An 81,647-nucleotide genomic window follows, 5' to 3' on the forward strand; every position below is an offset into this window, starting at 1 on the left:
GCCGATATCTAGCGCGGTCGTGCTATGGGTCAAATAGCCCATAGCGATAAAATCAACCCCCGTCTTCGCCGCCGCTTGCACGGTCTCAGGTGTGATACCGCCAGAAGCTTCAGTCTTGGCGTGGCCTTGGCACATCGCTACCGCTTCGCTCAACGTATCAGGACTCATATTATCAAGTAGCACTAAGCTGACGCCTGCGTCTAATGCTAGCTGCAACTGCTCTAAGGTATCGACCTCCACCTCAATCGGGATGAGATGACCGGCAAAGTCTTGCGCCTGCTTAATTGCCGTTTGGATATCGCCGGCTATCGCAATATGGTTATCTTTGATCAAAATCGCATCATCTAAGCCTAAACGATGATTTCGGCCACCGCCGCAGCGCACGGCATACTTTTGCAGTGTACGTAGACCTGGAATCGTCTTGCGCGTACAAGTGATTTGCGCCGGATACTCAGCAACGCTATCGACGATTTGCTGCGTGGCAGTCGCGATACCGCTCAGATGAGTTAAGAAGTTTAAAGCCGTACGCTCCGCAGTTAATAAGTGCCGCGCATTACCGCTGACGATAGCGAGCACAGTACCAGCGGTGACGCGCTCACCATCTTGAACTTGAGCGACAAACTCTATCTGCTCATCGACTGCAGCAAACGACAGCCTTGCTACATCCATACCGCAAATCACTCCTGCTTGCCGCGCCCGAATCTGTAGCTTTGCTTGCTTGTCAGCGGGAATGGTCGCTTGCGAGGTCACATCGCCGCGCCGACCTAAATCTTCTACGAGTGCTGCTTGTACTAATGGCTCAAGCAGTACTTTATCTAGCGCCAGCTCTAAGTGAGTGTTCATCGTTTGGTTTATCCTCTGCTTAAAAAGAGTCAAGTCTCTAAACGCTTATGAGGCGCTAATTACTTAAACTCAAAATGAGCATAAATATAGCGTAATGTGCTTTTATTTTCAATAAAAAGTTTTTGAGGTGGAAATTGAGTTAGGTAAAAGTTACTAAAACTACTTGGGTAGACAATCACTTAAGCAATGAGTAAAGAGTCACTTACGCTTCGGTAGTTTACTATCCATAAGCAGACTTTGTAGTTCGATATCATGGCAAAACCGATAGAGCTTCGCCGGACGGCCGCGCTGAGCGCTACTACTCTCCCCAGTAGGCATGACAAGGTTTTGCGACTCTAGTAGACGCCGAAAGTTCTGTTTATGCAGCCGCATACCCGATAGCGCCTCGACGCTTTGTTGCAGATGCGATAAGGTGAAGCTATTTGGCATCAGACCAAAGATAAGTGGACGATATTCTATCTTCGCGCGGAGCCTTGAGATGGCGGTAGCAATGACGCGGCGATGATCATAATACATCGGCAAGCCTATCTGTTGTGACCAATTAGCAGCAAGCCTATTGGGATGATAATTCGGCGCTTCTGGTACTAAGTCCGCTTCATAGAGCATCTCATAACGTAGCAGCACATGCTCTGCTACCCAGTCGATTGTATCTGCTTCACTAGCGTTCGCTCCGTTTTTATGGCTCTCGCTAGTTTGACTGACACCCCAACATAGCCCGATACGCTTATGCCGTCTTTGCCGGATAGCCTCATCTTCTGCACTATCGGCCCACATATATAGCGCCGGTAGGATTAGATTGGTAATAATATCCGGCGTACCTGTTAAGTGGTTTTCCCACGGAAAATAATCGTACCAATCCTGCCAGCTCGCTTGGCTCTGCGCTTGCTTGGCCTGCTGCTCTTGTACTAAACCTAGGTAGCTGACATAGACCAACGCATGACCATCTTCATTACGCCGATTGGTATCGACGAAGGTATAAAGCTGCTCCAAATACCCTAGCGGCTGCTGTGTTTGCTCCTCCACCCATTGCCGCACGCCGGCTTGCAGCGAGCGATGCAGCGGCATTAAAGGGCCATTAGGTAACAGCTTACCTTGATCAACAGTGAGCACTTGCGCGGTATTATCAGTGATAGTTATCAGTACCGCCACGACCTCAGTAGTGCCGCTACCTTGTTGATGCGCGTGTGAATAGGACAACGTCATAGTGTTATATTTTTACCCTTTAATCATCTTTGTTTATAACTTCCATCGAGCACTAATGCCAATATGCCAATGTCATGCAAAGTCATGCAAATGAATGGTTAACCTTTAGCAGTATAACGCGATTTGCTGACTATCCTAGTCTCAGGTTGTAATTCTATCGCTCAAAATGAGCGCTCATCTACAGACTACAGAACTACTCTGCAAATTAGCCCATAAAAAATACTTGTATTTATGCTCAAAATGAGCATAATATAAAACCTCTCATTAATTTGACTATCTATTTATTTCCTTTAAAACCAATATTTTTATAATAAGGCACACCCTTATGAACACTTATCCCTACGACGCACCAGTATTAAGCGCTGACAAGCGTATCGCGATACAAACCGGTATCGATTATGCCAAAGCCAAACTACCTGCTGACTTGCCACGCTCCGAGCGACTACAAGTCGAAGCGAACATCAAACAGCTCCTGCTTGAGCATAACGCGGTACTAGTTGCGCATTACTACGTTGACCCTTTTATTCAAGATTTGGCGTTAGCCACCGGCGGCTGCGTGGGCGATTCATTGGAGATGGCGCGCTTCGGTCAAGCGCATAGTGCGCAGACTCTGATTGTCGCAGGCGTGCGCTTTATGGGTGAGTCTGCCAAGATCCTCAGTATGGAAAAGACAGTGCTGATGCCAGATCTGGAGGCGGAATGCTCGCTGGACTTGGGCTGCCCTGTCGATGAGTTCTCCGCCTTCTGTGACGCGCATCCTGATCGTACCGTTGTTGTCTATGCCAATACTAGCGCTGCGGTCAAAGCGCGCGCCGATTGGGTGGTGACGTCCTCTGTCGGTATCGATATCGTTCGTCACCTGCACGAGCAAGGTGAAAAAATCATCTGGGGCCCCGATCGGCATTTGGGTAAATATATCGCGCGCGAGACAGGCGCAGATATGCTGCTTTGGCAAGGCTCCTGCCTCGTGCATAACGAATTTAAAGCAACTGAACTCAATCAGCTTAAGGCAGAATATCCTGAGGCAAAGGTGCTAGTACACCCAGAATCTCCTGATAGCGTGGTTGCGCTCGCTGATGTGGTCGGCTCGACCAGTAAGCTGCTGCAATCGACTTATGAGCTGGACGCTGATACTTTTATCGTGGCAACCGATCTAGGTATCTTGCATGAGATGCAAAAGCGCTCACCCAATAAGCGTTTCCTCGCTGCGCCGACTGCTGGTGAAAGCGCGAGTTGTAAGAGCTGTGCGTTTTGTCCTTGGATGGCGATGAATGGTCTACTCGGCATTGAGCAATGCTTGCTGAATAAGAGCGGCGAAGTCACACTATCAAAAGAGCTAGCAGCTGCGGCAAGCAAACCTTTACAGCGGATGCTTGATTTTGCCGCCGCAAAAAAACAACGCGTCTCTGCTAGTGGTGATATCGTCAAAGACCGTGCACTGTTTAATAATGTGGGAGCCGCCTAATATGAGCGTCGCCGCTAACAGCAAGCCGCTTGATGCAGCCAAAACTCATCCTGTTACTGAGTCTATTCGTACTGAAGTACTTATCATTGGTGCCGGTTTAGCAGGTCTTAGCACGGCGCTGGCGCTACCAAAGTCGCTAAATATCACTGTGTTGAGTAAGGCGGATCTACAAGCTTGTTCTAGCCATTATGCCCAAGGCGGTATCGCTGCAAGCTTAGCGGCAAATGATAGCGTTAACGACCATGTCCAAGACACCTTAATCGCCGGCGCTGGACTTTGCGCGCCGGAGCATACTGCAAGTATCTTAAGAGCTGGCAAACAAGCCGTACAATGGCTGTGCGAGCAAGGCGTACCTTTTACGCAAGTGGCTAACCCTAGTGATAATGACCATATTGATGTTGATGTTAATGTCAACGCGAATACCAGTACCGCCTCTTATCTACAGCCCAATCTGACGACTAATAGTCTGCATCTGACCCAAGAAGGCGGGCATGGTTGCCGCCGTGTTGCGCATGCTGACGATGCGACTGGTCGTCATATTATGGAAGCTTTGACTGCGCAAGCACATGCCGCTAGTAACATTACTATTCTGCCTTTTCATGAAGCTCTGCAGTTATTAACGGATAAAGGAAGTAAAGGAGGTAATCGCTGCCAAGGCGCTATCGCTTTTGATCATAATCATCAGCGCCAACGGACTATTGAAAGTCAGGCGGTAGTGATGGCGAGCGGCGGCCTTGGTCAACTCTTCGCTCGTGCTAGCGCGCCAAATGTCTGCGTGGGTGATGGCGTGATGATGGCGTGGCAAGCCGGTTGCCGATTGGCCAATTTGGAATTTGTGCAGTTCCACCCGACAGGTCTTGCTTTAGGTGAGTCGAGCTTTTTGATATCAGAAGCACTGCGCGGTGAGGGCGGCCGTTTGTATTGTCCGATCACGGGCCAACGCTTTATGCTAGCGGTTGACAAGCGCGCCGAGCTTGCACCGCGTGATATCGTCGCCCGTGCTATTGCCGAGCAAATCGCTAATAACGGCTTAGGTTACGTACACTTAGATGTCAGTCACTTGCCCACATCATTTTTGCGTGCGCACTTTCCGCAGATTTATCAAACGCTGTTAGCGTTAGGAATAGATATCACCACTGACCCTATACCCGTCGCGCCAACAGCCCACTATAGCTGCGGCGGTATTGTCACCTGCGATCAAGGTCTAAGCGATGTACCCGGATTATATGCTGCCGGTGAAGTGGCATATACCGGTCTGCACGGCGCCAATCGCCTAGCGAGTAATTCGCTACTAGAATGTATCGTCGTTGGTCATAAAATCGCTAAGCACCTACCACGCTATTTGACTGATCATATCTGGTCGACGCCTACAGTCGACAACCTCCAACCTATCTTACTCTCAGAGGACATTACCTTCCATCAGTCTACTGATACTGATATTGATGCCAATTCTGATATTGATACTGATTCTATAGCCGCCTCACTCAAGACGCTAATGACCACTCATTTGGGCATCGTGCGTCATGCTAAGTCTCTTGAGCGAGCTTTAGGGCAACTACAGCAGTGGCAGCAACTGCTCAAAGCCCTTAGCATAAATGATATCAGTCACGCACAAAGCCGAGGTAATCTGAGCGCTTGTTTAGAATATACAGCAATAACTTCTGAAACTTTATTGCTCTTTAAGCTTGCCCGCCAATTACAACTAGCAACCTTAATTGTGCAATCCGCCCTTCAGCGTCACGAGAGCCGCGGCGGTCATTACCGTCAAGACTACCCTACTTTAGCCACTAAACCTTTGGTCAGCGTTATCAGCCCTTGTATTAGTGAGAGACCTTTAAGATTTGAAATAACCAATAAAATCAAAAATATAGAGCTATTTGAAGAAAACCTTACTCACAGTCAGCCTTTATCAGCGCTCGCCCCTATTTAATAGCAGCCTTATCTAGTATAGTAAGTTAATGGTACAGTATCTTATAGAGTGAATCACTAATGAGCACTGATACGCTATTTGTTATCTTACTTATGCTTACTGTCAGCTCGGTTTGGGCGCTACTGGCGATACCGAAGCTGCGTGCTCGTTTGCCTACGATTTATCTCATCGCGCGCTCTTGGTGGTGGATGCTTGCCGCCTTAGGTAGCTGCTATCTTATCGCCAAAACAAACAGCAGTAGCCACCGCTTCGATAGCCATTATCCTTATCAATGGCTACTAGTGGGATTCTTCGTGCTTATCGGTTTACGCGGTAGCTATGAGATCAGTCGTCTGTGGCGCTCCGAGAGCAAATCCCGACTGATTAGTAAGCTACAAGCCCGCGGTCTACAGCCCAAAGCGCTAGCGTTACCCATTTCGCAAAAACAGCTGATAGCAGCAGACTCAAACACCGCGCGCTCTAATAGCTCTTCTGGCTCTCACACCATCAACGACCCTCTGACTGGTCATAACACCCCGCCTTATATCTATCTCAACCTACTAGACGGGCTCTTTAGTGGTGCTTTTATTTTACTTATTGTCAGCTTAGTGTTTTTACAGCAGCTGACTTGGCACCGTAGCCAATACGGGGTGTTGTTGTTTGTATTATTCGCCAGTCAGTTTAATGATATTGCGCAGTATTTATGCAGCAAACTGTTTAAAGGCCGACTGTTCAAACGTGGTCTTGCGCCGCGAATCAGCCCGAATAAAAGTATTGAAGGGGCTTTTTTTGGTAGTTTACTGGCTGCGCTATTAGCCAGTTTTTTAGGGGTTTGGTTGACACCATTTGCTTGGTGGATTTGTTTGCTTAGCGCTTATGGTCTTGCCGTTAGTGGTATCGCAGGCGACTTGCTCGAGTCGGCTTTTAAGCGCCAACATGGGGTCAAAGATACTGGCACGATGCTAGCAGGACATGGCGGCGTGCTCGATAGAGTAGATAGTTTATTAATTGGCGTGCCAATATTCACGGTAGCTTATTGGTTATTAGGCTAACTGGACTTAGCAGTCCTTTGTCGTTCTTCTTATTTATCCAACTTGCCGCGCAATACTCGATCCAGCAGCGGTTTAGGTAACTTATTTAACATGTAAGTTAGGTAGTAAAGGCGCTTTGGAAAAACAGCGAGCTCCACCCCTTCATCGATGGCTTTCATAATAAGCTGAAGCGCTTTATCTCTACTAATAATAAAAGGCTTATGATCGGCACTACCCTGATTTAAGTCCCGTAAGGCTTTCGTATCTATATATCCTGAGGCAATGCAAGTGACTTGAATATTATAAGGCGCTAATGCCAAGCGATAAGCGCTAGCCGTAGCGATCATCGCCCGTTTGCTTTTGGCATAGAGACTAGCGTATGGATAGTCCATCATGCCTGCGATAGAAGCCATACAAATCAGGCTCGGTTTCGGCTGAGCGTTGTTCATTATCGATTTTGTTGTATGTTTAGCAGTTAACTGTTGGTGTTTTAACTGCTGACTACCCCATGCAAATACCTCCTGAAATGCTTGTAAGTTAATCGCTAACATCAAGTCGCTATCGGCCTTGTTAAGCTGATGTACACGCTCATTAAGATAACCTCCCGCACTATAAATCACTCTATCAAAGCGGGTTCGTTCTAATTCCGCTAACAAGCGCCGGCGCTGCTCAGAATCAGTCAAGTCACACGCATAAGTTATGATTTCAGGATGCTCTACGTTGATCTTGGTAATCTTAGCATCATTATGACCGACCACACGCACTTGCCAGCCAATAGCGCTGTGATGTAAAGCCAAAGCTAGACCTATGCCGCTAGTACCACCTACGACTATCATCTGAGGCGCGCTTTGCTTTTCTGTAGTGTGTTTATGATCTATGGCAGAGGGGCAGGTTTGCATATTGGATAGCCTTAAACATTTAGCAAGCGGATGGGCGTCTCGCCCCTATAGCAGTTTTATCTGCTAAATTTATTCCTCATTATGGTACAATTGCCGGCTTGTAAAAACGATGTGAATGTCCCACAGTCCCTGCTATTTCGAGCCTGCCCTATGCAAAGCCTAATTACCCTCGTTTTGGTCTTGATGCCAATGTTTATTGGCTTTGCCATTCCCTCTAACCCAACCTTGACCAAACTTGCCGATACAGGCTTGTCTTATTTGGTCTATCTTATCTTGGCACTGATCGGTATTGAGCTATCAAAGGTAGAAGGGCTGGGTAACCAAGTTGGCGAAATTGCCCTGTACGTGACCGTCTTATCTATATTGACGATTGGCACAGGATTGTTTGCACTGATGGTATTTGACCGTGTCCGACCATGGCAAGCTAAAAAACCAGTAGCCAAATCTAAAGAACATCGAGTCAGTATTAGAGGCAGCTTGGCACAAGTGGTTTGCGTTGTCATCGGTATGGTGATTGGTTATTTTTTACCGGCAGGTTATATGCCGCCTGAAAACACCATGACCGTCATGCTGATGATATTGATCTTATTGGTCGGTATTGGCTTAAAGGGTTCAGGCATTACATTAAAAGAAGTCATGCTTAATAAGCGTGGCGTTGAGATGAGTGTTATCTTTACGCTGTCGGTGTTGGTTGGTGGGCTTGTGTTTGCCTTACTATTTACCGATGTGTCATGGACCAAAGGCTTAGCACTAGCCTCAGGCTTTGGCTGGTATTCGCTCTCCGCTATCGTCATGACCGAGGCTTATGGCGCAATTTGGGGCAGTGTGGCGTTATTTAATGACTTAATCCGTGAGTTCTTTGCACTGATATTTATACCGGTGTTTATGCGTAAATATCCGTCTGCCTCAGTTGGCCTTGGCGGCGCGACAAGTCTCGATTTTACCTTACCGATTATTCAGCAATCAGGCGGCCTCAAGGTCGTGCCACTGGCGATTAGCTTTGGCTTTTTGATTAATATCATCTCGCCGGTACTGATGGTAGTGTTTTCGGCTTTGGGGTAGCATTTGATAATTTTACTTTTTGGTGGTGTGTCAAAAAGTATGCTGATTAAAATTTGCACAATTTTTGAAGCCTTGAAAGCCCTATAGAATCAGAGAGCTTAACATAGATTTCTTATTGACTTTTATCGCCAGCATACTTTTTAGAACACCACCTACTTTTTTAATTTTTAAACGCTGAATATACTATTCAACATTGCTAATAAGCGCTTGACTTCCTCCCCGACCTAAAGGAACGGGGATTCCTACTAAAGACGGCCAAGCCCGACCGCGAGAATGTTTTTCGCTCCATTAACATCTCTGTTATGGGTCGTTTTACAAGAACGACAAAACCACTCTCTTATACCAAGACCTTCTCTACCTTTCGGACTGTCTTGGCGAGAGCCGCAACACGAGCAGGTTTGGGTGCTGTACGCTTCATTGACTTCGATATAGTGGCAACCTGCGTTCGCGCATTTGTAATCCAGTTGCCGCTTAATCTCAAACCAACCCGCGTCATAGACGGATTTGGCCAGTTTGGATGAAGTGAATGAGTTTGATTTAATCTTACCAACAACGATTAAGTTGTTGGCTTTAACTAATTTATTGGTAAATTTATGAATGAGGTCTTTACGGGTGTTTTTAATCTTGGCGTGAATGGCACGGACCCGCTTTTTGTTTTTAGCACGTTGAGCAATGGCCAGTTTTTCGGCGTATTGATGGGTCAGCTTAGTGGTTAGAACATCGCCATCACTACTGACTGCGGCATCTTTACAGCCTAGATCAATACCAACTCGGCCAGTGCCGCAGACTGTTTTTGGAAATTCTTTAACGGTGACACAGGCGTACCAGTGACCACGATTGTCTTGTACTAATTCGCAAGTATTGATGCTGTAGAGGGCTAAATTGTAGCTATCCCACACATCAATGATCAGCTTTTTGCCTTTAGCAAGGCTTAGCTGAATAGTAGATTTAAGGCTTTTCTTGCCTGACTGACGGGTTGCTAAGTGCTTAATCGCGGTCTTTTTAAAAGGAATCCAGCCAAGAGATCTACGTTTGGCTTTAGGGTTATTGGTACGCCAGTTGAGTTTGGCTTTTTTAAACTGTTTACGGGATTTAGCGTGAACCTCACTAATCGCTTGCAAGGTTTGACTGTGCAGATTTAGGTATTCACCCGCCCCTTTGGTGTAAACGGCCAAGTCATAGGCTGAAAAGAATTTGCCTGTGCGCTGTAAATGTTTAAAACTCAGCTCATTAACGTAATTCCAGACAAAATTAACCGACCCAGCCAAGATATTGAGCTGAGTGGCGTGTTTGTCTTTGATGCGTAGCTTGAGCGTTCTCATGGAATAATTATGATCTCAATGCGTTTGGTTATCAAGGCATGTTCAATCTTAGGTGACAACAGATGACGCCTGATATCCACGCCCTAGAAGGATGTGGTTTTACGGCGTTAGATGATAAAGTGCTTATAGCAGCCGTCATTATATCCAATGATTTAATATTCATAAGCTACTCATCCTTGAGCTATTGACCCTAAACCCCACTCGCCTGCCTCGCAAACAACCGCATTAAAGGTTTAATCTTGCCCACCCGATACATACCTTCGCTACGCAGTTGCTGCATAGGACGAGTTTGTGAAAGCTCGCCGGCAAATAACCAATTCAGCGCGGAAAAGCTATGCATCATCAAGCTATTATGCGGACGACGCAAACGCTCATAAGTGCGTAGCGTTTGCGCGCTACCCCACAAGGTATTACCGCTGCGCTGATAGTCGTACTCTAATTGCGCAAATAGCGCCTTGACATCGAGCATACCTAGATTGAGCCCTTGTCCTGCCAGTGGGTGAACGCCATGCGCGGCATCACCTATCAATACCAGATTATCCGCGATATAGCTTTTGGCTTGCTGCGCGGCGAGCGGGAAGCTGGCGATAGATTCTATTTTGTCGATTGCGCCAAGCTCATAATGACTAGCGGCTGCTAATTGCTCAGCGATATAGTCTGGTTCTTCTGCTAGTAACGCTAACGCTTGGTTGCGCGGCAAAGTCCAAACCACTGACTGCCAATGTTCTGGACGGGCTTTATCTTCCTCAGTGATATCCGCTAAGGGCAATAATGCCAGCGTCCCTGTCGGCAACATCGCTTGACGTGCCGTAGCCAGATGCGGCATAGCAGTGTGAATCGCGCAGCAAATCGCGGTTTGCTGATAGTCCAAAGTAACAAGCTCAATAGCCGCATGCTTACGGACAAACGAGCCGCGGCCATCAGCGCCGACGAGCAAATTGGCACTAATCTTTTCGCCATTTTCCAAAGTCACTTGATAGCCTGCTTGCGCCCCTAGCCAGTCCATATCGACTACTTTTTGGCCTTTAATCACTGTAAGATAATCGCTAACATCACTATCATTTAGGCGCTGCCAAAGGGCATGCTCGATAACCAACGGTTCCACCATACTGCCTAATATATTTAGATGCTCTGTATCACTATCGCCAAATAATAGCTCGCCTAAGCCGTTTAATTGCCAAACCTGCATTTGTGAATAGTCGGCTTTACGGCCGCTAGTCTGAATATTTTGCCAAGCGCCGACCTCTTTGAGTAGCTCAATACTGGCAAGACTCAGCGCATAGACCCGCGCATCGCGCTGGCTAAGTAGCTCCTGCCAACTCGCTTCATCACGCTCAGGCGCTGCATCGACTAAAGTTACGGGACGTTTAGCTTGTACGAGCTTTAGCGCTAAAGTTGCGCCGACGATACCGCCACCGATGATTAAGCTATGGTTATTTTTCATAAATACTTCCTAGATACAATATTTCCTAGATTCAACACTTCCTAGATTTAATAGCTGTCCATACTTTGACTTTGCGTAAAACGAATTAAGACTTAAGTCCCATGGCATAAGTGGCGACTAAGGGCTTGATATTCGGCAGCTTATCAAAAGCCACTAAGGCGACATTACGTGCCAGCTTAATCGCTGGATTAGAATGGGTAAAGCCGTGTACCACTGCATCACAGAAGCGAATGACGCGCTTTTGGTCGCTCTGACGCGCTTTTTCATAGCGCTTGAGCATCTGCTTATCGCCGATATCTGCGCCCTGCTTGACTTGCTCGCTTAGCATTTCTGCCAGGACATGGGCGTCGCGCATACAGAGGTTAAAGCCTTGACCTGCCACTGGATGCAGTGTGTGCGCCGCGTTGCCCATAATTACGCAGCGGCCTTTGACCTGTCTGTCAGCAAGCACTCGCGTTAGTGGATAAGCGCCGCGGCGACCGGCTTTGATAAAACTGCCAGCGCGCTCGCCAAACGCTTGCTGCAATGTCGCTAAAAAGTGCGCGTCATCTTCTAGATATTGCTGCTCTTCCCCATTAGCACAGACCCAAACTACCGAACGACGATAGCCTTTTTGATACTTATTATTGCCGTCGCCTTCAGGATCAGTCAATGGTAGAACGGCTAACGGGCCAGCGGGGCTAAAGCGCTCAATCGCCACATGATTATGCGCCATAGAAGTTTCCACCACGCCGACGATAGCGGTTTGCCCATAGTCGTAATCGGTGGTGCTTATCCCTAACAGCCGACGCACTGTCGAATCACGGCCATCACAAGCGACCAACACACTGCCTTGCAACTGCTGCTCACCCTCACTACCGTCATAATAGTTAAAGGTCAAAGTAACACCATCCGCTTGTTGTTCAACCGCCACTACGTCAGCATTATCGATTAAGGTAATCAGTGGCTCATCTTGCGCCGCCAGTAATAGCTTACGGCCGAGCCAAGCATTTTCCATCACTTGCCCAAAAGACTCGACCTTTTCTTCTTCCTTTTTAAGCTGCGCGCGCCCAAAGCTGCCTTGCTCGCTGATTTGTACCGCATCAATTCGGCAAGCATGGCTTTGTAGCTCATCCCATAGCCCTATCTCTTGGTAGATCTGCACGGTGCGCCGTGACAAGGCAGTATTACGACTGTCTAGATAGTGACTACGCTTGGCATCGTCTTCGGGGCCGATCTCAGGGTAGCTGTTTTTTTCAAGTAAAGTACTTTTGATGCCATGATGCGCTAATAGCAAGGCAAAAGATAAGCCAACATGACCGCCGCCGGCGATAAGTACTTGCTGATCGGTCACTGCATTAGGCTTAGGGTCTAAATTAGACTTAGCGCTATGTTGTTCGAAGTTTTGCATAATTATCCCTATATAAAACTAAAATATTTTAAATTGACTAAAATAAAGGCTCAGTTTTTCTCATTATTTTTAACTGAACTTGTATGTTTAAAAACATCCATTCATGAACATTAATAATCGAACTATATTAGCCATAGGTTACCACAGATTATCTTAAACTCTGTGGGCTTAACGCTACTTACCGCGTCTATCATTGACGCGATTAGGTAACTTATAGATAATGCCAATTCGATAATTCTAGTAGCAAATAACTACTGCCAGCTCTTAGCTTAGGTGTTTGCAATCGACATACAAAACAGTCATTACCAATAGCGCTAAAGGCTTGAATTTAAAATATTATCAACCATAATGAAAGATATCTAATGACTTATTACATTACTTTTTGCCCACCAAATAAAGGGCATTTATTATAAGGATAATCGCTTGACTGAATCCATTAGCCGCAATATAAAGTTTGAATTTTTGACCCAAGCTCAGCTAAAAACCGTACTAGGTGAATACAATAAGCACCTCAAATATATTCAAGAACGTCTCGATATCAAGATCAGCCAGCGCAAAACCGACTTTTGCCTTAGCGGTGATATCACCGGAGTTGAGCGCGGTGAGCGCATCATATATAAGCTAGTTGACGAAGCGCAAAACTCAAAAGATATCAGCGCCGAAGAGCTGCATCTTATTATTCAAGCCAGCCTATCTCGCGATGAAGACATGGCTTACGACCAAGATAGCACGGACGACGCTCGCGTTGACGATAGTGAAGATGATGACGACTTGGACGCAAGCAATGAGTTTACGCCGATTAGTCTGCGCACTCGTAAAGGCAAAATTATCCCGCGCGGTGGCAATCAGCAGCGCTACGTCAAAAACGTTTTGACCTCTGATGTCTCTTTCGGTATCGGCCCTGCTGGTACCGGTAAGACTTATCTGGCGGTCGCGTGCGCGGTCGATATGATAGAGCGCAATGAGATTGAGCGTATTTTGCTGGTACGTCCGGCAGTCGAAGCCGGTGAAAAGCTAGGCTTTTTACCAGGAGACCTCACTCAAAAAATCGACCCTTACTTACGTCCACTATATGACGCGCTATATGAGATGCTAGGCTTTGAGAAAGTCGGTAAAATGATTGAGCGTCAAATCATTGAAGTGGCGCCGCTGGCCTATATGCGTGGTCGTACGCTCAACAACTCTTTTGTGATCTTAGATGAAGCACAAAACACCACCCCTGAGCAAATGAAGATGTTTTTGACTCGTTTGGGCTTTGGCTCACGCGCTGTTATCACTGGTGACATCTCGCAAGTTGACTTGCCGCGTGGTACCAAATCAGGACTAGCGCAAGCTTTGGATATATTGAGCGGTATAGATGAGATTCATATTACTAAGTTTGGCTCAAAAGATGTGGTACGTCATCATCTGGTACAAAAGATCGTTGAGGCCTATGATATCTTTGATGGGGAACAATTAGTCATTGATGAGAAGCGTAAGCAGCAGCGCATAGCGGAGCAAGAACGCAAACAAGCAGTTGCTAACGCAGCCTCTAAGCTTTAGTTGTCCGGTTAAATCCTTAGTTATAAGAACAGACGCAACCTTACTGCAACCAGATTATTATTAATAGTCTGGTTTTTTATATTTAATCTGGTCTTTATGCCCACAAACGCTTAGCAAAGAGAATTTTAAAATAAGGCAAAACAGATGACTTATCTCAATGACATAGACATCAGTGCTATTGATACTATTAATGATCATTTAATCGATGAGTTTTACCGCGCAGAAGTACTACAGAATATACTGTCAAAAGCTTTAACTTATATCGACGAGCGTGTTAAAGACGGTTTAACTCTGCCCTACTTTGCAGATATCGATGCTGCATTGTGGCAGAGCAAACCCAAAGCTTTAGATATCTATATTACTGATATGGTTGAAGGAAAAGCATTGAATTTAGACGCGCGCGGTAAAGACTATGCGACCAATATTCTCTCTTATCCAAGTGAGCTGCCCGCCAGCGTTATCGATCTAATGCCAGCGCTACCGTTAGGCGAGCTGATTATATGTCATGAGGTGCTCGTGCGAGAAGCAAGCGAGCAAAATAAAAGCCTAGCGCAGCATATCAGCCATTTGCTTATTCATGGCGTACTGCATCTGCTAGGCTTCGATCACGAGCTTGGGCAGGCGGAGCAAGACGAGATGGAGCAGTTTGAGATTGCTATCTTAGCCCGACTTGATTTGCCTAACCCCTATTTGGCTTAATATTTAAAACCGACGGACTCTTTATGATTGTTTATCCATTGGCAGCTTTTGCGATTGATCCATATTATTCATCATCTGATCGAGACCTTTAATATGTACACTGCGCTGCGGGAACGGTATCTCAATCTTCTCGCTATCAAACACTTCTTTGAATCGCTCAAGTAAGTCGCACTGCATCGCCCACCAGTCATCATTTGTGGTCCAGACGTTTAGCGTTAGATCGACTGAGTTGTCTCCTAAGTTCGTCACTCGTACGATAGGCTCAGGATCACTGAAGGCGACTGGGTTTTCTTTGGCTAATCTCAAGATTAGCTCCTTAGCGGTCTTGATATTAGCATCATAGCCTACCCCAATAGTGATATCGACACGGCGATTGGGCAGCGCGGTGTAGTTCGTCACCGCGGAGGTGGTGATATCGCTATTAGGAATAATGATGTCATGGTTGTTAATGGTAGTCATATGAGTATTGACTAACGTAATTTCCTCCACCGTACCAGTATAGCCACTGATCTGCACATAATCGCCTTTAATGAAGGGCTTAAAAGTGACGATGATAATACCCGCCGCGAAGTTTGAGAGCTGATCTTTTAAGGCCAGACCTATAGCAACGGCTGCGCCGCCTAAAATAGCAACGACCGAGGTGGTATGAACGCCGACTTGGTTTAGCGCAGCTAAAACGATAACGACCAATAAAATGCCATATAACAGTCGACTCAAAAAATTAGCCGCTGTTGTTTCTAAGTGGCCACGCACCATCAGACGATTAGCAAAGGTGACTAGTTTTTTGGCAAGCCAGCGGCCAATGACAAAAATGATTATCGCAAAAGCCACTTTGAATATCAAAGCGATGGCACTACTGGTCAATGTCGCAACGTCAACCGTAAATCCTAAAAATTCCATAATGATCCTGCTCTTTATAATTTTGCCGATGAATATTAATAATAAGGACGCTTAGTAAGTGACCTCAATTTTATCACTATAACGATAAGTACGAATGAGTCTGAGTTCAACGATATCACTCATATCTTCGGTGAACTTGCCAAAAGGCGCGGCCTTACGCACCGACTGCTTCGCCGCTTCATCCAAAATATTGGAGTTTGAGCTCTCAAGCAGACGGATGGCTTTGATATTACCATCATTACTGATGATGACCATCAAGCGCACTTCACCGGTGATGCCTTGTACTCGCGCCTGTCTTGGATAATGCAAATTACCCACGCGCTCGACATGATCGCGAAAAGTCTCTATATAATCCGCCGCCGCGCCGCGCGTAGTAGAGTTGCTATCGAGGGTGACGACTTTTGACTTAGTGGCATAAACTTGCTGACGCTGAGATAGCTGCGCCTCAAGCGTGGCGATCTGTTTACGCAGGCGCGCCTCCTGCGCCCTAACATCGTCTTTTGCTTGCTGCTCGTCGTTATCGGTATTGTCACTCGCTTGCCGCCAGCTTAAAGTGGTGCGCAAATAGCTTTCTTGATACTGCTGTTGTCGCACTTGCTGCTGCAAATTGATGACATCTTGGGTTTCACTGATTTGTTCAGCTGCGAGCGGACTGGTTTGCGCGCTTTCTTGCCGAATCTGCTCATCTACAGTGCCGCCGCCTATCTGCGAAGCATTAGCGATATAATAGGCATCTTCGTTTGGCTGCATGTTATCAGTGAGCGCTTTTGCCACATCTTGTATCATAGCGGCAGGATGACTGCCCATCGAGAAGCTAATACCGAAGATAAGCAGCACATGCACGCCAAGCGCGATAATAATCGCTACTGGCATACTAAAGCTGCGAGTAGGCGCTTGGCTTGAGAAATGATAACTTTGTGAATCTTTGATATGCGCCACGGCAGCTCTCAGCTGAAATCAATGAATCTGATGACCGAATAAAGGTATAAAAATAACTGCGCTATGATAACACGAGCGTCAAGCAAATGTTTATTGCTGATTTAACGCAAGCTTAGCTTTCGTTTATGTCGGCCCGGACGACAATGACTGATAATGTATAGTTTTAAAAACGCTTATCAGCGTTATTTGCTAAAATGAACACCCATGCGTTTTTTGCCTAATGCTTTTGCTATATACTGGCTTTTATTGGCTATTTTATAGCTCGTTTTGTCGCCTGTTTTATAATGATGACTACAAGGATAATGAGTTTGACTGATTCTAGCAACTTTGATGACTTTTATGATTTCGCTGATGCTATAGGAGAGCGTTTTAACCAGTCCTTTCATGAGGGCTGGGATAGCCTGGCCTCTGCGATAAAAAAACTATATGGCAAAACTTCGGATAAGTTAGAAGATGAGATCCCACTACCAGTCGCCCAAAAGTACGTCAACGACGCTCTACAAAAATTTGTCACCGATAATGTAAAAGCCATTTTGGAGCTGCGAGTCGAGCTGCATGATAACTGGTTTCGACTGTTCTGTACCGTCGATGTCGCCGGTATCTATGCAGAGGTCGCCAGTAACTTCAGCCTAGTGCATGTGCAGCTTGATCGCAATGTCCAGCGCTTTGTTTTTGGTCAGCAGACTTATACTGATGTGCTCAACCTGCGCTGCGATTCTTTTATTAAGCGCCAAGGTATCAAGCTGTTTATTTGGTTTTATCATAGCGTACTAAAAAAAGACCCTTTAGGCTTTATTTTATCTTATATCAATATTGCCCGGCCTAAAGACGAGATTATCTATTTAGATATTCATCGCTGGTTAAAGAAGAATAAGAAAATAATGAGCGCCTTGCATAAGGTGCAAGTCAACTATGGTGAAGTTGAAGAAGAGCAATTGGTTCTCAAAGCTCAAGTCAACTACCGCGACTTATTAGGTAGTAATGGCGACGATATTATTAGCGAAAAAGACAAAGTCGATGATGAGCCTGAATTGATGCAAGGGCCTATCAATCCGGTAGATGACGCGACCGAACCCAGTCAAGAGTAAGAGCAAGAACATCCCTTGTCTTATAATGACAAGAACATCTCGTCTCACAATGAAAAGCCCCACTCTAAATATTTAGAATGGGGCTTTTCATTATGGACTGAGCTATTTGGCTTACCAGTAGTTCTCTACGGCAATATTACCTTCACCGCGGCGATTCATCACCATACCTAAGGACTTTAAAGTCTCTTTGGTGTCTTCGACCATATCAGGGTTACCGCAAAGCATGACATGGGCGTTGTCGATATCAAGTTCGATACCGGCTTGCTTTTGCAAGCTACCGTCTACTAGCAGCTTGGGCAGACGCTCGCTCAATGCGCCTGCCACCGGCTCACGGGTGACAATCGGCACAAATATCAGCTTAGCAGGATTATCCACTAGCTCACCAAAATCGGACTGCAAACGGTTAATCAGCTCAACGTACGCCAGCTCCTCTTCACTGCGCGCGCTATAGGCGAGTACGATATGCTCATAGTCTTGCCACGTTTGTAGATCTTGCAGCATCGATAAAAATGGCGCAAGGCCCGTGCCAGTCGCTAGTAACCATAAGTCTTTCGGTAGCGGTTTTTGATAGCGCGCTAGCGTTAAAAACCCAAAAGGCATGGTATTGAGTAGCAGCTCATCGCCGACTTGCAAATGCTGCAGCTCGGAGGTGAAAGCGCCGTCTTCAATGACAATAGAGAAAAACTCTAATACCTCATCGAAGGGAGATGAGACGATAGAATAAGCGCGAAAGATATCTTCATTGGGCACCTCATCAGCGCCCTCACTCGACTGCTGCTGATGATAGTTAAGCTTGCTAGGATTGACCCCTAAACGCACGAACTGACCGGCAGTAAACTTAAAGCTATCCGGACGCGTCACGGTAAAACTAAATAGATTAGGCGTCCAAGTGGTTTTACTTAGTACCGTTACTTTTTGAATATTAGCGCTCATAATGAAATCACTTATCGTTATAGATTAATATGGTTATCGATTTAATATTGTTATTAATTTATTGTTGTCAATTTCTCAGGACTTGTAATGTGCTATAGCCGATCCACTATAAAACAAATACAGTGCTACTAGAGTGAATTTTGCGCAGCCTCTGTGAATACAGCACGCAAGGAAAATTTATACCAGTAGCACGCTACTAAAGCTGTACTCTTTTAATTTTGGATTAACGGTATAAATAGCTATCTATGAGGTTTTGCTAAAGCTGTTGTCACTGTTATACATTATGGCGCTCAGACTCATATTCAAGTTCACAATTTATATCTTCGAGTTTTAGGTTTTAAATAGTCACAAAAAAGGCTAGCCTGCGCTAACCTTTATTTATTAATTAAATGACTACTCGTTTCATGTTACCAAATACGTGCAAGTGCTGCCCACTCAATCATATTGTTCGGTAAGATACCAAAGCCGATAATAAGAACCGTCACAGCGATTACCATCAGACCACCCATACGCATGCCCCAATGACCGACAACATCAAACTCAGCGTAAGCTTTTGGTCGTTTGAACAAAGTCAGCATCACACGTAGATAGTAGAATAGGCCAATAGCGCTACCTAAGATAATCAACGCTGCTAAGAACCACTGCGCGCCTTGTACCGCCGCTAAGATGGCGAACAGCTTAGTAATGAAGCCTGCCGTCAGCGGAATACCCGCAAGCGATAGCATCATAATGGTCATAACCGCAGTCAGTACCGGACGACGCCAGAATAGACCTTGATAATACACCAGCTTGTCCGCTTCACCTGAAAGCCGATATGGGCTAGACATTAGCGTCACTACCCCAAAAGCACCGATCGAGGTGAAGGCATATACTGCCATATACATGCTCGAAACACTATCAGCAGCGGCGCCAATACTGACGACGACAATCAGTACATAGCCCATATGCGCAATAGAAGAGTAGCCCAATAAGCGCTTGAGATTACTCTGACGAAGGGCAAGCATGTTACCGATCAGAATAGATAAGGTCGCCATTACCATGAGGAGCATCTGTACTGAAGGCAACGCTAGTAGCGCGGTATCGAGTAAGAAACGCACGGCCAATGCCATCATCGCCACTTTTGATACTGAGGCTAGATAAGTGGCAATTGGTGCAGGTCCCCCTTCATAGACATCAGGTGTCCACATATGAAACGGTGCTGCAGATAATTTGAACGCGATACCGAACATCATCATCGCCGCGCCCAAGATTACCAAAGGTGAGTCGTAGGCGTTAACGAGCACAACACTAATCTGCTTAAACCCTAAAGCGCCGACTTGCGCATAGATAAAGGCCATACCCATCAGTAAGGTGGCAGAGGCCGTCGCTGACAGTACCAGATACTTAAGCCCTGACTCCAAGGATTGGTTGCGCGAAAAAGTATAAGCAAGCAAACCATATAAAGGCACTGATAATAGCTCTAAGCTGATAAAGAACGCGGCCATGTGCTGAGCACAGACCATCAGTAGCGCCCCGACTGTAGAGATGAGAATCAGCAGGTACAGCTCTTCTTTATTATCTTGTAGGTTAGCAAGATAAGCATAGGACAAAGTGCAGCAAGCGAGCGCACAGATAAGAATGACCACCATATTGAACTGGGCAAAATTATCAATGACAAACAGCTGCTCAGCCAAAGGCATCAGCGTGCCAGAGCTTACCATACCAGTCATCTGACCGAGCAAAGTAAACAAAGCTAAGTTCAGACCTATGACGGTAATCGTACCGGTAATAAAATGTGAGCGTTTAATAGTAATCGCAATCATCGTCAAGATAACGGTAATCACTATGATAAGAATCGGTGCGTAAGGCATCAGCCCCATCAAATCATTCATCGTAATATCAGTCATGACTTAACGTGCCTCCATTGCATCAAGCAAACTCGATGCGTCCACTTGAGTGACTTCGCTATAAATATAGGCATTATTGATCCACTGCATCGCATGGCTAGAAGTATCTAACACTGGTTGTGGGTACAGTCCGAGCCAAACTAGACCGGCCGCTAAGGTCAGCAGCAAGGTAATCTCACGCTTGCCTAGATCCTTTAGTGGACGCTCAGGCAGGCCATGTGCCTTAGTATGTTCTAACGCGACTTCTTTAGCATTATTCACACCAAATAAAGTACGGTAAACCAAAATCAGTGCATACAAGCCCGCTAACACTAAGCTAAAGGTCGCCAGTACGACGAATACAGGATACTGAGCGAAAGTGCCAAATAAAATCATGAACTCGCCAATGAAGTTACCAGTACCTGGGATACCAAGCAGCGCGGCACAAAAGAACATCAGCATCGGTGCATAATAGCGGAACTGCCCCCACATACCGCCCATCAATGTGATGTCGCGGGTATGCAGACGCTCATAGAGCTGACCTGCCATAATAAATAACGCCGCTGAGCTAAGCCCGTGTGCGAGCATCTGTATCATCAAGCCTTGTAAGCTGAGCAAAGTACCAGCATAAATCGCTAGGACAACAAAGCCCATATGCGAGATACTAGTATAGGCCAGTAGTCGCTTCATATCGGTTTGCATAAAGGCAAGCCAAGCGCCGTAAAAGATACCAATAGCGCCAAGCGTCAACGCAATAGGCGCAAATTCTTGCGAGGCAGCTGGAAATAGCGGCAACACAAAGCGTATCAAACCATAAGCGGCCGTCTTAATCAGTACCCCAGCCAAATCGACAGAACCTGCCGTTGGTGCCTGCGCATGCGCGTCAGGTAACCAGCCATGAAACGGCAAAATCGGCAATTTCACGGCAAAACCGATAAAGAAGCACAGCATAATCGGATATTCCCAGCCACCAAGCGAGGTGCCGAGCAGGTCATTATAGTTAAAGCTAACAACGCCTGTTTGCGCGCGGTTAAAAATAACCAGCAGCAAAATACCGATCAGCATGATAAGCCCTGATGCTTGGGTATAAATAAAGAATTTTGTTGCGGCGTATTCTTTGGTCTTACCACCGACCACATCATGACCCCAAAGTGCGATCAAGAAGTAGATAGGAACCAGCATCATCTCCCAAAAGAAGAAGAATAAGAAGAGATCAATGGCTAAAAATACCCCGATGACGCCGCCTAGGCTCCATAGCAAGTTGAGATGAAAAAACCCAACTCGGCGCTGAATCTCATTCCATGAACAAGCAACCGCTGCCACGCCCAAAAACCCAGTCAAAGCCACCATCAATAGTGACATACCATCCATCGCTAGATGGAAGCTGATGCCCATAGCGGGTATCCAAGGCACACTGAATTCAGCGACCCAAGGTACAGCCGACTGCGGCGCAATGACCTGCTTACTCATGCCGCTAAAATCACCGTAATGCCATAGTACTAACGACAAAACGAAAGTCAGTATCATGCCGAACAAAGCAATCCAGCGCGGCAGGCGCTTATTGAAGCGCTCAACCAACCAACATAACAACCCCGCTATGAACGGAATTGCAATCAATGCTGGTAGCATCCACGTTTGTTGTAACTCTATCATCTTACACCACCGTCATCATTACCAGCACTAGCAATACCGCTACGCCCAAGCCAAAGCTTGCCGCGTAGCCTCGAAGAGATCCTGTCTGCGTCCGGGAAAATACTTTATTACCGATTGAGGCCAGCGTAGGCAGTACCATCCAGCTTTTATCGACAGGATCGGCTTTGAACAAGCGGCCGATGAATAAAAAGGGTTTTACAAATATAATATCGAATAACGCATCGAAGCCTAAACCGTGATAGCACCAGTAATAAAGGCCGCCACCGATAGTCGAGCGCTTGAACTTAGTGAGCATCCGGCCTTTATCAACGACATACAACAGCGCCGCTATAATTAAACCTAACAGCATCGCACCCATAGCGATATATTCAGCAGTATGCTTACCATGCGCCTCACCGCTCAGCTCTAATAGATGCCCAAAGCTCTCTGGCAGCACCCCTTGTAACGGCGGCGTGATCCAAGCACCAACGGCAGTCGATAGTACTAACAATATGGTTAATGGCAGCCAGTAAGAAACCCCTTTTAGCTTGTGCGCGTGGGTTTTCTCTTCACCAAAGAATACAATCCAAATCATCCGGAAAGTATAAATTGCCGTTAAGAAGGCGCCGAATACGCCCATATAAAATAGCACTTGATGACCGGTGGCATAAGTCTCCCAAAGAATCGCTTCTTTAGAATAAAAGCCAACCGTCACCCAAGGAATAGCTGCTAGAGCGCCGCCACCTACCAAGTAACACCAAAATACTAAAGGTATCTTTTTGCGCAGACCGCCCATCTTAAAGATGTTTTGTTCATGATGTACCGCGAGGATCACTGCACCTGAAGATAGGAATAATAAGGCTTTAAAGAAAGCATGCGTCATCAAATGGAAGATAGCGCCTTGCCATGCGCCTACGCCGAGCGCTAAGAACATATAGCCGATTTGACTCATAGTCGAATAAGCAAGAATACGCTTGATATCGGTTTGCGCTAAAGCACAGAAACCTGCGACCACAAGCGTTAACGCGCCAACGCCGCCGACCCAGTACAGTAAAATCCCTGGAGTCAGCTCAAACAGCGGATGCATACGAGCGATTAAATAAACGCCAGCGGTTACCATAGTTGCGGCGTGAATCAGAGCCGACACTGGCGTCGGACCTGCCATCGCGTCAGCGAGCCAAGTATGTAATGGCAGCTGTGCTGACTTACCCATAGCGCCGCCAACGAGCATCATGGTCGTCAGTATCATGGTTGGATTATTAATATCAAACACTTCTGGCGCGCGCGTGATAATCTCTTGAATATTAAGCGTGCCAAACTCGCGGAATAGCAAGAATAGACCAAAAGCCAAGAACACATCACCGATACGAGTCACGGTAAAGGCTTTGATTGCTGCCTGACCGTTAGCACGGTCATGGAAGTAATAACCAATTAAAAGGTATGAGCAAATGCCGACCCCTTCCCAGCCGAGATATAACAGCAATAAGTTATCAGCAAGCACTAGCAAGAGCATGCTAGCGACAAACAGATTCATATAGCTAAAAAAGCGCGCAAAACCTGCATCGCCTTTCATATACCAAGCGGCAAATAGATGAATCAAAAAGCCGACGCCCGTGATAATGCCTGTCATCGTCAGCGCTAAACCATCAAAGCTTAAGCTAAACCCAGGGGCAAAATCGCCGACTTGAAACCAAGTCCATAGCGGTATTTGCATAACACTGCCAGCAGGATAGCTCGTTAAAAAGCTAAAGCTTGCCACTAAGGTACAAAGCGCCGATAGCGCCATGCTGCCGACACCGACGAAGCCAGCGGCCTGCTCAGATAATTTGTCACGCATAAAGGCTAAAATCAAAAAGCCAATGAGCGGAAATATAAAGGTTAATGGTAATAAACTCATGGCATCATCCTTTCATCTCATTGGCGCTATCGACATCGAGATGCCCACGCTTATGATAAAACTGTAATAGTATCGCAAGCCCAATGGAGACCTCAGCTGCGGCTAGAGTCAAAATAAAGATAAACATCACTTGTCCATCTGGATCGACCCAGCGGCTGCCTGCGACCACAAATGCCAACGCTGCGGCATTCATCATAATCTCAAGTCCCATCAGCATAAATAAAAAGTTGCGCCGTACCATGACACCGCACAGACCGATAGTGAATAAGATACCTGCCAATATGAGTCCATGGCTCATCGGTATCAGACCTAGCGTATTTTGCATTGCCATAGCAGGCTCGGCAACACCCACTACCTCATGCGCAAACGGCACGCTTGACACCTCATGTGCCGCGCTCACTGCTTGTACCATCAGTCTAGCTCCTTACGCTTGCTACGCGGCGCTGCCACATAGTCATTAGGATCAACCGTATCATAAACATAAGGCTTAGCCATTTTGGTCGCATCAGTATTACTCTCAAGCTTATCTTCTTCATATTCTTTGATGCTACCCACCGAAGGACGATACGCTAAGCTATCGTTATCGACAATCTCATCATCATTAGACTCTTTACCTAAATGATAAGCAGCAACTAAAGCGGCGAGTAACAAAAAGGCCGCCACTTCAACGAGCATAATATATTTGGTAAATAGTACGGTGCCGACTGCTTTTGCTGGGACATTAACCCCGCCGATAACCGCGGTCTCGTCATGATTAAGACCGATCATACCATATAGCACTACGGCGATAATCAGGGTAAGCCCAGTCGGTATCGCCCAAGTCTTTGCATCGAGCCAACGCTCTTCACGCGCCTCATCTGCCATGCCCAAATTGAGCATCATAATCACAAAGACAAATAGCACCATAATGGCACCGGCATAAACGACAATCTCAAGCGCGCCAGCAAAAGGCGCCCCTAAAACAAAGAAAATACCCGATAACGCCAGTAAAGTGACGATCATCGCCAAGATAGCGTGGACGGGATTGGCGTGAGTCACCACTCGTAGACTGGCAAAAATAGCCACTGCGCCTAGAGCATAAAACCCTACCAAATCCGGATGATTCATAAACTCCATCATGGTAGTAAACTCCTTACATCGATAGGTGCCGACTCGTTTTGCGCCGCGCCTTTTGGTTTTTCGTCTACTGCCATACCTGTCACTCGGTAATAATTATAATCAGGATATTTTCCTGGCCCTGAGATCAATAGATGCTCTTTTTCGTAGACTAAATCCTGACGCACATACTCACCAAGCTCAAAATCTGGCGTCATCTGAATCGCAGTCGTCGGACAGGCCTCTTCGCACATCCCGCAAAATATGCAGCGCGAGAAGTTAATACGGAAAAACTCTGGATACCAGCGCCCATCTTCGCGCTCCGCTTTTTGTAGCGAGATACAGCCTACAGGGCAGGCCACCGCACATAAATTACAAGCCACGCAGCGCTCATCGCCATCAGGATCACGCGTCAATATGATACGTCCGCGAAACCTCGGCGGTACTGGTACCGGCACTTCTGGATAAAGTATAGTATCGCGCGGCCTTATGGCATGGCTGTTGACCATCCACATACTGCGGACAATGGTAAACAGACCAATGACCGTCTTTTTTATGGCGTTTAACATGGGATTATTATCCTTATCAGCATTTCTTTGCGTCACCTATAAGACAGCATACAGCTACAGCGTTGGCGAAAAAATCAAAATAACCAAAGCCGTAATCAATAGATTGATTAATGTGACTGGTAGACAGACTTTCCAGCCAAAGTTCATCACCTGATCGTAGCGAGGACGCATCAGTGAGCCCCGGGCCAAGACAAACATAGTCATAAAGAAGAGCGTCTTAATCATGAACCAAAAAGCGGGCGGTATAAACGGAATATCGATATTGAACGGTGGTAACCAGCCGCCAAAGAACAGACAAGTCATCAAGGCTGAGATGAGCACGACGTTGACGTATTCACCAATAAAGAACATCCCAAACTTCATGCCTGAGTATTCAACGTGATAGCCTTCAGCAAGCTCCTGCTCCGCTTCTGGCTGATCAAAGGGGTGTCTATGCGTGACAGCAACGCCTGCGACCACAAAGGTTAAAAACCCAAAAAACTGCGGGATGATATACCAGCCATCAATTTGCGATTCGACAATCTCGCGCAGGTTAAAGGAGCCAGTCAAAGCGACAACGCCCATGAGCGATAAGCCCAAAAACACCTCATAACTGATGGTTTGTGCCGCTGAGCGCAGACCCCCTAGCAAGGAGAACTTATTGGCCGAGGCCCAACCGCCGAACATCACCGCGTAAACGGCCAACCCTGCCATCGCAAAGAAGAACAGAATACCGATATCCCAATCTGCCACGCCAAGGGTTGGTGAGACTGGAATAATAGCAAAAGAAGCTAAAGCGGTGAACATCGCTACCGCTGGCGCTAAAGTAAAAATAAACTTATCGGTGAATTTTGGCGTCCAATCTTCTTTAAAGAAAATCTTTAGCATATCGGCGACTAGCTGTAACGAGCCAAAAGGCCCGACGCGATTGGGACCGTAGCGATCCTGCCATAACGCTAGCATCCGGCGCTCATAAACAATCATCACCGCCGCGACAATGACTACGACTAAGAAGATCACCAGAGCTTGTAGGACTAAGAATAAAATAGACCAAGTCTCAACGGTTAGGCTATTTGCCAAAAAGCTTGGCACATCAGGAATGATACGAGTGATTTGCATATTACACCTCCTGCGTGCTGCTAATACTGACATTGTCAGCAGTGGCGGTCATCTCACTAGCAATGTCATCAGCCATGTCACCGTTTATTTTAACGTCAGCGGCTGGTGCTTCGACCTTGCGTACTGAAGCTGGCATCGAGGGATGAATAATATTCACTTGCCCTACCGGATAGCCAATACAGCCTTCTGCTAAATAATCAACCACTTGCACCGGCAGCGTCATCTGCTGCTGCTCGATATCGATCGCTAGATAATCACCAGTACCAATGCTCCACGCGCCCGCATCTTCAGCACCGATATGCCAAGTGGCGATAGGTAGCTGCGCGGCGACAACCGGACTACGTGCGGCCATTATTGAGCTGGCAAAGATATCATAAATAGGCACAAGCTTGGCTTGGCCTTGCTCCATATCTGTACGCTTAGAGGTGCCTGCTTCTGGCGCCACATACTGGCGCGCGACTAAGCGCTCTGCTTGATCGAATAACCGCACGCCCGGATCGCCGCCTTTGAGATGACCACCGACTTTATCTTGGTACTTATTCCAAGCTTGTGGTGAGTTCCAACCTGCTGCACTGGCAAATGGAATCATGGAGCTGGCAGCTTGCTTACCACTATAGCCTTCCATCGAAAAGGTCAAACCGGTATCTAAATCTTTTGGCTGCATTGGCTCATGTACGGAGATAGGCGCGCGCATAGCAGTACGGCCAGAATAGCGGCGCGGTTGACGGGCTATTTTTAGACCGCTGATACGGTAATCAGCATCGGGCGCGGCGTCTTTGATAGCAGCAAGATTAGGATGGGTGGCGATTAAGGCATTAATCACATCATCGAGCTGCGTCCAATCGACCGGCTTACCAAGTAGACTATTATGCACTGCATGCAACCAGCGCCAGCCTTCTTTGATACTGCTCATAGGATGATAATAGTCATTATCATAGACTTGGAAGAAGCGCTGCGCGCGGCCTTCCGCTGATACTAGTGTGCCGTCTGCTTCTGCAAAGCTCGCCGCCGGTAGCACGATATCGACATCTTTATGCCAATCTAGCAGCTGATGATCAAGGGCGATAACCGTTTTATCAGTCAATAACTGAGTTAACTTACTAGCGGCGATAGCATCGCTCAATTGGTTTTCAGCCACGACGACAACATCAAAGTCAGTCGCTAACAGCTCTTCTACCGATTGGCCACCGAGCAGGCACACACCAATACTATTGGCATCTGGCACGGTCAAATAAATACCCGCCTGCGCGCTGTAGTTAGTATTCGCCTCTTTTAGCTCAAGGGTATCCGCAGGCTCGCGATTGACATCTTCTTGCTCTTGTTTATCCGTACCGGTTTCTGGTTTGGCAGGCTTAGCGGCGAGCTCCTTGTCCTCTTCAGGCTGAGCGGTTTGCGCTTGTTGCTCTGCCGCCTTGACTTTAGCATTGTGGGCATCGACCTGCTGTTGTTCCGTGTTTTTTATAGCAGCGCGTTTGTTCGTTAACACTTGCGTAATCTGCGCCGCCGCTTCAATCATAGCGTTAGAGGCTAAGCTGGTGCCCGCGATAACCAAAGGCTTATCAGCTTGTATTAAGTCATAAGCGATCTGTTTGGCTAACGCTTGCATACCATCACTATTATCGCCATCTTCGCTATTATTGTTGTCAGTAACATCAGTATCGGCTGAAGCTTGGCTTTGTTGTTCAGCTGGATCGTCTATTTGCGTCAAGTCGTCCGCTAAACTCGCAATCTCATCTGCCACCTTGAACCCTAAGCGGGTGATATCTTCCGGAGTTGCCACTACACTTGCTTTACTGATGTCATCAAGCTTGGTTTGGGTGACGTCGATGACATAGACCGGACTGAGCGCGTCTTGAGCAATACGCTTCACTGGCTCAGCAAGCCAAGCTTGCGTCTTAGCCGCCGCCGCCATTTTCAAACCTTTATTTTTCGCCGCTTGTCGTACCGATAGCGCTACCCGTGAGGAAGTTTGCGTGATATCTTCGCCAAGTACCAACACCGCATCATGACTTTCGATATCCGTCATGCTCGGATTATAAATACCTTCGGTGCTCAGCACTTCGATACACTTATTGACGAGCGACTGCTGCTGATGATTCAGACCAGTTGAGAAGTTATCAAAACCAACTAGGTTTTTTAGTGCAAAGTTAGTCTCTAAGCTTGCGCGCGGCGAGCCAATACCGACGATTTTTTTATCTTGCAGACGTTTGATCGTCTCATCTAATGCATAATCAATATTGATTTTGACGTGTTTATCATTGATACGTTCAAGCGCTTGCGTTGGACGATCGGCGCGGTTGACATAACCATAGCCAAAACGACCTCTATCACATAAGAAGTAGCGGTTAACCTCGCCGTTATAACGGTTCTCAATGCGGCGTAGCTCACCATAACGCTCGCCAGGCGAGATATTACAACCCGCTGAGCAGCCATGACAGATGCTAGGTGCATACTGCATGTCCCATTTACGGTTGTAACGCTCAGAGTGTGTCTTATCAGTGAACACGCCCGTTGGGCAGACTTCGGTTAAGTTGCCAGAGAACTCACTTTCAAACTGTCCGTCTTTTTCACGGCCGAAATAGACGCGGTTGTTCGAAGAGAATACGCCCAAATCCTCGCCGCCGGCATAATCTTTATAAAAACGTACGCAGCGATAGCACGCGATGCAGCGATTCATCTCATGGGCGATAAACGGACCAAGCTCTTGGTTATGGTGGGTACGCTTAGTGAAGCGATAGCGGCGCGTATTATGGCCTGACATATAGGTCATATCTTGCAAGTGGCAATGCCCGCCCTCTTCACAAGTCGGACAATCATGCGGATGGTTGGTCATTAATAGCTCAACCATCGACTTACGAAAGGCCTTGGCCTCATCATCTGTCACCGAGATATACATGTCATCGCCTGGCGCAACCATGCAAGACATCACAAGCTTACCTTTACCTGCCTCTAGGTCTTCTTTGTTTTGGTACTGCTTGACGGCGCACTGACGACAAGAGCCGACTGAGCCTAATGCCGGATGATAACAAAAATACGGCACATCAATGCCAAGTGATAGGCACGCTTGCAATAAGTTATCCGCGCCATCAACTTCGACAGTGGTTCCATCAATATGTATGACTGCCATGCCGTTCTCCTTATTTTGCTACTGGCTGTGGATTACCTGCAGCCTCAATCACATCTTCGCCTACCGCCTGAGCAATCTTACTATCGAACTCAGGACGGAAATATTTGATTGCACTCATCAGTGGCTCCATAGCACCAGGAGCGTGAGCACAGAACGTCTTACCTATCCAAAGATCGCGGGTCAGACCTTCAAGTTTCTCGACATCACCGACTTGCCCTTCGCCATCATTGATAGCAGTAAGCAGCTTGACGCCCCAAGGCAGACCGTCACGGCACGGCGTACAAAACCCGCAAGATTCGCGCTGAAAGAAAATCTCTAGGTTGCGCAGTAGCGGTACCATATCTTGCGCTTCATCGACCACCATAAGCAGTCCTGTACCCATCCGGCTACCGGCTTTTTGAATGGTATCGAAATCGACAATAGTATCTAAATGCTCAGCGGTCAAAAAGTCAGTGGATGCGCCGCCGGGTAACCAAGCCTTAAGGGTACGACCCTCCTGCATACCACCGGCAAAATCCTCAATAATCTCGCGCGCGGTGTAGCCAAATGGCAGCTCCCAAAGGCCTGGATCATTGACCAGACCTGAGCAACCAAATAGCTTAGTACCAGGGGTTTCAACCGTTCCTTTGATTTTTGATAGATCTTGATACCACTTGCTACCATGCAAAATAATGGCCGAGACGTTATGTAGGGTCTCAACGTTATTGACGATAGTTGGTCTGCCCCACGCACCAGCGACTTGCGGAAATGGCGGCTTAGTACGGGGATTGGCACGGCGACCTTCTAAAGAGTTCAGAAGCGCCGTCTCTTCACCGCAGATGTAGCGGCCAGCGCCCGTATGCACATGCAAATCAAAGCTAAAGTCTGAGCCCAAGATATTATCACCGAGCAAATTGTTAGCGCGCATCTCATCGAGCGCCGCATTTAGACGCTCGGCTGCCAATATATACTCGCCGCGAATAAAGATATAACCTGCTGTCGCTTCAATGGCATAGGCTGAGATGAGCATACCTTCGATGAGCTGGAACGGTAAACGCTCCATAAGTAGTCTATCTTTAAAGGTGCCAGGCTCCATCTCATCAGCATTACAGACTAAGTAGCGCGGCCCGCCATCATTAGGCGCCATCAGCGACCACTTAATACCAGCGGGGAAACCAGCACCGCCACGGCCTTTTACCACTGCTTCTTTGATAGTGCTCAGCGTATCGCCAGCAGACTGATTTAAAGCTATTTTCAGCGCTTCAAAGCCGCGTAGGGACTCATAAGTGGCCAAATCGAGTACAGCATCGTGGTGCGCAAGTCGCCACGTCAAAGGCTTCGTTTCACTAGTCGCTGTATCTTTATCGCCATAAACGGCAATGCGCTGCTCATTTAACTGGCTTGGGGCTTTGCCTTGGCGACGCTGGGCAATTTGCTCTGCAACGGTTAGTCTCATGCGTATAGCTCCAATAGTTGCGCGACCTCATCAGGTTGTACTGGGCCGTAAGTATCTTCATCGATCAATACTGCCGGGCCTTTGTCACAGTTACCTAAACAACAAATCGGCAAAATAGTAAAACGGCCATCAGCGGTAGTTTGACCATACTCAATACCCAGCTCAGCTCTAAAAGCCACTGATAACGCCTCATAGCCTGTTAGATAACAGGATACCGAGTCACAAATAAGAATCACGTGACGGCCAACGGGCTGCCGATAAATACGATTATAAAAAGTGGCGACGCCCTCGATATCGGTCACCGGAACTTCTAGGATATTAGCGATAGCGTTGACCTGCGCATCATCTACCCAGCCATTGCGCTTTTGTACTATTTTTAGCGCATCCAAAGACGCAGCGCGCGCTTGTGGATAATGATGCATAAACTCATTAATAGCGGCAATCTCACTTGTCGTCAAAATACTAGCGACATCTACCTTTGGCGTTTTATCAGAAACAATCTTCATAATCTTCTATTCTATCCTCACTCATCACGCTGCGCCCTAAGGCTTTAATAATACTGCTGCAGCGGTTTGGTGTGCCTATTGGCGGTAATATCAATGTTGCTTATTTGCCTATTTTTTCTTTACTGGTCTTTTACTTTAGTGGTTCGTAACCTAAAACAATTAGCGATCACAGTCCGCCATGACGATATCGATAGAAGCTAAGTACATAATAGCGTCTGACACTAGCGAGCCGTTAATCACCGATGGCATCTGCTGTAAGTGCGCAAACGTCGGCGTGCGAATACGGGTACGGTAGCTCATCGTCGAGCGATCTGAGGTAATATAATAGCTATTTAAGCCTTTAGTCGCCTCAACGATAGTCGCGCACTCACCAGCTGGCATCACAGGACCCCAAGAGACGGATAAGAAATGATTAATCAAAGTCTCGATATCATTTAGGGTGCGATCTTTTGGTGGTGGCACCGCTAGTGGATGGTCTGCTTTGTACGGCCCTTGCGGCATATGATCCATACACTGACGGATAATACGCATCGATTGGCGCATCTCCTCAATCTTGACCATACAGCGATCATACGCATCGCCGTTATAGCCAATAGGTACCTCAAAGTCGAAGTTCTCATAGCCCATATACGGCCGCGCTTTACGTAGATCAAAATCGACCCCTGTCGCCCGCAGGCCAGCACCCGTCACGCCCCAAGCCAATGCTTGCTTGGCGTTGTACTGTGCTACGTTTTGGGTTCGACCTTTGAGCACACTGTTTTGTAGCGCCGCTTTGACATACTCATCCAAGCGTTTAGGCATCCACTCCAAAAACTCACGAACCAAGCGCTGCCAACCACGCGGTAGATCTGCCGCTGTCCCGCCAATACGGAACCAAGCCGGATGCATCCGGTAGCCGGTCACCGCTTCAATGACGTCATAAGCTTTTTGGCGATCGGTAAACATATAGAACACTGGCGTCATACCGCCGGCGTCTTGAATAAAGGTACCGACATAAAGCAAGTTATTAGTAATGCGGAAAAACTCGCTCATCATCACTCGGATAGTCTGCGCGCGATCAGGGATAGTAATTCCCGCAAGCTTTTCAACCGACATGATATACGGCAGCTCATTCATGACCCCGCCGAGATAATCAATACGGTCGGTATAAGGGATGTAGGAGTGCCAAGTCTGACGCTCAGCCATCTTTTCAGCGCCGCGGTGATGGTAGCCGATGTCCGGAATACAATCGATCACCTCTTCGCCATCGAGCTGTAGCACTAAGCGAAACGCACCATGAGCGGATGGGTGGTTAGGACCGATGTTCAAGAACATAAAGTCCTCATCGCGGCCCGAGCGCTTCATGCCCCACTCTTCTGGCACAAACCGTAAGTTTTCTTGCTCGTATTGCTGCTTAGCGGTATTCAAAAAGTACGGCGTAAACTCAGTCGCCCGCGCATGATACTCTTTACGCAGCGGATGACCTTCCCAGTATTTGGGCAATAAAATACGAGTCAGGTGCGGATGGCCGCTAAAGACAATGCCGAACATGTCCCAAACTTCACGCTCATACCAGTTGGCATTGGGCCATATTTTGGTGGCGCTTGGAAGAGTTAAGTCATCTTCACTGAGCGCGACCTTGATACGCACATCGCTGTTGCGCTCAAGCGACATCAAGTGATAAAACACGGTAAAGTCGCTCTCTGGCAAATCACCGCGGTGCTGACGCAGACGCTCATCCATTGCCGATAGATCAAAGAGCATCACGTAGGGCTTTGGCAGCTTACGCAAGAACAGTAAAATGTCTAGCAGATCGCTGCGAGCGACCCAAACCGTTGGAATCTCATCGACAGTATGCTGCACCACAAACTTACCTGCATACTTATGCTCCAGCTCTCTGATGACGGCTGGTACCGGTTTTATCTTAGGGTTTTTGTTTTCGACTACCGTGACCATGAATGCTGTCTTCCTTCATTAATCATAACGTTTGAGCGGAACTGATTGATCAAAACCAGACTGTGCCAATTATCACTGCGCTAAGCATTACTATGCTAAATATAGTCAACGGACTAAATACTATCTGGACTACGCAAATTTTTCACCGCAATTCGATCCGCCTGCTTGCGATCACGCTCAGCCGTTAACTGCGGCTGATAAATTCCTTGATCGTTGACATGTACGCCTAGCGGGCGGCGTTCTTTGGCGATAGACTCTTGCAATAACATAAGACCTTGGATCAGTGCCTCTGGACGCGGCGGACACCCTGGTACATATACATCGACGGGAATGATTTTATCAACGCCCTGCACTACAGAATAGATATCGTACATGCCGCCTGAATTAGCACAAGCGCCCATCGAGATCACCCATTTTGGCTCAAGCATCTGTTCATACAGACGCTGAATCACCGGTGCCATCTTGATAAAGCAAGTACCAGCGACGATCATCACATCCGCCTGACGCGGTGATGCCCGAATGACCTCAGCACCGAAGCGCGACAAATCATGTACCGCGGTCAAAGTAGTGGCATACTCGACATAACAGCAAGACGTACCGAAGTTAAAAGGCCAAAGTGAGTTTTTACGGCCCCAGTTGGCAGTCGAATGTACAAGATCCTCTAGGCGACCCATAAAAACATTTTTATGAACCTCATCCTCTAACGGATCATTGACCGTTTCACGAGTTTGCGCAGGATAGGTATCTGCATCAGGATTGGCTTTGGTTAGTGTATATTTCATACCATACAACCTTTTATGAAGAGCAGTTAAGCAGCTATAAACTAAGGCCATTTAACTCTTAAGCATATAATGCTGCGACTGCTAAAAAATAGCGGGTGATGCCCAAGTTATCTTAAGCGTGATAACTCGTTTGCATATTAATAACGCCCATAAACCGTTATGAAGGCTCATCATCTGCGGCAAAATCAACAGAAGTGATATTACCGGTGGTATTAATATGATCAATGTTTTGCAAGTGACGACGATTAGCCTCAATGCTATTTGAGACATTGATCTGGCCCGATGACTGCGCCGGTACTTTACCCGTCGGATCGACCATCAACTCTTCAACACCGTTGAACTTAGTAATATCTGCTAGATTGAACCCTGCAGGCGCTGCATGCAAGCGTGCTTTTTTGCGCAGTTTATCGGCAGGTGACCAGTTCATAGCCCCTAAACTGAGCTCATAAATAAGACCGACGATGAGCACCCCGATAAATATCGCAGCCGCAGCAAAGCCTAGCCAGCCCGTTTCGCGGACTGAGACCGAATAAGCGTATAGGTATAAGGCTTCTAGATCGAAAATAACGAAGAATATCGCTACTAGGTAGAATTTGGCAGACAAACGAATGCGGGCATTGCCAGCTCCGACAACACCCGCCTCAAATATCTCTTCTTTTTGTAAGCCTTTTGCGCGCCCGCCAAGCAAGCGCGGTACGGTCAACATAAAGACAACCAGACCGATGGCGGCTAAAATAAAGGCAACTGCTGACCAACTAAAGGCAGACATGATAATACTTGCTCCTCACCCAATCGAGTGTCAGGACTTGATAAACCATGGTTAGGACACAGAACCTCTTATCATTAAGAGGAGCATGAGGGCTATGCAGCCAACATCCTAAAGCAACAATTCTATCAAGCACCGTAACGCAGACGAAAACACAGGTTCACTGTGCTGGTAATGGCCAATTATCAAGATCATTGACACCAAAAAAGAGAGGACACAGAATTTAGGTTTATCTAGCCCTAGGCTCAGATAAAAGCTGGTCATCAACCCCTTGGTATAAAGTAAAAGTGAATTTATTAAATCAATATCATATTGTGACATTTAATTGATTTAATAACTCATTACCTACAGTCAATAATGGCGCGATAACTGGCGTAAACGGTTTACACACTATACGCATATCAACGCTCAAAAGCCAGTTTTTCACTGTATTGCACGGTCATTTTATATGCTACAAAATATATCAATCCATCCACTACCCATGTTACAGCATTTTTACTATCTTCCTTTAGTACGCTAGTTTATGCTAGCTGACTTCCTTATCTATCATCGTCAAAACCTGGCAACTTATAGTACGGATGAACCGCTAATATCTTCATTCAAAAACGGCCGCTCAAAGCTTAGAGCAAGCGTCAAATTACGCGGTTATTGTAAACCAAATCCGCTCAATTGCAACCTGCCAAATGTGACGAGTCAACACATTGACTTCCTCCCCGACCTAAAGGAACGGGGATTTCTACTAAAGACGGTCAAGCCCGACCGCAAGGATGTTCTTAGCGGCATTGATATCTCTATCATGCACTGTGCCACACTCAGCACAAGTCCATCCTCTTATTCCAAGATCTGCTCTACCTTTCGGACTACTGCCACTTATTTTAAGGCAGTACGAGCAGGTCTGGGTAGTGTATCTCTCATTTACGATCTCTAAATGACAACCTGCATGCTTGCATTTATATTCCAGTTGTCGTTTGATCTCAAACCATCCTGCATCGTATGTCGATTTAGCCAGTTTGGTTTTTTTAGTTGTAAATGAGCGTGATTTAACATCACCGACCACAATTAAGCTGTTATCTTTAACAAGCTTGGTGGTAAATTTATGAATTAAGTCTAATCTTGTATTTTTAATTTTTGCGTGGATTGCTTTAGCGCGGTTTTTATTCTTAGCACGCTGGGCTACTGCTAATTTATTCGCCCACTTTTGCGTTTGCTTAATGGTTAGCTTGTCGCCATTTGATGTGGTAGCAGACTCTGTTAAGCCTAAATCAATACCAACTTGGCCAGTGCCGCACTTAATCTTTGGAAATTCTTTAACGGTGACACAGGCATACCAGTGACCACGATTGTCTTGTACCAACTCGCAAGTATTGATGCTGTACAGGGCTAGGTTATAGCTGTCCCACATATCAATGATCAGCTTTTGACGGTTAGCTAAGCTAAATTGCAGGGTGCTTTTTAGAGACTTTTTACCGCTTTGGCGCGTACTGATATGCTTAATCGCGGTCTTTTTAAAAGGAATCCAGCCAAGAGATCTACGTTTGGCTTTAGGGTTATTGGTACGCCAGTTGAGTTTGGCTTTTTTAAACTGTTTACGGGATTTAGCGTGAACCTCACTAATCGCTTGCAAGGTTTGACTGTGCAAGTTTAAATACTCGCCACTACCTTTGATATAAGCGGCCAAGTCATAGGCTGAAAAGAATTTGCCTGTGCGCTTAAGATGTTTAAAACTTAGCTCATTAACGTAATTCCAGACAAAGTTAACCGCCCCAGCTCAGATATTAAGCTGAGTGGCGTGTTTGTCTTTGATGCGTAGCTTGAGTGTTTTCATGGGATAATTATGATCTCAATGTATTTGGTTATCAAGGGGTTCGCCATACTGGGCGACAATGACTGACGCCTGATATCCACGTCCTAGAAGAACGGGATTTTACGGCGTTAGATGATAAAATAGGAGCAGACCTTACATCGGTCTGCTCCCTCTATACACTAGCTATCTTTTATTGATTCATAAACAATCAGCATTGCTTATTGATTGATGACATCAACACCTTTAGGCGGGGTGAATTTAAATTGGCCACTACCCAAATTAGGGTTGAGCTTGATGTTACTAAACTTGATAGACGTGGTTTGTCCTAAGTTATCATTGAGTACCATCATCACAGGCTTGCCGCCACTAAAGCTCATAGATAAGTTTTTGAAACTCGCATCACTCGCTTTTGGATAGAGCACATAGTAGTTTTTATTGGCGTAAGGTTGGGTGATTTTGAAGTTCTGGGCGATTTTATTGGGATCGCCTGATAATAATAGCGCTGGCGTATTACCCACTTGGCTATCTACCGTCTGCTTAGTCGCTTGCTCTAAGTCCTTGTCGTACACCCACATGGTACTACCATTAGCGACGATAAGCTGTTGAGACGGTGATTTTGTCTCCCAGCGAAAGTTATTCGGGCGCTGCACGCTCATTGACCCTTTAAAAGTGCCACTATTAGCGCCTTTTGTGGTTTGTGAAAAATCAGCGCTCATGCTCTTAGTGTTTGTCAATAAGCGATTTAAACGCTTGGCCGCTTGTAGGCTATCTGCTGGTGCAGCATTCGCCGTTTGAGTCATAGCGACCATAGGCGCAGCTACTCCTAAGCTGGTCATAAGCACGCCTGCTAATGCGCCACTCATTATTTTTTGTTTTGTAGTTGGCTTCATTGTCTCTTGCTTGCTCACTGTCATCGTAATTATCCTCTCTAAAGTTATAAAATAAAAATGAGTCATCATTTAAAGGTAATGATAAGTCTTAATAGCAACTGCGCTTTTGTGTTGTCATTAGTTTTACATACATTTTGCAAACTTAGTTTTTGAACACTCGCTTTGAATACGTAGTCTTTTAAGCTGCGCTATTAAGCAATGAAGACAGTCTGCCAGTTTTTTTATTACGCGCCTAGACATGATTTGCAATAATTACTACGCCTGCCATACACGCTTGTAACTGCTACTAAGACGGATTAAGTCCAGCCATAAAAAAACCCTACTACCAAATAGGCAATAGGGAATTTTTAATCATTTAGCCATCAGCGAATTATTAAAAAACGCAGGCAATATTAATGATTATGCGCTTTCAACAGTCACATAGCGACGGTTAAATTTACCTTTGGTCTCAAACTTTACAACACCATCATTTAGTGCAAATAAAGTATGGTCACGACCCATGCCAACGCCTTCGCCGGCGTGGAATTCTGTACCACGTTGACGAACGATGATGTTACCAGCAGTGATGGTTTGACCACCAAAGATTTTTACACCAAGCATTTTTGGGTTTGAGTCACGACCGTTACGGGTTGAGCCGGCAGCTTTTTTATGTGCCATGGATAATTCTCCTTGTTAATATGACTTATCACTGAGGTGATAACTCTTAAGCTTTTAGTGCGCTATTTATTATCAATAAATGATAATAGCTAATTAAGCATTAATCGCTTTGATTTTTAACAAGGTGTACCACTGACGGTGACCTTGCTCTTTGTGATAATGCTTACGGCGGTTGTGTTTGATGATACGGATTTTTTCACCGCGACCATGCTCAACCACTTCGGCTTCTACGCTTGCGCCGTCAACGATTGGTTGACCGACTTTTACGTCATCGCCGTCAACAACCATTAAAACATCTTCAAATTTGATTGTTTCGCCTTTCTCTGCTTTAAGCAATTCAACTCTTAGCAATTCGTCGGCTACGACACGGTGCTGCTTACCACCACTTTTGATTACTGCGTACATTGTCTGACTCCGTTTAACCCGTGTGCCGTGGTAGATATTATACCTACGCTTCAATAACGAACACGACAGGGAAAAATTAAAGGCGTTATTTTACGTTTTCTGAATGATAAAAGCAAGCCGATTGTCTGGTTTTAGCAGCGCGTATTAGGTCTTATCATCTTAATAATCATAGCGATAGCCTAGCTAGCCTTAAGCGTAGTATTATAGCTCATTAAATCAATGACATATAGCTTATTTTATTCCATACTTATTCAATAGCTATTTCTGTTTTTTATTGAGACGGTTTAATAGCTATTATTTAGCAACTACTCTATAAATTTCACTTAGTCTGACGCTATGACGCAATATTGTCGATAGCAATGAGCTGGCTGCGGCCTAATGACTAAAGCCAATAACACATATTAATCACCAATTAACCAAATAGGCTGTGCTATTATAGGCAAATCTTAAAACTCATCTAATAAATACGACTCTACATTATGACCAGCACCTCTTTAGCTTCTTCAGACCTTGCCTCTCAAGCGCCTAATTATACGGACATTCAAAGCATCGTCGCTCATGATTTTGACATTATGGATGAGCAAGTCTTTGGTAGTCTCAATTCAAAAGTACAATTGGTGATGAGCGTCTCAAAGCATGTGATTGATGCCGGTGGCAAACGCATGCGCCCGCTTATTACCCTATTGTGCGCGCGTATGTTCAACGACGCGCCAAGCGAACAAGCGATGCATCTAGCCGCTATTACGGAGATGCTGCATACGGCCACGTTAGTACATGACGATGTCATCGATGAATCTGGTCAGCGCCGCGGCAAGCCCACTGCTAATGCCACTTGGGATAATGCCACTGCAGTATTAGTGGGCGACTATTTGATCGCTCGCGCCTTTAATTTATTGGTTGGCTTTCAAAGCTTAGAGCTGCTAAAGCTGTTCTCTGATGGCACTTGTGATATCGCTGAAGGTGAAGTATTACAATTACAGCATCAGCATAATCCAGCGGCGACAGAAACCGACTATCTCAATATTATCGACGGTAAGACCTCACGCCTATTTATGATGGCGACCCAAGGCGCGGCTATTTTGCAAGGACAAGAGCAGCATCTACAAGCCCTAGCTGATTTTGGTCAGCATTTTGGTAATGCCTTCCAGATTATCGATGATGTGCTTGATTACAGCGGCGATAGTGAGCTGATGGGCAAAAACTTAGGCGATGATTTGAGTGAAGGTAAGCCAACGCTACCGACTATTAAGGCGCTTGAGCTACTCAAAAACAGTGACAAGCAAGGTTATGAGCAGCTGCGTATCGCCGTACAAACGGGGAAAACGCCAAATGCTGAGCAGCTTATCGAGCTCGTCCGCAGCTCAGGGTCGCTTGATTATTGTACCAAGCGGGCGTTAGAAGAGACCAGATTGGCACAGCAAGCACTCAGCAGCTTACCTGACAACCGTTATCGTCAAGGTCTGTACCAGCTGACTGAGCTCGCTAGCGCACGATTGGTATAATGACATATGAATCGTCTGTGTTATTAGCTAATTGAGACGGCTCATTTTTTAGCAGCGTTTTTGAGCAACCGAGCCATAAATATTCATTGATCAAAAGCAACAGTCTCTAAAAAGACACCCTCTTAAAACGGGTGTGTCAGTCAAATAGTTACCTTTCTTTAAGTTTCATAAATCCTGACGGTACTATAATTGTGTCAGGATTTTTTAATGGTTAAATGCTGATTGACCACGCTCATTAGAGGCTACTGACTGGTCTAAGTCGCTATATTTTAAAGATCATAATTAGGGGTTGATAAATTAGTCAATTTGTTGACAAAGCAGATTTTTGGTGGTTTTAAAACCTCAATAACACTATGGCTTTACAATTATAACAAAAAATTACAATAAATTTGCATAGCGGGTTGTATATCTTCTTATTAGCTGCTGGTTGGTGTAGCGGTTACTATGGCGGGATTTTATTTACTCAGCGAGCACAGTGCGGTCAGTTTTTGTCAGCTTTCCTATCGTGAATCACTTGACTGCGGGGTAAACCCTATAGTTTATAATAATGCCTTAAATTTACTTGACGTCCTATAATTAGCTAGCGGTACTGCCCTATTTATCAATTTTATCAATAGCTTCTTATTTTTTGGCTATAAACTTCTATAAAGTTTATTATTGCTCTTCGAAAAATAAGCTATTTTTTGATTATGATACGCTCTACCTCTATATCTTTTATTCTATATTTTACTACTCTACCGAGGACCTTGATGAAGCATTCTTATCTTGCGCTTGTAATAGCATCTGTACTATCGGCTACAGTACTGGTCGGCTGTGACAATAAAGAAGACGCCGCTGCGGGTGAAAACGCTCAGCAGCAGATGCCGCCCGCTGTCGTCAACGTCCAAACTGTCAGCTTTGATACTGTGCCTCAAGTTCAGACTTTCTCTGGTCGTACTGCCGCTTATCAGACGGCTGATGTACGCCCTCAAGTCAGCGGCGTAATTGACGAAGTACTGTTCCGTGAAGGCAGTAACGTCAAAAAAGGCCAGCCGCTTTATCGTATCAATACTGACAACTACACGACCTCGGTCGCTAGTGGTCAAGCGGCGGTCGCGCAAGCACAGGCTAATCGCCAAACCGCTATCGCCAATAATGCCAATGCTAAAGCAGAGTTAGCCAGTCGCCAAGCCTCATTAGCACAAGCGATAAATGACTTTCAGCGTCTAAAAGGCTTGGTTGAGATTGACGCTATCTCCAAGCAGCAATATGACCAAGCGCAAACTGCCGTACGTACAGCGCAAGCGGCTCTAGAGAGTGCTCGCGCTGCAGTCGGACAAACTGAAGCGAGCATTAGAAGCGCTGAGGCTGGGATTAAAACCGCGCAATCAAACTTAGATGCTAGCGCTTTGGATCTCAATCGTACTATCGTACGCGCCCCTTTAACTGGTCGTAGTGACCGCTCAAGCGTTACTGCAGGAACCTTAGTTAACGCTAGTCAATCTGAGCCTTTAGTGACGATTTCGCGCTTAGACCCTATCTATGTCGATATCAGTCAGTCGTCATCCGAGCTATTGCAGCTTCGTCAGCAGATAGCTGAAGGTAAAGCGCAGGCGGGTATGAACTCTGTCGAGCTGGTCCTAGAAGATGGCTCAGTGTATCCAGTGCGTGGCAAGCTTGCGCTGTCTGAAGCTAAAGTCGATCAATCTACTGGCGCGGTGACTCTACGAGCTATCTTCTCAAATCCTAATAACGTGCTACTGCCAGGTATGTATGTCTCAGCGCGTCTGACTCAAAGCGTCATTCCTAATGCAGCCTTAGTGCCGCAAAGCGCTGTAATGCGTACGCCTAAAGGCGATTCACAAGTCTACATCGTTGATGAAAACAATCAAATCCAAGTCCGTCCCGTTACCATTAATGGTACTTATGATGGTCAATGGGTGGTCACCGATGGCTTAAGTAGTGGCGATAAGCTAGTGGTTATAGGCGGCTCTAAAGTTAAGCCTGAGCAGGAGGTCGTGGTCAAGCCGTTAGAAAACGCTAATGGTGCACCTGCAACGCCTACCGCCAAAACACCACAGCAAGCTGCGAAAACGGTAGCTGATGACACTTCTGAGCAGGACACTGCTAATTAATTCCATTCAAAGATAGGAAGACCTAGGGATATACTATGTCACGTTTTTTTATTGATCGCCCTATTTTTGCATGGGTGTTGGCCATTTTGGTCATGCTTATCGGGGTAATCTCGGTTGTTAATTTGCCGATTGAGCAGTATCCGCGTATCGCACCGCCCACCGTTTCTGTTAGTGCCACTTATCCTGGTGCAAACGCGCAAACGGTCGAAAACTCTGTGGTGCAGATTATTGAGCAGCGCATGAAGGGCCTTGATGGTCTGATGTATATGTCATCGACGAGCTCCTCAAACGGTAGCGCTTCAGTGACGCTTACCTTTGAGAACGGTACCGACCCTGATACGGCGCAAGTACAAGTACAAAATAAACTGCAAGCGGCGATGAGCTCGTTGCCTGAGGCTGTTCAGCGTCAAGGTGTCAACGTCAATAAGTCCTCCAGCAGCTTCTTAATGGTGCAGGCATTTATTTCTGAAGATGGCAGTATGGATCGTGCTGATATTGCCGATTACATCAACTCAAACGTCGTCGATCAGCTTAGCCGCGTAGAAGGCGTGGGTGAAGTGCAAGTGTTTGGCTCCTCTTATGCCATGCGTATCTGGCTAGATCCTGCGCGATTGCGTAGCTATAACATGATGCCATCTGACGTGGTCAGCGCTGTACGCGCGCAGAACGCACAAGTCTCAGCTGGTCAATTAGGACAGGCGCCAGCCGACACTGATCAGCAGGTTATCAATGCCACCGTCAGTGTACAAAGCTATCTGCAGACTCCAGAAGAGTTTAGAAACATTCTACTAAAGACAGACAGCTCAGGCGCGCAGGTACGTCTCGGTGACGTCGCAGACGTAGAGATTGGTAGTGAAAACTATAGCATCATCTCCTTGTATAACGGTCAAGAAGCGGCAGGTCTAGGTATCTCATTGGCTGCAGGCGCAAACGCGCTAGAGACCCGTGAGGCGGTCGGCGCACGTATGGCCGAGCTAGAAACCAACTTTCCAGCAGGCCTAAGCTCTGTTGTGCCTTATGACACCACGCCGTTTGTGCGTTTGTCTATTGAGCAAGTGGTCAATACGCTTATCGAGGCGATTGTACTCGTCTTTATCGTGATGTTTGTCTTCTTACAGAACTGGCGCGCCACCATCATTCCTACTCTTGCCGTTCCTGTCGTTTTGCTAGGTACTTTTGCTGTACTGTATATCGCAGGCTTTAGTATCAACGTCTTGACGATGTTTGCGATGGTACTCTCCATCGGTCTACTGGTTGATGATGCGATCGTTGTTGTCGAAAACGTCGAGCGAATATTAGAAGAAGACCCTGATATTTCGGTCAAAGATGCCACCGTTCAGTCGATGGGCGAGATCAGTAAGATCGTTATTGGTATTGCGCTGATTTTGTCTGCCGTATTTGTACCGATGGCCTTCTTTGGGGGATCGACAGGTGTTATTTATCGTCAGTTCTCTATCACCTTGATCACGAGCATGGCGCTGTCAGCCATGGTGGCTCTAATCTTCACCCCTGCCCTATGTGTGACCTTGCTAAAACGTGGTAAGAGCCATGAAAAAGGCAGTACTGAACAACAAAAAGGCTTCTTTGGCTGGTTCAACCGCGGCTTCTTTAAACTCAGCCGCTCTTATGAAAACTTCGTCGGCAAAAGTATTCGTTTTAAGTGGTTGTACCTGATCGGCTATGCCGCCATCATCGGTATTATGGCCGTTGTCTTCTTACGTATTCCAGGTTCGTTTTTGCCAGAAGAAGACCAAGGTATTATGTTCACCTTAGTCCAGCTTCCTGCTGGCTCCACGCTAGATGAAACACAAGACGTGCTCGATAAAGTCAGTAATTATTACGACACGCAAGAAGGCGACAATATTGCCTCTGTCTTTACCGTTGCTGGTTTTAGTTTTGCAGGTCAAGGCCAAAACATGGGTCTGGCATTCGTTCGACTGTCAGATTGGGAGGAGCGCTCTGGGGAAGAGAATACCGCACAAGCGGTAGCAGATCGCGCGATGGGTTATTTCTTTACCCAGTTAAATGAAGCGCAAGTTTTTGCTATCGTACCGCCTGCGATTACTGAGCTTGGTAATGCTAGTGGTTTTGATTTGATGATACAAGATGTGGGCAATCTCGGTCATGATGGCCTACTCGAAGCCCGTAATATGCTGCTAGGTATGGCTGCACAAAACGAAAATGTGGCAGGCGTACGTCCTAATGGTCAAGAAGATGCACCGCAGCTCAAAGTCAATATCAATCAAGAACAAGCCGCCGCTTATGGTCTATCTTTAGGCAGTATCAATAGCGTTATCTCGACCGCCTGGGGCTCAAGCTACATCAATGACTTTATCGATCGTGGTCGTATCAAGCGTGTCTATGTTCAAGGTGAAGCCAGTAGCCGTACCAATCCTGATGACATCGGTAAGTGGTATGTGCGCGGTGAAACCGGTAACATGGTCTCTTTCGATGCTTTCTCAAGTAGCGAATGGCAGTCAGGCTCACCGCGTCTGACGCGTTATAACAGCTTACCTTCGATGAATATTCAAGGTAATGCGGCACCTGGTCTTAGTACTGGTGAAGCCATGTCAGCTATGGAGAACATGATCAGTCAGCTCCCTGAAGGTATCGGTTACGAATGGACTGGGCTATCACTTGAAGAACAAAAATCAGGCTCGCAAGCTCCTATGCTTTATGCGCTATCGATTCTAGTCGTATTCTTGTGCTTGGCGGCACTATATGAGAGCTGGTCTATCCCCTTCTCTGTCCTATTGGTTATCCCGCTTGGGGTATTGGGTGCGGTGATATTTACGTGGTTACGCGGTTTTGCTAACGACATCTACTTGCAAGTGGGTCTACTCACCGTCGTTGGTTTGTCCGCCAAAAACGCCATCTTGATTATTGAATTTGCCAAAGAACACCAAGAAGAAGGCTATAGTCTCAGAGAGGCCGTTATGACCGCAGCACGTCAACGTCTGCGTCCAATTATCATGACCTCACTTGCCTTTGGGCTCGGTGTTGTGCCATTATTCTTGGCGAACGGTCCAGGCTCAGGCAGTCAGAATGCTATTGGTACCAGTGTGGTCGGTGGTGTCTTAACCGCTACCTTCCTCGGCATCTTCTTTATTCCGATGTTCTTTATTTGGGTGCGTAGTTTGTTCCCTTATAAAGGCAATGAAGCTCACAATGGTAAAGGGGATGATGATAACCATCCAGGTGGTAACGGCGGCGGTGATAATCCGGTCCCATCTGCCCCTACAGAAGATAAGCAATCATTAACTCCTCCTGCGAGTTATCAGCCTGTAAGCCTTGGAGATAATACACAATGAGTTCTTTATTCTTAACCTCTAACTCAGCCGTAAGAGCGATAAGCTCTAAAGCTTTACTAGCTACTGGTAAATCATCGCGCCTACTTGGCCTCAGCGTGTTAGCTCTGAGTATGGCCGCTTGTAATACTATCCCTAAAGCAGATACAAGCCCCGTTCTCGCCGAACCTAACCTGCCGATTGAGCAAGCTTATGGCGCTTTTGGTGATGAGACTGTCAGCACCTCTGAGCAGCCTAGTATCGCCGGACAGCGTTGGCAGGATTTTTATAGCGATGAGCGTCTTAAAAGGTTAATCGCTTTAGGTCTTAGCAATAATAAAGACTTTGAGAGTGCCCGTTTGGCTATCGAAAAAGCGCGAGCGCAGTATCGTATTACCGATATCAACGACTTGCCAACTATCAATGGTCAAGCAGAATACTCACGCCAAAGCCAATCCTCTCCGCGCGTTGAGACGCCTTTTGGCAGTACTGGCGGTAGACAGACGACAGATAGCTACAGTGTCAATCTCGGTTTGGCAAGCTATGAGCTGGACTTTTGGGGCCGAATCGATAGCCTAAAAGATCAAGCGTTGCAGAGATTTTTGTCAACGACGGCAGCCAAAGACTCTATTCAAATTAGTCTGATTAGTAACATCGCGCAGAGCTACGCGAATCTTAGCTATAGCTTAGCGCAGCTCAAACTCGCCGAGGCAACTGTTGAGAGCCGTGAGCGCTCGTTGTTTATTGCGCAAGAGCGCTTTAAAGCTGGTATTGATCCTAAGCTGCCTTCCTTGCAATCTGCAGCAGCTTTAGAGAGTGCAAGACTTGCGGTACTACGTGCGCAAAGCAGTATTTTGACCTCCAGAAATGCTCTGCAGTTCTTATTAGGAGCGCCGGTACCTACTGAGCTTATCCCAGCACCCGCTGTCAGCAATATCACCAATCACGAGGTGTTTAGTGCCGGTTTGCCAAGCGAGCTGCTACGCTATCGCCCTGATGTATTACAAGCGGAATACGATCTAAAAGCCGCGGGCGCAAATATCGCTGTCGCCCGTGCCGCTTATTTCCCAACGATAAGCTTAGCCAGTAGCGTTGGTGTCCGTAGCGATGGCTTGAGCGACTTGTTCGATAATGATGCAGTCGGCTGGTCATTTGGCCCTAATATCAGCGTACCCATCTTTGATGCTGGGCGTTTGGATGCAAACTACGATGTCGCACAAATCGAGCGCGAACAAACGCTTGCCAGCTATGAGCGCTCAATTCAAACGGCGTTCCGTGAGGTCTCCGATGTGCTCGCTACTCGCGCAACTCTAGGCGAGCAGCTCGCAGCTCAGTACCGCCTGCAAGATAACTTTGATCAGACTTATGAGATTGCTGATGCACGCTTTAAAGCTGGTATCTCAAACTATCTCGATGTCCTTGATGCTCAGCGCTCATTGTTTGACACTCAACAAGGCATTCTAGATTTAGAGCTACAAAAAATCATCAGTCAAATCGAGCTATATCAAGCGCTTGGCGGCGGTGCCAATCTCGATACACCTGTCGCGATTCCGGTTCCGCAATATACTAACTTGGCCCAAGTTGGTACTTTATTAACCAAAGATGCCGAGTCGCAAGCGGCCTATGCTATCGACGCTGCTAGCTCAGCGCGAGTAGCTGCAGCACCAGAAGCCGCCGCTATCAAACAAGCACAGACGCCTGTGAAGGTTGACTTTGAGCCGACTGCGATTGTCGATATCGATAATGACAACGACGCTGATGCAGCGGTTGGGGTATTGACTGAAGAGACACCTACTGAGCAAGTACCAGTGCCACAGATTGTCACTCCATAAAGATGGTTATATAACATTTGGTAACTAGCTAGCGTATTATTTTTATAACAATTAGCTCTACCTTCTTGGTGGGGCTTTTTGTTGTTATGTGCTACCTTTAGTAGTTATATATAGATAGTAGCTATATATAAAAGCTAAAAATTTTAGCTGCATCTGATGCTTTACTTATTTAATGATTACCCCTCAAACTCACTAAAACTAATAATAAGGAAAAAACAATGTCTTATACGTTTAATCGTCAATTCCCCGAGACTCGCCTGCGCCGCTTGCGCTACAACGATAATATCCGTGCTATGATTCGTGAAGTCGAGCTTCACCCCAAACATTTCATAGCCCCAGTATTTGTATTAGAAGGTAGCAATCAGCGCGAGGCCATCGCCAGTATGCCGGGCGTTGAGCGCTTATCGATAGACCTATTGATTAATTATGCCAAAGAGCTTTTAAGCGAGGGCGTGACGACTATCGATATTTTCCCTGTTATTGACAACTCGCTAAAAACTCCTGATGGCAAAGCGGCCTATGATGAGAATGGGCTAAGCGCGCGTGCCGTAGCAGCACTAAAAGACGCAGTGCCTGAGATGGTGGTGATGACCGATGTGGCGCTCGACCCTTATACGTCACACGGTCAAGACGGCTTGCTTGATGACAGTGGTTATGTGGTCAATGATGACACCGTTGAGGTACTCGTCAAGCAAGCACTCGTCCATGCTAGAGCTGGCGCTGATATCATCTCTCCAAGTGATATGATGGATGGCCGTATCAAAGCCATGCGTGATGCCTTTGAAAGCGAAGGTCTTGTCAATACCGCTATCATGGCTTACTCTGCCAAATACGCTTCTGCTTATTATGGGCCGTTCCGTGATGCAGTCGGTAGCGCCGGCAACCTAAAAGGCGGTCATAAAAAACAATACCAGATGGACTTTGGTAACCGCGCTGAAGCTTTGCACGAAGTGGCGATGGACATCAATGAGGGCGCAGATATGGTGATGATTAAGCCTGGTCAGCCCTATCTCGATCTGATCCGTGAAGTCAAAGACACCTTTGGCGTACCGACTTTTGCCTATCAAGTCTCCGGCGAATACGCGATGCACATGGCAGCTATTCAAAACGGCTGGCTGACTGATGCGGTGATCCTAGAATCGCTTATTGGTTTTCGCCGCGCCGGTGCCGATGGTATCTTGACTTACTTTGCACTTGAGGCAGCTCGGCAGTTAAATAATGCTTAATATGGAGTAAAGGTGTTAAGTCCAATAAAACAAAATAGCGCCAATTGATTCCGTTCAGTTGGCGCTTTTTTGTGCACACTCCGTTAGCTATCTGCTCCCAAAAGTCAGCACTTTTGCTTTATAATAGCTCACCTAATTTTGATAGCTTCTGTTAGCTATCAACCCGTTATCTACCGAATTTTATTACTAAAATTTGTGATCCTTGCTATCTCGCGTTCGTAACCTCTGTCCAAAAGGTAATCTATGAGTCAACTCAATCCTCGACAACAAGAAGCCATGCTCTATGTATCAGGGCCGCTACTGGTATTGGCTGGCGCAGGCTCGGGTAAAACTTCAGTGATTACCCGTAAGATTGCTTATCTTATCGAAGAGTGTAATACGCCAGCCGAGCGTATCACGGCGGTAACCTTTACCAACAAAGCGGCGCGCGAGATGAAAGCACGGGTCAGCAAATTACTGCCTAGTGAGAAGACCCGCGGGCTAACGGTCTCAACCTTTCACCAATTTGGCTTGCAGTTTTTGCGTTATGAGCTGATTCATACTCCGCTCAAGGGTAACTTCTCTATCATGGATAGCGATGATAGTAAGCGCCTACTTATGGAGCTGATGATGCGCGATAACTTATCAGGCGCAGAGAGCCGCGAGCTGGTGGGTAAAGCCATTAAGATGATCTCCGATTGGAAAAACGACTTGGTTGAGCCTGAGCAAGCGATGGAGACGCTTGATGATCCTGAAGATATGATTTTCGCCACGCTTTACGCCTTATACGAGCGTAACCTACGCGCTTATAATGCCGTGGATTTTGATGATTTGATCGTGCTGCCAACCAAGATACTGCGTGAAAACCGCGAGCTGCGTGATAAATGGCAAAACCGTATTCGCTATTTATTAGTCGATGAGTATCAAGATACCAATACTGCCCAGTATGAAATGATTAAATACCTAGTGGGGCCGCAGGGACGCTTCACCGTGGTGGGCGACGATGACCAATCGATCTACGCTTGGCGCGGGGCCAAACCTGAAAATATGGCGCTGCTCAAAGAAGACTTTCCAAAACTCAAAATCGTCATGCTTGAGCAAAATTACCGCTCTACCAGTCGTATCCTAACGTCAGCCAACGCGGTCATTACCCATAACGAGCATCTATTCGAGAAAAAACTATGGTCAGATAAAGGTGAAGGCGAAAAAATTCGTATTATTAACTGCCGCAATGACGATGATGAAGCCGAGCGTGTCGCCAAAGAGATCGCCACGCATAAACTGCGTTTTGGTAATGAGTGGGAAGACTACGCGGTGCTGTATCGCAGTAACTTTCAGGCGCGAATGCTAGAGGCGAATCTGCGTCAGCTACAAGTCCCTTATAAATTATCAGGCGGTCAGTCGTTTTTTTCGCGTAGCGAGATCAAAGATATCATGGGCTATCTGCGCTTGATTCTAAATCCCGAAGACGACAGTGCTTTTTTGCGCATCATTAACACGCCAAAACGCGGTATGGGGCCTGCGACCCTTGAGAAATTAGGCCTGTTCTCGCAAGAGCACAGTATCTCGCTACTTGCTTCGTGTACTCATGGCGGCTTGAGTCATGTATTACCGAGTAAGGCTTATGGTACGCTAAAAGAGTTTGGCGACTTTATCGAGCATTATACTCGTGAGCTCGATCAACATCCTGACCCGGTTCCTATCGTCCGGCAGATGATTGATGAGACCGGCTATATTGATTTTGTGCGTAGTGACGCAAAAACCCCGCAGCAAGAAAAAAACCGCATCGATAATATCGAGATGCTTTATACCAGTATTCAGTCCTTGATCAATCGCGCTGAAGACGATGAAGATCGCACTATCGATACTATCATTCGTAAATTAGTACTGCTTGATATGCTCGAGCAGCAGCAAGAAGAAGAGAATACCAATAAAGTTAATCTGATGACGCTGCACGCAGCAAAGGGCCTTGAGTTTAACTACGTCTATATCATGGGTCTTGAGGAAGAGATGCTGCCGCACCGCAACTCAATCCTCAGCGAAACTATTGAGGAAGAGCGGCGCTTGATGTACGTCGGTATCACTCGGGCGCGCCGCGAGCTGACTTTGACTTTGGCCGCTCAGCGCCGTGCCGGTGGGCAGATGCGCGTCACCTCCGAGTCGCGGTTTTTGGATGAGCTGCCAGAAGATCATATCGATTGGCCCGCTAAGGCGAAAAAGAAAAAAGCCACCAAAGATCCCGCCGCTGTCGCTGATGAGTATCTAGCCAATATTCGAGCACTACTGGGTAATCGTTAGCAGTGCATTAGCCTTACTACTGTCTTTAACCTGTCATCACTTTTGGAACTGTTATGTCTGCACCTACGCCTAATTCTGAACGCGCCACCACCCTACCGGCAGACTATAATCCGTTAGAATATAGTGCAGAATATAAGCTGCTGTACCTGCAAGAGTTAGTCGCAAAAGAAGCTTCCAAAGAGATTGTTGAATTCCTCGCTAAGCAATCAGAGTACGAGATTGCTAACTTGCTAGAGTCCTTCCCTATCCAAGATCGGCACCTGATTTGGGCGCAGGTGCCAGAGGAGCTCAAAGGCGAAGTTCTCGCTGAGCTTGAAGATGAGACGCGCCAGCCTTTACTTGAAAACGTCTCCTCCAAAGAAATCTCCTTATTCACTCAAGATCTCGATGCGCAAGATATCTCCGAGATTTTGGAGACTGTGACTGATACCGTACGCTCATCAGTCATGGCGACCTTAGATGAAGACGTTCGCGTTCAGGTCAATAAGCTGGATACTTATGCTGACTGGGAAGTGGGCAGCTATATGGATCCTGATATCATTCAGGTACATGACGATGTTAGCTTGGCTGACGTACAAGGCTGGCTACGAGACAACATAGATCTGCTTGATGATCAAAGCCAAGAGCTATTGGTCGTCGATCAAAGCCAGCAGCTCTTGGGCCTACTTAGCTTAGTTGACTTAATTAAACACGATCAGCAGGCTTTAGTCGCTGACTTTATCGATAACGCCATTACTATCAATGATAGATTAGATATCACTGATGCCGCCGCTATTTTTCGCTCAGAAGATATCCGCTTTGCGCCTGTGATTAACGACTTTGGTGAGCTGGTCGGTCAGCTCAATGCCGAAGACATCATGGAGATTATTCAAGATGATGTCGATAGCACTATGCGTAATCTAGCAGGTGTTAGCCAAGACGATGAGCTGTTTGCGCCTATCCTAGATAGTGCAAAAAGCCGTAGTATTTGGCTCGGTATTAATTTGGTTACCGCGCTGCTAGCGGCTGCGGTCATCGGTCAGTTTGAGGAAGTACTCGCACAAGTAGTCGCTTTAGCTATTTTGATGCCAGTGGTTGCTAGCATGGGTGGTATCGCCGGCTCGCAGACTTTGACGGTGGTGATTCGCGGTATGGCGATGGGTCAAATCGGGGGTTCTAATCGGGTTTGGCTGCTTAATAAAGAGCTGTGGGTCGGCGCGATAAACGGTATTATCTGGGCCATTATTATGGCAGGTATTGCGCAGTTGTGGTTTCAAGATGGTAAGATCAGCGCGGTAATTGGCTGCGCTATCGCTATCAATATGACTGCGGCTAATGTCTCGGGCATCAGTATTCCGCTGCTACTCAAACGCATGAATATCGACCCTGCCCTCTCCGCTTCGGTTATTTTGACGACGGTCACTGATATCGTCGGCTTTATGTCGTTTTTGGGGCTCGCAAGTCTCTTGATACTTTAGCGCCCTTTTCGCTTCGTGTTCGCTTAGATGTAGTCATCAATGGCATCAGCGAACTGCTAACCTTGATAAAGGACTCAAACATAATCTTAAAACAGCCATTTTAATTCATAAAAGTATTAGGACAAATGATGCAAACTGTACAAGTGAAAGTATTAAACTCAAAAGTAATCGACGACCCAGCCTTTTCGCTACCTACGCGCGCCACTGACGGCTCAGCAGGTATTGATCTGCGCGCTTGTATTGACGAGCCTTTAACGATCAAGGCGGGCGAGACGCATCTAGTAGGTACCGGCTTGGCAGTCTATATTGCTGATTCTAATTTTGCTGGGATGATTTTACCGCGCTCAGGTCTTGGTCATAAGCATGGTATTGTGCTTGGTAATTTAGTAGGATTGATAGATGCAGATTACCAAGGCGAGCTGATGGTCAGCGTGTGGAACCGTAGCGCTGATGATTTTGTGCTTAATCCAGCGGAGCGGATGGCGCAGTATATTGTAGTTCCAGTCGCGCGCCCAGAGTTCGATATCGTCACCCAATTTAGTGATCAAAGCGCGCGCGGCGTCGGCGGCTTTGGTCATTCGGGTCGTCAGTGATAGTCAGTTTTTTTAAGAAGTAATATTAATACACGTATAATAAGCGACATAATAAGGCCACGGGAACAAAAAGATGCAGAACAAATCGCCTTTTGCTGCCCAAAAAGCCTTATTTCGTGCTTATGATATTCGCGGCGCGCGGCGCTATTTTACGCAAGACTTTGTGCAGGCGTTAGCGCAAGCTTTTGCGCAGCTCTATACTACTCAGCGTCATAATCCCAAAGATTATATTCAAGGTCAGACGCAGTCTAGCCCTACCGTGGTCGTTGGCTATGACGTGCGCCACGGTAGCGACTGTATAGCGCAAACGATAGCTGATATTCTACAAGCCAGCGGCCTAAAGGTTATTCATCTAGGCTTAGTCACTACCCCTATGGCGGCGTTTTGGGCGCAGCAATATGATGGTCATAGCATCATGGTCACCGCCAGTCATTCTGCAAAAGACACTTTGGGGATTAAGTGGCTGGTCCATAACGCCTCGCCTAGTCACGCCCAGATTCAAGCCCTCTATCAGCAAGTCGCTAACAGTCAGCTCAGTGCTATGGCTGATAACACTCATAAAGATAAAGTATCAACCAGTCCCTGCTTGCCCGCCGATACCATCGCAAGCATTTATATCGAAGCGATAGCGCAAGTGATACACGCTATTCATCCGGCTGATAAACGCGTCTCGGACCATAATCGTAACAAAGATAGCTTCTTACGGCATACCGTCTCTCAACCGGCTTTGAACCTAGACAAAAAGCTAGACTTGACTCTGGTTATTGACTGTCTCAGCGGCGCGACCAGTAATATCGCCAAGCCTTTGTTTGAGCGCTTTTGTCAGCGCGTCATTATGCTCAATGACTGTCCTGATGGCAGTTTTCCTACAGGTAATCCTGATCCGACAGAGCCTAACCGGCTTGCAGAGTTACAGCAAACGGTCATCGTTAATCGAGCCGATATGGGCTTAGCTTTCGATGGTGATGGCGATAGACTCATGATTGTCGATAATAGCGGCAAAGTCGTCACCCCTGATCATTTATTGTACTTATTAGCGCAAGTGGCCATTACTGAGCGACATTCAAAATTAGATACAACTGCTAACGATGAAACTAGCGACCACACTGCTACGGCGCCGCCCGTATTATTCGATGTCAAATGCTCTCATCATTTAGCAAAATTGCTCGCCGCTCTTGGTGCTAAGCCCGTTATGACTCAAACGGGCAGTAGCCTATTACGTCAACACTTACAAACTGATCACAAGCAAGCTATCTTTGCCGGTGAGTTATCGGGTCACTTTATCTTTAACGATGGCTATTTTATCGTTTATGATGATGCGATGTACGCCGGACTGCGCTTATTATACTGGCTAGCGTTTACCGCTGTCCCTACTATCGCGCAAACAGAAAAAGTCATGCTGACCACTGACTTGTGGGGCGAACTGCGTTCAGTATTACCGCCTTATGCTTTGACAGATATCACAAGGAGCCTACCTACTTTAGTCAGCACCGCTGATCACTATCTACCCTTACCTGCCAAGCAAGTTTGTCAGGCTTCCTTATTAGAGCATCTAACAGTTTGTTGCTGCTACTTACAAGATTTAGCGAGTGGGCACGGTACTAATACGGATAACACTAAGCTAAGCCCTGTAGATTTATTTAAAAACTTAACACTTTGCAGTTGTTTTAATAATAGCGCTAATACTCGTACTGAAACCCATCTTGCTGTTCATAATGTTTGCAATATCAGCATAGAGCAAGCGAAGCAGCTGATGCCATTAGATACGCAGATATCCCTGATAGACGGCGTACGCTTAGACTTTGCGAATGGTTTTGGTGTGCTGCGTGAGTCTAATACCAGTCATAGCCTTACCGTACGTTTCGCTGGCGATAGCATGAAGGATCTGCAAGCAGTACAAGCGCGATTCGTCGCTTTATGCGAGCTATTTGATACCCACTTAGCTCAGCAAATTGCAGCTATCGAGCCGGAATGATACCGTGCAGCTAAGCAATTTAATTTATACTACAAGCTGCGCAGTATTTAGTATCATTGCTATCTGATAATTGCTGCTTAATAGTTATTGTTTAATAGCTATTGTTTAATAATTACTGTTCAATGATTTTATGCCAGTCTCTGGAGATTGCCGCCTTTTTTTATATTGCGCTGACGTTTTGATTCGACCTGTTTTAAACTGGTTTTTTTAAACTGATATCTTGAGCTACCTTTTAGGAGTCCCTCATGTCCCTTAATTTTAATGACGCCAAAACCACCGCAGAGGTTTTGACCACCGCACTGCCTTACATTCAACGTTTTGTCGATAAGATCATCGTCGTCAAATACGGCGGTAATGCCATGACCGATCCTGAGCTTGAGAGCTCTTTTGCTCGTGACATTGTGCTGCTAAAGACAGTTGGGCTACATCCCGTGGTCGTACACGGCGGCGGCCCGCAAGTCGATACCTTACTCAAAGAGCTCGGACGCAAATCAGAGCGTATTGATGGTATGCGTGTCACGGACAAAAGCACCATGGATATCGTCGAGATGGTGCTTGGCGGCGGCGTTAATAAGTCGATCGTCAGCCTCATTAATAAACACGGGGGCCGCGCGATTGGCCTGACCGGTAAAGACGCCAACCTGATTCATGCCAAAAAAATGCTCATGCAAAAGGTCGATGATGATGGTGTTGAGACGCCTATCGATTTGGGTTATGTTGGTGATGTAGTCAGCGTCAATAAAAACGTCATTAATATGCTCATCTCCTCCAACTTTATTCCCGTTATCGCGCCGCTTGGTGTCGATGACAATGGCGATACTTATAACATCAATGCTGACCTGGTCGCAGGTAAAGTAGCTGAATTTTTGCAAGCGGAAAAGCTAATGCTACTTACCAATATCAAAGGCGTATTAGGCCGTGATGGTAAAGTAGTCACTGGCCTGACGCCCAAAAAAGTAGATGCCATGATAGAGGATGGCACCATCTCAGGCGGCATGATTCCGAAGATCGGCTGCGCTTTAGATGCGGTGCGCAGCGGCGTCAAAAGCGCGGTTATCGTTGATGGCCGTGTACCGCATGCGACGCTTCTCGAGATTTTCACTAATGAAGGCGTCGGTACACTGATTAGCCGTGAAGTCGACTCGGCCATGAGCTAGTTTTAGTAATAAATGGGAGCGCGGTTATGTCATTAGGGCTATGGTGTGTGCTTTTTATCATTCAGCGCCGTAAAACCACGTCCTTCTAGGGCGTGGATATCAGGCGTCAGTCATTGTCGCCCAGTATGGCGAACCCCTTGATAACCAAATACATTGAGATCATAATTATCCCATGAAAACGCTCAAGCTACGCATCAAAGACAAACATGCCACTCAGCTTAATATCTTGGCTGGGTCAGTTAACTTTGTCTGGAATTACGTCAATGAGCTTAGTTTTAAACATTTACAGCGCACAGGCAAATTCTTTTCAGCCTATGACTTGGCTGTTTACACCAAAGGGGCGGGTGAATACCTAAATCTACACAGTCAAACCTTGCAAGCGATTAGTGAGATTCACGCTAAATCCCGTAAACAGTTTAAAAAAGCCAAACTCAACTGGCGCACCAACAACCCAAAGGCCAAGAGAAGAAGCTTGGGCTGGATTCCGTTTAAAAAGACCGCCATTAAGCATATCAGTACGCGCCAAAGCGGTAAAAAGTCTTTAAAAAGCACCCTGCAATTTAGCTTAGCTAACCGTCAAAAGCTCACAATAGACCTATGGGATAGCTATAACCTCTCGCTCTACAACATCAACACTTGCGAATTGGTACAAGACAATCGTGGTCACTGGTATGCCTGTGTCACCGTTAAAGAATTTCCAAAGACTAAGTGCGGCACTGGCCAAGTTGGTATTGATCTAGGCTGTAAGGATTCAGCGGTCAGTAGTGAGGGTGATCAGCTACAAATCAAAGTCACCCATCAATACGCAGAAAAACTGGCCATTGCTCAACGCGCTAAAAACAAAAAGCGGGTCAAAGCCATTCACGCCAAGATTAAAAATACCCGCCAGGATTTAATTCATAAATTCACATCAAATCTTGTCAAAGCCAACAGCCTAATCGTTGTTGGTCAAATAAAATCAACATCATTCACTTCATCCAAACTGGCCAAATCCGTCTATGACGCGGGTTGGTTTGAGATTAAGCGGCAACTGGATTACAAATGCGCGAACGCAGGTTGCCACTATCTTGAAGTCAATGAAGCGTACAGCACCCAAACCTGCTCGTGTTGCGGCTCTCGCCAAGACAGTCCGAAAGGTAGATAAGGGCTTGGTATAAGAGAGTGGTTTTGTCGTTCTTGTAAAACGACCCATAATAGAGATGTTAATGGAGCAAAAAACATTCTCGCGGTCGGGCTTGGCCGTCTTTAGTAGCAATTCCCTCCGTTTAGGGAGGGAGGAAGTCAATTTGGAGAGTATCTACTGCTGGTGGATCATAGGTTATGGCGGCGCCAAATGGATCGAGGGCTGGAAGTCGTTTTTTATGATTGAGTGGTTTGCCCTTGATTGGACTGCAGAGCAAATCAGACTTTATGTCCTCATCATTTGGCTGTTTAGCGTGATTTGGTTTATCGTAGGGGTAATAAAACCTGAGCTTAGATTTTACTGATTTTTTTAAGGTCAGGTTTTATTGTAGTCTCGTGCTACTGCGACAGTATTTATAGTGTCTACAGTGAGCGGTGAGCGCTTTAAGCAAAGGCTTTGTCAAACTCATCCGCATCAAAACCGCAAAGTAGAATGGGCTGCTCATTATGCACCCCTTCTATAATTGGGCGCTTAATCATACTGGTATTTTCCAGCAATAAACCGATAGCTGTGTTGACATCAGCGTCTGCGGCCTGCTTTTGCTCATCGCTTAGCTTACGCCATGTAGTACCGCGTTTGTTTAGCACTTTATCAATGCCCAAATCCGCGACCCAGCGCTGGACTGAAGCTTTATCAATACCTTGCTTTTTATAGTCATGAAAGTCATAACTGACATCCAGCTCATCGAGCTTGGTAAATGCTTTTTTCATGGTGCTGCATGATTTGATACCATAGATAGTGATTGTCATCGTTATTCCTTATATTATTCTTGCTTGAAAATTAAAACTTTGGTCTTTCAATACTGCGCTATTATTACCCTAGCCCATCGCATTTTTCCCCAATTTGCGCTATTCTAGCGTATCTCATTTTACTAATTATTTGTTTTTAGAACTTACACTCCAAAACGTCAATAAAAATATCTAACTTCGAGCCAATTATGAACCACGCTGTGACCTCTGACCACTCTATCCCTAATAATAACGCTACTTCAGCCGCCGATAATACGCTTTATCAGCCACAGCTGATCGAAACGCAGCAGCAAGCCAAATGGGCAACAGATAAGCGCTTTGAAGTCAGCAATGAGCCAAGCGACAAACCTAGCCGCTATATGCTATCGATGTTCCCTTATCCGAGCGGTAAGCTGCACATGGGTCATGTACGTAACTATACCATCTCAGATGTGCTGAGCCGTTACTATCGCCTTAAAGGCTTTGAAGTCATGCAGCCAATGGGCTGGGATGGGTTTGGCTTGCCAGCAGAAAACGCAGCAATAGCCAATCAGACGCCGCCTGCCAAGTGGACGTTTGAAAATATCGATAATATGCGCGCGCAGCTTAAGCTGTTAGGCCTGTCGATCGATTGGTCGCGCGAGTTTGCTACTTGTAGCCCTGAGTATTATCAATGGGAGCAGTGGCTATTTTTGCAGCTGTATAAAAAAGGCTTAGTTTATAAGAAGCTTGCGACCGTCAACTGGGATCCAGTGGATAATACTGTCCTTGCCAATGAACAAGTCATCGATGGTAAAGGCTGGCGCAGTGGCGCACTCGTTGAGAAGCGCGATATTCCGATGTATTACTTTAATATCACCGAATACGCTGATGAATTACTCGATGATTTGGATCAGCTAGAAGGCCATTGGCCCTCAGAAGTACTGACCATGCAGCGCAATTGGATCGGTCGTAGTGCCGGTATGGAAGTGCATTTCCCTTACGAGCTTGAAGGCCAAGAGAGTACCTTGGATGTATTTACCACCCGTCCTGACACCTTGATGGGGGTCACTTATGTCGCTGTTGCAGCTGAGCATCCATTAGCGAAATATGCGGCTGAAAAGGATGAGGTCATCGCCCAGTTCAATGCATTGTGTAAAAAAGGCTCAGTTGCCGAAGCCGACTTGGCCAAAGCAGAGAAGATCGGTATGGATACTGGTCTCACAGTCACCCACCCACTGACTGGGGAGGCGCTGCCAGTTTGGGTCGCTAACTACGTGCTAATGAGCTATGGCTCAGGCGCGGTCATGGCAGTACCGGCACATGATGAACGCGATTATGAATTTGCGACTAAATACGACTTGCCAATCAAACAAGTCATCGACGTCCCTGCCGGTTATTTTGATGCGGCAAAAGCTGAGGCCGAAGCCGAAGGCTGTGAAGTTAACCTCGCCTATACTGAGCGCAATACTTTAGTCAACTCAGGCGAGTTTGATGGTATGGATTTTGAGCAGTCTTTTGCAGCGATGCTTGAGAAGCTCGAGCCAAAAGGCCTTGCCAATAAAAAGATTCAGTTCCGTCTGCGCGATTGGGGCGTCTCTCGCCAGCGCTATTGGGGCTGCCCGATTCCGATGGTCAACTGCGAGCACTGCGGTACGGTGCCGGTAGAAGAGCAAGATTTGCCAGTCGTACTACCGACTGAGGTCGTGCCTGATGGTCGCGGTAATCCGCTCAAAAACATGCCTGAGTTTGTCAATACCAGTTGCCCTAAATGCGGTAATCCGGCAGAGCGCGAGACCGATACCTTTGATACCTTTGTCGAATCCAGCTGGTACTACGCGCGCTTTGCTAGCCCCAATGACGACAAGCATATGGTCAATAAATCAGCCGCTAACAAGTGGCTACCGGTTGATCAATACGTCGGTGGAGTTGAGCACGCAGTGATGCATCTGCTTTATGCGCGTTTCTTTCATAAGCTCATGCGAGATGAAAATTTAGTCTCAGGTGATGAGCCTTTCAAAAACTTGATGACCCAAGGCATGGTACTCGCTGGCACCTTTAATCGTGTGAATAGCGATGGCAGCACGACGTATTATTTCGCTGATGATGTCGATATCGACTACAACGAGCGGGGTCAACCGATTAAAGCGACACTTAAAGCAGATGGACAGCCTGTAAATATTGGCAAAATCGAAAAGATGTCAAAGTCTAAGAATAACGGCGTCGACCCGCAAACCACTATCGATCAATACGGCGCGGATACGGTGCGTTTATATACCCTGTTTACCGCGCCTGCCGATCAAACCCTTGAGTGGTCAGATGATGCGCTCAAAGGGCCTTATAACTTTGTCAAAAAAGTCTGGCGTCTGGCTCATGATCATATTAATGCTGTAAGCGCGTCAAACTTAGCGCTTGCTACTTTAAATGATCAGCCGTTAACTACCGATAATCTAAGCCGCGAGGCCAAAAACCTACGCCGTAAGACTCATGAGACAGTAGGTAAAATCGATAACGACTTAGGCGAGCGCTTGGCCTTAAATACTCCAGTATCGAGTCTTATGGAGCTTGCTAATGAGCTCACAAGCTTTAAAGTCAACGGCGAGCAAGACTTACAAGTGCAGCATGAAGCTTTGATAGACTTGCTCATTATGCTCTCGGTCTATGCGCCGCATGCTGGCGAGTATTTACTTGAGCAATTAGGCGTGGATACACTAACGATGAGCTACCCTACTGTCGATGAGAGCGCCTTAGTACAAGATACGATCACTATGGTGGTGCAAGTGAATGGTAAGGTACGCGGTAAAATGGACGTCGCGCCTAATAGTGACCCTGAAGAGCTTAAAGCTCAAGCACGCAGCATCGATAGCGTCGCTAAGTTTCTTACTGGCGAGATCAAAAAAGAGATCGTTGTCCCTAATAAGTTAGTGAACATTGTCGTTGTTGGCTAGTTTATTTTTTAACTACAAGTGATGTTTTTGGCTTTTTATGGCGATGAAGGATGAAGGTTATGGCGTATCAACAGCAAAACATGCAGTCAGCACGTAAGAACAGCTTAGGTACGCCTGCTAAAGGTAAAAGCCTTGGTAAAACGCTAGCTACTTCTTTGTTAGCAGTGCTACCTATGATGACGGTGGTGACGACAGCGACTGTCCTTACGGGCTGCGGATTTCATCTGCGCGGACTGGATGCGCCTTTAAATTTTGAGGTCGAAAAAACAGCAGTGGTGATTGAAGATAATCGTCGCTCGTTCCCATTGAAGCTGCCACTAACTAGACGCTTAGAGACTTTGGGAGTAGACGTCGTTGATGGTATGACGATGATTGAAAACGCCGCAAATAGCAAAGCCAATAACACCGATGCCGAAAAAATCGCCCTTATAAAAGTAGACAATTTACGCTTTCGGCGCTATGAACTAGTAGGCGTCTTAACAGAGATACGTTTGGTACTCTCTGCTGATGTGACCTATGACACTTATCAAAATGGGCAGCCAGTGACTTTGACTAATCCCATCCAAGTGGAGCGTAGCTATCAGTATAATGAGGCATCGGTCAGCACTGACGATCAACAAGGCGATCAGATCCGCGATTGGCTCTACGATAGTCTTGCGCGCCGTATTACCGATCAGTATGTCGCTATCAGCTTACCCAAAGTGTCGCCCAATACTAGTAAGGCTCGCCAAACCGCACCTATGTTAGAGCACTCAGCGCCCTCGACCACTGTGGTGACTACCCCGACCTCTTAACGTTTTAAATGAATGCTTTAAGTGAATACGTTGAATTGACACTTTGAACTGATACCTTTAATCCTCACTTCCAATCAGCAACTGATGGCTTATCTTTTATGCAGCAGACCTTTATCCAAGCCTATCCTAAACTGCTGCAACCTTCAGTAGCTGTAGCGGGCTTGTGGCTGGCGCACGGTGATGAGCCCTTACTGCAGCAATGGTTAATTAATGCGCTGCGGCCACATTGGCGCGAGCAAAACTACGCCATCAAACGCATTGAGCTCATATCGGTGAAGTCTTGGCAAGAGGTGTTGTCTGAATTAGGTAGCCAATCGCTCTTTGATGATGCCAGCGCGCTCATCGTGACGGGCAATCATAAGCCGGATAAAGCCACTATTGCCGAGCTTGAGCAGTTTGCTATCGATGCACAAGCCGGCGCTCATAGTCATAGCTTATTATGGCTAACGCCGAAGCAAGATAAACGCAGCCAAGCCAGCAAGTGGTTTGCGCCTTTTGCCAAGTATGGCCAAGTTATCGATGGTAACTTATACGATGAGCGCGCGCGTCAGCAGTTATTGCAAGTACAAGCAGAGCAATTCGGCCTACGTCTTTCGCAAGAGGCTTGGCAATTATTGATGTCGCACACCGAGCATCACCTACTCAGCGCTTATCAAACCCTTTGGCGCTTATCCTATCTGTTCGCTCCAAAGTTATCTGAAAATAATAACGACAGTCTCAGTCCTACTACTGACAATCGTAATAGCGACGCGGCCAGTCATAAGAACCTAGCTCTAGGTATTACTGACTTGCAAGCTGCTTTAGTCAGCGATGCGCAATTCAGCGTTTTTGACTTATCCGATGCTATGCTCACAGGCAATAGCATGCAGGTAGCGAAAATCATATTTCAGCTACAAGCTACTGATGAACCAACGACTTTGGTACTTTGGGCAATAGCCAAAGACATGCGGTTGGTCATGGCGCTAATGGATGGGCAAGATCCGCAAAGCTTAGGAATCTGGCGTAGTAAGCAAGGCTTGTACAGCCAAGCTTGTCGTCGTCATTCCCTTGCGCAAACCGCCGAGTGGCCGGATTTGCTATATCGCTGTGATCAGGCCATCAAAGGCCTCATTCGTCAGCCTGCTTGGGAGCTGTTATTACAAGCTGCGCTTGAGCTGTCAGGGAAAAAGCTCTTTGCTGCTTAATGGCTTACTCAAATAATGACTTACACCTTTTAATAAAGCCCTTTTTATACCCTCTTATGTTGCAGCTACCCCGCTTTTCCTTAACCTTTCGCAAACTAATAACCATTTCAATTTGCCCCTGAAGTCTTTACTATAGTCAAAATTGTTTTGATGGTAAGTGGACTTTGAGCATGGGCAAAATCACCAAAAAATCAGCTATAAAATGGGGCATTATCGCCTTAGTTGTGCTTGCACTTATTGTGCTGGCTTACAGGACTTTTAAACCCAAAGAAGAGAGCCCTAATTACATTACCGCCACCGCTGAGATAGGTGATATCGAAAACAACGTCATGGCGTCCGGTAAAGTAAAGGCGCTTAACACCGTTGACGTTGGCGCGCAGGTGTCAGGAGAAGTCAAACGGCTGTTCGTGGAAGTCGGAGACGAGGTTAAGCAAGGCGAGCTCATTGCCCAAATCGATCAAGTCACCCAAAAAAACAATCTAAGCAATGAGCAAGCCAGCCTCGAGCAAAGCGAAGCCGCCATTCAAAGTGCTGAGGCTGAGCTTTTGAGTCGTCAAGCCAGCCTAAAGAGCGCCTATGCTGATCTGGCCAGTCGTCAATCTGAATACAAACAAGCCCAATCTGACTTTGCGCGTCTCAAGGGCTTAGTGGCTATCGATGCGATATCGCAACAAGAATATGATACTCAGGCCACCAGTGTGGCAACGGCAAAAGCCGCGGTTGATAATGCTCGCGCCGCTATAGATACTGCCAAAGCCGCTATTACCACCACTCAAGCCAATATCAACAGCCAACGCGCCGCCTTACGTAAAGCACAAACCAACGTCAGTACCGCTGAGGAGGATCTGAGCTACACCACCATTCGCGCGCCGATATCAGGTACAGTGGTCTCTATCACCACTGAGCAAGGCACCACCGTTAACGCCAATCAAACTGCGCCGACTATCGTCACCTTAGCCGATCTCTCGACCGTACGCATTAATGCGCAGATCTCTGAAGCCGATGTCATTAACGTGCAAGCAGGCATGCCGGTGTATTTTAATATCATTGGTAATCCTGACCAAAAGTATGACGCTACCCTAAAAGCTATTGAACCTGCGCCCGAGAATATCAGTGATACCAGCTCTACTGATGCTGCTATCTATTATATCGGTTACATCGAAGTGCCAAACACTGAGCGCCGCTTTCGTATCGACATGACCGCACAGGTTTATATCGTTATTAATGAAGCTAAAAACGCGCTGCTTGTTCCTTCTGCTGCCCTACAACCTGCTAAAAACAGTAAAAGATCTACTGGCGACTCAAGTACTGATACTGATGTTTCTACTAGCGCAGGCGTGGTTCGCGTGCTCAAAGACAACGGCGAAGTCGCTGAACAACGCGTTACCGTTGGCATTAACAACCGCGTTAACGCCCAGATTTTAAGTGGATTAAGCGCAGGCGATGAGGTGATATTGAGTGAAGAAAAAGCAGGGGGTAGTCAAGGTGGTAGAGGAGGACCCCCTTTTTAACAGGTCATGTTAGCTAACGTACCAGTTAAGGTACTTAGATTCAGTTAGCTCCAGTGCTGTTGAACGTCTTGCAACCTTTAAGCTTAGAGCACTATAACTTTTAGACCCTTAGTGATTTTCTGATTTGATAATATAGGTCGTTGTATTCATGGATCCCCTAAAAACCAATGCCAATAGCGCAGCAACTGCGCCGCTGATGCAAGTCAAAGGCTTGATTAAAGAGTTTCGTGCAGGCGAGCAGACGATACGCGTGCTGCATGATATCGACCTCACTATTCATCAAGGCGAGATGGTCGCTATCATCGGGCAATCTGGCTCTGGTAAGTCTACTCTAATGAATATCTTGGGTTGCTTAGATCAGGCGACAGCAGGTGACTATAAGATTTATGGACAGCCTGTCAGCCGGCTTGATGCCGATGAGCTGGCGAAATTACGCCGCGAGCACTTTGGTTTTATTTTTCAGCGCTATCATCTGCTTGGCGATATTAATGCTCGTGATAATGTCTCTGTGCCTGCTGTTTATGCGGGGATGGATGGACAGGCTCGCAGCGAGCGCGCTGAACAGCTACTGTCAGATTTAGGTCTTGCGGATAAGGTCAATAATCGTCCGAATCAGCTCTCAGGCGGTCAACAGCAGCGGGTATCAATCGCTCGCGCGCTAATGAATGGCGGCGATATTATCTTAGCTGATGAGCCCACAGGGGCGCTCGATAGCAAGTCAGGCGAAGATGTCATGGCCATCTTGCATGACTTAAAGTCGCAAGGTCATACCATTATCATGGTCACCCATGACCCCGGTCTTGCCGAGCAGGCTGAGCGCGTCATTGAGCTCAAAGACGGCTATGTCATCGAGGACTATCGTACCAAGCATTATCAGCAAACGGCAGTTGATAATAGAGTGCAGCCAGAGCCTATACTCAACAGGCATCGTAAAGGCAAGATAAGTAGCTTTATTGATCGTTTGTTTGAAGCTTTTAAGATGTCCCTGCTCGCCATGCGCGCGCATAAAATGCGTACGCTTTTGACGATGCTCGGTATTATCATTGGTATTGCTTCAGTAGTCTCAGTCGTAGGGTTAGGTAAAGGCTCACAAGAGCAGATACTCGCTAATATTAGCTCATTGGGAACCAACACTATTACCGTAATAGACGGTTATCCATGGGGCGATCCTAGACGTCAGTACAATGACGACAATCTCACGCCTGAGGATGCGCAGGCGGTCGCTGATCAGCCTTATGTGACCAGCGTTAGCCCGCAGCTTGATAGTAACATGAGTGTACGTTATCGCAATGTACAAGAGGCGGCGAGTATCAGCGGCGTGGGGCAAGACTATCTTGACGTTAGTGGCGAGACGTTATCCCAAGGTCAAGGTTTCGATGAGCAAAGCATCTTAAAACGCACGCAAGATATTATTATTGATGACAATGCTAAGCAGACTTTCTTTGCTGATGTTGATAACCCTATCGGCGAAGTCGTGTTAATCGGTAGTGTACCCGGGCGAGTGATTGGCGTATTGGAACCTAATAACAGTGGCTTTGGCGGTCAAGTAGAGTCGCCTACCCTTTATATGCCTTATACGACCATGATGTCACGCTTAGTAGGTAGTCCCAATATTGAGCGTTTCGTCGCTTTAATCGACGACAGTATCTCCTCCTCCGCTGCTGAGTCTGCCATCTCCACCCTTATGGAAGGTCGTCACGGTACCGACGATTTTCGTATTCGTAACTCAGACTCTATTCGTCAAACGATTGAGTCAACGACAGGCACTATGACCTTACTTATCTCATCCATTGCTATCATCTCCTTGATCGTCGGCGGTATTGGGGTGATGAATATCATGCTAGTTTCAGTCACCGAGCGCACCAACGAGATCGGCGTGCGTATGGCAGTCGGCGCTCGTCAAAGCGACATTATGCAGCAGTTTTTGATCGAAGCCATCTTAGTCTGTATTTTAGGCGGCTTATTGGGTATCGGACTTGCCTTTGCTATCGGCGAGCTTATCAATAGTGTCGCTGGTGATAGCTTTAAAGTGATTTATTCTCCAACTTCTATCATTGCCGCCTTTGTTTGCTCAACTTTAATTGGCGTTATTTTTGGTTTTTTACCAGCGCGTAATGCGGCCAAGCTTGACCCAGTGGAAGCGCTGTCTAGAGATTAGATCTGTACTTATTGTTAGGCTCAAAAGATATAAACATTTCTAATAAAGTTGGTTAGTTTAAAAAATCTATAAAATTTACGCTCAAATCATAATTTTTGTTCCTCATGGGGTTGTAATTATCGCAGGAATATATATAATGTGCTCTCACGTTTAGGGATACAAATTATCTAGATGTGAATGAGAGAAAGCTTTGCGAATGACTTAATGTTTAAACTTAAGTTGTTAGTATAATCTTTAGAATTTTCCCTTTAAGGAAAATTCTCTTGCGAGACTAAAATTGCAGTGCAATTTTTTAACGTCTCTCAGGACCGATAGCTCAGTTGGTAGAGCAGTTGACTTTTAATCAATTGGTCCCGCGTTCGAGTCGCGGTCGGTCCACCATTTTTAGTAGTACGCTTATTAAGTATTCTGCCCTATTCGGTATTAGCTTAATAAGTTTGGTTTTAAATAATTTTCCTCTTTCAGGAGATTATTCTTGCAGAGCTAAAAAAGCAGTGCTTTTTTTAGTCAGATATCGTTAAGGTATCAAGTTTTAGGAAATCCTATTTAAAGGATTTCCCTTACGAAGCTAAAATTGCAATGCAATTTTTTCATGCTTCTCAGGACCGATAGCTCAGTTGGTAGAGCAGTTGACTTTTAATCAATTGGTCCCGCGTTCGAGTCGCGGTCGGTCCACCATATTACAAAAGCTCCACTACTTTTTGGTAGTGGGGCTTTTTTTTGTTTGTTTATGAGCTACTGACTACTTAGTTAGTACTTTTTAATGCGTACTTTGATTAAGGCGTTTTGACTCTCTTACGAGCAAACCTAAGCTTAGGTATCGTGGTACTCAAAATATTCCTAAGCGAGGTCTTACGGGGCTGCTTTGGTGCTCTGTCTATAAGAAGATCAAAGTCCTTATCATTGATTTTGACCCTTTTATCATGAGCCAGTAATACCACTGCTGGCTGCAATGCTTTGATCTTATTCAAAGAAGCTCGATAAGCATTAGGCAGGGTAATCAGATAAGGCGATACAAACTTATCTTTGATACTCAATATAAGATCTGCAGTGTAAGCTTGCTTGGTCTGCGCGTGCCATAATGTCAAGTCGCGATCTGTATGCCCAGGCGTCTCCAAAACCACCCAGTCTTCAAAGTTTGGTATCGGGTCACCCTCTTCAACCTCAACATCAACTTTTAAGATAGGATCATACCAAACGTTAGCTATCGACTTTCCTTGCCTATTGGCCACATAGTAAGTTAGCGCTAAATCGTTCAGATGCGAAACTCTGCCTAACACTCCTTGATACCAAGCTTTATCAGCTTTTGCACTGACTACCTGGCAACCCGTTTTTTGTTTTAACAACTCAGCCCCGCCAGCATGATCAGGGTGCATATGAGTGACCACAACCGTTTTAAGCTGATCGATAGGACGCTCCAGGGTATCTGTAATGTAAGTTAAAACGCTATCAACATCACATCGACATCCTGAGTCTAGCAATAACAACTTATCAGGATAGACGGCCATATAAGTGGTCTGAATATATCCTTCAATCGCTACAATATTTATTAAATCCATTATTAAACCTTAAGCCTGATCCAATCAGACTACTCCTATCAATAAATACAATCTTACTATTATAACCTTAGCGCTTTATTAGTCAGTGATATTCAGTGAACGCTTGTGAGCAAACTTTTATTAGCGTATAAAACGACATGTTTAGATATTTATAAGCTCATAAATAAAAAAACTCAGCACTTAGGCTGAGTTTTTCTTCATCATGATTACAACTTCATAGGATTAAGCCAAGTCACGAACCTTAGGCTCACGCTCCCATAGACGAGATTTTGCATTTTCTACAAAGCTGTCAAGCTCAGCGAGCGGTGTGACAAACTCATCTTTTTCTACAGGAAGTTTACTTAAGATAAACTCATCCGTTGCACCGCAATAAGCAATGGCTTTACAGTGTACATAAGCATCAGTGAACCAATCTAGCGTTGAGCTATCCTCCGCCAGTTTCTTAGCTTGATCCGGCATAATGATACTCACTACCGCATCGAAGAATACAGAGGGTGCGCCAGCGACACGCTCATCTGCTTGGATACGCGTATCGTCGTCAAGCTTAACTTCTTTGCTAGGAGCAACAATTTTGACCATACCGCCTTGAGCGTTAATAGCATCTTCAAACTTCTTAACTTGCTCATGGTTTGATCCTTCAGCCACTAAGATACCAACCAAACGGCCTTTTAGTGATTTAGGCGTACGACCAATCGTTTGCAGAGGCTTAGAGGTGTCCATATCTTGTACTGGTGCTGCTGGTTCTGCCGCTTCTGGTAGCTCCATACCTAAGGCATTGGCAACACGATTAGCTAGATCTTCATCAATATTGATAAGGTGACTGAGCACGCGAGTACGAACATGCGGCGCATCTACTTTACCAAGCTCAAACGCGTAGGCTGATGCAATGTGTGCTTGTTCAGCAGGGGTTTGGCTACGATAGAACATACGTGGCTGACTATAGTGATCAGCGAAGCTCTCAGCACGGATACGACCTTTTACGCCATCATCCAGTTTTTCATGAAACGAGTTAAAACCTTTTTGAGGACTTTCACGTGGACGGTCTAGATCTAGACTTTGAGGCTCATAAAGCACACGAGTCTTAGGCACTTGCATTTGCATATGACCGTCTTGCTGGTTATTTGCAAACGGACATTTAGGCGCATTGATAGGAATCTGAACAAAGTTTGGTGAGCCTAATCGTGACAACTGAGTATCTAAGTAACTAAATAGACGGCCTTGTAATAAGGGATCGTTACTAAAGTCGATACCAGGTGGTATATGCGATGGACAGAAGGCTACCTGCTCAGTTTCTGCAAAGAAATTATCTGGGTTACGGTTTAGTACCATTTTACCGATGATTTTAACTGGCACTAGCTCTTCTGGAATCAGCTTAGTGGCATCTAAGTGGTCAAATGGAAACTCATTGGCCTCTTCTTCGGTAAAGAGCTGTACACCAAGCTCCCACTCAAAATACATACCATTTTCAATCGCTTCATACATGTCACGGCGGTTATAATCAGGGTCAGCACCAGATATTTTAACTGCTTCATCCCAAATCAATGATTGCACGCCAGCAACTGGCTTCCAATGATAACGGAAGAAAGTACTCTTACCTTCTTTGTTGAGCAAACGGTAGGTATGAATACCAAAACCTTCCATCATGCTAAAGCTACGCGGCAATGCACGATCACTCATAAGCCAAATCAGGTTATGCATCGTCTCTGGGCTTAGCGAGACAAAGTCCCAAAAGGTATCGTGGGCAGAAGCCGCTTGCGGAAAACCACGATCAGGCTCCGGCTTGACTGCATGAATGAGATCAGGAAACTTAATAGCATCTTGAATAAAGAAGATAGGCATATTATTACCGACTAAATCCCAATTACCTTCTTCTGTGTACATCTTGACTGCAAATCCGCGTACGTCACGGGGCGTATCCTTTGAGCCTTTATTACCAGCAACTGTTGAGAAGCGGGTAAATACAGGAGTCTGCTTACCGGTTTCAGTTAGTATTTTAGCTGTTGTATACTCTTCTAACGATTCAGTTAATTCAAAATAACCATGCGCCGCACTACCACGCGCATGGACAATACGCTCAGGAATACGCTCATGGTCAAAATGGTTGATTTTTTCGCGTAATACAAAATCTTCTAAAAGACTCGGGCCTCGGCTACCGGCTTTTAAAGAGTTTTGATTATCAGAGATAACGACACCTTGCTGCGTAGTGAGCGCTTTTGTGTCGTCGTCTGCACGTTGGTGAGTCTCGCCGCCATTGCCGCGAGTTGGGTTCATGTCTTTTGCGGGGTCAGTATGATCAATATTGGTTTTCATCATGCATCCTAGCTAGTTATAAGAATTAAGCTCTAATAAGAGAATAAGAGCGAAATTTAATTCTACTAAACTCGCTTAGGTTTTACATGATAATACCTGTTGATATTTGGTTAAAGTTTGCAGCTATCAAAAAAAAATTATGATACTTTATAAAAAGGCTGTTTACTTAAGTACTGTGGTCGTTTTGATACTAGCGGCGAATTGGACTCTAAACATTCTTAATCTCGCCACTTACAAAGAATGACAGCGTCAAAGGGTTTATCAGCCTATTAAACACGTCTTCTAACGATGCTCTACTACTCTTCAAGGACATGCTTTAGTCCGTTTACCCTTCTTCACTCTGCTTATGAGGTCGCTTATGTTATGCAATACTAGCTATCAATCGAGTCACTCTTATCTCTCCTCGCTCAAAACTATGTTTGTTGGCTTATCAGTCAGCGCGGTTACGCTAGCTTTTAGTCAAACGGCCGCTGCTATTACCACCAAAGATATCAGCTATACCGTAGACAACCAACCGTACCAAGGCTATTACGCCAAAGCGGATAAGCCTAATGCTCCCTTTATATTGCTGATTCATGATTGGGACGGCTTGACCGATTATGAAAAAAAGCGCGCGGATATGCTAGCGAGCGAGGGTTACAACGTCCTAGCAGCGGATATGTTCGGTGCAGGCATTCGCCCTACTAAGCTTGAAGACAAAAAACGGCTCACCTCCGAGCTATACGACGATCGTAGTAAAATGCGGCGTCTGCTTGCTGGTGCTCTAAATACAGGACAAGCGCAAGGCAATGATGTCCGCGAAGGCGTAACGATGGGCTATTGCTTTGGCGGTACGGTAGCTCTAGAGCTTGCAAGAGCAGGGTTTGAGCAAAAAGCTTTTGTGCCTTTTCATGGGGGGCTTGAGCTGCCAGCGGGTCAAACTTATGATAAAACGAAGGGTGAGATTTTAGTCTTTCATGGCAGTGCCGACGAAGCCGTGCCGTTTGAGGATTTTACCGCCCTTGGTAAGACGTTAGAAGCCAGTGGAGTACCCCATGAGATGTTGACTTATAGCGGTGCAGTCCATGCCTTTACTGACTTCGATAATCCTGATAGATACAATGCTCGTGCCGATGAGCGCTCTTGGAGACGTTATACAGATTTTTTATCCAATGCATATAAATAACTTTAGTTTGTACCCTATAAGAAGAGCGAACCTTATTTATTAACCAGTCTGTTAGAAGACAAGGAAGTGAGTCATGTTATTAAAGAACGAATTATTACGTGAGCGCATTAGATTATTAGGCTCATTCTTAGGTGAGGCAATTTCTCGCCAATCTGGAGAAGACACGCTAAATACCATCGAGACCTTGCGCCAAGGTTTTATCCAAGAGCGCCGCGAGCATAACGACGGACAAAAACAACAACTTATCGAGCTCATCGCCTCGCTAGACAATCAAACACTAAAAAACGTCATTCGCGCGTTTTCTATTTATTTTTTTTTGGCAAACCTGACCGAAGAAAACTACTTACGTGAGCAGCGGCAAGTGATGCGCGCAGAGTCTAACCAAAGCTGGGAAGGCTCTTTTCGTCGCACTTTATCAGAATGCCGCGAGCGCCAGATCGAACCTGAACAAATCAAAGAGCTCATCGATCAGCTAAAATTTATCCCAGTCTTTACCGCGCACCCTACCGAGGCGCGTCGCCGTACAACGATGAATATCTTGCAAACGCTATATGAGCACACCGATGCCATGGGTGTCTATCCTGAGGGCAGTCGCGCCTTTGAGCAGGCCAAACAAAAAACCGCAGAAACCATTGATCTACTATGGTCATCAGATGAGGTGCGGACTCGTAAACCCTTGGTCTATGATGAGATTAATAATGGCCTGCATTATTTTGATGCCAGTCTTTTTACCGCCATACCGAAAGTCTATCGCAATATCAAAGACGCAATCGTAGAGATTTATCCAGAGCTTAGTGACTATGCGCTGCCCGCTTTTGTCAATTTTGGCTCTTGGATCGGCGGCGATAGAGATGGCAACCCCTTCGTCACTCATGAGACCACAGAAATGGCCGTGTTGATGCATGCCAATACCGTGCTGCGCCATTACCAAGTATTGATCCGAAAGCTGCGCCGCGAGCTGATTCATAGCGATAGCATCGTCACCATCGCGCCCGGGATTTATGAGCGAATTAAAGACTATAGCGAGCTGGATCAGCAGGTGTTTTGTTATAACCCTGATGACTATAATCACGAGCCATACCGTAGATTGTTATCACTCATCCTTGCCAAAATAAAAGCCACCAACCAGTATATCCAAAGCCAAGGCACAGACGACAATGCAGCAAAAGACGCGTACTTATCGCCGGCCGCACTGTTAGATGACTTACGCCTTATCCGCAAGAGCGTCAACACGCATGATAGCGCCCATGCCGAAGGGCTACTGCTAGATACCATCCGCTTGGTCAAAACCTGCGGCTTTCATCTGGCCGCGCTCGATATTCGCCAAGACTCAGGCTATCATGGCGAGGTCATTGCCGATATTTTTGCCAATGCCTCCAACTTGCCCGATTACAAGGCGCTAAGCGAAGCAGAGCGCCAAGAGTGGCTGACCCGCCTACTACAAAAACCAGGCACACCGCTGATTTATACCGATAATTTAAGCGAGCAAACCCGTGAGCAGCTGGCATTGATGCAGTCGGTGGCCAAACTGCGCAAACTGGTGGGCGACGATACTTTTGGCAGCTACGTCATCTCGATGACCAATAACGCCAGTCAACTACTAGAAGTACTGCTGCTGATGCGTTTTGCAGGTTTGTCTGGTATCAATGACGACGGACACTTATTTGCCGCCTTGCCGGTAGCGCCACTGTTTGAAACCATCGAAGACCTTAAAAATATCGATAAAATCATGCCAACGGTACTGGATAACCCGCTGTATCGCGAGCTACTTGAGCACTCAGGCAATATTCAAGAGATTATGCTGGGCTACTCGGACTCTTCTAAAGACGGCGGCATTATCACCTCGGCTTGGCAGCTGTATAGCGCCCAGCAGACCATCACTCGTATTGCCAACCAATACGGCATCAGCACCCGTCTGTTCCATGGCCGCGGCGGCTCTGTCAGTCGCGGCGGCGGCTCAACTCATCAGGCCATTGCCGCGCAGCCCGCTGGTACATTAAACGGACAAATCAAGTTTACCGAGCAAGGCGAAGTGCTCTATGCCAAATACGCCAATCCAGATACAGCAGTGTTTGAGCTGACAATGGGTATCACAGGCGCACTAAAAGCCAGCTCGTCACGCTTTGTGGCGCAGCCGGCCCAGCTCGATAGCTATGAAGCACTGTTTGCAGATTTAGCCGATGCAGGCGAGCAGCAATATCGAGCATTGACGGATAATACAGACGGGTTTTATCAGTTTTACTCCGAGGCCACGCCCGTACAAGAGATCTCTTTGCTAAATATCGGCTCGCGCCCTGCCCACCGCAAAAAAGGCTTGCCAAGCAAATCAACAATTCGGGCGATACCTTGGGTGTTTGGCTGGTCATTGGCCCGCTTTACCCTTCCTGCGTGGTATGGCGTGGGCACGGCATTAGAGAGTGTCAAACAAAACGAAGGATTGATGAAAGAGATGAATAAAAACTGGCCGTTTTTTAGCGCCTTTATCAGCAATATCGAAATGGCCTTTACCAAATCGGAGATGAATATCGCCCACGCCTACAGTCATCTGTGCAAAGATGAGCGCTTACGCACACAAGTCATGCAGGCTGTCGAGCACGAGCACGCGCTTACTCACTCTGGCCTAAACTCCCTGCTCGAGCAAACCTCATTATTGTCCACGCAGCAAGAGCTGGCAGCGTCTTTACAATGGCGCAATGCTTACTTAGACCCGATCAACTATATCCAAATCGAGCTGCTCAAACGCATGCGTCAACCTGATAATAAGGATGCTAAAAGTACCGATAAACTGGCGGTAGAAGATCCACTAATTCGCAGTATCAATGCCCTTGCAGCAGGACTACGTAATACTGGTTAGAACTTGATACTGATATTAAAACGCAAATAACCGCTGACTTAGTTAGCGGTTATTTTTTGAAAAACCAAAATTTGGTTGTTCGCTGGCATCTCATATTGAGTCATTAATGTTAAATGGTGGGCGTTGGCTAAAGCAATGATATCTTCTTTATGCCGGATACCGCTACCAGCATCACGCTGGCGCAAAGTGCTATCAAACTGCTGGTTACTCGCACTGGTATAGCGTCCATTTTCATTAAAGGGTCCATATACTATTAGCTTGCCGTCTAACGGTAATGCTTCTCCGACCAACTCAAACAACCTCTCAACCAAAGGCCAAGCGATAATATGTAAGGTGTTAGCAGTAAATATAGCGTCATAAGGTTCGCCAGTATTAGTTTTTGGAATAGAATCTGTTAACAAATTAAAAGCCAACGGTGCATACAGGTTTGATGCGGGATAGGCATCATGCCAAGCTTGTATCACCTGATGATTATCAGTTACATCGCTGGTTTGCCATTGTAGGTGCGGCAATCTTGGTGCAAAGTAAACGCTATGCTGGCCGGTACCTGAGCCGACTTCTAAGACATGAGTATGCTCTTGTAGCTCTTTTTGTAGCACGTTTAAGATAGGTGCTTTATTATTTTCACACGCTTGCGAAAATGGCAGTCTATCTTGGCTACTAATATCCGCATTACCTAAGTTATTTTTATTCATAATACTATCTTAATAAAGGTTCAATAAATCAGTCTAATAAATACCGGCTTCCACTCCAGCAGCTAGCGTCATCGCAAGCTCTTCCACTTGCTCCACAAACACCTCTTGCCAATCACCTTTTAAAATAAGCGTATCTTGGATTTGATTCCAACGCAAACCAGTGATAATCGTTTTCATAGCCAGTTTAGTTCCTGTCCCATCAAACCCAGCGCGAATATATAACGCAAAAGGCAGCCCCTGTTTGTGCTCTAATACCGCGTAATAACAGCGATCGAAGAAGTCTTTGGTCAGCCCTGCCATATAAGACAAATTCTCAGTCGTACCTAATAATAACGCATCCGCTGCGAGTATATCTTCAGGCTGCGTATCCTGTGGTGCTTTGAGAACCACGTTGATATCTATATCAGGGTGATTGGCACCGTCATGAGCGGCTTGCGCCAACTTTTTAGTATTCGGTGATGGTGCATGCGCGACGATAAGTAAAGTCTTGGAAGCCATATTAGTCACCATTATAAAATATATCAGTTCTTAGAATAAATAGTCACCTTTTGCATGATATCAGGATGGATGCTTTTCGCAACTGGACAACTCAGCGCTGTGTTATAAAATATCTTTTGCGTTTTCTCATTGAGCTGCTGCTTAAAAGAGATAGCGACATGTATTTCACTGACGCGCCTTGGATCAGCTGTCATCACTTTGGTCACCTCAGCGGTAGTACCTGCAATATCAATTTCCATATCACGCGCTTTAATCCCAATGATCGTTAGCATACAGCTTGCCAAGCTTGTCGCTAATAGATCAGTCGGTGAAAAAGCCTCACCCTTGCCCTGATTATCAGTGGGTGCATCGGTAATAATTTCATTGCTTGATTGCAAATGGATGGCGCTAGTACGCAAGTCGCCTTGGTAGGTTACTTTTGAAGTTGTCATAGGGCTCCTTCTGATTTAATAGTATTTTGAATGATAGGCAGTGTTATGACTATTTAATAAATGCTAAGATTACGACACTTATGCAAACATTAGTACTGTAAATGGTTCAAAGGAATTATAATATGCACGTATATGAGCTCTCAGAGTATCAAATTTATCAATTAAAATCGATAGATCCAGCTTTAAGTACTAATTGGAAAACAATCATTGCCAATATTTTGCCACAGCTTGACCCTGCTAGTCGTAAAAGTGTGTACGAAAAAATATTGTCAAAGAGAAATATTAGCGCAAATTTTACTTATATCATTCCAGAAAACCTTAGAAGTGTATTATCTAACACCGCAGTACGCAATAAAGAGTTGCAAGCGATTAGCGTACAGATGCTAAAGTTGGTCGAATCCCAACCGCAAACCTGCGATGCTATTGATCTTGCAGATAAAGTAGAAGCTATGATCGACTATATTAATCGAATTGATATAGGCGATCATCATTTAGACCAACAGAGTCGAAAGAGTATAAAGCGTGCTTTTTTATACGATTTAGCGACTTGGATTGATAATGTAAAACTGATAGTACAACCTGGCATTAGACAGCTTAATGTTGACGTTGTAAAAACGTATTTTAAAGAAGTTTTTATCAAACAAAAGATTCAAGAACGTGACTTTCGTGCTTGGGACTCGACTGATATTGATTTTCAAGAACAAGAAAACTTACCTAGTATTATCAGAGAAGAAGCTAAGCGTAAAAAGTTCTTTGTAATCGAAAGTGAAAAGTATTGGTATTTGATTGGTATCGCTGATAAGCCTAGACAAAACCCTTACTCCTTCAAACGCTTTTTGCATGAAGGCAGTATGCAAAATGAACTATACGTATATTTAACTCATGTAGTTCTCAGAAAAAACCTTTTAGATAATGAGCGCTACCTTGAGCACGTTACTTATTGCATGAGTCGACTCTATACTTTGGATGCTGGCGTATCAGATACGATTATCAAGTTTATTGAAGATGTACAATATAAATGTAAGACGCAAATTGAACCGTTACTTAAAAAACCCCTTGAAAAAGACGGTGAAGAAACAGAATTTCATATTCACAAGCGTATGAATGAGTATGAACAACAAATCACTGTATTGATACTCAATAAGCTAAACAACCTCATCGAAAACGCTATCAGCGACAAGGACGATCGAGACTATCTATTTTATTACTTAAGTAAAATTTTTAATAGAATGATTGATAGTATTCAGAACTTTCAATTACTACCTATTGCAACTTACTCTTATAACGTAGAGATTATGGTTGCCAGACTAATTAGCTTTAGGCACTTATTAGATATGATCTACGATTCGTTAGAGAATAAAAACTATAATGCAAAAGGACTTACTGAAGCCTCCAAAGAGATCATAGATATAATCAAAGAAGAGTTCGATGATGTGGAAAGCAATCTCAAACAGATATCGCGTCTAGAACAAAAGCTAAAGCTTTATCATGAGACCAAGGAAAAAGGAAATCTTTGGCAAAGACTAATAGTAGGATGGCAACCAAGATATGATTTCGAAGATATTGAACACTCAAAGAATCAATTAAAGAATGAGTTTTTCTTATCGATCGTTAGATTGGCAAAAAGTCATACTGATAATATTATTTATTTAGAGTTTGACTGTGATGAGACCGTTAATGAACATTATAGACACTATGCTATCGCCAATGACAAAATGGTTATCACACGTTTGCCTAAAGTATTAAGACTTCCTGAAGATAAAGAAACGTTCGATGTGCAGAAAATTAATGAAGCTATTCATCATAATGTTTTTATTTTCCGTAAGTCATCTGTTCTATAGCTCTTGATAAAAACCGTAAGGGTTAGAGATAATTCTTACAGGTAAGGCAAAACCAATAAAAGAATAGCAGACAAAGAAAAGCCCCCTTAACAATTAAGTTAAGGGGGTTTTAGGAATAGAGAGCTGACGATGACCTACTCTCACATGGCCGGAGCCACACTACCATTGGCGCAACGATGTTTCACTTCTGAGTTCGGGAAGGGATCAGGTGGTGCCATCGTGCTATTGTCGTCAGCAAAGGGGTTTAGATATGAGTCTGTTGTGTGACTTTTAATAAGTATCACTTATCCTAACTGAATCAAGGATAAAGGTGATATCGATATAATGCTTGTCTAACTATAGAACCAAGTTCTGATAGATAGCTACAAACCACTTGGGTGTTGTATGGTCAAGCCAAACGAGCAATTAGTACAGGTTAGCTACACGCATCGCTGCGCTTCCACACCCTGCCTATCAACGTCCTAGTCTTGAACGGCTCTTTAGGGAAATCTAATCTTGAGGTGGGCTTCCCGCTTAGATGCTTTCAGCGGTTATCCCATCCGAACGTAGCTACCGGGCAATGCCATTGGCATGACAACCCGAACACCAGTGGTTCGTCCACTCTGGTCCTCTCGTACTAGGAGCAGATCCTCTCAAATTTCCAACGCCCACGGTAGATAGGGACCGAACTGTCTCACGACGTTCTAAACCCAGCTCGCGTACCTCTTTAAATGGCGAACAGCCATACCCTTAGGACCTGCTTCAGCCCTAGGATGAGATGAGCCGACATCGAGGTGCCAAACACCGCCGTCGATATGAACTCTTGGGCGGTATCAGCCTGTTATCCCCAGAGTACCTTTTATCCGTTGAGCGATGGCCCTTCCATACAGAACCACCGGATCACTAAGACCTACTTTCGTACCTGCTCGACTTGTGGGTCTCGCAGTTAAGCGCGCTTTTGCCTTTATACTCTTCGACCGATTTCCGACCGGTCTGAGCGCACCTTCGTACTCCTCCGTTACTCTTTAGGAGGAGACCGCCCCAGTCAAACTACCCACCATACATTGTCCTCGGTATTGTTATACCTGAGTTAGAACCCCAACATGACCAGGGTGGTATTTCAAGGATGGCTCCACAAACACTGGCGTGTCTGCTTCAAAGCCTCCCACCTATCCTGCACAAGTCAGGTCAAAGTTCAATGTAAAGCTGTAGTAAAGGTTCACGGGGTCTTTCCGTCTAGCCGCGGGTACACAGCATCTTCACTGCGATTTCGATTTCACTGAGTCTCTGCTGGAGACAGCGCTGCCATCATTATGTCATTCGTGCAGGTCGGAACTTACCCGACAAGGAATTTCGCTACCTTAGGACCGTTATAGTTACGGCCGCCGTTTACTGGGGCTTCGATCAAGACCTTCGCATACGCTAAGCCCATCAATTAACCTTCCAGCACCGGGCAGACATCACACCCTATACGTCCACTTTCGTGTTTGCAGAGTGCTGTGTTTTTAATAAACAGTTGCAGCAGCCTGGTATCTGCGACTACCAGCAGCTCAAGGAGCGTGTCCTATCACCACCAATAGCGTACCTTCTCCCGAAGTTACGGTACCATTTTGCCTAGTTCCTTCAGCAGAGTTCTCTCAAGCGCCTTGGTATTCTCTACCTGATCACCTGTGTCGGTTTAGGGTACGATTCGTTTATGACTATCGCTTAGAAGCTTTTCCTGGAAGCCTGGTATTTGCCACTTCGTCCTACAAGTAGGACTTGCTATCAGATCTCGACCATATAGCAGCCCGGATTTACCTAAGCTGCAAGCCTACATCCTTTCACCTAGATAACCATCACTAGGCTGACATAACCTTCTCCGTCCCTCCATCGCATCATAAACAAGTATCGGAATATTAACCGATTTCCCATCGACTACGCCTTTCGGCCTCGCCTTAGGGGTCGACTCACCCAGCCCCGATTAACGTTGGACTGGAACCCTTGATCTTCCGGCGTGCGAGCTTTTCACTCGCATTATCGTTACTCACGTCAGCATTCGCTCTTGTGATACCTCCAGCATGCTTTACAACACACCTTCACAGGCTTACACAACGCTCCCCTACCACTTGAAAACAATTTTCAAATCCGCAGCTTCGGCTCCTAGTTTGAGCCCCGTTACATCTTCCGCGCGGGCCGACTCGACTAGTGAGCTATTACGCTTTCTTTAAAGGATGGCTGCTTCTAAGCCAACCTCCTAGCTGTCTATGCCTTCCCACCTCGTTTCCCACTTAACTAGGAATTTGGGGCCTTAGCTGGCGGTCTGGGTTGTTTCCCTCTCCACAATGGACGTTAGCACCCACTGTGTGTCTCCCGGATATCACTCATCGGTATTCGGAGTTTGCATCGGTTTGGTAAGTCGGTATGACCCCCTAGCCGAAACAGTGCTCTACCCCCAATGGTGTTCGTCCGAGGCGCTACCTAAATAGCTTTCGGGGAGAACCAGCTATCACCGAGTTTGATTAGCCTTTCACCCCTATCCACAAGTCATCCCCTGGCTTTTCAACGACAGTGGGTTCGGTCCTCCGGTGCCTGTTACGGCACTTTCAACCTGCTCATGGATAGATCACTCGGTTTCGGGTCTATACCCTGCAACTATGACGCCCTATTAAGACTCGGTTTCCCTACGGCTCCCCTAACGGTTAACCTTGCTACAGAATATAAGTCGCTGACCCATTATACAAAAGGTACGCGGTCACCACGCAAGGTGGCTCCCACTGCTTGTACGCACACGGTTTCAGGTTCTATTTCACTCCCCTCACAGGGGTTCTTTTCGCCTTTCCCTCACGGTACTGGTTCACTATCGGTCAGTCAGGAGTATTTAGCCTTGGAGGATGGTCCCCCCATCTTCAAACAGGATTTCTCGTGCCCCGCTCTACTTAATATGTTATCTTCAGAATTTAAAATACAGGACTATCACCTACTATGGTCAGCTTTCCCACGCTGTTCTTCTATTCTAAAGATAATCGGCTTCTCCCCGTTCGCTCGCCGCTACTTGGGGAATCTCAATTGATGTCTCTTCCTAAGGGTACTGAGATGTTTCACTTCCCCTCGTTCGCTTCTTATACAAAGTATAAGATACCTAGCTTATGCTAGGTGGGTTTCCCCATTCAGAAATCTCCGGATCACAGGATATTGCCGCCTCCCCGAAGCTTATCGCAGGCTGTCACGTCTTTCATCGCCTCTGACTGCCAAGGCATCCACCATGTGCGCTTAATTACTTGACCATACAACCCCAA

57 protein-coding genes, 2 tRNA genes, 2 rRNA genes and 2 pseudogenes (1 of these 63 cut by a window edge) are annotated in these 81,647 nt (G+C 46.1%); 29 read left to right on the forward strand and 34 right to left on the reverse strand.

Annotated elements, in window-relative coordinates:
• Positions 1-843, reverse strand: the 5' portion of a protein-coding gene (nadC, locus tag W234_RS0112565; protein ID WP_025647183.1) for a carboxylating nicotinate-nucleotide diphosphorylase. Its footprint begins 18 nt before the window's first position; 843 of the gene's 861 nt are visible here — the first part of the coding sequence; its start codon is at positions 841-843; the stop codon falls past the left edge of the window.
• A gap of 198 nt (positions 844-1,041) precedes the next feature.
• Complete coding sequence (locus W234_RS0112570; protein ID WP_025647184.1) at positions 1,042-2,046, reverse strand: NUDIX hydrolase; 1,005 nt, start codon at positions 2,044-2,046, stop codon at positions 1,042-1,044.
• A gap of 325 nt (positions 2,047-2,371) precedes the next feature.
• Here W234_RS0112570 and nadA point away from each other — a divergent pair, with 325 nt between their 5' ends.
• From nadA to W234_RS14260, 3 genes are read left to right on the forward strand one after another with little or no spacing between them, the layout of a single operon-like run.
• Positions 2,372-3,511, forward strand: coding sequence for a quinolinate synthase NadA (gene nadA / locus W234_RS0112575; protein WP_025647185.1), 1,140 nt, complete (start codon positions 2,372-2,374; stop codon positions 3,509-3,511).
• Between the two features lies 1 nt (position 3,512).
• Positions 3,513-5,441 (forward strand): L-aspartate oxidase, encoded by a 1,929-nt coding sequence (gene nadB, locus W234_RS0112580; RefSeq protein ID WP_025647186.1) that lies wholly within the window; start codon positions 3,513-3,515, stop codon positions 5,439-5,441.
• A gap of 59 nt (positions 5,442-5,500) precedes the next feature.
• Positions 5,501-6,472: a phosphatidate cytidylyltransferase gene (locus W234_RS14260; RefSeq protein WP_025647187.1), complete on the forward strand. Its 972-nt coding sequence runs from the start codon at positions 5,501-5,503 to the stop codon at positions 6,470-6,472.
• A 29-nt stretch (positions 6,473-6,501) separates the two neighbouring features.
• Here W234_RS14260 and W234_RS0112590 read toward each other — a convergent pair whose 3' ends face one another.
• Positions 6,502-7,350, reverse strand: a complete 849-nt coding sequence (locus tag W234_RS0112590) for an SDR family NAD(P)-dependent oxidoreductase (protein ID WP_025647188.1) — start codon at positions 7,348-7,350, stop codon at positions 6,502-6,504.
• Between the two features lie 150 nt (positions 7,351-7,500).
• On the opposite strand from W234_RS0112590, the gene W234_RS0112595 reads away from it, so the two are divergent.
• Positions 7,501-8,412: a lysine exporter LysO family protein gene (locus W234_RS0112595; protein WP_025647189.1), complete on the forward strand. Its 912-nt coding sequence runs from the start codon at positions 7,501-7,503 to the stop codon at positions 8,410-8,412.
• Between the two features lie 245 nt (positions 8,413-8,657).
• On the opposite strand, the gene W234_RS0112600 is transcribed toward W234_RS0112595, so the two are convergent.
• From W234_RS0112600 to W234_RS0112610, 3 genes are all read right to left on the reverse strand, one after another.
• Positions 8,658-9,734, reverse strand: coding sequence for an RNA-guided endonuclease InsQ/TnpB family protein (locus W234_RS0112600; RefSeq protein WP_025647190.1), 1,077 nt, complete (start codon positions 9,732-9,734; stop codon positions 8,658-8,660).
• A 190-nt stretch (positions 9,735-9,924) separates the two neighbouring features.
• Positions 9,925-11,178 (reverse strand): FAD-dependent monooxygenase, encoded by a 1,254-nt coding sequence (locus W234_RS0112605; RefSeq protein ID WP_025647191.1) that lies wholly within the window; start codon positions 11,176-11,178, stop codon positions 9,925-9,927.
• 85 nt (positions 11,179-11,263) lie between these two features.
• Positions 11,264-12,568 (reverse strand): UbiH/UbiF/VisC/COQ6 family ubiquinone biosynthesis hydroxylase, encoded by a 1,305-nt coding sequence (locus tag W234_RS0112610; RefSeq protein ID WP_198013362.1) that lies wholly within the window; start codon positions 12,566-12,568, stop codon positions 11,264-11,266.
• A gap of 423 nt (positions 12,569-12,991) precedes the next feature.
• Between W234_RS0112610 and W234_RS0112615 the strand changes: the two genes are divergently transcribed.
• Both W234_RS0112615 and ybeY read left to right on the forward strand, forming a co-directional pair.
• Positions 12,992-14,110, forward strand: a complete 1,119-nt coding sequence (locus tag W234_RS0112615) for a PhoH family protein (protein ID WP_025647193.1) — start codon at positions 12,992-12,994, stop codon at positions 14,108-14,110.
• Positions 14,111-14,254: 144 nt separating this feature from the next.
• Positions 14,255-14,809 (forward strand): rRNA maturation RNase YbeY, encoded by a 555-nt coding sequence (ybeY, locus tag W234_RS0112620; protein ID WP_025647194.1) that lies wholly within the window; start codon positions 14,255-14,257, stop codon positions 14,807-14,809.
• 21 nt (positions 14,810-14,830) lie between these two features.
• On the opposite strand, the gene W234_RS0112625 is transcribed toward ybeY, so the two are convergent.
• Both W234_RS0112625 and W234_RS0112630 read right to left on the reverse strand, forming a co-directional pair.
• The gene (locus W234_RS0112625) at positions 14,831-15,709 is read right to left on the reverse strand and encodes a mechanosensitive ion channel family protein (RefSeq protein ID WP_025647195.1); all 879 of its coding nucleotides are present in this window, start codon (positions 15,707-15,709) and stop codon (positions 14,831-14,833) included.
• A 51-nt stretch (positions 15,710-15,760) separates the two neighbouring features.
• The gene (locus W234_RS0112630; RefSeq protein WP_025647196.1) at positions 15,761-16,648 is read right to left on the reverse strand and encodes an energy transducer TonB; all 888 of its coding nucleotides are present in this window, start codon (positions 16,646-16,648) and stop codon (positions 15,761-15,763) included.
• A 302-nt stretch (positions 16,649-16,950) separates the two neighbouring features.
• On the opposite strand from W234_RS0112630, the gene W234_RS0112635 reads away from it, so the two are divergent.
• Entirely contained in the window at positions 16,951-17,736 is a 786-nt protein-coding gene (locus W234_RS0112635) for a hypothetical protein (RefSeq protein WP_037059839.1), read from the forward strand.
• Positions 17,737-17,847: 111 nt separating this feature from the next.
• Here W234_RS0112635 and W234_RS0112640 read toward each other — a convergent pair whose 3' ends face one another.
• The 18 genes and pseudogenes from W234_RS0112640 to rplU all read right to left on the reverse strand — a co-directional run bounded on the left by W234_RS0112640 (position 17,848) and on the right by rplU (position 39,132).
• The gene (locus W234_RS0112640; RefSeq protein ID WP_025647198.1) at positions 17,848-18,669 is read right to left on the reverse strand and encodes a ferredoxin--NADP reductase; all 822 of its coding nucleotides are present in this window, start codon (positions 18,667-18,669) and stop codon (positions 17,848-17,850) included.
• Positions 18,670-19,076: 407 nt separating this feature from the next.
• Positions 19,077-20,555 carry an NADH-quinone oxidoreductase subunit N gene (locus W234_RS0112645; RefSeq protein WP_037059841.1) on the reverse strand — a complete coding sequence of 493 codons (1,479 nt, stop codon included), beginning with the start codon at positions 20,553-20,555 and terminating at the stop codon, positions 19,077-19,079.
• Positions 20,556-20,558: 3 nt separating this feature from the next.
• Positions 20,559-22,187, reverse strand: a complete 1,629-nt coding sequence (gene nuoM / locus W234_RS0112650) for an NADH-quinone oxidoreductase subunit M (protein ID WP_037059844.1) — start codon at positions 22,185-22,187, stop codon at positions 20,559-20,561.
• A gap of 1 nt (position 22,188) precedes the next feature.
• Positions 22,189-24,063, reverse strand: coding sequence for an NADH-quinone oxidoreductase subunit L (gene nuoL / locus W234_RS0112655; RefSeq protein ID WP_025647201.1), 1,875 nt, complete (start codon positions 24,061-24,063; stop codon positions 22,189-22,191).
• A 4-nt stretch (positions 24,064-24,067) separates the two neighbouring features.
• Complete coding sequence (nuoK, locus tag W234_RS14085; RefSeq protein WP_037059904.1) at positions 24,068-24,388, reverse strand: NADH-quinone oxidoreductase subunit NuoK; 321 nt, start codon at positions 24,386-24,388, stop codon at positions 24,068-24,070.
• 86 nt (positions 24,389-24,474) lie between these two features.
• The gene (nuoJ, locus tag W234_RS0112665; RefSeq protein ID WP_025647203.1) at positions 24,475-25,182 is read right to left on the reverse strand and encodes an NADH-quinone oxidoreductase subunit J; all 708 of its coding nucleotides are present in this window, start codon (positions 25,180-25,182) and stop codon (positions 24,475-24,477) included.
• A complete protein-coding gene (gene nuoI / locus W234_RS0112670) occupies positions 25,179-25,727 on the reverse strand; it encodes an NADH-quinone oxidoreductase subunit NuoI (protein ID WP_084212670.1) in 549 nt (182 codons plus the stop codon). Before nuoI ends, nuoJ begins: the two co-directional genes overlap by 4 nt.
• Before the next feature lie 54 nt (positions 25,728-25,781).
• Complete coding sequence (gene nuoH / locus W234_RS0112675) at positions 25,782-26,825, reverse strand: NADH-quinone oxidoreductase subunit NuoH (protein WP_025647205.1); 1,044 nt, start codon at positions 26,823-26,825, stop codon at positions 25,782-25,784.
• 1 nt (position 26,826) lies between these two features.
• Entirely contained in the window at positions 26,827-29,952 is a 3,126-nt protein-coding gene (gene nuoG / locus W234_RS0112680; RefSeq protein ID WP_025647206.1) for an NADH-quinone oxidoreductase subunit NuoG, read from the reverse strand.
• Positions 29,953-29,962: 10 nt separating this feature from the next.
• Positions 29,963-31,387 (reverse strand): NADH-quinone oxidoreductase subunit NuoF, encoded by a 1,425-nt coding sequence (gene nuoF, locus W234_RS0112685; protein WP_025647207.1) that lies wholly within the window; start codon positions 31,385-31,387, stop codon positions 29,963-29,965.
• On the reverse strand, positions 31,384-31,893 hold the full coding sequence (gene nuoE / locus W234_RS0112690; RefSeq protein WP_025647208.1) for an NADH-quinone oxidoreductase subunit NuoE: 510 nt from the start codon (positions 31,891-31,893) through the stop codon (positions 31,384-31,386). The genes nuoF and nuoE overlap by 4 nt, the downstream gene beginning before the upstream one ends.
• A gap of 159 nt (positions 31,894-32,052) precedes the next feature.
• Complete coding sequence (gene nuoC, locus W234_RS0112695; protein WP_025647209.1) at positions 32,053-33,828, reverse strand: NADH-quinone oxidoreductase subunit C/D; 1,776 nt, start codon at positions 33,826-33,828, stop codon at positions 32,053-32,055.
• A gap of 113 nt (positions 33,829-33,941) precedes the next feature.
• Positions 33,942-34,610, reverse strand: coding sequence for a NuoB/complex I 20 kDa subunit family protein (locus tag W234_RS0112700; protein ID WP_025647210.1), 669 nt, complete (start codon positions 34,608-34,610; stop codon positions 33,942-33,944).
• 157 nt (positions 34,611-34,767) lie between these two features.
• Positions 34,768-35,379: an NADH-quinone oxidoreductase subunit A gene (gene ndhC, locus W234_RS0112705; RefSeq protein WP_025647211.1), complete on the reverse strand. Its 612-nt coding sequence runs from the start codon at positions 35,377-35,379 to the stop codon at positions 34,768-34,770.
• Positions 35,380-36,115: 736 nt separating this feature from the next.
• Positions 36,116-37,201 (reverse strand): annotated as a pseudogene (locus W234_RS14090) (RNA-guided endonuclease InsQ/TnpB family protein).
• 197 nt (positions 37,202-37,398) lie between these two features.
• Entirely contained in the window at positions 37,399-38,070 is a 672-nt protein-coding gene (gene lolA / locus W234_RS0112715) for an outer membrane lipoprotein chaperone LolA (RefSeq protein ID WP_413771582.1), read from the reverse strand.
• Between the two features lie 399 nt (positions 38,071-38,469).
• Complete coding sequence (gene rpmA / locus W234_RS0112720) at positions 38,470-38,727, reverse strand: 50S ribosomal protein L27 (RefSeq protein ID WP_025647213.1); 258 nt, start codon at positions 38,725-38,727, stop codon at positions 38,470-38,472.
• A 93-nt stretch (positions 38,728-38,820) separates the two neighbouring features.
• Positions 38,821-39,132: a 50S ribosomal protein L21 gene (gene rplU, locus W234_RS0112725; protein WP_025647214.1), complete on the reverse strand. Its 312-nt coding sequence runs from the start codon at positions 39,130-39,132 to the stop codon at positions 38,821-38,823.
• 479 nt (positions 39,133-39,611) lie between these two features.
• Between rplU and W234_RS0112730 the strand changes: the two genes are divergently transcribed.
• The 12 genes and pseudogenes from W234_RS0112730 (at position 39,612) to W234_RS0112785 (ending at position 58,039) form a co-directional block, all read left to right on the forward strand.
• On the forward strand, positions 39,612-40,634 hold the full coding sequence (locus W234_RS0112730; protein WP_025647215.1) for a polyprenyl synthetase family protein: 1,023 nt from the start codon (positions 39,612-39,614) through the stop codon (positions 40,632-40,634).
• Between the two features lie 749 nt (positions 40,635-41,383).
• Positions 41,384-42,748 (forward strand): efflux RND transporter periplasmic adaptor subunit, encoded by a 1,365-nt coding sequence (locus tag W234_RS0112735; protein ID WP_025647216.1) that lies wholly within the window; start codon positions 41,384-41,386, stop codon positions 42,746-42,748.
• Positions 42,749-42,783: 35 nt separating this feature from the next.
• A complete protein-coding gene (locus W234_RS0112740) occupies positions 42,784-46,059 on the forward strand; it encodes an efflux RND transporter permease subunit (protein ID WP_025647217.1) in 3,276 nt (1,091 codons plus the stop codon).
• Positions 46,056-47,867 carry an efflux transporter outer membrane subunit gene (locus W234_RS14095; RefSeq protein WP_025647218.1) on the forward strand — a complete coding sequence of 604 codons (1,812 nt, stop codon included), beginning with the start codon at positions 46,056-46,058 and terminating at the stop codon, positions 47,865-47,867. The genes W234_RS0112740 and W234_RS14095 overlap by 4 nt, the downstream gene beginning before the upstream one ends.
• A gap of 218 nt (positions 47,868-48,085) precedes the next feature.
• The gene (hemB, locus tag W234_RS0112750) at positions 48,086-49,093 is read left to right on the forward strand and encodes a porphobilinogen synthase (RefSeq protein ID WP_025647219.1); all 1,008 of its coding nucleotides are present in this window, start codon (positions 48,086-48,088) and stop codon (positions 49,091-49,093) included.
• Positions 49,094-49,336: 243 nt separating this feature from the next.
• Positions 49,337-51,370, forward strand: coding sequence for a UvrD-helicase domain-containing protein (locus W234_RS0112755; protein ID WP_025647220.1), 2,034 nt, complete (start codon positions 49,337-49,339; stop codon positions 51,368-51,370).
• Positions 51,371-51,423: 53 nt separating this feature from the next.
• Positions 51,424-52,827: a magnesium transporter gene (locus W234_RS0112760; RefSeq protein WP_025647221.1), complete on the forward strand. Its 1,404-nt coding sequence runs from the start codon at positions 51,424-51,426 to the stop codon at positions 52,825-52,827.
• A 128-nt stretch (positions 52,828-52,955) separates the two neighbouring features.
• Positions 52,956-53,420, forward strand: a complete 465-nt coding sequence (dut, locus tag W234_RS0112765) for a dUTP diphosphatase (RefSeq protein WP_025647222.1) — start codon at positions 52,956-52,958, stop codon at positions 53,418-53,420.
• 73 nt (positions 53,421-53,493) lie between these two features.
• The gene (locus tag W234_RS0112770; RefSeq protein WP_025647223.1) at positions 53,494-55,395 is read left to right on the forward strand and encodes a hypothetical protein; all 1,902 of its coding nucleotides are present in this window, start codon (positions 53,494-53,496) and stop codon (positions 55,393-55,395) included.
• A gap of 245 nt (positions 55,396-55,640) precedes the next feature.
• Entirely contained in the window at positions 55,641-56,552 is a 912-nt protein-coding gene (gene argB / locus W234_RS0112775) for an acetylglutamate kinase (protein WP_025647224.1), read from the forward strand.
• Positions 56,553-56,724: 172 nt separating this feature from the next.
• Positions 56,725-57,821 (forward strand): annotated as a pseudogene (locus tag W234_RS14100) (RNA-guided endonuclease InsQ/TnpB family protein).
• Positions 57,822-57,838: 17 nt separating this feature from the next.
• Positions 57,839-58,039 (forward strand): hypothetical protein, encoded by a 201-nt coding sequence (locus W234_RS0112785; protein WP_025647225.1) that lies wholly within the window; start codon positions 57,839-57,841, stop codon positions 58,037-58,039.
• Between the two features lie 79 nt (positions 58,040-58,118).
• On the opposite strand, the gene W234_RS0112790 is transcribed toward W234_RS0112785, so the two are convergent.
• Positions 58,119-58,484 (reverse strand): arsenate reductase, encoded by a 366-nt coding sequence (locus W234_RS0112790; protein ID WP_025647226.1) that lies wholly within the window; start codon positions 58,482-58,484, stop codon positions 58,119-58,121.
• Between the two features lie 188 nt (positions 58,485-58,672).
• Here W234_RS0112790 and leuS point away from each other — a divergent pair, with 188 nt between their 5' ends.
• The 7 genes from leuS (at position 58,673) to W234_RS0112825 (ending at position 67,715) form a co-directional block, all read left to right on the forward strand.
• On the forward strand, positions 58,673-61,390 hold the full coding sequence (gene leuS / locus W234_RS0112795; RefSeq protein ID WP_025647227.1) for a leucine--tRNA ligase: 2,718 nt from the start codon (positions 58,673-58,675) through the stop codon (positions 61,388-61,390).
• Positions 61,391-61,449: 59 nt separating this feature from the next.
• The gene (locus tag W234_RS0112800) at positions 61,450-62,184 is read left to right on the forward strand and encodes a hypothetical protein (RefSeq protein WP_025647228.1); all 735 of its coding nucleotides are present in this window, start codon (positions 61,450-61,452) and stop codon (positions 62,182-62,184) included.
• 98 nt (positions 62,185-62,282) lie between these two features.
• A complete protein-coding gene (gene holA / locus W234_RS0112805; protein WP_025647229.1) occupies positions 62,283-63,368 on the forward strand; it encodes a DNA polymerase III subunit delta in 1,086 nt (361 codons plus the stop codon).
• A gap of 170 nt (positions 63,369-63,538) precedes the next feature.
• On the forward strand, positions 63,539-64,879 hold the full coding sequence (locus W234_RS0112810) for an efflux RND transporter periplasmic adaptor subunit (RefSeq protein WP_025647230.1): 1,341 nt from the start codon (positions 63,539-63,541) through the stop codon (positions 64,877-64,879).
• Positions 64,880-65,027: 148 nt separating this feature from the next.
• On the forward strand, positions 65,028-67,037 hold the full coding sequence (locus W234_RS0112815; protein ID WP_025647231.1) for a MacB family efflux pump subunit: 2,010 nt from the start codon (positions 65,028-65,030) through the stop codon (positions 67,035-67,037).
• A 305-nt stretch (positions 67,038-67,342) separates the two neighbouring features.
• Positions 67,343-67,418 (forward strand) — tRNA-Lys (locus tag W234_RS0112820).
• Between the two features lie 221 nt (positions 67,419-67,639).
• Positions 67,640-67,715 (forward strand) — tRNA-Lys (locus W234_RS0112825).
• A 98-nt stretch (positions 67,716-67,813) separates the two neighbouring features.
• Here the strand turns inward: W234_RS0112825 and W234_RS0112830 are convergent.
• Positions 67,814-68,596: an MBL fold metallo-hydrolase gene (locus W234_RS0112830; RefSeq protein ID WP_025647232.1), complete on the reverse strand. Its 783-nt coding sequence runs from the start codon at positions 68,594-68,596 to the stop codon at positions 67,814-67,816.
• Positions 68,597-68,818: 222 nt separating this feature from the next.
• On the reverse strand, positions 68,819-70,906 hold the full coding sequence (locus W234_RS0112835) for a catalase (RefSeq protein ID WP_025647233.1): 2,088 nt from the start codon (positions 70,904-70,906) through the stop codon (positions 68,819-68,821).
• Positions 70,907-71,264: 358 nt separating this feature from the next.
• On the opposite strand from W234_RS0112835, the gene W234_RS0112840 reads away from it, so the two are divergent.
• Positions 71,265-72,071: a dienelactone hydrolase family protein gene (locus tag W234_RS0112840; protein ID WP_025647234.1), complete on the forward strand. Its 807-nt coding sequence runs from the start codon at positions 71,265-71,267 to the stop codon at positions 72,069-72,071.
• Positions 72,072-72,144: 73 nt separating this feature from the next.
• The gene (ppc, locus tag W234_RS0112845; RefSeq protein WP_025647235.1) at positions 72,145-74,925 is read left to right on the forward strand and encodes a phosphoenolpyruvate carboxylase; all 2,781 of its coding nucleotides are present in this window, start codon (positions 72,145-72,147) and stop codon (positions 74,923-74,925) included.
• Between the two features lie 38 nt (positions 74,926-74,963).
• Here the strand turns inward: ppc and W234_RS0112850 are convergent, their stop codons facing one another.
• From W234_RS0112850 to W234_RS0112860, 3 genes are read right to left on the reverse strand one after another with little or no spacing between them, the layout of a single operon-like run.
• Positions 74,964-75,620, reverse strand: a complete 657-nt coding sequence (locus tag W234_RS0112850; RefSeq protein WP_025647236.1) for a DUF938 domain-containing protein — start codon at positions 75,618-75,620, stop codon at positions 74,964-74,966.
• Between the two features lie 33 nt (positions 75,621-75,653).
• Entirely contained in the window at positions 75,654-76,118 is a 465-nt protein-coding gene (locus tag W234_RS0112855; RefSeq protein WP_025647237.1) for a flavodoxin family protein, read from the reverse strand.
• A gap of 23 nt (positions 76,119-76,141) precedes the next feature.
• Positions 76,142-76,549 carry an OsmC family protein gene (locus tag W234_RS0112860; protein ID WP_025647238.1) on the reverse strand — a complete coding sequence of 136 codons (408 nt, stop codon included), beginning with the start codon at positions 76,547-76,549 and terminating at the stop codon, positions 76,142-76,144.
• Positions 76,550-76,671: 122 nt separating this feature from the next.
• Between W234_RS0112860 and W234_RS0112865 the strand changes: the two genes are divergently transcribed.
• Positions 76,672-78,390: a hypothetical protein gene (locus W234_RS0112865; RefSeq protein ID WP_025647239.1), complete on the forward strand. Its 1,719-nt coding sequence runs from the start codon at positions 76,672-76,674 to the stop codon at positions 78,388-78,390.
• A 121-nt stretch (positions 78,391-78,511) separates the two neighbouring features.
• Here the strand turns inward: W234_RS0112865 and rrf are convergent.
• Positions 78,512-78,626: ribosomal RNA gene (gene rrf / locus W234_RS0112870) — 5S ribosomal RNA — on the reverse strand.
• A 148-nt stretch (positions 78,627-78,774) separates the two neighbouring features.
• A 23S ribosomal RNA gene (locus W234_RS0112875) occupies positions 78,775-81,635 on the reverse strand.
• Positions 81,636-81,647: the final 12 nt, after the last annotated feature.

The organism is Psychrobacter sp. TB15, from assembly GCF_000511655.1.
GTDB classification, from domain to species: Bacteria; Pseudomonadota; Gammaproteobacteria; order Pseudomonadales; family Moraxellaceae; genus Psychrobacter; species Psychrobacter submarinus.

Excerpts from the sequence above, each read along its gene's own strand:
- W234_RS0112865 (WP_025647239.1), top strand. The coding sequence starts at position 76,672 with ATGCACGTATATGAGCTCTCAGAGTATCAAATTTATCAATTAAAATCG.
- W234_RS0112840 (WP_025647234.1), top strand. The coding sequence starts at position 71,265 with ATGTTATGCAATACTAGCTATCAATCGAGTCACTCTTATCTCTCCTCG.
- W234_RS0112835 (WP_025647233.1), bottom strand. The coding sequence starts at position 70,906 with ATGAAAACCAATATTGATCATACTGACCCCGCAAAAGACATGAACCCA.
- W234_RS0112610 (WP_198013362.1), bottom strand. The coding sequence starts at position 12,568 with ATGCAAAACTTCGAACAACATAGCGCTAAGTCTAATTTAGACCCTAAG.
- W234_RS0112640 (WP_025647198.1), bottom strand. The coding sequence starts at position 18,669 with ATGAGCGCTAATATTCAAAAAGTAACGGTACTAAGTAAAACCACTTGG.
- W234_RS14095 (WP_025647218.1), top strand. The coding sequence starts at position 46,056 with ATGAGTTCTTTATTCTTAACCTCTAACTCAGCCGTAAGAGCGATAAGC.
- W234_RS0112735 (WP_025647216.1), top strand. The coding sequence starts at position 41,384 with ATGAAGCATTCTTATCTTGCGCTTGTAATAGCATCTGTACTATCGGCT.
- dut (WP_025647222.1), top strand. The coding sequence starts at position 52,956 with ATGCAAACTGTACAAGTGAAAGTATTAAACTCAAAAGTAATCGACGAC.
- W234_RS0112600 (WP_025647190.1), bottom strand. The coding sequence starts at position 9,734 with ATGAGAACGCTCAAGCTACGCATCAAAGACAAACACGCCACTCAGCTC.
- nuoI (WP_084212670.1), bottom strand. The coding sequence starts at position 25,727 with ATGTTAAACGCCATAAAAAAGACGGTCATTGGTCTGTTTACCATTGTC.
- rplU (WP_025647214.1), bottom strand. The coding sequence starts at position 39,132 with ATGTACGCAGTAATCAAAAGTGGTGGTAAGCAGCACCGTGTCGTAGCC.
- leuS (WP_025647227.1), top strand. The coding sequence starts at position 58,673 with ATGAACCACGCTGTGACCTCTGACCACTCTATCCCTAATAATAACGCT.
- nuoK (WP_037059904.1), bottom strand. The coding sequence starts at position 24,388 with ATGCAAAATACGCTAGGTCTGATACCGATGAGCCATGGACTCATATTG.
- W234_RS0112740 (WP_025647217.1), top strand. The coding sequence starts at position 42,784 with ATGTCACGTTTTTTTATTGATCGCCCTATTTTTGCATGGGTGTTGGCC.
- W234_RS0112760 (WP_025647221.1), top strand. The coding sequence starts at position 51,424 with ATGTCTGCACCTACGCCTAATTCTGAACGCGCCACCACCCTACCGGCA.
- W234_RS0112770 (WP_025647223.1), top strand. The coding sequence starts at position 53,494 with ATGCAGAACAAATCGCCTTTTGCTGCCCAAAAAGCCTTATTTCGTGCT.
- W234_RS0112635 (WP_037059839.1), top strand. The coding sequence starts at position 16,951 with ATGAGTTTGACTGATTCTAGCAACTTTGATGACTTTTATGATTTCGCT.
- nuoM (WP_037059844.1), bottom strand. The coding sequence starts at position 22,187 with ATGATAGAGTTACAACAAACGTGGATGCTACCAGCATTGATTGCAATT.
- W234_RS0112570 (WP_025647184.1), bottom strand. The coding sequence starts at position 2,046 with ATGACGTTGTCCTATTCACACGCGCATCAACAAGGTAGCGGCACTACT.
- nuoG (WP_025647206.1), bottom strand. The coding sequence starts at position 29,952 with ATGGCAGTCATACATATTGATGGAACCACTGTCGAAGTTGATGGCGCG.
- W234_RS0112855 (WP_025647237.1), bottom strand. The coding sequence starts at position 76,118 with ATGGCTTCCAAGACTTTACTTATCGTCGCGCATGCACCATCACCGAAT.
- rpmA (WP_025647213.1), bottom strand. The coding sequence starts at position 38,727 with ATGGCACATAAAAAAGCTGCCGGCTCAACCCGTAACGGTCGTGACTCA.
- nadA (WP_025647185.1), top strand. The coding sequence starts at position 2,372 with ATGAACACTTATCCCTACGACGCACCAGTATTAAGCGCTGACAAGCGT.
- W234_RS0112595 (WP_025647189.1), top strand. The coding sequence starts at position 7,501 with ATGCAAAGCCTAATTACCCTCGTTTTGGTCTTGATGCCAATGTTTATT.
- W234_RS0112810 (WP_025647230.1), top strand. The coding sequence starts at position 63,539 with ATGGGCAAAATCACCAAAAAATCAGCTATAAAATGGGGCATTATCGCC.
- W234_RS0112815 (WP_025647231.1), top strand. The coding sequence starts at position 65,028 with ATGGATCCCCTAAAAACCAATGCCAATAGCGCAGCAACTGCGCCGCTG.
- W234_RS0112730 (WP_025647215.1), top strand. The coding sequence starts at position 39,612 with ATGACCAGCACCTCTTTAGCTTCTTCAGACCTTGCCTCTCAAGCGCCT.
- nuoJ (WP_025647203.1), bottom strand. The coding sequence starts at position 25,182 with ATGATGGAGTTTATGAATCATCCGGATTTGGTAGGGTTTTATGCTCTA.
- W234_RS0112755 (WP_025647220.1), top strand. The coding sequence starts at position 49,337 with ATGAGTCAACTCAATCCTCGACAACAAGAAGCCATGCTCTATGTATCA.
- W234_RS0112605 (WP_025647191.1), bottom strand. The coding sequence starts at position 11,178 with ATGAAAAATAACCATAGCTTAATCATCGGTGGCGGTATCGTCGGCGCA.
- W234_RS0112645 (WP_037059841.1), bottom strand. The coding sequence starts at position 20,555 with ATGACTGATATTACGATGAATGATTTGATGGGGCTGATGCCTTACGCA.
- nadB (WP_025647186.1), top strand. The coding sequence starts at position 3,513 with ATGAGCGTCGCCGCTAACAGCAAGCCGCTTGATGCAGCCAAAACTCAT.
- nuoH (WP_025647205.1), bottom strand. The coding sequence starts at position 26,825 with ATGCAAATCACTCGTATCATTCCTGATGTGCCAAGCTTTTTGGCAAAT.
- nuoL (WP_025647201.1), bottom strand. The coding sequence starts at position 24,063 with ATGAGTTTATTACCATTAACCTTTATATTTCCGCTCATTGGCTTTTTG.
- W234_RS0112625 (WP_025647195.1), bottom strand. The coding sequence starts at position 15,709 with ATGGAATTTTTAGGATTTACGGTTGACGTTGCGACATTGACCAGTAGT.
- W234_RS0112590 (WP_025647188.1), bottom strand. The coding sequence starts at position 7,350 with ATGCAAACCTGCCCCTCTGCCATAGATCATAAACACACTACAGAAAAG.
- W234_RS0112860 (WP_025647238.1), bottom strand. The coding sequence starts at position 76,549 with ATGACAACTTCAAAAGTAACCTACCAAGGCGACTTGCGTACTAGCGCC.
- lolA (WP_413771582.1), bottom strand. The coding sequence starts at position 38,070 with ATGAAGCCAACTACAAAACAAAAAATAATGAGTGGCGCATTAGCAGGC.
- W234_RS14260 (WP_025647187.1), top strand. The coding sequence starts at position 5,501 with ATGAGCACTGATACGCTATTTGTTATCTTACTTATGCTTACTGTCAGC.
- ybeY (WP_025647194.1), top strand. The coding sequence starts at position 14,255 with ATGACTTATCTCAATGACATAGACATCAGTGCTATTGATACTATTAAT.
- ndhC (WP_025647211.1), bottom strand. The coding sequence starts at position 35,379 with ATGTCTGCCTTTAGTTGGTCAGCAGTTGCCTTTATTTTAGCCGCCATC.
- holA (WP_025647229.1), top strand. The coding sequence starts at position 62,283 with ATGCAGCAGACCTTTATCCAAGCCTATCCTAAACTGCTGCAACCTTCA.
- argB (WP_025647224.1), top strand. The coding sequence starts at position 55,641 with ATGTCCCTTAATTTTAATGACGCCAAAACCACCGCAGAGGTTTTGACC.
- W234_RS0112700 (WP_025647210.1), bottom strand. The coding sequence starts at position 34,610 with ATGAAATATACACTAACCAAAGCCAATCCTGATGCAGATACCTATCCT.
- nuoE (WP_025647208.1), bottom strand. The coding sequence starts at position 31,893 with ATGAAGATTGTTTCTGATAAAACGCCAAAGGTAGATGTCGCTAGTATT.
- W234_RS0112800 (WP_025647228.1), top strand. The coding sequence starts at position 61,450 with ATGGCGTATCAACAGCAAAACATGCAGTCAGCACGTAAGAACAGCTTA.
- nuoC (WP_025647209.1), bottom strand. The coding sequence starts at position 33,828 with ATGGTCACGGTAGTCGAAAACAAAAACCCTAAGATAAAACCGGTACCA.
- nuoF (WP_025647207.1), bottom strand. The coding sequence starts at position 31,387 with ATGAGACTAACCGTTGCAGAGCAAATTGCCCAGCGTCGCCAAGGCAAA.
- ppc (WP_025647235.1), top strand. The coding sequence starts at position 72,145 with ATGTTATTAAAGAACGAATTATTACGTGAGCGCATTAGATTATTAGGC.
- W234_RS0112790 (WP_025647226.1), bottom strand. The coding sequence starts at position 58,484 with ATGACAATCACTATCTATGGTATCAAATCATGCAGCACCATGAAAAAA.
- W234_RS0112850 (WP_025647236.1), bottom strand. The coding sequence starts at position 75,620 with ATGAATAAAAATAACTTAGGTAATGCGGATATTAGTAGCCAAGATAGA.
- hemB (WP_025647219.1), top strand. The coding sequence starts at position 48,086 with ATGTCTTATACGTTTAATCGTCAATTCCCCGAGACTCGCCTGCGCCGC.
- W234_RS0112830 (WP_025647232.1), bottom strand. The coding sequence starts at position 68,596 with ATGGATTTAATAAATATTGTAGCGATTGAAGGATATATTCAGACCACT.